The organism is Tumidithrix helvetica PCC 7403 (assembly GCF_965232925.1).
Classification (GTDB): domain Bacteria; phylum Cyanobacteriota; class Cyanobacteriia; order Pseudanabaenales; family Pseudanabaenaceae; genus Tumidithrix; species Tumidithrix helvetica.
The window spans coordinates 1-115,343 of the sequence record NZ_CBDDRA010000018.1 but is presented as its reverse complement, the minus strand read 5'-3'; the positions used below and the strand labels follow the sequence as shown (position 1 = coordinate 115,343).

Below are 115,343 nucleotides of genomic sequence, written 5' to 3'. Positions count from 1 at the left end.
TAAGATAGACCACAAAACGTAATATCGAGCTTCCTGAGCATCTCGTGTGTAAAGAGGTGAAACAGCCACAAAAGCAACTGCAATTTGACCTACTAAAGAAGATTTAAATAGTTCAAGACACAACCAGTAAATGCAAGGAAAAACTAGTAGACTAAGAAAAGCTGATAAACTTCTAGCAATTGCCATTGGGCTACCTAGACTACCAAAAGCTTCTGCCCAGAAACGTGCCATTACAAAATAAAGGGGAGGAAGTTGAGGCTCCTCTCTTGCCAACCCAACAATCGTATCAACAAAACTTTTTTCTGAGCTAGGCCTTTGAAATTTTTGTAAGTCCTCAACTCCTATTTCTCTACCTTTGAATGACTGCTCAATCAACTCAGCTCTTGTGTAGCCAGATATTCTTAGAGATGTAAAAGACTCGTCAATCCAGTAAGGTTGTTGATCGATTGTATCAAATCGAAAAAAAATACCCAATGCTAATAAAAGCAATAAGGGTATGAAAAACAATTTATGTGATTGTAATTTCTTAGGCTGCTTTAATTCAATCATGGACTTTATCTTTATCTAGTATGAACTTGAATGGTTTCAAATTGAGACTACCAAAATTCTTAGGACTTTGTGTTAACCTAGATCCCACTGTTCTGAAGTATACATGATGAAAGAATGAAAATTCATGGAATATGCATGGCAAAGGATGAGGCTGATGTGATTGCTCAGACCCTCAAATCGGCAACTGCCTGGTGTGACTACATATATGTGTACGATAACGGCAGCACAGATAATTCTTGGGAACAAGTTCTAGAATTGGCTGAGCAGTATCCCAGTCAGATTATTCCTTATAAAAAAGATGATGCTGTTTTTAGAGGTAGCCTTCGAGGTGAGGTGTTTCGGTACTATCGGAGCAAAAGCCAGCCAGGCGATTGGTGGTGTCGTCTTGATGCAGATGAATTTTACATAGATAATCCCCGCATCTTTTTAGCTAAGATTCCAGAACATTACAAGATGGTATGGAGTGCTAGTTTCCAATACTACTTTACGGATATCGATCTCGCTCAGTATAAACAGAATCCTGAACTCTATGCGGATTCTGTTCCAGTTGAGACAAAGCTACGATACTACAGGAACAATTGGTCAGAGCGTCGTTTCTTTAGGGATGAAGCTAACTTGCAATGGGAAGAAGATAATGCATGGCCCTCTGCTTCACTGGCTGGAGAACCCTATCCAGTCAGAATTTGGCTAAAGCATTTTCAATATCGCTCGCCTCGGCAAATTCAGGGTCGCTTAAGTACTCGCACTGTGAATGTGGTCAATCAAGACTTTAGTCACGAAATGCAGAATGACTGGAAGTCAAAGATTTTAGACCCCACCAAACTCTCTCGCCAAGATCAAGTTGAGACTTTTCAAGATTCTTGGGAATCAAGAATTTTAGAAGCATCAGCGTTAGATTATGATGCTCACGATCGTCGATACGTTGTCAACGAGCATTTAATGCCACAGATTAAGTCTTTGCAAACTCCCAAACCGCCCAGTTTTATGGAACGCATAAAGAATGCGATCGCAAAGGTTTTACAAACTGGTCAATCATCAGGCTTTTATGAATAGGTTTCTATCGAGATGAAACGATTTGCATTTATTGATTCACTGCGCGGACTTGCGATCGCACTTGTAATTTGGCATCATTCTAATCAAGGTATAACAGGCTTACCAAGTTTTCTGAAAACATTGAGCGATCAAGGAGCACGAGGAGTACAGCTTTTCTTCTTTTTAAGTGCTTTTACCCTTTTTCTGTCCGTACATAATCGACAGGAAGAACAAAATCCAACGCTCAATTTTTTTATTCGGCGCTTTTTTCGGATTGCGCCCCTCTTTTATTTTGGGCTCGTTCTTTATCTTGCGATCGATGGTTTGCAGGTTCGTCCAGGAGAAGTCTATGGGGTTACGCTTCCAAGTATTATTGCCACGCTCTTTTTCATGCATGGACTTAACCCCTATTGGATTAATAATGTTGTTCCTGGTGGTTGGTCTGTTGGTGTAGAGATGGTATTTTATTGCTTAATTCCTTATCTATTTGTCAAGATTAAGGGCTTAAATCAAGCAATATGGTTAACATTCATCACTCTACTGTTAAGCATTATTCAAAGTATGGGTCTATCTAAAGTTTCTGCGATCGCAGATGCAGATATTTGGAGAAGGTTTTTATTTTACTGGCTACCCAATCAGATGCCAATTTTTTGCCTTGGCATCGTTTTTTACTTCATTTTTCTTAAGCTTCAAGCATCCAATTTTTTATCGCTAGAATTTTCTAAAGAGCGACAACAATTAGCACTAGTACTATTACTTTTATCTTGCTTCTTTTTTGTAGCGTTAGCCTATGAAGGCTATGTTTTTATTCCCAAGATTTTTCCCTACGGACTTGTTTTTCTAACACTCACACTAGCGCTCTTTCTTCATCCATTTGAGTTTATTGTCAATCGATTTACTTGCCATCTCGGTAAAATCAGCTATAGCGCTTACATTGTTCATTTTGCCCTGATAGCCCCCTCATTAGCTCTAACAAAGTTGGTTGCTGGCTCTTTATCTCCAATTTTTCAACTAGGGTTACTCTTCATCATTCTATTGCTTGGAACTTGCTTAGTCGCAACCTTAACCTATCAATTTATCGAGCTTCCTGGTCAAAATCTTGGTAAAATTGCGATCAAAAAGCTATCTAAAGAACAACCTACTTCGGGCTGAGTTTTACAAGAATTCTCCCTTGCTTTTTCGACATTTTTTTCGATAATAGTTCAACTCGATCCGAAATAGAGATATGTCTTCCCCCCTAGTCAGCATCTTAATTAATAATTACAACTACGATCGCTATCTCAAACAGGCGATTGAAAGTGCGCTAGCCCAGACCTATCGTCCGATCGAGATCGTTGTGGTTGATGACGGCTCCATAGATGCTTCTAAAGAAATTGTCGCTAGTTTTGGCGATGCGATCGTGCCAATTCTCAAGCCTAACGGTGGGCAAGCTTCTGCATTTAATGTTGGCTTTAATGCTAGTAACGGAGACATTCTCTGTTTTTTAGATTCTGATGATACGTTTTTGCCAAATAAGGTGAGTAAAGTCGTTGAGGCATTTGTTGAGAGAACGCGACAAAATCGGAAAGTGATGATCTTCAACATGCTAGAAGCGATCGATGAAGATGGAAACTTGTTAGGATACCGCCGCCCCGATCTCTTTTGCGATTTTCTGCCACCTAATTTGTATGCGATGGCTTGTAAAGATGCCTATATTCCCCACAATGCTGCCCCCACAAGTGGTCTCTCTCTCAGCCGCGAACTAGCTCAGCAAATCTTTCCTCTACCCGAATCCGTGAATATTTCTGCGGATAGTTTTATCGTGAGAGCAGCTTCATTGCTGGGCGAAGTCTATGGTGTGGAAGATCTCTTAAGTCAGTATCGCGTGCATGGCAAGAATAATTGGTATGCCGCTGAAGTATCACAGCGCAAACCAGAATCTAGGGAGTTTTTATTAGCGCAAGATCGATTTCTAAATCAAAAGCTCAGTGAAAATCAGCTTGCCCCTGTCATATCTTTCTTTGATTCCTTTTATGCTAGAAATTTTTACCTTAAAGAAGGTTCTGGAAATGATCTGTTAAAATTAGGGTTCAAAGTTTTAAAGAGACATCCTGACCTCAAAACCCTTAAATTCTTTTTAAAAACCCTCTCTTTAGGGTTGCAAAAAATTATGGCTAGCAAAGCGGATAAATTGTAAAGATGGTTGTTAGTATTTCTAAGAAAACCCTAAGAAAACCCTATATGTCAAATTAATTAGGTATGAAGATAAGCCTAGCTTGTAACAATCCTTGGGGAGCAGGGGGACAGGGAAATTTCTTAAATCGCGCATCTCAAGGGTTGCGAGAATTAGGTGAACTTACTGTCTATTGTGCGGGGTATGGGCAGCCTACGGCTGACTTTCCCGTTCATGCCCTAGGGTTTTCTGTTTGGAGCCAACGCATTCTATCCACACCGATTGTTCGCCGTCGCCGCGATTTAGCGACGCTGCTTGCTGATATCTATTTCGATCGCCAAGTAAGTAAACGGATTCAATCGGAGTCTTGCGATCTGCTGATCGGGGTGGCAGGTCAGTCATACCTCAGCTTTAAAGCCGCCAAGGCAAAGGGCACAAAAGTCTGGATGTATTGCCTCAATACCTACCTACCATTTATGCAGGCACAAATTCGACAGGAGGTCGATCTGCTCAAAGATGCAGCGGTGGCAACCATGCACCCTAAAATGCTCGATCGCTTTGCCAAAGAATGCGCTCTGGCAGACTTTATTTTGGTAAATTCGCAAGTTGCAAAACAGACCTTTATCGATGCAGGCTTTGCGGCTGAGAAGTTGGCAGCGATCGCACCTGTTGTCGATACGGTGAGGTTCCATCCCACCCCTAAAAAAGATGAAGATTCTGTGTTTCGGGTTCTATACGTGGGCACAATCGATCCGCGCAAGGGCGTGCATTACCTAATTCCTGCATTTCTAAAAGCCCAGATCCCAAATTCAGAGCTGCTTTTGGTGGGTGGCTATTCTACGCGTGCCATGAGAATCTTGATTGAAGATACATTGTCACAACATGCCAATATCAAGCAAGAGATTTGGGACTTCAAACAAAAAGATCCAACTGAAATCTTTAGCCGTTGTTCGGTCTTGGTGATGCCTTCTGTCGAAGATGGATTTGGCGTGGTGGCACTAGAAGGGATGGCCTGTGGGTTGCCTGCGATCGTGACTTCCTATTGTGGGGCTGCCGATATCATTCAGGAAGGTGTGAATGGATTTGTGGTTCCGCCTAGAGATGTTGAGGCGATCGCCCAGAAATTAGGCTACTTATCGGAACAGGAGTCAATGCGCCTAGAAATGGGAAAAGCCGCTCGTAACATGGCGATGCAACATACCCAAGTCCGCTACAACCAAGATATAAGACAAATATTCAGCAATTTGGGACTAATTAGAGGGGGAATGACATGATTGAGTCTGACAAGATCTATCACTGCTCGGAAACACTAGCGACAGCGGGAGGAGGGGTTAAAACCTACGTGCAGGGCTTGTTTTCTGCGATGCCCTCTGCTTTTAATACAGGTGTAATCGCTACTTTAGTGGATGTCGATCAGAGTCAATTTAAACTGTTACATCTGCACGAAGATAAACAATTGCCCCAACTGCGCGGCGAATGTCCCACCATCTTTACAGCGCACAATCACGATTCCTACTGTCCTAGCGGTACGAAATACTTCTCAGTAGGGCAAGTCTGCTGCGATCGTCCGATGTCCTATTTAGGCTGCACTTGGGGGCATATCGTCGATGGTTGTGGTAGCCGCCGTCCTCAGCGAATTGTAGAGAACTTCCAACGTGCCTATCAGGGATTTAATGCACTCAAGCAGTTTAAGATTCCTGTAATTGCCAACAGCGATTATGTCCGATCGCAGTTTATCCGCAATGGGCTAGCACCCGAACAAGTTGTCACCCTCCGCTATGGCATTACGATTCCAAAGGTTGCCAGCACACCACTGACAGAATCTATTCATCGCGACCGCCACATTTTGTTTGCAGGGCGAATCGTTCCTGACAAAGGACTTGACTGGCTTTTAAAAGCCTTACAGAAGCTCGATCGCAGCATTCATTTAGATATTGCAGGGGAAGGCTGGTATTTACCCAAAGTCCAAAAATTAGCCGTCGATCTGGGCGTAAGCGATCGGATTACATGGCATGGCTGGTGTAGCGGCGAACAGCTAGAAGCACTCTATGAGAGAAGTTTTTCTGTAGTTTTCCCCAGTGTCTGGCCTGAGCCTGCGGGAATTATCACCCTAGAAGCCTATGCCCGTTTTCGCCCTATTATTGCCAGTGCCGTCGGAGGCATTCCCGAACATGTCAAAGATGGGGAAACAGGGATCCTCGTACCTGCAAACGACATCCAAAAACTCGCAGCGGCAATTACTGAACTATCGGAGAACTATCCTAAAGCTAAAAGTATGGGTGAAGTTGGAAATACTTGGTTCCATCAAGAATTTACGCTGGCAGTCCACACACAGCGTCTGATGAAAATTTACGATCGCGCGATCGTAAATTTTACTGTCCGCCTACCCAACTCATCGCCTCCAACTGCGCCGATGACGAGATCGACAGAATAGTCTCATTCGGTTTGCTCCTAGTTGGGTGTTAAATATGCTAGGTTGTAAACGAATATGACCTGACTTGGAGTACCGCTATGACAATTTCGGGTAATCACAAGCTAACTTCAAAAATAGAACTGCCTGATGAGGACTTTGAGCCGATGCCCGAAGGTGATAAACAGCGGCGAAATTTAAGCTATACAACCGAGGCATTAAGGCTGTGGTTTGAGAAACAACAGAATGTCTACGTTTCGGGAAATCTGTTTATTCGTTATCAAGAAGAGCTAGCAGAAAAAAGAGTCGCACCAGATCTTTTTGTTGTTTTTGGCATGAGCAACGAAGATAGAGTTAGTTATACAATTGGGAAAGATGATGGAAAAGCACCTGATTTTGTTTTGGAAGTCACTTCTAAAGGAACAGTAACAAAAGACCGCGAACAAAATCCATTAATTTATCGAGCTTTGGGCGTAAAAGAATATTTTCAGTACGATCCTTCGGGTGAATATTTAAAGCCTGCTTCTTTACAGGGAGTGCGTTTAGAGAATGGAAAATATGTTGCGATCGCTGCCTTAACTTTGCCTGATGGTACGTTGTCGCTTCATAGTGAGGTGTTGGGTTTGGATCTGCATTTGTATTCTGATAAGAAGTTCCGTTTTTACGATCCGATCTCTAATCAGATTTTAAGGTCTTATGCTGAGGCGGAACAAGCTAGATATCAGGCTGAATTGGAGCGATCGCAGGCTGAATTAGAGCGATCGTTTGAGCAACAGGCTAGGCGTGAAGCGGAGGCTGCTCAACAACAAGCCGAGGCGATCGCTAACCAAGAACGTTCGATCGCCGATCGCGAACGTAGTGAAAAACTCCAAGAACGTCTGGCGAAAGAACAAGCCGAACAAAAAGCACAACGTCTTGCCGAAAGGCTTATAGCACTTGGTTTAGACCCTGATGAAATTTCATAACACATCCAGCACCCTGCTCAGATGATCCGTCAGCGCCCACAGCACATTCCCATTACTCTCATGATTAGAATTTCTGCTTTCCCAAAACGTTAGCCCATGATTTGGGGAACTCGGAAAAAGTCATCTTCTCGTTCGGGAGCGCAGTCTAATAGAGCTTCTCGATCGTCATTGAGAACTAAAACATCAGGGCGAGTGATGTTTACGGTGGCGATCGCGCGGGTTGTGGGTTCCACTCCTTCTAAGAGGGGATCTAACTCGTTGAGCTGTTGGAAGTAATCCAAAATGCTGTCTAGCTGGGAGGTGAAAGCAATTTCCTCGGCTTCACTTAAATGCAATCTGCCTAAATTGGCAACGTGCTGTACTTGTTTTCTGTCAATCATAAAATCGAAATTAGGCAGTAAGTTAAATCGCAAACAAGACTATACAAGCATTCATCACGCGATCGCTGACTGCATCGCTTTAAAAAAGCTAACAGCCAATGGCTAAACGCTAAACGCTAATTAGAAAAATACGTTGATATCGGCTCTACCCGTTGTTTTTAACCAGTTTTGCGCCTCAATGTAGTTGTTCGGAGCAATGCGAACTGCTCTAACCCAATATTCGGCAGCTTGGGTAAAAAATTCTTCTGCGGTTTCTTCGTCTTCTGATTGCTCGCCCTTATAGTGATAAATCACGGCAATATTATTTAAAGCTTGTGGCAGACGGGGATTTAAATCGATCGCTTGCTGATAGTGCTCTAAAGCTTTGTCATGATCGCCATTGCTAGCAAAAATCAACCCCATATTGTAGAGAACATAGCTGCGATCGTAGGCGTTATCCTCTAACTTTAAAGCCTCTTCATAGTTTGATAAGGCTTCAGCATATTCGCCATCGCCCTGGGCTGACATGCCATCACGGTAATAGGCAAAAGCCTCTTTTTCTCTTTGGCTAGCAGGAAATAGTTTGAGAATGGTGTCAGCAATGACGGTGAAGGTTTGATCGACGAAATTATCGTTGCGTTGAGATCTAGGCATAGGTTCTAGGCAGAGGGGTTAAGCGAGAGGTCAAATCGGGACAGTTTAAAAGAATTTAGCTATAAAGAGTAAAACAGCCTGTTTTCTTAGCTTTGTTTCTTAAAAGTAAACAGATCGAGATCGTAGATTATCTTTCATAAGCATATCAAAAGCCCTATAGGTTTTTAAGAAACCTCACACAGATTTAGCTTTTCAGTAAATTCCAGCTCAATGTCTTAGCTCAATGTCTTAGCTAGAGGCACTGGTATAAAAGCGCAAGGCAAATCGCCAGAAAACACGAGAAGCCATGAATAGCGCGATCGCTAAGCCCCCCGATCCCACAATCCAAGTCAGATCGCCCCTGCCTAGCAAAGTCTCCGATGGAACTGTGGTGAGAAAAGCCACGGGCATTACAAACGTAAAAAAGAAACGATAGGCGACGGGGTAAGCAACCATGGGGTAGCGTCCTGCTTCTAATAAACCCCTGAGTACTTCGGTGACATTGTAAATTTTGACAAACCAGATGCTGGTTGCGCCCAACATAAACCAAATACTATAGAGGCTGATCAAACCAAATAACAAAGGAATGGCACTCAGCAAATAATTGGTTACCCCCAACTGCAAATGCAAGCCTGCATAGCCAAGGACAGCAAAGCCAAACATCAGATCGGGAAAGCCCCAAGGGGAGATCGTACGAGCCGATAACCAAAACTGGCTGCTAATAGGTTTCAACAGCACAAAGTCTAGGGTGCCGCGCTGGACGTGATCGACGATGCGGTTGAGGTTGGGCACTAAAAAAGTACTCGAAAAGCCTTGCAAAATTGTAAAGGTTCCCAAGACCGTCAGAGCTTCTTCCCATCGCCATCCTGCAAAGGTATAGCCGTTGCGATAAAACAGAAATAGCCCAAATAGACTGCCTGCCAAATTCCCGATGCTACTGAGGGCAGATAAAACAAAATTGAGCCGATATTCCATCTCGGCAGCGATCGCGGTTTCCCAAAATAATTTCAGCGTCAGCCAATATCTTTTCATTTGCCTATGATAATGCGCTGTAGGGTTTAGGTTTCAAAGACCTATCCAGAATCGAACTCGTTATAGCAATCCTAAACGAGTTGCAATTTGTAGCACAGGCATCTTGCCTGCACGGGCTTCTAGCTCATGCCATACTCCGTTCAAGCAATTTAGGATTGCGATAAGATCGATAATGTCACAGTTTAAACAGAACGATCGCACATGACTGCCTTAATCAAACCAGATACTCTATACGATCGCGATTTTAATCTTTGGCTAGAACAGGCGATCGCCCAGTTACAAAGTGGCGATTTACATAATCTAGATCGAGAGAACCTGATCGAGGAGCTTCAAGGGTTGGCAAACAGAGATAAGCGCGAACTACAACAGCGACTCAAGGTTTTGTTAGAACATTTACTAAAACGACGCCACGTAGACTTACCCGAATGCTTCCGTGGCTGGGAGATTACTATTGTGAACCAGCGAAGCGAAATCGAATCACTACTAGAGCAATCTCCTAGTTTAAAACGTTATTTGTCTGAAGTATTTGATAAGTCGTGGCAAACTGCATTAAAACTGGTGCGACTTGAATATCCTGAGACAGTGTTTCCCGATATATGGCAATTCCCTCAAAGTGATGCAATCCTGACCGAAAAACTTTGGTAACCCCATTAACCTGCTGCCAGAGCGTAGAACCTCAACAACTTTGTCAGATTCTCAGTGTCCAAAATAAACAACTCTCCAACATTGTTAGAGAGTTGCTTGAAAACTTAAGGCAAAAAATTGTTGATGGTAGAACGATTAAATTCTGACCTTAATAGCGGCTTTTAGAAGCACGACCGCCGCCGCCTGGACTGCGCTCTTCGCGTGGTTTTGCTTTATTTACTTTTAGCACTCGCCCCATCCATTCGGCTTCATCAAGCGCTTGAATAGCGGCATCTTCTTGAGATTCGTCCTCCATATCAACAAAGGCGAAACCTCTCATGCGACCGGTTTCCCGATCGGTGGGCAATTGTACCCGCTTGACCGTACCATACTCAGTAAAGACATCTGACACGTCTTCCTTGGTAGCTTGGTATGACAAGTTACCTACATAAATCGTCACAGTAAACTCTCTCCAAAAAAACTTAAAACTCAAGATACACGATCTAGATTCGGATAGAAACGTTGATTGGTAAAATCATAATTTCTATGCAATCGAACCTTGATATGAGTATAAGTTTACCCTCATGTAATTTCAAAATGGGTAAACTGCACTACAAAGATTGTTTAAGAAATTTTTCTTAAGAAAATTTACAAATGCTATATATGAAAGCATCTTCAGCGTTATCCACTGGGATTAGAATCTGGATTTGAAGCCAGAGATTCTATCTCAGCAAAAGTATTTAAGAGCAGTAATTTTGCCTGTAATTCCCATCCCCATTTTTGCAATGCGATCGCACCTGCGGCATTCAGTAAAGCAACAAATAAGCCAATAGGCTCGTTAAAAGAAGCCGCACCCAGTAACCCTAAACCTGCAATTCCCCAAAATGGTAGCGCCACAACTTGTCTTTGCTCAGCCACCAGTTGTTTGATCCCACCAGGTTGCATTTCAGTGAGTAATGCTTCGCGTACCTGTTTCTGCTCAGACGCTGACACAGATAAACCGATTTTACGGCGCAACTTCTCAATTTTGCGAGCATTGGTACTGTATTCGGTTAGTTCATCTTCTGCGAGTTTAATTAGTCGCTCAAATTGGCTCATTGTTATATGAATTGACAATAACGTTACAAATCAAGCTACAAGCTATAAAGTTTTTAGATTTAATAACAAGAAATATCATAATCTAAACTAGAGTAAAAGTAGGGCAATTCATGAATTGTCCCTAAAATTCTAGGCAGAGAAAAAATTGCTGATAAATCATGACTGATTGCTATGTCTGGCATAAATGCTCTCAATATTTCGTAAGACCAGCAAAATTCAGACAAAAACTTTAAGAATACTCGTTCGATATTTTAATTAAAAATTTGACTAAGTTCGTACTTATCTTGGATACTAAAGATAGTAATTGTCTGTCGAAACTATTAGAAACTGATGGCTAAAATCAAACAACCTGTAATGCTAACTGGTGAGGCTTTGTTACAAAAGGTCAAAGAGCTAGAAAATTTATCTAAAGAAGAAAAGGCAAAAGCTTGCGGTTACTCGACAGTCACGAAAAATGGGCAAGATCGTGTCAACCTAATGAAGTTTTACAATGCTTTGATGGATGCTGACGGATTAAATTTAGATGGAAAAGGGAATGGCAAAGGTGGACGCAGTGCTAGTTATCGCGTCAGCGTTCAAAAGAATGGTAACTTACTGATTGGCTCTGCCTACACGCAACAAATGGGTCTTCAGCCTGGTGACGAATTAGAAATTAGATTGGGCCGCAAACATATTCATCTCCGCCAAGTCGGAGCAGAGGACGTAGAATAACACCTGCTTGTGCTGACTAAAATGCGCCTTGAAATCCTAGCTAGAACGGTATTTTAAATGCAATCTAAACGTAACCTAGCTAGTACAAGAACTAGAATCTAATTTACTAGATCGAGATAGAGAATTTAGAAATATTCAGGAGCTTAAACATCTACAAGCATCAAGACTACAATCTAGTTCAACTTGCAAGGATAGTCATTAGCTATCAGTAATTTCGTCATTATGGCAATTTGATTTAATTTTCTCGTAGAACTCGTACAAGATTACGAACAATTTCCGATCGCCTATTCCTGCTACAAGAAAGCATTGAGTTTTAACCCAGATATTAGACCTCTGACAAATTAACGCAACCCCAATTCAAAATGGGTTCTTCATTTCTTTTTGCTACGAGGCTTCTTTTTAGGCAGCGGTAATTCTGCTGCAGAGATTTTTATGAGATTGGTCAGCCATTTGCGATCGTCCCACTTGTCACCTGCGATCGAAAGACATGGTTTAGCGGTGGGATAGGGACGTCCTTCTTTAAATTCACCGATGAATGCTTTACCCGCATCGGTAGGTTTGACAAACAGTTGGTCGTCACAAACTAAAGCCACCATCTTTCCGTCGCAATATATTCCGTATTCGCCAAACATCTTTTTTGCAGAAACTGACCCTGCTTCAGCGATTTGTTCGAGAATGTAATCAACAGTGCTTTGCTGGGATGCCATACAGAATCTCCTAGTTTTACTGATTTTGTGCGTGTTTCTCCAGCAAAAATCAATTTAATAGCTCTAGTAACTCTGCTTCAGAGAGACAAGTAATGCCTAAAGATTGGGCTTTGGTCAACTTAGAACCCGCTTCTTCGCCGACAACTAGATAGTCCGTCTTTTTGCTAACGGAGTCTGTAACCTTACCACCTGCCGCTTGAATTTTTGCTTTCGCCTCGTCGCGTTTTAGCGTGGGGAGCGTACCCGTGATCGCAAAAACCTTACCCAGTAAAGATGCGTTAGTTGCGATTGGCTTGGCTTCGCCGATGAGTTGGAGCCCTGCTTGTTGTAGGCGCGCGATCGCTTGCTGACTTTCTGGCTGACGAAACCACTCATAGACGGCTTGGGCAATTTCAGTGCCAATGCCGTAGACCGAAGCGATCGCTTCGGGTTGGGCTGCTGCCAATTGTTCTACGCTAGGAAAATTTTCGGTCAATAGTTGGGCATTGACACTACCGACATGGCGAATCCCTAGACCATAGAGAACTCGCGACCAAGGTTTTTGCTTTGACTGCGCGATCGCTTCGATGATTTTATCAGCGGACTTTTGCCCCATGCGTTCTAGGGTCATGAGCTTTGCTACGGTGAGTTCGTAGAGATCGGCAACGGATTTCACGAGATCGGCTCCAACCATCTGGCGCACCAGTTTTTCGCCAATGCCATTGATATCCAAAGCATCGCGGCTGACCCAATGTTCGATCGCTCCTCTGACTATGGCAGGACAGGTCGGATTCACACAACGCGTCACCGCTTCCGTTTCTGGCTTAATTACGGTAGATTGGCACTCAGGACAATGCGTTGGCATCTCAACCTTTTCCGCTGTTGACGGACGCAGTTCCACGAGTACCCGCACCACTTCGGGAATAATTTCGCCAGCTTTGCGAACCACGACTGTATCGCCAATGTGTAGGTCCAATTCCGCAATCCGATCGCTGTTATGCAACGTGGCACGAGAGACGGTCGTCCCTGCTAGCAACAGGGGGTCGAGTTCGGCAACGGGAGTCAATGCGCCCGTGCGTCCCACCTGTACGGTCACAGCCAGAAGTTTGGTAGGCAGCTCTTCGGCGGGGTATTTCCATGCGATCGCCCAACGTGGAGATTTTTGGGTAAACCCCAACCGATCTTGTTGCGTAAAGGCATCGATTTTCACCACCATGCCATCGGTCATATAGGGCAGTTGAAACCGCTCTGTCTCCCAGCGATCGTAAAAGGCTTGGACTTCTGCTAAGGAGTAGCAAAGCTGTTTGTTAGGATTCACGCGAAATCCCATGTTTTGTAATAATTCCAAAGATGCCCATTGAGACTGGGGTAATGGAAGTGTGTCAGATGTCGGAATATGTAGCGTGTATGCAAAGAAATCTAACCGTCTCTTTGCCACAATCCGCGCATCTAACTGACGCAGCGTTCCCGCGGCCGCATTCCGAGGGTTGGCAAAAAGCGCTTCTCCCGATCGCGATCGCTCTGCGTTAATTTGATCGAACACTTGAATTGGCAAAAATGCCTCACCGCGCACCTCGACCACTGGCGGTGGATTTTCGAGATTTAGCCGCAGGGGAATCGAGCGAATCGTGCGAATATTCTGCGTGATATCTTCCCCAGCCACACCATCGCCGCGTGTCACACCTCTGATGAGCAGCCCATTTTCATAGGTGAGCGCGATCGCTGAGCCATCAATCTTGAGTTCGCAGACCGAAGCAAAATTTACCGCCTGTTCGTCTTCTTCCCTAATCGCCTTGAGGCAGCGTTCTTGCCATGCCGCCATATCTTCGCTGGTAAAGGCATTCTCTAAGCTATATAGGGGAATATTGTGCTGTACTGAGACAAACTGCGAAGCTGGACGTTCTCCGACTCTTTGGGTAGGGCTATCTGATGTAATCAGTTCGGGATATTGTGTTTCTAAGTCTTGAAGTTCGCGATAGAGCCGATCGTAAACAGAATCAGCTAAGTCTGGAGCATCAAGAACGTAATAGGCATAGCTAGCTTTTTGCAGTAATGCCCGCAACTCTTCGATACGTTGTCTCATTGCTGTAGGTAAGGATATAAAAAGCGAACTTCGATGGAACCGCTGATTCTATAATTGGCTCGGGTGTTGTGCTTAATATTCAATCGTCATGCTGTCAAATGGATTTCCAGTACTGCTTCTCACAGTTTTTACCTGTCTAGTTGCCTTTTGAGCTTTGACCGTTGGCGAAGCATCGGTGAAAAAATCAACATTGAGCGTATTTTCAGCCACATCTGACTCTAGCTTTGCCAAGCCTTGGTCGAGTTCGCCCAGTCGCTGCACGATCTGCAGTTGGCGATCGCATAGCATCGCGAGTTCTTGATGCAACCTTTCCTTCTCATTTGCCAGTTGGTGCATTTGAATGTAAATCGCTGAAGGGGACTTACGAGGGGGCATAGACCTTAGTTTCGGCTGTATGCGTCTGCGCGGAACGTTGGGGATACTCATAGGACTCACTATAAAAGAGAATAAATAGCGGCATCAGGGTGGAGTTTGGCAGCCACAGACATCAGGGTTTGGATTCCGTTGAGGAGTTCGATTGAAAGAATACTTTGTACAGCACAAAGACCACCAGAGCCATAATGCCTAGGGAGATAGCCGCCATCACTGCCTTAAACAAAATATTAAGAATCGTAAATGTAATGATGCCCACAACCGCGATCGCGATGACTTTGGTTGCCCCAGTTAAACTATTAATCCAGCTAATCAGACTGCCCAAGCCAGACTTAGCCGTATCCATATTGATGCCATCGACCCCAAAGGGTGAGGAGTTTTGCGAGCTTTTTTCTGGCTCAGCCCGTTTTAGCGGCGGCTCGCTACTTTTCATGTTCATTTCACGTTCGAGCTGACGAAAGCGCTCTTCAATATCGTTGGGGTTGCTCATGGGTTTACGTCCTTATTTTGATTGAAGCTATTTCTAGTTTATGCGTTCCTAGCTTATGCCAGCTTAATTTAAATGCTCCTAACATAATATATAGGCTGGAAGGTTTAGGCTAGATTCTAAACATGAATGTTCGCGATCGCGAACATTCTATAGTGCCCCTTAATTGTTTGCGAACGTAGTACGGGTTTCTAGCCCTTGCAGGCAAGATGCCTGCGTTACAAATTAATTACAACTCACTTAAGGTTTGCTATATGCACATTTCATCCTTTCCTGAAAACCTCTACTAAGTGTTAATGCAAGTCCGTTTAGTTGAAATTACTAAAGAATTACTATCCCAAATTCACACCATCGATCGCACTTGTCTGGGGGGGCTATGGAGCCTAGAAGCCTACGAGCGCGAGGTTTGCAGCCCCAATAGTTACCTCGTCGGCATTATGTCCTCAGAAAATGTAATTTTGGGGTTTGGCTGTCTTTGGTCAATTCTCGAAGAGGCGCACATCACGATTTTGGCAGTGAGACCAGAATATCAACGACAGGGGCTCGGCAGTTATCTGGTTTGGGGCTTGCTAAAAGCCGCCCAAGATCGCAGTCTAGAATGGGCAACCTTAGAAGTAAGAGCATCCAATCAACCCGCGATCGCGCTATATCAAAAATTTGGCTTTACCGAGGTCGGGCGGCGGCGCAACTATTATCAAGTCACGGGTGAAGATGCATTGATTCTTTGGTGTAAGGGCACGCATACACCAGAGTTTCGAGAATCTTTACAAATCTGGCAGCAAGACATCACCCAAGTTCTAACCAGTAAAGGCTGGGTTGCTGAATAGGAAAACATTTATTGCAGTTCGGAAGCCGTGTAAGCCATCTCTAAGACTGCGGCTAAGGAAGCGATCTCTACTGGTTTTGTGAGGTAGTCATTCATGCCAGCTTCTAGTCCTGCTAATCTTGCAGTTTCCATAGCATGGGCAGAAAGCCCAACGATCTTGGGCTGACGAGGGTACTGATTGCGAATGCGTTTGGTAGCTTCCAGACCATCCATTACAGGCATTTGCACATCCATAAAGATCAGATCGTAGGGTTGCTCTTGCAATTGCTCCAGCACTTGTTGCCCATTTTCTGCCAAGCTGGCTGCATAGCCAAGCCGTCCCAACATTTTTAAAATCATCTTTTGATTGAAAGGGTTATCTTCAGCGACGAGAACGCGCAGAGGATGTTGCTGGGCAAAATCACTGCTCCAAGCGATCGCAGGTACAGGCATGGCGTTGGGCACAGTACCCCTCAGTGGAATCACTACTGTAAAGGTCGAACCCTGTCCGAGTTGACTTTTAACCGTAATCGTCCCACCCATTTTTTCACAGAGTCGTTTGCTGATCGACAAGCCCAATCCCGTACCACCAAAGCGCCGCGAGTTCGAGCTGTCTACTTGGCTAAAAGGCTGAAATAGTTGATCGTAGTTTTCGGTGGTGATGCCAATGCCCGTGTCTTGGACGATAAAGGCGACCTCATATTTGCCATTACCTTGACGAGCGAGCAATGGGGTGGCTTCAACCTGTACGATTACCGAGCCAGTTTCCGTGAACTTAATTGCATTACCCACAAGGTTGCTCAGGATTTGATCTAGACGCATGGCATCGGCGATCGCATCGTCAGGCACAGATGCAGCAATATGACAGGATAAATTTAGGGATTTTTCCTTAGCAGCATCAGAATATGAATCCACTACCTCCTGTACGAGCGCATGAAGTGCAAAGGAATGCTCGTTTAGTTCTACCCCCCCTGATTCGATGCGCGTGAAATCGAGGATGTCATTAATGAGCGCGAGTAGGTCTTTCCCGCCATCATTAGCACTGATTACATAGTCTTCCTGCTCGGGCGTTAGCTCGGTATAGCGCAATAGCTCTGTAAAACCCATCACGGCATTTAAAGGCGTCCGCAGCTCGTGGCTCATCACTGCCAAAAATTCGCTCTTGACCCGATTGCCTTCTTCGGCCTGATCTTTAGCGATTCTCAACTCGGTGGTTCTTGTCTCTACCGTTTGTTCGAGGGCTTCTTGTTGTTGCAGAAGTAAGCGATCGCGTTGATTTAATTGGGATACCATGTCGTTAAACCCTGCCGCGAGGATACCAATTTCGTCTTTACTATCAATCGGTAGGTTTTGGGTAAAGTTACCCGTTGCCAAGGATTGGGTAGCTTGGGTTAACCTGCGGAGGCGATAGCTCAGACTGCTTGCCATCCAAATACTGATTGCTAAGGAAAGTAAGCCACCTGTTCCAGCCAAAATAACCACGGACAGTAGTAGTTGCTGTTGTGACGCTTTAAAGCTGTCAGTGGTTTTTAACACAACCAGATAGGCTGGCAAATCTGATAACGAAGAAATGGGAATCGTTCGGTATAGATATTCTTGTTTAGCAAGCGTAATCCGTTGGGACGCAGCGGGATTGGTGGGAACATTCACAGATAAGTCAGATGCTGTCGCAGTAGACACAACAACCTGTCCCCGTTTGACTAACATTAATTCGGTGCCACTGCTGACCCGTTGCTTATTGAGATAAACTTCATCAATGGTAAAGCCTGCTACCAAACCACCAAAGCGCTTTTCTCGATCTTTGATCGCAACGGTGCTTGCCAGCAAAGCCGTGCCTTCCGTCGAACGTATTACCCCAGTTATTTCCTGCCCAGAAGCGGCAAAACGATAAATAGGATGGTTGGAGACAGGAAAATTTAGATTGGGAGGCTGGAGATTGAGCAAATTAGTCCCATCAGAAGTAACGACCTGCAAGAGATCTAGCTCAAAAACGGTTAGGAGTGGCAGCAAAGTTTTCTGCAATCCAAGGGTATCGCGATTGATTACCCCTCTTGCTACCTCTGGACGTTCTGCCAATGCTCTCGTCTTAAAAAGTAACAATTCTCTTTCATGCTTCAGGCTATCTTCCAGAACTGAGGCAACTTCAAGCAAATTTTGCTCAAAGTTTTTATTTAATTGTTGTCTGAGATAGAAATAGGTGCCAAAGCTCAATAAACCCAAAGAGCCCATTAACAGCCCAAAAATGGGCACAAACAATTTGCCAGTTAGGGATAAGTTGCGATAGGTTTGCGCGAGCCTAGCAAGAGTCATAGTTTTACTGGACTATAGTGATTTTTTCTGAGGACTTCCTGTCCTGCCGAACCATAGGCAAAATCGAGAAACTGCTGCACGGGTTCAGAAACAGGCGATTTAAATGCGAGCGTAACAGACCGCACCATAGGGTACTTGCCTGTCTCTACTGTTTCGATCGCTGGCTTAATGCCATTGAGACTGAGATGCTGAACGGGCAACTGTTGGGTTAGTGCCTGAGACAGTGAGAATGCTCCGATACTATAGGGAGTAATCTGGATTGCCTTGATCAATTCTGTTTCTTTACGCAGGACGATCGCTTTAGCAGCATTGGGGAGGTTTTTACCCAAATAGTGTTTGCGGAGCAGTCGTTTAGCTGATTCATCCTCAGGGCGATCTAAAACCACGATCGCGGCATCAGGCCCGCCAAAGTCTTTCCAGTTGGTTGTCTTACCTGAGTAAATATCTTGCAGTTGTTGCGTAGTTAGATTCGTTACACCCGTAACGCTGGGGTGCACCGCTACGAGCAAACCATCTTTAGCAAAGTTCTGTTGTTTAATCGAAGCATCATCGGTTGGCAATGTGCTGCTAGTCATCACCAGATGAATATCGCCATTTTTAAGCCCTGCTAAAGCACTCTCACTTTGAGAAGCAGGCAACTCATTGACAGCGATCGCATTCTTAGGGGGCTTAAACACTGTAATCAAAGCCGTTAGCAAGGGGGCTGTACTGCTGCCACTGGTAACGGTTAGTTTTGTAAGTTGGGTAGTTTGGGTAGCAGGTTGTGTAGACTGGGTTTCTGTTGTAAAAACGTTGCATCCTGTCACCCCTATGACTGTGGCTGTAAGTGCGATCGCACTCGCACACAAACCAACCCTACGATAAATCTGGTAGCGTAACATAATCATTACTTGTAAGCTTTGGATATCATTTTGAATTATTTAAACCTTTATCTCATGATAATTTTGCTTTGCTGAAAGTTTTTCTTACTTGAATTTAGAAATAAAGAAAGCGATCGCAAAGACTGGTGGGAAATTGAGGGCTTTATTTCGACTTGTAACTTTGGCGCAAGAATTTGACAGGGATACCCGAAATCGTTGAATTCCCTGGATCTTATAGCTTACCCATCTGATGAAAAATAACTAACAATGCCAATTATTAAGGAATTAAATCAATGCTGGGACAAGCATTTTTAGCCGATCTAGAAGGAATTGAAACCATTACTGTACCCGCGCAAGTGGCAAAGTTGTCAGAGGACTATTTTCGCTTTAGTCCAATTTTAGAACCTTTACTAACTGGCAAGGTCGGCGATATTGTGGCACGCCCTACTAGCGAAGCCGAGGTTTTACGTATTGCACAGGTCTGTGTAAATCACAAGATTCCCTTGACCGTGCGAGGCAGTGGTACGGGCAATTACGGACAAGCCGTTCCGCTTCAAGGTGGCTTGATTCTCGATATGACACGCATGCAAACGATTAAATGGATTAAGCCCGGTTTAGCCTGTGTGGAATCGGGAGTGAAGTTAGCTACATTGGATAAACAAGCCCAAGAAATTGGTTGGGAATCGCGCATGATTCCCTCGACGTTTAGAAGTGCTACGGTAGGTGGTTTTATTGCGGGCGGGAGTGGAGGCATTGGTTCGATTCTCTATGGGCAATTACGCGATCGCGGCAACCTTAGGGCTGTACGGGTTGTGACGTTGGAGAATTCTCCCAGAGTAATCGAACTGCGTGGCGATGATGTGCAGAAGGTCAATCATGCCTATGGTGTGAATGGCATCATTACGGAATTAGAACTTCCACTGGCTCCCGCCTATGCTTGGGCGGAATTTGTCGTCAATTTCTCGGGCTTTATGACAGCCGCTCAGTTTGGGCAAGCCTTGGGGAACTGTGATGGCATCATCAAAAAAATGATTTGCATTCTTGCCGATCCCATTCCTTCTTACTTTACGGCGTTGCGAAGTTACATTCCCGATCGCGTTCACAGTGCCTTAGTCCTCGTGGCTGAAACCGATATCGAACCCTTTAAAGCCCTAGTTCGAGAATTTGGCGGTTCCATTGCCTATGAGAAATCTGCGCGAGAAGCCAGCAAAGGTATTAGTTTAGTCGAGTTCGCTTGGAATCACACCACACTTCATGCTCGCACTGTCGATCCTACGCTGACCTACCTACAAAGCCTTTTTCCTGCCGATCCGAACTTGCAACTCGTTCGCGAAATGTGCGATCGCTTTAAAGACGAAGTCCTGATGCATTTGGAATTTATTCGCATGAATGGTGTGGTTATTCCTGCGGCAATTCAGATCGTGCGCTTTACCACTGCCGAGCGCTTGCAGGAAATCATCCAAGAACATGAGTCCCATGGCGTGCTAATCGCCAACCCTCATACTTACATTTTGGAAGATGGCGGCATGAAGGCGATCGACTACAACCAACTTGCATTTAAACAAACAGTTGATCCCTATGGTTTGATGAATGTGGGTAAGATGCGTGCTTGGGAAGGATAACAAAAATCAAATTTTCCCGAATTAATGCTATTTAAACTGCTTTGTTCTTTCGATCGAAAAGAACAATAATCGTTTTGACGATGAGTTTAAGATCGTACCAATTACTCCAATTTTTGCGATATTCGATATCGAAATTCACCACTTCAGCAAAGGATCTGACACTTGAGCGACCGTTAACTTGCCACACGCCTGTAATCCCTGGTCTTACATCCAATCGATTCCATTCCGTATATCTTTCATCTTGATATTCCACATCCAATTCGTAAGCATTAATTTCGTCAAATGTCGGTGGACGGGTTCCGACAAGGCTCATGTCGCCAGTTAAGACATTCCAAAATTGAGGGAATTCATCAAGGCTAGTCTTGCGTAAAAAAACACCAGTTCTAGTCACACGGGGATCGTTGGCATTTTTAAAGAATTTGTGATCGGAACTTTCTTGCGATCGCGTGTTTGCTTCCACTTGATTTTGCACTTTGATTTTTAGCTCTTCGGCATTTTTTACCATAGAGCGAAATTTCCAAATCCGAAAAGGCTTGCTGAGCAAACCGCAGCGAATTTGCCCAAACAAAATGTTTCCCTTGCTTTCTGAGACGATTGCGATCGCGATCGGAACAAATAAAATTGCTGTAAAGCTCAAACCAATCAGCGCACCAATAATATCAATAAATCGTTTGATCGGATCGCGAACGGAGGGGTGTACGGGGATACCTGGATCGATGTCAATAGAGGGGAAGAAAAACTTCAATAGGGGATGGAAAATACGCAGAATGGGAATTCTTGTAAGCAAATTCTGTATGCGATACAAAAATAAACCGATGGAAGTAATATTACTAACTCGGACTCTCTGGGTTGATTCGGAGAAGCGAAAAGTTTGGGATGCAGGTTCAATCACAAAGACCTTGTTTAAAGATGTGACCGTAAGTAGAGAAATCACTGCGCCACTTACGCTCCACAAAACCAATTCCGTTCCATAGAGTTTGGCTTGTTTGAGGCAATTGATTAAAGCTCCTAAGCCAGCACCATCAATAAACGTGGTATGGCTCATATCAATCACAATCTTTCGATAGGAATCATCTGCATTACAGATCGTTTGAAAATCGCTAAAAAATTCTCTGGCTGTGAAAAACTCCAATCTTTCGGGGCTGTAAATAAATGCAATTTCATCAAAGGTTACGATCTTGGCTTGTTTGTAATCTTTTTTGCGAACGGTTTCACTCGCATCGCTAACGGGGATATATACAACTTGATGGTAAATATTAGCAATTTCTCGACTTCTAACAATAATCAGGTCGAGCGATCGCAATCTCATTAAAATTCGAGCCGATAAACTAAGGTCTTTAATGCGCGTTTTTGATTCAATAAAAACAACTCTGCTACGGCAAAACCATTTAGCAATCAACAAAAAAGGAACAGCAACTCCCGCACCTGTAGAAATAACTAGATCGGGGCGTTGACGACGCACCACGTTAAATGCCAAAAACAAATTGCGAATTAGATTAGGTATATTTCGATTTGTAGGACTATGGGCCCAAAATCGCCGGCTATCTTCCAACTCGCGCTCGTTAACCCCAGTCCTAAATGTTACCCAGGAGCGATCTTTAAAATCCTCCCAGAAGGCTTTGAGGCTTTGCATATACCTAAAGTGCCCACCCGAAGAACAAACAAGCATGAGTTTTTGGGCATGATATCGCTCTTTTAGATATTCACACAAAGGCGTTTCATCAACTTGGGGAATATTCTCAGAAGTTTGCTGCAACTTAATGAATTTGACTAGATCTCCTGGCGATCGCGCAATCGGAATTCCTCTTCGCTCAAACGCATCTGCCATTTCCATTTGGTGATTGTCAACATGTTCTCTAAATCGCTGCAATCGAGGTACTAGAACGTATGGCTTATCGGTATCTTCTAATAACTGAGCGGTTCCTTCGTCGCAATGACTGATAATTAAACTAGCGCGATCGGTAAATTTTTGAAATTCTTGCTCTGACAGTAACCGATAGGCTCTTGAACCATCAGGAAAGTATGTTGAAGAACCATATTGCACGATAACTTCTTCATCAATAATTTGATACCTGATCAGGATCTCAATCCAATTCATTAAAGCATTGAACTGATATTGTTCTGTTCCAACTGTAACTAAAAGCATAGCCCGATCCTTTTAATCTTATACAATTGACAACATAGCGATCGTAATTAAACAGAACTGTAAGAGATTGACGATAAGGTTTTCGTCACTAAATCATAGATTTGGTTAAAGAAAGTTGATTTGCAGTAGTGAAACATCATCTTCAAAATAAGCATCTGGAGTTTCGTTGCGAATATGTTGAAGCACCGAGTCAGCACTAAAGATTTTACTCTCTGTCAGATCGGAAGTTAGTAGCTCGATGAATTTTGGCAAGCCCCAAATTTTCCCTCCATCTTGCTTTACCTCAAAAATACCATCGCTAAAAACGTAGAGTTTGCTGTTTAGTGGAATGGATACTTCAGCAGTGATATATTTCGCATCCGCAAAAAACCCGATGGGCATACTTAGACTAGGGAGTTGTTGTACCTGTTTATTGCCTTCAGACACCAAAAGTGAGGTGGGATGTCCTGCATTAGCATAAATAAGTTTGCGTTCCGATCGCTTAAATACGCCGTACCACATGGTTAAATAGCGCCCGCCTTGCTCGCTCATCTGAAAACTGCGATTGAGTTCAGTCATAATTGCATCTGGGGCATAAAGCTTATCTTTCCCAAATGACTGCGATCGCAGCAAGTTCAAAATTGAGATCGAATGTAATGCCGAGCCTACTCCATGTCCAGAGGTATCGATCAGATAAATGGCAAGATGATCGGAGTCCAACCAATAAAAATCGTAGCAATCTCCCCCTAACTGACTTGAAGGAATAAACTGCGTACTGATATCTACGTTGCCTTTTAAACTGGCAGGCAGTAACGATTTCACGTACTCACTTGCTTCTGCTAGTTCTGATTCCAGCAATTGTTTTTGTAATTGTAAATCTTGGTTGAGTTGATATAACCTCAATCCTGCCCGCACGCTGGCAATTAACTCACTTTTTTCAATGGGTTTCGACAGAAAATCATCGGCTCCACTATCTAAAGCCTTGACTTTATCTTCAACCGCTCCTTTAGATGTCAATAAAATAAAGAATGTTGTGGACAGGCTCGTATCTTGCCTAATTTGACGACAGACCTCTAATCCGTCAATATCAGGCATCATCCAATCACAGATCACTAAAGCAGGATGATATTTTTGTGCAAGTGCTATCCCTTCTTTACCATTTTTTGCCACGATCGCTTCATAACCTTGTTCTTGCAGCGTGTTCCTCAAAACCATTTGCATGACAAGATCGTCATCGATCACTAGGATTTGTAACATCTGCACACCTCAAACACTTAATTTCGGTAAAGTTATATTTAGTAAACCATCTTGGCAGATTTTCTGTGTCCCAAACTATTTCGCTACAAGTCAGTACCAATCTTAACGAACTCGCTAAAGTATTAATTTGGTTTGAGCAACTAGCTCACGACACAGTTCCCAAGGACGATTGGCTGAAATGCAAAACTGCTCTGGCAGAAGTTTTTACTAATGCCGTGCGTCATGCCCACAAAAACTTGCCGATGGAAACTCCGATTGATTTAGAGTCAACTCTATCTGAAAATAGGCTGGAAATAAAGGTTTTTGATTTTGGTGCTGGTTTCGATTTGTCTGGCAAACTGTCGAGCTTAAATGAAGTTGATATAAATGCTTTGGGTGGTCGTGGTTTGGGTTTGATCGATCGAATGGTTGATGTTTTTGACTATAGCCGCTTATCAGATGGTCGAAACTGCCTGCGGCTTGTCAAGCACTATGCTCCTGTTAACTGAGCGATCTAAATTATCCGCTTTTTTATGCAGTTGGATGGTTGTTGCTGAACATTTTAAGGCAGTCCCCATTTTATAGAAAGTTTGGGTTTACTGACAGAAACGATGCGATTCTCAATCCTACGTTTTGCTGATTGGTTAGCGATCGATTGACGTTTTTTTGAGCTAAAAATCATGAAAAAACAACTTTTTGCTTATTTAAAAATCACTAATCTAAGGCTAACAAAACGCTAGATGGTTTCCTCCGATTTATCAGGCGATCGCCATTGGGTTGGAGTTTCCGCAGCTAGGGGAGTCGAGCGCTCTGAATCTTCTTTGTAGGCAATCCCCATCTGCACGACATTTACTGGTTTCTTTTGTTTGTGAGTGTTTGTCCAATCTTCTCCATGTCGTCGTTGCGAAGTGCGCTCTTCACTCGTGTTCTCCGCAATCACCTCATACAAAATCGCCCGTTTGTCAATATTCGTGCCCCTTCGCAAAATCCGCCCCAGTCGTTGAATATACTCTCTGGTGGAACCCGTTCCTGAAAGCAGGATGGCGATCCCAGCATCAGGAACATCCACACCCTCATTTAAAACATGGGATACGACTAGGGTTTTATATTCTCCAGAGCGGAAATGCTTGAGAATCTCATGGCGCTCTTTTACAGGGGTTTGGTGGGTAATTGCAGGAATCAGGAATTCTTGGGAAATCTGATAGACCGTGGCATTATCATTCGTGAAAATCAGGATACGCTCAGGGAAATGTTCTGCCAGCAGATCGGCCAACACTCGCAATTTCCCGTCCGTGCCGAGAGCGGTTTCTTTTGCCTCTCGATGGGCTAACATTGCTCGTCTTCCTGCCTGTGATCTAGCACTGGCTTGCACAAATCGCTGCCATCCCTGCATCCCGCCCAAAGAGATTTTTGCCTCGCGCAAAAAGTTATTCCGAATGGTGGTGAGACGATCGTAGCGATCGCGTTCTGATTGAGAGAGTTTGACCTTGATCTGCACGATTTCATGATCGGCAAGAGCATTGCCTGCTAATTGCTCTGCGGTTTTACGATAGACTTCTGCCCCAATCAGGGTATCTAGATCGATATGTCTGCCATCGCTGCGATCGGGGGTAGCGGTAAGCCCTAAGCGATAGGGAGCAAGAGAATAGGTGGCGATCGCCTGATTAAAGTCCGTGGGGAGATGATGGCATTCATCAAAAATCAAAAAGCCATATTGAGCGCCTAAGGTTTCGGCATGGATGGCAGCACTATCATAGGTCGCAACCAGAATAGCCGTGCGATCGCGAGAACCACCACCTAGCAAGCCCACCTCTAGATCGGGAAAGGCGGCAACGAGATGGGTATACCACTGGTGCATTAAATCTAAAGTCGGCACGACAATCAGGGTGCTGCGGCGAGTGACCTGCATTGCCAACTGTGCCAAGTAAGTTTTGCCTGCGGCAGTGGGTAAGACGACAACACCGCGTTGCCCCGCCTGCTGCCAAGCCACTAGTGCCTCGCTTTGATGGGGGTAAGGCTGCATCACCACCCGCGCCGATAGCTCTAACTCCACAAATGCTTTCGCCAGATCGCAAAAGGCAACGCTTTCTGCTTCTAAAACAGTGATAAGTTCGCGATACCGATTGGCTGGAATCCGAAATCGCTCGACACGATCGTCCCAAGTGGCAAAATCTAGCCATGCCTTGCCTCTGGGCGGGGGATGTAAAATCAGCGTGCCTCGGTCAAACGAGAGCGTGGGGGTTCTTCCCATGATTTATAGAAATCAGCTAATCCCGCGTGCGGACACCATTGTCAGGTAAGTTACGCTTGGGCGAAGGAATTAAATAGGCAATTACTGCGCCACCCAAAAAGCCTGCCAAGTTGCGAATAATCGGGAGCAGATCGGTGGTGCGCGTCACCACTGGTCCAATGCCAAAAGCAATTAAGAGCATGCCCCATAGCGGCGTGAGAATCAACGCCCAACGCCATGAAAAGATTTCTCCCTCTTTACGAGGATGTCCGGCAAATCCAAACACCAACCCGCCAAGAATTGAGGTTAATAGGGTTAAGATCCATTGTTCTTGAGGTAAACCTGGTACAACAACGCAGCCTTCACGCTCTAAACAGGTTTGAATTGCCCCTAGAGATGCCAAGATAGACTGGTCGTAGCCGTGTTCTCTCACAAAAAATTGATTGCCATAGCGAGATTGCAATTCAATCCAAAAACCTCGGGGTAAGAGATCGTAAACTTCATCCCCAACATTAAAATTGAGCAAATTTCTACCGCGCCCATCAGCAACCAGCATCACACTGCGTTCGTTTAAGCCCCAAAAATCTTTGACGGCTCTACCTGGTGTACGATCGACTTGTGTTAAAACCCGTAATTTCCATCCAGTCTTTTGTTCAAAGGTATCTAAATCCCGATTTAGATTGGTTTCCTCGGTGTCTGTCAGGAATCGACCCAGATCGATAATATTGGTAATCTCGGTTGGTAATAACTCAGGTGCATCGATCGCGCTGACAGGTGCAGGATTGACAAAACAGGTTGTGAGCGCGAGTAAACTTGCGATCGCAAGTGGGATAAACCATCGAGTTGAAAATTTACGCATACTGGTTTTAAAAGGTTTTTAATAAATCTTAATATAATCCAAAACATAACAATGAGCTTGTTTCGATCATATGTCAAGCCTGATTCAGTGGTATCCCGGTCATATAGCCAAAGCAGAGAAAGCTCTGCTAGAGCAACTCAAGCGTGTCGATGTTGTAATTGAGGTACGCGATGCGCGTATTCCTTTTTCGAGCCAACATCCCAAAATCAAAACTTGGATTGCCGACAAGTCCCATGTACTGGTGTTTAATCGCGTAGACATGATTTCAGAATCGGTGCGATCGCAATGGGTGAAATGGCATAGAAAACGAGATCAAATGGTTTACTTTACCGACGCTCAAGCGGGTAAGGGCATCAAAGAACTGCTCAAAGCCGCACAAGTTGCTGGCGTTAAAATCAACGAACGGCGCAAAAGTCGCGGTATGCTGCCCCGCCCCGTGCGGGCTGTAGTGATTGGCTTTCCCAATGTTGGAAAATCGGCAGTCATCAATCGGCTACTCAATCGGCGCGCGGCAGAAAGTTCTAATCGCCCAGGGGTAACGCGCCAACTAAGGTGGATCAGGATTTCCGACCAGATCGAGCTACTAGATACGCCAGGCATTTTGCCACCTGTACTGCACGATCAAGATGCGGCGCTAAAGCTAGCCATTTGCGATGATATTGGTGAAGCTGCCTATGACAATACCCTCGTAGCCGCCGCCACAATCGACTTGCTGATCAAATTACAGGCTCCCCTCAGCGATCGCTATGGCATCGATCCCCTAAATCCGCCCCTAGAGTCTGGCTTGGACTACATCATGACTCTGGCGGAAACCGATCGCTTTAAAGGTGATAGCGAGCGTGTAGCGCGTCAAATTTTGCATGATTATCGCAAAGGTCGTCTGGGTGCGATCGCGCTCGAGCTACCATCACTCGATTGATTTGGGGACATTAAAATATAGGAAATGCACAGGAGGTAAATTATGACGCTAACACTTCAAGCCTCAAAGCTCAATTTGCATGATGTCAAAACTAAGTTTGATTTGCGACAAGGTGAACCTAATAACTTCTTTACCGAATTACTGCAAGGTGCTCCAGCACTAAGTGAATTTGAAAAACAGGTATTAGATCGGACAAAGCAACAATATCTTTATCTTGCCGAGCGACCACTTTTAGAAGTAACGGTGAAGATGGTTACGCTATCACCGTTGCTATCTTTAGCAGGTTTCTACGATCCGCCATTTTATACAACGCTAGAAGACTCTATCGAAGTTATCTCTCAAGACGGCTCGGAAACAGTACGCGGTCAACTTGATGTGCTTGTCTTGCAAAATACCATCTGGGTTGTGGTGGTTGAAGCCAAAAGTATTCAATATGATGTGATGATCGCTTTGCCACAGGCACTAACCTATATGATGGCAAGCCCAGCAACCAATAAAGAATTATTTGGCATGATTACCAATGGGCGCGAGTTCCGCTTTATTAAACTAAACCAAGCCCCTCAACCCACCTATATCCTGTCCAAAGTTTTCTCTCTTTCCGAAATAGAGAATCACTTGTACGAAGTCTTGCAAATTTTAAAATGCCTCGGTCAGCTAGTTTTAACCAATACAAAGTGATCCGCATAGGATTCGCTTAACGCTTCTTAACAAGAGGTTGGGGCAAATGCTCATAAAATGTAGGCTACGCATAAAATATGGATTAATCTAAATAGTCTCTAAATAGTTTTTAGACAAATATGGTATCTTCCCTATCCAAACAACAGCTCGAAACTACCCCATCTTCTAAAGCGAATGGGACAGGCAAAAAAGAAACCATCCTAACGCCACGCTTTTACACGACTGATTTTGAAGCGATGGCGAATATGGGTTTTGGTGGTACTGAGGCAGATTTTGAAGCCATTTTGCAAGAGTTTAAAGCGGACTACAATCGCCGTCACTTTGTCCGCGATCGAGAGTTCGAACAGTCTTGGGATCACATTGACGAAGATGTCAAAAAGTCTTTCCGCACATTCTTAGAAGGCTCTTGCACCTCTGAATTTTCAGGATTTTTGCTCTATAAAGAAATTGCGGTCAAACTCAAGGAAAAAAATCCCCTTGTCTCCGAAATTTTTTCGCTCATGAGTCGCGACGAAGCACGTCATGCTGGTTTTTTAAATAAGGCAATGCCTGACTTTGAGCTTCAGCTAGACCTTTCTTCTCTATCTAAGAGCAAAAAGTACGTTTACTTTGAGCCCAAGTTTATCTTTTACGCTACCTACCTTTCTGAAAAAATTGGTTACTGGCGTTACATCAAAATTCACCAGCATTTCTTGGCTCATCCTGAAAAACGGATTTATCCCATCTTCCGCTTTTTTGAAAACTGGTGCCAAGATGAAAATCGTCACGGCGATTTCTGCAATCTCTTGCTCAAGAGCCAGCCAGAATATATCAATGGCTTAAAGGCAAAATTGTGGAGCCGATTCTTTTTGCTGTCGGTATTTGCCACCATGTATCTCAACGATATTTGCAACCGTTCGGACTTTTACGAAGCGATCGGAATGGATACTCGCAAGTACGTTGATGAAGTCTTGAGAGATACCAACCGCGATGCGGCAAAGGCATTCCCAGTGATTATCGATATGGACAATCCTAAGTTCTGGGCATATCTCAAGAAGTGCGAAGAAAACAATGCCAAACTCAGCGAAATTGAATCATCTTCTGCGCCTAAACCTTTAAAAACCCTGCAAAAGCTACCTGCCTATGTTTCCAATGGCTTGCAGTTCTTGAAGCTCTATTTGCTCAAGCCTATCGAAATTCAAAAGGGTGTCGTTCTATAACCAGATTTTGTATCTGATTCCCAATTATCTTATTTTCTCTGTCTGATAGAATCGCCTTCAAATTTTGTTGGGGGCGATTTTTTATTGTTTCTCTTAACAAATTGGCATTGGAGTGCAACTATCTGCTCTTTTTCTGTTCCGCTTGTGACAAGTCAATAAGCTTGAGAGCTAACTCCTCCGTTCTCCGATCTTGAATTTCCCGTGCAAGAGTCAGGGGCTGCTGAGAGTACTCGATACATTTGTAAAAATCTCCAAATTTTTCATAAGTGGCTGCTAGCCTGCATTATTCATGAGAACGCCAAAGAGAATAAAAATCAAGAAAAAGGAAGAGCTATTTTGTAAAGGAAAGAAAAATCCTAATTTAAAAGAGAAAATGCATAGAAAAGAAGCATTTTATCGATGTAAATCTTCCAAAATCAGAAAAAAGGACACACAAATCCTACGGAAGGGAAAAAGCTAATTGAAAAGCCTAAAATTAGGATCGTTTAGTTGGTGAGAAATCAGATAAATCTCACGAGCAAACGGAAAAAATGCAGAAAGTTGAACGAGCACCCGCCTAACTGAAACCTTTACATACGCTGAGCATTTGAGCACAGAATTCCTTAAACGTAAGACCTGAGAATTCTTTAATTTTGTCTCAGAAGCAGCTTGTCGAATCGTTAACAGCAGAACGTAAGCAGCCTGAGCCAAGCATAAGCGAAACTGATTCGCTACAAAAGAATGGCAACTGAGACGACCAGCCTTGATACCCAATTTCAACTCTTTAATCGGATGTTCTGAGTCAGCACCTCGATAAACAAGGTAGCCACAAAACGTGGATTAGCGCCTTTCTCTAGCCATTCAGCCTTCATCACCAATCGACGTGGTTCTGACCAAGAAGCAGCCGCGTAGTAGACATCATCAAACAAACGCGCTTTTCCCCCTGTCTGACAGTATTGCAAACGCGATCGCTCCAGCAAATCGGCAATTTTGCGTTTTAAGAGGGATTTCTCTGCCAATCGTGGTTGTGAACAAATGGACGGGGAAATTTGAAGAGACGTATACCTACCGATATCTCAATGGGCTGCCTATCAAGGATGGTGATGATGCTCTGCTAGTTAACTGGTGTGAACTAACTGTAACCAGCCCGGATGGCAAGGTAGTTTACAAAAACTCTTTTTTGATAGCTGGGATCATCTACTGACTTTTATGATTCAAGGCTTAGAGCTAGATCTCCCACCTAACAGTAGTTAAATTTTCATAATGAGAATTGCTGGTTTCGAGTTTATCATCTAGCATTCGATCGCCTGAATTTGATAGTCTAGACTGCTCCCCCTAAATCAACGCAGCCATGATCGATCTTGACACCACCCAAGCCCACCACACCCTCTCTATTGATGCCGATCGACTCGGCGATTCCTTTCAGGATGCGTCCCGCAGCGGCTTGCATGGGCGCATCACCATTCCTGGGGACAAGTCGATTTCCCATCGGGCTTTGATGCTGGGTTCGTTAGCCAGTGGGGAAACGACGATTCGCGGCTTGCTCTTGGGCGAAGACCCCCGCAGCACTGCTGCTTGTTTTCGAGCAATGGGGGCAGAGATTTCAGAATTAAATTCCGAACTGGTGACGATCAAAGGGATTGGGCTGGGCAATTTGCGCGAACCGCTCAATGTTTTAGACGCGGGCAACTCAGGCACAACGCTGCGGTTGATGCTGGGCGTGCTGGCAAGCCATGCCGATCGCTTTTTTACAGTGACAGGCGATGCTTCGTTGCGATCGCGTCCAATGGCGCGGGTGGTGAACCCTTTGAGAGAAATGGGCGCTCAAATTTGGGGCAGAGAGTCGGGTAATAAAGCTCCCTTGGCGATTGCGGGGCAAACTCTGAAGTCGATCCATTACCACTCGCAGATTGCCTCTGCCCAAGTTAAATCCTGTATCTTGCTAGCAGGTTTGATGGTTGATGGCGAAACGATCGTGACGGAACCTGAGCGATCGCGCGATCATAGCGAACGCATGTTAAGAGCTTTTGGCGCAACTGTGGAAGTGGAAGGCAATACGGTTTATCTGAAAGGGAAAACAACATTAGAAGGTCAGCCTGTCACTGTCCCAGGGGATATTAGTTCGGCAGCTTTTTGGCTAGTGGCAGGTTCCATAGTACCCAATTCCGATTTGGTGATTGAGAATGTTGGGGTGAATCCCACGCGCACAGGAATTTTGGAAGTTCTCTCCGAAATGGGAGCCGACATCACCTTAGAAAATAGCCGCGAAGTTGCAGGCGAACCTGTGGCTGACCTGCGCGTGCGATCGGCACAACTCAAAGCTTGTACGGTTGGTGGTGCTTTAATTCCACGGCTGATTGATGAGATTCCAGTGTTGGCAGTGGCAGCAGTCTGTGCTGAGGGAACCACAATTATTCAAGATGCGGCAGAATTGCGGGTCAAGGAAAGCGATCGAATTACAGCGATCGCGACGCAACTCAACCATATGGGAGCCAATGTCAGCGAACGTGCGGATGGTCTAGAAATTATCGGCGGAACACCTTTAGTGGGAACTTCTCTCGAAAGCTATGACGATCATCGCATCTGCATGAGTCTAGCGATCGCGGCGATCGTCGCCTCAGGCAAAACCACAATCGCCCATGCCGAATCCGCAGCAATCTCCTATCCTTCCTTTATCCCTACTTTACAGCAGCTCTATTAGGCTGAACTCTCGGGATAAGAATTTATGGGCACATCTATTAATTGGCTTATTCTCAATAATAAGAAGCTGAAAGCCTTGATACTTCGTTTATATTCTCAATTATTTTGAATTTTTAGAGGTGTCCTTTGGTTTAACCAAGAACAATGCTTCGGTGTAAAATGAAACACAATTCGGTGAGAAGGGTCACTCAAAAATGCAGATCGTGTTTGCATGGATTGGAGAATGCCGTGTTTGCCTTTGAGGCTTAAATCCTCAGATATTCCTTCCACTTGAGCAACAAGGAGAACTAATGATTCGGATTGATGAGTGTTTAAGCAATCCATGACCAAGTGTCATTTTGCAGCATCAGGATCCGTGGCAAGGGTTTGTTGGATATGGGCAAGATAGTCTACTTCAGTACGAGTTTCTCCAACTGTGGCAGAGATGACTTGCCCCTTGGCAACATCAAAACTGGCAATCAACGTTTGTGTCCTGTGACGAATGTACTCAAATTCCTGACGTTCTATTTTTCCTAGGCGCATTGGCAAGTCCTCGGCTTTACGTTCCTTGGCTTGAATACCAGTCATCTCGTCGATGCTAATCGTTCGTTCCCCTATCTTGGCTCGCTCTGGGGCACTGAGATAGGTTGTACAGATATCCTCGACTTTGTTGTCAAATTCAGGGTCGGGGGGGATTCAACCAGTACCCAGATTGGTGGGGTTTTAGGGTATCACTTTGACGGTAAATTTTTTCAAGGATTCACGTTAAAAAACAAAGGGGCCGCACTAACGCGGCCCCTTTGTTTTGCTATTTTGTTTTTGAGAGCAAACCTAGAGAAATCTCTAGACAGCGACTAGTTGCTCGGCATTCTTGTGAGTTAGACGCTCGTAGGTAGCACGCATCTTGAGACCGACAATCACCTGCAATAGACCCGTACCATTGTTAGATCCGGGGTAATCAGGGTGCTTGAGCAAGAGTTCGGTGAGTTCGCCGTAGTGCTTGGTCGAAAGATTGCTCAGGTGATTTTCGATGTAGATGACTTCATCGAGGCGATCGAATTGTCCGTCTACTTCCAAAATTGACACGGGATGTTTGTAGTAGACATCAGAGCCATAATAGAACTTCATGCCGGGGTAAGAGCAGGTGAGCTTTTTACCGCAAGGAGTCCACTCAATGGTTGATCCTTCATCAAACAGATAGGCTTGGTCGAGGCCTTCGATGCCATCTCTTTGGATCAGGCGAACGCGCAGCACCTTGCGCTCTTTATCATCTTTGATCAGATTGGTAGGCAAGATCTGGATCACAACATCGGCATGGCCTTTTTGTGGATCGATATAAGCCGAGAAATCTGGGCGGCGGGCTTCGATCGCCTGCATGACATCGGCGAGGGTATGACCCCGTTCTGCCATGTCACGCTGAATTTTCCATGCAATTTTGACTTCATCACTCAGATCGAGATAGACGCTAAAGTCTAAAAGCGATCGCACCCGCTCGTCATAGAGAGGATGTAAACCCTCGATCACGACAACATTGTTTGGCTCGATTAACTCAGGTGGATCGAGCAAGCCCGTTTCATGGTTGTAAATCGGCTTCATGATCGATTGACCGCTTTTGAGCGCTTTCATCTGCTCGTACATGAGGTCAAAGTTGTTTGCACGGGGATCTAGGGCAGTGATGCCAGTTTCCTTGCGTTGCTTGCGATCGAGGCTATGATAGTCATCCAAGCAAATAACAGTCATAAACTCTTCACCAAACAGGTCTTTTAACCTGCGGAGAAATGTGGATTTACCACAACCAGAGTCTCCTGCTACGCCAATCAAAACAACGCGGTCTGGCTTACTGCTCATAAGTCTGAACTGATCCCTTTAAATTGTGTATTTATTACTACTTCTTTACTAATTCTAAATCTACCAAAACACGGATACCTGTTCAAGCAAAAGTGATAAATTTGACAATCTAAATCAGTTAAGAAAAGTACTTTAAAAAACTGCAAAGAATTTTGCTAAATAATTATCTCAAAAATCTGCATTCAGTGGCGATCTTGGGAAAGGAATTACATCTCGAATATTGCCCATACCTGTGATGAACTGGACTAAACGCTCAAATCCAAGCCCAAAGCCAGCATGAGGTACTGAACCATAGCGACGCAGGTCTAAATACCACCAATAATCTTCAGGATTGAGACCCATTGCCTTAATTCGCGATTCCAGCACATCTAAACGCTCTTCCCGCTGCGAACCACCGATAATCTCACCAATTCCTGGCGCTAAGATGTCCATGGCTCGAACCGTTTGTCGATCGTCTGCATCATTCACCCGCATGTAAAAGGATTTAATGCCAATCGGGTAGTCCATCACGATCGTGGGCTTTTGGAAAAATTCTTCGGCTAAATAACGCTCGTGTTCGGACTGTAGATCGAGCCCCCATTTGACGGGAAACTCAAAATTCTTATTGCTGGTTTCTAATAATTCGATCGCCTCGGTGTAGGTAATTCGTTCAAATTTCTGATCGATGATTTTTTTGGCATTTGCCATCACCTGGTCGTTAATACGCTCTTGAAAAAATGTCATGTCTTCAGGACATTTCTCTAGCACAAAGTTAAAAATGTACTTGAGGAACTCTTCGGCTAGGTCAGCATTACCTTCGAGGTCGCAAAACGCCATCTCTGGCTCAATCATCCAAAATTCAGCTAAATGTCGAGAAGTATTTGAGTTTTCGGCGCGAAAGGTGGGACCAAAGGTATAGACATTGCTAAAAGCCATTGCCATAATTTCTGCTTCTAGCTGACCGCTCACGGTTAAGAATGTCGGCTTCCCAAAAAAGTCTTGGCTGTAGTCTACGGGCTTTGATGATTGCGCCAACTTATCTAAATTCAGCCCTGTGACAGCAAACATCTCACCTGCACCTTCACAGTCACTGGCAGTAATAATTGGCGTATGCGCCCAAATAAAGCCCCGTTCTTGAAAGAATTGGTGAATGGCATAGGCACAGGCGTTACGCACTCGAAACACCGCACCAAACGTGTTGGTACGAGGTCGCAAGTGAGCGATCGTGCGCAAAAATTCAAAGGAGTGGCGCTTCTTTTGCAGGGGATAGGTTTCAGGATCGGCAGTACCAAATACTTCTACAGACTCAGCCGCCATCTCGATTCTCTGACCTTTACCAGGGGAAGCGACCAATTTCCCAGCCACTTTCACCGCTGCACCTGTGGCGATCGCTTTAATCACTTGTTCGTATTCAGGCAGATCTTGGGAGATTACCACCTGAAGGTTTTGGAGTGATGAGCCATCATTCAGCTCTAAAAATGCAATCCCCTTGGCTTCCCGCTTGGTTCTGACCCACCCCTGTGCTTGTGCAGATGTCTCTGGCTGAGCATGGCGCAAGAGGTCAATAATTCTAGATGGACTCATTTCTACCCTTGCGTAGCAATGTCACGAATCAACGGCAAGCGATCGCTGATGTAGTTACTCAAATCGCTTTGCTGGCTGTGGTCTAACGAAGAGCGTTGCAGTACCTGATCGACGAGCCAACTCATCAAGCCTTCGTCATCAAGACGCATAATTTGGCTGGGATGGGCTTGGTTCACTGAATCCCAAAATAAGCGCATCAGGTTAGGGGTCATAGTCCAAACACCTCAATCTTAAGAATTTCCTAACTTTGCTCAGGTTAAACCATGTGCATGGTAGTAATGACAAAATTCACACAAATCGAAATAAAAATCACCTGTCTCAAGGTTGATTGCAAAGGGATCGATACATTCCGATGCAGATGTTTATGGAATAGCAAGTCATTAAATTCCAGTTTTGCGCAGTTGCAAAACATTTGCGTATCCATCTTTACAATCCTTCAATCCTTAATATTTCAAATGTTTCAGCCAAATTATCGAATGCGAATCCTATGTGAAAACTGACTTTAGAGCGCATTCAACTATGAGATTCAGCGAGATTCAGCCAGAGCCAAATCATCAGAAAAATCAGAAAAAGAATTTATGTCTAGACAATTGGAAATTCTCACCGATCGCGCCGCAATTATCGATCGCGCCCTATCTATATGCCTAGATGCTTACAAATGGGCGATTTCCACTGAGGGCAAATTCACCCTTGCCGCTGCAGGTGGAAGTACGCCCAAACCACTGTATGAGGCTTTGGCAAACCAACCCCTAGATTGGGAAAAGGTTCATGTGTTTTGGGGAGACGAAAGGTACGTACCTGTCACCGATCCCCAGAGTAATGAGGGTATGACTCGCAAAGCTTGGCTCGATTTGGTCTCGATCCCACCTGAGAATATTCATCCCGTTCCTACAAGCGATCCAGACCCAAAAGAGTCCGCAGGCAAATACGAAGCACATTTGCAGGAGTTTTTCGGTTTGGGATCTGGGGAATTCCCTAAATTTAGCCTCATTTTGTTAGGCATTGGCGATGACGGACATACGGCTTCTCTATTTCCTCACACGGAAGCCCTGCATGTAAGCGATCGCCTCGTTACTGTCGGTCAAAAAGACAGTCAACCACGCATAACCTTTACTGCCCCACTGATTAACCAAGCCAGACAGATTCTATTTATGGTCGATGGCGCTGCCAAAGCCAAGGCATTGAAAGAGATTGTGGCTGAGACAGGAGACAGCAATCTCTACCCTGCTCGTTTGGTTCAAGGAGATGCGATTTGGCTAGTAGACCAGAAGGCGGCATCAGAAATTCGTGAAGGCTAAATTTCTAGATCCTCATCAAACGTAGGCTGCGATCGGCACAGCTATATCGAATCAGCTATAACGAATTAGATCTATTGACAGGATGGGTTACATTATCGTTAACCCATCCTAAAGATCGTTCTATAGCTGTTAGCATTCAGCTATTAGCGATTAGCTTATGTAGAAGCCTTGCTAAGCAAGGTAATTATCCACAACAGATGTCCTAATTTACCTGACGTATAAATCCCTAAAATACCCAACGAGAAGAATTTAGAAAGAATGTCCGCTTAAGCTAGGCGTGCGATTTAGCCGAAAGTCCAAAGTTTCGTCATACACAGTCAGCTTTTCAGGATTGCATCGTTTCACGATAGCTGCGATACCTGTTGCTCCCTCGGCTTCTAGATCTTCAAGATAGCCAAGCTTGGCAGCTTCTGCTTCCTGCGTATTGAGAAAAGGACCAAAATAATAGGTGCAACGAGGTGACTCCGTTGCCACTTCGACCCATACAGCCAAACCAAGTTTCTCTAAAACTGATGTAGTGAAGTTTTTAAACACGTTATTGCTCATGCTCATAAGTTGACTAAAAGTTGAGTACCCTGATTCTGCTTTTAATAGTTATCAATTGTTTATATAACTTAAAGTAGAACCCTATGACAAACTGTTCAAACTTAACGTATTTACCCATCGTTGCCTGAAAATTTCGTACAGAGCCATTCCTGTAGCAACGGAAGCATTGAGGCTTTCAATTTTTCCCTCTAAAGGAATAGATACGAGAAAGTCACAGGAACGTTGTGTGAGTAAACTTAATCCTTCACCCTCAGCCCCAACCACAAGGGCAACGGCTCCCGAAAATTGACTCTTGTGAATGGCACTGCCAGCATCGGCAACGGTGCCATAAATCCAAAAGCCTTCTGCTTTTAACAATTCCAAGGCACGATTGAGGTTAACCACCCTAGCGATGGGCAAGCTTTCTAATGCACCAGCCGCAACCTTGGCAACTGTACCCGTCACACCAACCGCTCGTCTTTGGGGAATTACGACCCCTTGAGCGCCCAGGGCCTCAGCCGTGCGAATAATTGCTCCCAAGTTGTGGGGATCGGTAATGCCATCCACCAAAACCAATACGGGCTGACTAGTTTTTTGCTTGGCAGTAGCGATCAAATCTTCTACTTCAAGATAGCTGTAAGCCGCAACTTGGGCGACAATGCCTTGGTGCTTAGCGTTATTGGTTAGATGGTTGAGTCGTTGAATGTCAACTTCGTCAATCACCGCGCCTGACTCTTTAGCAGCGTTAATCAGCGGCAGAAAATCAGGGGCATAATGCATTTTGGCGGTGATCCAAATGCGATTGATCGAACGAACGCCTGCGATCGCAGCTTGCACGGCATGACGACCGTAGACCAAATCTGGGGCATCTTCTTGGTCTTCTTGATAGGAATCAGAGGAAGAATACCTTGGCGAAGCCTCGTCATCCCGTCGATTAAATCTACCTTGCTGACCATCTCGATCTCTCGATTGAAACCGATCGCGCTCTGGACGGTCTTGGCGATCGCCTCTAAACGAAGAACGCTCTGGTCGATCCGAACGCTCGGAACGATTATTTGGACGATCTTGCCGTTCTGGTCTTGCGGATCTGTCCGATCTATCGGCTCTGAAGGGGCGATCGGAGCGGTCTTGTCGCTCTGGTCTGTCAGTGCGATCGAAAGAACGAGGTGCAGATTGATTGGCTTGGCGCGATGGGGAATCAGGAGATGCCAAAACTGGCTTTTGGGTTTTATTTGGCAAAAACCCATCGGAGAATGACTCTTTGGTCACGTCTCGCCGATCTGTATAGGATTTTTCGGAAGGCTGGTCTGAATAGTTAGTTTCTGAATATTTGGCTGCCGACTTACGTCTCACCGTATATTTAGTAGCTCCCTGCCTAGAAATTGGTTGTCGGGATATGGGTTGCCTAGATTCAGATTGTCTAGATTCATCCTGTTTTCTAGATTCATTATGCCCCGATCTCAGGACTGGTTTTACGCTATTTTGCGAGCCACTATCCCGATCTGAGCCTTTTCGACCTCTATGATCGGAGCTTCTAGCTTCTGGCTTTCTAAATTCTTGGTTTCTTCCTTCTGGAATTCTTCTTTCCGAACGATCGTCATCGCGACGTTTGGGGCGATCGCGCGGACTAGGGGCTTCCCTGCCTGATTGCGTAGACTTTTGTTTAGGCTTACCTTTAAATTTCATAGTGCAGTAATTAATCGCCCGTTTGTCAGTGAGCTGAGTTAGAGAGCTGAGTTGGATGGGTTGGATGGGTTGGGCTGAACCAATTGTGTCAAAATCTGTTCGAGCCGTTCGGGGTCTGTGAGGTAAAGATAACCGATCAATACCTCAAAGCCCGTAGCCTTTTGATAAATGTTGGGATCGAGCTTTCGCGAAGCAGAACCCGCTGCATTGCGTCCGCGTCTCACTAACTCAGATTCTGCTGGGGTGAGGTCAAGACAACTAAGAAATTGTGCTTGACTCTCTGCCCTAACGCGGTTGACAACGAGTTGGTGATACTCCTTGGGGTTCTGAGGTGGCTGTAGATAGTGAAGTCTTACATGCAGTTCAAAAACTGCATCCCCCAAATACGCTAAAGCAGAGACTGGTATCTCTGCAATTTTATCAATTTCAGGACGGAATATGGACATCAGTTACCTACTTTTGTCCATAGTTTATCGTTCGGCGTCAGTCATCAAGATGATCTCTACTTATCCTTACCAATATTGCCAATATTATTCAGGGCAGATTCAACAGATGGTTGCAGAGACAAAAACTGCTCTAGTCTAACTAGTTTGACAGTTTGAGTCACACGCGGATTACTGATAATCTGGAGTGTACCGCTTAAGCCTTGGGTTTTTTTTGCCATCTGCACTAAAACTCCGATCCCAGAGCTATCGACAAAATCAATTGCTGATAAATCTAGGATGACATTGACAGGCCCATCATCGATGCATTTTCCGACTACTTTACGAAAAGCAGGCTCGGAAAAAGCATCCAACAGACCTGTGAGGCGTAGTAACTGATAGTTTTCCTTGACTTCGCGGCTGCCTCTTAAACTCACAGTCAGGGTTAGCGGTTCAGGAATAATGACCTCCTAGGGACGCAAACATACCTTAATTTGCGGATATATTTTATTTGCTTTCACTGCACTTGTCTATCAAGTTAAATTACTCTCCATGTTATCAATTCGGCAAATCCGTCAACTTTTAACCAATCACGATCGCTCAGCCACCGAGATTGCCCAAGAATTTCTAGATCGTATTGCTGTCCTTGAACCAAAACTGCATAGCTTCATTGCGATTACGCCTGAAGTTGCGATCGCGCAGGCAAAACAAATTGATGCAGCGATCGCTGCAGGAGAAACTTTACCGCCACTTGCAGGTGTGCCAATAGGTATTAAAGATAATATGTGTGTTAGGGGCATTCCTACAACCTGTGGCTCTAAAATCCTTAAAAACTTTGTGCCTCCGTACGAGTCCACTGTAACCCAGAAATTGGCACAAGCAGGATCGGTAATGGTGGGTAAAACCAACCTTGATGAATTTGCCATGGGCAGTTCGACCGAAAATTCAGCCTTTCAGCTTACGGCAAACCCTTGGGACTTAGCTTGCGTACCTGGTGGCTCATCAGGCGGCTCGGCGGCGGCTGTAGCCAGTGGTGAATGCGTCATCGCCACAGGTTCGGATACGGGAGGGTCAATTCGCCAACCTGCCTCCTTTTGCGGTGCAGTAGGCTTAAAACCTACCTATGGGCTTGTTTCTCGCTTTGGGCTGGTTGCCTTTGCTTCTTCGCTAGACCAGATTGGGCCTTTTGCCAACTCGGTTGAGGATGCTGCCACCCTGTTGGGGGTAATGGCAGCCTACGACGCCAAGGACTCAACGAGCCTAAATGTGCCAATTCCAGACTATGCTGCCTTGCTGACCCCCGATTTGCCCCAATCGCTCAAGGGTAAAAAAATTGGCGTGATTACAGAAACCTTTGGTACGGGTTTAGATGCTGAGGTTGAAACTGCTGTTCGCAATGCGATCGCGCATATGGAGTCTATGGGGGCAGAAATTCACCAAATTTCCTGTCCGCGTTTCCGTTATGGGTTACCCACCTACTACATCATTGCGCCCTCAGAAGCCTCGGCAAACTTGGCGCGCTATGACGGTGTGAAATATGGCATGAGAGATGCAGATGCCGAAAATCTGCTCAGTATGTATGCCAACACCCGTGAGGCAGGATTTGGGGCAGAGGTAAAGCGCCGCATCATGATCGGCACCTACGTGTTGTCTGCTGGCTATTACGATGCCTATTACCTCAAAGCCCAAAAGGTCAGAACCCTGATTAAACAAGACTTTGAACGGGCTTTTGCCACTGTAGATGTCTTGGTTTGCCCCACCGCACCCACAACCGCCTTTGAAGCAGGTAGCAAAAAAGAAGATCCCTTGAGCATGTATCTATCCGATTTAATGACAATCCCAGTCAACTTGGCAGGCTTGCCTGGTTTGAGCATTCCCTGCGGCTTTGATGCAAAAGGCTTACCGATTGGGCTTCAGATGATTAGCAATGTGCTACGGGAAGATGTGTTGCTACAGGTTGCCTATGGCTACGAACAATCGACAGAGTGGCATAAACGCCAACCCTCAGTAATTGCGAACCCATAGACAACATTATTTTTTGAGAGAATAAAGCATTTAGGGATCGATCTGCGATCCTTGAATGCTTTTCCGTTTTTATCTATTAGGCTGGGTTTCCGAGGCTGGCGATCGCTACTCCCAAAATTTTGTATTTAAAAGTTCGTTCATATCGCGACTGAACTGCCATGTGTCAGGAAAATCAAAACCTTTACTTTGATATTCATCGCGCATATTTTCTAGTGCAGCACCCCATACCAGATCAAACAACTCATTCCAAAATCTTTTTAAGCTAGGAGAATCTGCAATTTCAAACTTAATTTCCGTTCGCTGATCTCTGATTGTCCGTTCCCAGCCGTTGAATTCTTGAGGCATATCCACATATATCCGCTTGAGTAAATGTTCAAGCAATGTTTTGAGACGACTTCTTAGTTCCCTTTTTTGCGATCGCCCCAAGTCCTCAATCTCCTCAATTAAATTTTCAATATCTAGTTGGTCAAAATTTCTAGTGCGGAGCTTATTGACTGTGTCCTCAGCCCATAGCAAATAATCGCGATCGTAGAGTGAAACTAGAGGCGAAATCGCTTGTGTCATTTGTTTTAACTCCTTTAGCATCTGTGGAATCCTGTAATACCACTTTTTATTCCTGAAAATTTAACGATTGGCGAGGTTTTGAGGATGCAAACATCTGTTAAATCAATAGTTATGCAGAGGGATGATTTTCTATTTCTTCTTCTAGCTCGTCCTCAAACTCCTCTTCCTCAAACTCTTCTTCGGATTCTGGCTTTGTCCGAGTTAGTAAATTACAAAAAACAAGTAGAAAAAACACAGCAATCACTGAAAAGATCTGGGAGCCATCACCTTCATGCCAATATTTAAACGCTTCCTGATTTGCCACAACCAGGGTAAGTACCCCTACCCGTAACGAATTCACGACAAAAGCGATCGCAACAGCGACGGGGGGAATGATAAATAAATCGCGGCGAGAAACCTTGAAGATCAACAGAAACATCAGGGTGATGCGAAGCAATAGAAAAATTGGAGGTAGACCCGCACAACCTCTTGCAACCATTACAACCCCATCAGGACCAGAAATATAGATTCCTTCCTGTGCTACTTTAAAGCCGAGATACCACAAAAATGAATGGGCAAACTGGGCAGTAAGTAAGTTAACGGGAATGATTTTTTCGATCGCTGCCGATGCAAATGCTATAGGAATACCAAGGGTAGCAGCCATCAGGATAGGTTTCCAATACTGTTTTACCCCTTTAAAGCCAGAAGCAATCAGACTCAAGCCCAAAACCGATAGAACTGGGATCAGGATAAATAAAACATCTTCGTAGCGTTTGGCGATCGCGCTTTTGATCAGCGTCCAAGCAATTAAAGCGAACCCTAGAATTGTGGCGGGAGGATGACTGTCAAGCTGAAGCGTGCCTTTTTGGCGATAGAGTAACAGCAGAACAACGCCCCAAGACAACATTTGAATCGTAAGTTCGTCAAGATCTTGACTCAGTCGCCATACGAGGGTGATGTTGATCGCGATTAGGCTGACTAGGGTGCTAAAAAGCCAAAATTCAATTTGTTTTGACGCAGATAGGAATAATGGCTTGTAGCTATCTAGTAAATTGTTCATGATGGGGCGCTCACGATCGCATGGCTAAGGACATTTTCAAGGGGCTAGGCTTGAAAATTAAACATCCTCAAGTCTAACTCGAACCGAATCGCCATGCGAGGGTAGCCCTTCCGCTTCTGTAAGCAGGGCGATTGCCCCTGCAACTTCTTTTAAGGCTTCTGGCGTGTATTGAATCAAGCTAGAGTGCTTCATAAATGTCTCTACACCTAGGGCAGAAGCATAACGAGCCGCCCCAGAAGTGGGCAAGGTATGATTAGGTCCTGCTAAATAGTCACCCACAGCTTCGGGTGTGGCGTGACCGAGAAAGATCGCCCCAGCATGACGGATCGAGTCGAGTAAGTCCCAAGGCTCATTCACTTCTAGTTCTAGATGCTCTGGGGCAAATAGGTTAGAAAGATCGGCTGCGATTTTAAGATTTTCTACCACAACCACCAAACCATAATGGGCGATCGCTTTTTCGGTAAGCAGTCGTCGAGGGTGTTGTTCTAAGAGTCGTTCGACTTCTTCGGTGACGCGGGTTGCTAAGCGGGCATCGGTGGTGATTAAAATTGCCGCTGCCATTTGGTCGTGCTCCGCTTGAGCAAGCATATCAGTAGCCACATAAACAGGGTTAGCAGTCTTGTCCGCAATAATCAATACCTCAGAAGGACCCGCTAGAGAATCAATTCCTACCCGCCCGTAGACTTGCTTTTTAGCGAGGGTGACATAGACATTTCCAGGTCCTGTAATCACGTCAACTTTGGGAATGGTTTCCGTGCCATAGGCAAGTGCCGCGATCGCTTGCGCCCCACCAACTCGATAGATTTCCTCGACACCTGCGACTTGAGCAGCAACGAGAATTGCTGGATTAATTGTTTTACTTCCGCCTGGGGGGGTTACCATCACAATCCGTTTTACGCCTGCCACCATCGCTGGTACGGCATTCATCAACACGGTGCTGGGATAGGATGCCTTACCGCCTGGGATATAAATTCCTGCAATATCCACAGGGGTGTAGCGTTTTCCCAAAACTACGTCTTTGTCAGCAAACTGTACCCAGCTTTTGGGTACGCGTTGTCTGTGAAAAGCCTCAATGCGAGCATGGGCAGTTTCGATCGCCTTGAGTAATTCACTGTTGACCTGCTGATAGGCAGCATCAAGCTCAGCCCCACTCACCCTCAGCTCTGCTTGGGTAATGTCTTGGCGATCGAACTCAGCTGTATAGTGTAGCAAGGCAGCATCCCCTTTCCGCCTTACGGCTTGGATCACCTCGCTAACAGTGGCTTCTTTATGGATCATTTGATCGTCGTGAATGCGATCGCAGATTCGCCTTAGCTCGGCTTCAGCCTCAGTTTTCTGAGTAATAATTCGCAGCATAGGATTATGACTGAAGAAGCGATAGTAATCCTAGCTTAACCTGATTTTCTCTGTTGAGGGGAAACGGGTACATAGATTTCAGGGCAAGACATGACAAAAAGCTCAAATTAGGAGCGAGGCGAAAGCACTAGATACTAGGGAATAGGCACGGGATACTAGGGGGTAGGCACACACTATCCACTACCTCTACCCAATTTTCGTAGGGGCAGTGCCCCTGTGCCTGCCCTTACCCCTTGTACGCCCAATATTTTGTCCTAAAATCCTTAACCCGAATTCAGGTTGTCTATGACAATTGAGCGAAACAATCGAGCGAATTCGATCGCGCAGAGCCATAGAATCAATCAACTGAATCAATTAACGCCCCAAAGATTCTGATTGAGGTGTAGGACTGGTGGGTTGAACGGCAAAGGCATCGGCAAGATTGGTATATAGGCGATCGGCAACAAAGTCATTTGCCGCATCAGTGAGATGGATGGGGTCTTGAAATGCCTGTTTTTTAAAGTTGCTAAAAGCCTGATAAAAACTCAGGAGTTTGGCATTCGGCAGGTTGTAGCTCAGAATCTTTGACTCTAACTCTGCGTAGGCTTTTTCAGCACGCTTGGTATAGTCGCCACCAAGGCGTTTGAGCAACTCAGTTTCTTCAGGGGTGAGTGCATCTTGCTTGCCTGTAATTTCAGGTTGAATTGCCACGATTGTAGGAATCCCCGCCGTTAATTTCGCTATTTGCTGAATGTTATAGCGATATCGCTCTATACGCGATCGCACTTCCTTGGGATCGTTACCAATCCGATCGGCGCTAAAAATTTGATACCCACCCTCAACAGGGGGCGCTTGCGGCGGCAGTACCCAACGATGCAACGCTTGCATCAAGTAAAACGAATCTAGCCAAGCATTAAAGTTCTGGGAAACCTGCTGGCGATACTGTGCCATTGGGTCTTGTAGTAGCTGTTCGAGATTCACCAGTTCGTGGGCACTTTCTTGACTAGGCGATCGCAAATCTTCATAGCCATCTAAAACAATCAAGGCATCAGGGCGAAATTGCATGACCCGATGGGCGATCAGGGCTAACTCGTTACTGGAGTTATAGCCGGGAACCGCCGCTGCAATCACGCGATAGGAGCCATCTCGGATCCGAGGAGGGAGCGCACGGCTGGCTTCAATTTGATCGGCAAAATAGGGCAATTCCTTAGGCTTAAATTGATTGGGTTGCTGATTTTGCAGCCTGACGCGATCGTTCAGTAATTTTTCTAACTTAAAAGCTAAGGCTTGCTGATTACTAGCAGCCATGTAGCTAAATGCTGTGGAGTTACCTACCAAAAATACACGAATTTCGCCAACGGGTTTTTCAGTTGCAACCGAAGAGTCTTGCCGAAATCCTTGGTCGTTAATTTGCCAATAATCGCTGCTTTGACTGGGAACCAACTCATAGCCCATCAAAGGGCTACGACGGACTTGTAACTTTCCTGAAATCGGCAATCCAGGGTAAACCCGTCCATTCGCATCTTGAAGTTTTAGGGTATAGGCTTGCGCAATCGACACCCCTTTTGCCACCTGCCCCGCAGGACCAGTTGCTAAGACAACACCGCGTGCGATCAACTCAGCAATCAGCAACAAGAGAGGTAAGCCAATTAGCAAAATCAAAAGAATGCTACGCAGTCCCAACTTACGCCTTGGGCTTGAAGAATAGGAAGAGTATTTATTTTTACGCATAGGGTTATGCCTGCCAAACATGAGTTACCAGTTTTACATGCAACCGTAGCTAAATCATACTGAATTTTTATAAATTGCTAGATTTACGCTTGGCAAGTTCTAAATATACAAGTAAAGCGTTAATATCCGCAGGATCGACGCCACCAATGCAGCAATTCTCATTATGAAAGTAAGCTAGTCAAACTGTTGATATAGGGCTATTGTTAATGACATCAGGATGATCGCAATTCAGCACTTTGAAGCAACTAGGCTCTTTTGACACAATTGTAGGATTTTTTCGACAACTACTCGAATCATTGCCAGACAAGCGTACGGGCAAGAATAGTCGCTATGGCATGGATGATGCAGCCCTAAGTGCTTTCAGTGTATTTTTCACTCAAAGTCCATCATTCTTGGCTTACCAGCGCACGATGGAGCAGACAAAAGGGCGGAGCAATGCCCAAAGTCTATTTGGAGTTCATAAAATACCAACCGATAACCACATCCGAGACTTATTAGATCCTGTGAAACCAAAGGAAATGTTTCCAGTATTTGAGACAATCTTTGAGACGATAGGGCAAAAGGGTAAACTGCAAGGATTTCGAGTATTTGCTAACAACCTTTTAATGGCGCTAGATGGGACAGAGTACTTTAGTTCAAAACAAATTCACTGTCCCCAATGTTCGACCAGAAAAAAGAAATCAGGAGAAATCCATTACTTTCATAGCGTAGTCACGCCAGTTATTGTCAGTCCACATCAGTCTCAAGTTATTCCCCTAGTACTAGAATTCATCGTGCCCCAGGATGGAAATGACAAGCAAGACTGCGAGAATACAGCGGCGAAAAGGTGGTTGTTACAACATGGAAATAAGTACAAGTTATTGAGATCCCACTTGGCTACACGCAAAACCTTTTTTAACGATTTACGAGCCTTGACTCGGTATCTTATTTTTGATAGCTGGGATCATCTACTGACTTTTATGATTCAAGGCTTAGAGCTACTAGATCTCCCGCCTAACAGTAGTTAAATTTCCATAATGAGAATTGCTGACTCGAAACGGGAATTTAACCTCAAGTTTTAAATGCCATGCCAGAAGATACCGATCCATTAGATACTGCGCCACTTTCAGAAGGACAAGATCGAGAACTGCCCCCCATGCCAGAACAGCCAGTCACAGATTCGCAGGCTGTCATTTTCAATCAATCCGAATTAAAGCCATCGAATTCCATCGGTAGTTTTTTAGATAACATCTATGGTGCTTTATTCACGCCTGCAAAAACCTTTGAAGCCCTGCGATCGCATCCTTCCATGGCACAGGCGATCTCGGCGCTCGTTTTGGTGAATGCTTTAGAAGGGCTGCGGATCGGTCGCTCACCTGCGTATTTACCCTTGATCGTGATTCCTGGATTGGTGGGCTGGTTTATTTTTACCTCACTGCTCAAATCCCTAGCAGAGGTGTTTCAGCACAAAATCGGGTTACAAGAATTACTCACCCTCACCGCGTTTGGCAGTATGCCTTGGATCTTTATGGGGCCAGCTCTGAGCTTAGCCTCTCCCACCCGGATATATGCGGCGATCGCTGTGATGATCTGGTTTGTGGTTTGGCAGGTTTGGGCAGCTTCCGTGGCAATTGGCACGACCAGTTGGCGACTGTTGTCTGTGATTCCACTCGCGATCGCAGGGGGTATCGTCAGTTTAGTGTGGCTGGGCAATCTGTTTAAGCTCATGTTTAGCGTGTTCTAGTTAGTGCTCCTAAAATCTCTCCCTTTGCCCGTCGCCCTATTGAAGAGGGGAATAAGCCATAAATTCTTGAGAAATCCATAGGAACCCCATGAAACTCGTTCACCTCGCCGATCTGCATCTGGGCTTTCGTGCCTACAATCGCCTGACAACGCAAGGTGTAAATCGTCGCGAAGCCGATGTATTTAGAGCTTTTCAGGAAGCTTTACAAAAGACAGCGGAGCTAAAGCCTGATGTAGTGCTAGTTGCTGGGGATGTTTTTCATGTGCCCCGTCCTGGCAACTTGGCAGTCGTACAGACCCAGAAAGAACTGATTAAATTTCAAGAAGCCTGTGCTGCAGAAATTGTGGTCATTGCTGGCAATCACGAATCTGTAAAATCTTCAGACAATCGCTGCATTCTGGAGCTGATGAGTTTAATTCCGCGCATCCAAGTGATTACCAATCAGCCCGAAGCCGTGGAAGTTTGCGATGGTCAAGTCAAGGTCTTCTGTTTGCCCCACAATGCTCTCGGACAGGTCGAGCAAATCCAAATTCGCCCCGATCTTGACTATGCTTACAACTTGTTGATGCTGCACGGTACGGTAGACAGCGATCGCATCAATGACTATGGCGGCTACGAAATTCCTACGGACTTGCTGACATTGCCTTGGGACTATGTGGCTTGCGGTCATTATCACAGCTACACGCCTTTAGGTCGTAATGCCTACTATGCGGGCGCGATCGAGCGTACCAGTAATGATATTTGGAAAGAGGCAAAGGAAGATAAGGGCTTTGTCTCCTTTGATTTAGAATCCCATACAGCCCAGTTTCACAGGCTAACCTCTCCTCGCAAAACTGTAGATTTACCGATTATTGATGCCACAGGCAAAGATGCCTCCATCCTCGACCAAGTCATTGCCGACCAAGCCAACCAAGTTGGCATCGAAGACAAACTGGTGCGACAAAAAGTCATTAACCTGCCCAAATCCCTGCAACGACAATTGGACTATAAGCAGCTCCGCACTTTTCAGATGATAGCAGTGCATTATTTATTTGAGCCGCGATCGCCCGAGATTTCGACAAATGCAAGTAATGGAGAGGGAGCCACCCGCCAAGGTAGTCTGGCAGAAAAAGCCCAAGAATTTTTGCAAAATCGCGAGTTATCCGCTGGTATCGATCGCGATCGCTTGGTGACAAGAGGCTTAGCCTATCTCAATCCATCCCAAGAATAATTCCAGAAATTTGTTGACGGTAACATGAGGTTGGGTTAAGGATTTCGGAACAAAGCAAGCCAACTTGCTGGAACCGAGGGGTTTGATCCGAATTCACGTTCAAATAAGGAGCGATCGCAAATCTCTTCCCATGCGATCGGGGGTAAATCAAAACCACCCAGTACCGTAGGTCAGCAATTATTCCCCATAGATCTCCTGCAAATACTCCTGCACTCCTGCCTCTAAATCTAAAAATGCATCATCTAGCGATTCATACTCATCTTCGCCTTCCCAAACCATTCCACCCATATCGATCGCCCGAACAAATGAAGTTAATGGGCTATCTGGATCGCGTCCAATTTCAATCCAGCCAGAATGTTCGTAAACCCATCTGGCAATATTGGGGTACTTGTCTTCAAAAGATTTTCTGGGCATATTTTTGAGTACTCAATAGATATTGCATGGAGTAGGTTCAAGTTTTAGAACTTAAGACATCAGCGATCGCTTTCGGCTTTTACCAGAGAACTCTCTACTTTGCCAGTCAGCCAATAGGTTGTCATTTTCCCTTTTCCCTTAATCGAGATCTCTCCACGTTCTTCAAGCATATATTTGCCCTTGAGCTTCATATACGTTGCCTGCGTAACTTGAATCTTCCCAACATCTCCATGGGATTCCATTCGACTTGCCACATTGACTGCATCGCCCCATAAATCGTAAATAAACTTCTTTGTGCCAATCACCCCCGCCACCACCGATCCAGAGTTAATGCCGATTCTAATATCAAGCGCTGTTCCATCTTTGCTTTGAAACTTAGAGGTTTCTCTCAGCATATCCAAAGCCATGTCTGCGATCGCCTCAGCATGATCGGCGCGAGGATTGGGAAGTCCACCTACAACCATATAGGCATCGCCTATGGTCTTAATCTTTTCTAGACCATGCTGTTCCGACAAGCGATCGAACACTGAGAAAATCTGATTGAGCATTTCCACCAATTCCAACGGCAAAATATGGGAAGACATTTGCGTAAAATTGACAATATCGGCAAATAACACCGTGACATCCGCAAAGCTATCGGCGATCGCCTTTGGTTCTTGCTTCAGACGCATTGCGATCGCTTCGGGCAAAATATTGAGCAATAAGCGCTCGGACTGGGCTTGCTCGGCACGTAGAGAAGCCTCAGCCCTTTTTAATCCTCGATTGAGGCTTCTCAAACTCAGGATAATATAGGTTGAAATACTGATGGTGAGAATGAGAGAAAATAGAAACAGTAATAAGCGATAAAAATTTGATAGATCTAAGGCATTCTTATAACTTTGCTCGAATAACCCATAAGCTTCTTCTGCCATTTGTGGAACGGGTAATGAAGTGATCTGAAGCGTTAAGGTGTCAACAATTGGTTTGTATTTAACAATAATTTGAGCGTGGGTAGTTAAGAACTTAATGTCCTCAAAACTCTTGGGTGCATATTGATCTTGACGAGCCAAAAGTAGCCCAATTAAAGCATCGATTTGAGGAACGAGATCTTGATTGGTACCAAGATTAAACAGCAAGACTTGCTTGAGTAAATTGTTGATCAGGTTAACAAATAAATCGCCTTGCGTTTCAGACCCTAGATTTGTCCCTAGCTGGGTTGTAATCACTGGCAGATAGGCAAGGGAATTTTTGAGGATTGCATTTTTTGATTTAAACTGCTCTATCAGCGTTTCCTTTTGTTGTTGAACTTCTGCTAATCTTGCCATAATTGCCGCGATCTTTTGTTTTTCGCTTGGCGGAACAAAACCAGGAAGATTTTCTAGAGAACTTCGCAATTTTTTGATCTGATTAAACTCTGTAATAATTGGATCGTAATAGGTGAGAAGTCCATAACGAATCTTAAAAACATTTTCATTGAGGCTCGTATCTAAAGCACTTATTTGTCGAAAGTTCAATGCAAAAAGATCGTGCTTTCTCTCATCAATCGCTTGTGCCTTTGTTACCAAAAATATAAAAATCGATACAACTACCAGTGCGATCGCCATGTTTCTCAAAAAAATTGATTTCATAGTGGTTTGCCCTGATATTCACCCGTAAGCGTATTGAGAAATTGCACGATCGAATCGCTATCTTTTTTAGGCAGCACACGCCCCAACTGATAATCTGCCATAATGTCGATCGCTTCCGCTAGAGTCTTTGCCCAACCGTTGTGCAGGTATGGCTCCGTTAAGGCGATATTCCGCAAACTAGGTACTTTAAACACATAGCGATCGGCTTCTGAGCCAGTAACATTAGACCTTCCCAAATCGGGTTTGCTAGGATTTCCATGAACTTTAAAGTAGTTCTCGGTAACGCCAAACTTCTGAAACAGATTGCCGCCAACATTTACGCCTTGATGGCAACTCGCACAACCATAGTCTTTAAAGAGTTTATAACCTGCTTTCTCCTCATCGGAAATGGCATCCTGTTGACCGCGTAAATACCGATCGAAGCGAGAATTGGGTGTATAGAGAGATCTTGTGAAGGTAGCGATCGCGTCTTTGATGTTCTCACTAGTAATTCCATTATCGTAAACTTGCCGAAACGCTTGCTCGTAGTTTGTTTCTTGCTTGAGATGCTGAACGATCGCCGTCCAAGAATTTGACATCATGGTTGGGTCGTTGATGACTAGCTCAACAACTTCTTCTAACGTCGCAGCTTTACCATCCCATCCCTGTTTGAAATTAAAACCGCTGTTAAAAACAGTAGATGTATTTCTCTCCGTCATGACATTATTCATGCCTATCGACTTCATTTTGCGATCGACGCCGCCCATACTGAGCTTATGACAGGTAGCACAAGCGACCTTACCATCGCCCGATAAACTCGTGTCATGAAAAAGTCGCTTCCCTAACTCCACCTTTTGTGGATTTAGTACGATTTCTAAAGGAATCGGTTGAATTGGTTCTGGGACTTGTGTGACTTTCAGGGTTAAATCTTGCAGGGATGAATCAACGTTTGGTGATCTTAAAGCCTCGGTATTCTGACAACTTTGCAAGCATAAAAACATCAGACCGCAAATTGCGATCGCCAAGATCGACCATTGTTTGAACGCTCGCGGTTTTGTCTGAAGTTTTTTCATGTAATAGGGGTATGTGTCTCTAAAGAATTTGCAAATTCTGACATGCCAGCCAATAGAGCCACAAGAATATTGAACTTGTCTGTTTTTTGCAACAAGAAATAATCATCTCTTGTGGAGCTTCTAATTTGATATGGAGGGAATGTAAATATTCTTTATGTTGTTGGAGGAAATGGATAAAGGGAAGCTATAGAACCTCAGCTTGCTCATCATGAATCCTAACCTATATGCTAAACCTAAATGAGTTTTTATGAATTTGTAGTGCAGGCAAGATGCCTGCACGCTCCTACTACGCTTAAAGGAGAGCAGCTAATGGCTAGCTTGTTGTGCAAACCTCGATTTGCCTCGTCAAGAATTAAGTAATTCAAAGTTTCATATTAAATCTAAATTTAACGAATAGCGCTGTAGTACGCTTAAGCATTGGAAATACTCTATGCAATTATCATAAAATCTATCGAGGAGTCTTGAAATTATGAATACTAGTGGAAACGAACAGTTAGATGCAGTTTTGCAAAAAGACTATACCGTCGATGTTGAGAAATATTTTCGGAAGGGTTGGGAGGTAATGCAACCAAATATTATCCAGATGGTTGGATTTTTCTTAATCATTGCGATCGTGTCTTCTATTCCTGGTGTAGGGGTTGTAGCTGCTGGACCTTTAGTTGCTGGGTTTACTTTTGTGGTTTTGGCGATCTTGAGAGGAAAGTCCTTCGTTTTTAATGATTTTTTTAAAGGGTTTACCAATAAATACTTCCTACAGTTATTTCTGGTGTATTTAGTCAGTAGTCTCTTAATTGCCATAGGAATGCTTTTTCTATTGATTCCTGGTATCTATCTAGCTGTGTCCTATATATTTGCGATTCAGTTTGCCGTCGATTGGGATTTAGAATTTTGGCCCGCTTTGGAAACAAGTCGGACATTTGTCGCAAAACAATTAGTCCAAGTATTTATTCTAAGTTTAGCGCTAGTAGCCTTAAATTTTGTGGGCGCTCTGTGCTTGGGAATTGGCATGTTAGTGACTGTACCCTTAAGCTTTTGCATCATTGTCTCAGCCTATGACGATCTAGCTGGTAATAGAGCTAACGACTCGACTAGATCTGCCTAATTGCGATTCTTTGCTTGCTTAGGCAAGAAATTTTCACGAGTAGCCTTCTCAAATTTCACAGTTCGTAAGGATCGACGTGGCTAAATTTGATGGAAGTTCCCTTTTGTTTCCTAAAATCTACTGAAACTAGGAACTTGATAATTGACGATTTAGCCACCGTTCTGAGAACGGAACAATCGTGCCATAATCAAGGTCAAGATGCCTTGAATTTCATGAGACCCTATGTCAAAGTTTCGTTCCTACGCTAGTTTTTTTACCCATTCGTTAACAATATCGGGAGCTGTTTGTGCTGCCTTATCGATCGGTTTTCTGGTTGCACCAACTTTTTACTCCCCGATCGCCGATCGCGCTGAAGCTCAAGGTAAGCCCACTGCTACGGACTTTATCAAACAGGGACGACAACTGTGGCAAAGCAAAAATATTACTGGGGCGATCGAAGCCTACCGCCGCGCTGCCGAGCTAGAGCCTAAAAATGCACGCATTCAAATGAGTATTGGCTATTTGCTCACCCAGAAAAAAGACTATTCTGGGGCGATTGCTGCTTTGGAAACTGCCACTCGCCTCGACCCCAAAAGCTCAAGTGCCTATACGGGGTTAGGGTTTGTTTATACGAGATTGCAACAATATCCACAGGCGATCGCTGCCTACCGTCGTGCAGTTGAGTTAGATCCCAAGAATATTGACGCGCAGCAGAGCATTGCCTACATTCTCACCGAACGCAAAGATTTTGATGGGGCGGCGCGGGTGTATCGTCAAATTATCGCTACATCCCCCAAAGAGATTAAGGCATACCTAAATTTGGGCTATATTCTCCAGCAAAAGGGTGACTTTAGGGGCGCGATCGATATCTATAATCAAGCCGATCGAGTTGCCCCGCTAAATGCGGATGTTTGGTTCGCCCTTGGTAGTCTATCAGCCAGGCAAAATCGCTATGACGAAGCGATCGCCAAATATCAACGGGCGCTACAAATCAACCCACGCCATGCCGAGTCCAATTTGGCAATGGGGTTAGTGTTTCAAAAGCAAGGTCGATATAATGAAGCGATCGCTGCCATGCGAAAAGCTGCGGCAGCAAAACCCAATTCGGTAGACATTCAGATGGCGATCGCCGATATTTATCTCCAGCAAAATTCGATATCGAGCGCGATCGTGGCGTACCGACGGATTTTAGAGAACGATCCTGACAGTGCCATTGCTTATTTGGCTTTGGGGCAGGCTTTAGCCAAACAGGAACGGACTGAAGAAGCCAGAAAAGCCTTAGAACGGGCTGAAACGATTTTTAATCGTCAAGGTGACTCTGAGTCCTTGGCAAAGGTACGCACAGCGTTAGAAGGGTTAAAGAAATGAACGCCAGTCAACCTTCTGAGCCAAGTTCTCTAGAAACCTCCGATCGACCTCTGCTTGCAGTCAAAGAGATCGTCGCGGGGTATGTCGATGGGGTAGATATTCTCCAAGGCGTCAATCTGATTGTGAAGCAAGGCGAACTGATTGCCGTGATCGGGGCGAATGGGGCAGGAAAGTCTACCCTTGCGAAAATGATTTTTGGCTTGGTTCCCGTGCGATCTGGCGAAGTCACGTTTGCGGGTCAGGCGATCGCAGGTTTAAAGCCCGAACAAATTGTGCGTCTGGGTGTGAGCTATGTACCGCAGATTGCTAATGTCTTCCCGTCGCTCAGCGTGTCCGAAAATCTAGACATGGGAGCCTATCTCTCAACGAGCGATCTCAAGCAACTCAAGCAAAAGATCTACGACACATTCCCCACCCTAGCAAAACGCCACAATCAAAGGGCGGGAACCCTCTCTGGTGGCGAACGGCAGATGTTAGCCATGGGGCGTGCCCTGATGCTAGAGCCAAGACTGCTCATTTTAGACGAACCCTCGGCGGCACTGTCGCCGCTTTTGGTGCAAGATATTTTCGATCTGATCCAACGGATTAACTCGTCAGGAACGTCCATTATTCTAGTAGAGCAAAATGCGCGTAAGGCTTTGGCGATCGCCGATCGCGGTTATGTGCTCGATACAGGACGCGATCGGTTTGAGGGCAAAGGTAGCGACCTCTTGAACGATCCTAAGGTTGCCGAATTATATTTAGGCGTGGGAAATATTGCGAAAACCGCCAAAATAGATCGAGCTAGTTGATTGAAAAAAGGATTCTCAATCGCCATGACACAACCCAAAATCTTAGTCACAGGTGGAGCAGGCTATATCGGTTCCCATGCTGTGCTTGCTTTACAGCAAGCAGGTTATGAGGTACTAATTCTTGATAATTTAGTCTACGGACATCGCGACTTGGTCGAAACAGCACTCCATGCCGAGATGATCGTGGGGGATACCAACGATCGCGCCCTTTTGGATCGTTTGTTTGCCGATCGTGCGATCGCAGCCGTGATGCACTTTGCGGCTTTTGCCTATGTCGGTGAATCTGTAACCGAGCCTGACAAATACTATCGCAATAATGTGGTAGGAACCCTGACCCTCTTAGAGGCAATGGTTGCCGCCAAAATCCCCTATTTTGTGTTCTCTTCCACCTGCGCTACCTATGGCGTGCCTTTACAGGTTCCTATTCCCGAGGATCATCCCCAAAATCCGATCAATCCCTATGGCATGACCAAATTGATGGTGGAGCAGATTCTCAAGGATTTCGACCGCGCCTATGGCTTAAAGTCAGTCATCTTTCGTTACTTCAATGCCGCAGGAGCCGATCCCCAAGGCAGGTTGGGTGAAGATCATCAACCTGAGACCCATATCATTCCCCTCGTTCTATGGGCAGCTTTAGGTAAAAGAGCCTCGATTTCCGTATTTGGTTCAGACTATCCAACCCCTGATGGTACTTGCATTCGAGACTATATTCATGTTGCCGATTTAGCAGAGGCACATGTCTTGGGGCTGAGACATTTATTCCACAATGGAACCAGCGAAACCTTTAACCTCGGCAATGGCAATGGCTTTTCGGTTAAGGAAGTGATTGAGGTGGCACAACAGGTAACGGGTAGAGAGATTAAGGCGATTCTATGCGATCGCCGCGAGGGCGATCCACCTGCTTTAGTGGGCAGTGGTGAGAAAGCCAGAAACATGTTAGGTTGGAATCCTCAGTATGCCGATCTAGAGCAGATCCTCAAACATGCTTGGCAATGGCATCAGCGCCGACATGGCTAGTTTTGTAGTATTTTGGAATCTCACGCTGTTGTCAATTGGAATTGGCGTAAAAAGATAGAAGGGAATTGTCTTAATGAGAAGTATTTGGCGTTTTTTTCGACACTCGCTTCAACGTCCCTTGGGCGATCGCAATCCAGTCTTGACTGCATTTGTGCTGGGGATTTGTATCTTCCCTTTTCTAGGGCTTGGCACGACTTCCTTCGCAGCCGTGCAACAAAATTCCCTTGCAGAGATCTTGCAACAGGAGTTTTTGCACAATACGGTTCAGAACTACCTGATTGCCCTGGGAACATTGTTACTGGGTATTGTAGCAATTCGTCTATTTGAAGCGATCGCGCTCCCGCGATTAAAGCGTTGGGCAGTTGCCTTGGAAATAAAAACTGGTGAAGCTGTCATTACCTTTGTGGAGAAATCCGCCCTGCCAATTTTTTATGGAGGGTTAATCTATCTCAGTCTCAAGGGATTACTGCTCCATCCCACCATAAATCGTCTTTTGGATATCTTTGGTGTTTCCCTGTTTACCTTTCTCGCGATTCGGATTTCCAATATTCTACTTGAGAATGCTGTAAGGTACTATTGGCTCAAAAGAAGGGGCGAAAAGATTCAGGACGAGGGGTTTAGTCTTCTCTTTCCTTCTGTTCGCGTGGTGGTTTGGACAATTGGTGTCATCTTTTTCCTAGAGAATATTGGGCTAAATCTTTCGGCAGTCGTGGCAAGTTTGGGCATTGGGGGCGTTGCGATCGCGCTGGCTTCTAAAGGAGTTTTGCAAGATCTGTTTAGCTACTATTCCATTTTGCTCGATCGCCCTTTCGAGATTGGCGATTTGATTGTGGTGGGTGAATTTTCGGGCACGGTTGAGAGTGTGGGCATTAAAACTACGCGCATCAAAAGCGTCAGTGGCGAGCAACTCATCTTTTCTAATACAGACCTTACTTCTTCCCGCTTAAAAAACTTTAAGCGAATGGAACGGCGACGTGCGGCGTTTGTCGTCCGCGTTTCCTATAGTACTGAATTGGACAAGTTGCGCGAAATCCCCACAATCGTTAAAAATATTATCGAAGCGATCGAGCATACAAGCTTCGATCGCGCCCATTTCAGCAGTTACGGGGAGTTTAGTTTAAATTTTGACGTGGTTTATTATGTTTTGAGTAATGATTACAAACGATATATGGATATTCAAGAACAAATTAATCTTGCTATTCATATAGAATTTAATCAGCGAGACATTGAATTTGCCTATCAGCATGAGATACCTGCTGCTAAGCTAGAATAATCAGAAAACGTACAGTATTCGGCAATTTTTCATAATTAGTGTTTGTTTAACGGTGGGACCATCAGGATGCTTCAACAGAGACAAAAAAGACGTCACCAAACAATTTTGATTGTTGATGATACTCCTGCCAATCTGCGTCTGGTTTCCTCTGTGCTTACTAACCAAGGTTACATCGTGCGATGTTTGACCAGTGGGAAAATGGCTTTAGCTAGTGCCAAAGCCGATCCACCAGACTTAATTTTGCTCGATGTCAATATGCCTGACATGAGCGGCTACGACGTTTGCCGCCAACTCAAGTCCGAGCCAGCCACTGTCAACATTCCCGTAATTTTTATTAGTGCGCTTGACGAGGTGCTCGATCGCATACAGGGTTTTGTGGTGGGTGGGGCTGACTATATTTTGAAGCCTTTCCAAATTGCTGAGGTTTTGGCTAGGGTTGAAGCTCAGTTAAGTCTTTATCAAGCCCAAAAACAACTTCTAGCTAGAAATACACAATTACAAAATGAAGTAAGTACCCAAGCATCTGTAGCTGAAGAACTGCAAAGAAATAACCAAAAATTATTAGAGCTTGCTCGTCTAGATAGTTTAACGCAAGTATCAAACCGACGTTACTTTGATGCCTATCTCAGAATGCAGTGGCAAGAGTTAGGAGAGCAGCAACAGCCACTATCTTTAATCATGTGTGGGGTTGACTTTTTCAAAGAGCTGAATGAGAACTATGGCTATTATGAAGGGGATAATTACTTACAAAAAGTCGCGGCAGCAATTCAGTCTGTGGTAGATAATCCTCATGCCCTTGTTGCGCGTTATGGTGGCGCTGAGTTTGCTGTAATTCTTCCTAATGCTGATGCCGATAATGCTTTTTCTCTAGCTGAGCTGATGCGTATCCATGTCAACGATCTGCAACTTGTCCATGAAAGCTCTTCTGTAGGGAAGTACGTGACCATCAGTGTGGGCATCATGGGATTTGTCCCAGTACTAGGCGCAACACCAGCGATCATGATTACAGGTGCAAGCTATGCCCTTGAAGAAGCAAAATTTGCTGGGCATAACTGCGTCTATAAAGTTGGCTGAATAATGCAGGCTAGCCTGCATTATTCATGAGAATCGGCAAAAATCCTCTAAAGCTTTACTGAAAGATGAATCTAGCAATTTGCCCAAAATACAGTCTATTTTTTTGGTTACGACACCATCAGAATTTCAAGGATTAGGGAATAATTCGGGCTAGAGAAACCAACATAAGGAATAAAGAATTGTTCTGTGAAATGCATCCCGATCGCGGAGCATTTTCAGCGTTACCAAAGCAAATTACTTGATATATGCCACGGCATGAAGCCAAATAATTGTTTTGACCGCCCCTGTACCCCCTTCAATACAGATACAGTTGTCATCGATCCATAACACCTTGCCATTGATATCATCGCCTGTGAGCAGTTTAACTTCTACATCGCTCTTTTCTCTGATGATGCTTTGGATGCGGCGAATACTAGGTAAAGAAGTGTTAAATTCTGACATAGACGCGACAGGTGCTTGATGGGGGGTGCTCATAGTTTTTTGGGTTTCGTTGCTAGTTGTTAGGAGCCATTTGTTCAGTGCTAGAAGCTTGGGAAAGTTCTATTTATCCCTTGGCGATAACCGCTAGCCGCTAATTTAAACCTAATTCTAGCTTGAGAAGTTCAATTGACTCACTGGCAATATAATTTTCGCAAAAGATTGCCTCTACAGGACGAATGCGATCGTGTTTTGTGGCGGCGATCGCCTCCTTTAGCTCGGCTTTGCCTGAATGCCCCGTAATAATCAAATTTGCACTGCGGGCAATGGTTTGCAGGCGATAGGTATCTTGGGGTAAAGCCGAGACCACCAACAACTCATCCCCACGCAAACTATGAATCAAGCTCTCCGCCAGCCTTAAGATCCCAGTACTAATCGAAACCAAACCGACATAAGAACCCACGGGTAAGTTACGAATGAGGTTAATCTCACGGCTATAGGTGTAAATATCTACGGCAATTACGCGAACCTGATGATTCCCAACTGCTTGGCAAGTTGGCTCTAAAAAATAGCGATTGGTAACAATTGTGCCCGCTGTCGCATGTTCTAGGATTTTGTCCAGATCCTCCACTGCCACAGTCTGAATGGGCACAGCTAGAGCCATTTCCAACTCTCCTGCCATCACCTGTGCGACGCCAGGATCTTCACGTCCAGAAGCGACAAGGAGTTGAGCGTTACAACTCAGCCGCCAATCAATCTCAGCCAGTAAAAGATCCCTCACCTGTGATAGCGAGCATCCTAAACTCACAATCTTGTCAATACTTTGGCGCACGCTTTGTTTCAAGGCTGGGATTGGGATACCCGAGTCACCAGTAGGTTTCGTGGTTGGTAGGCTGACGTAAATTCCAGAGCCCCCTCTGGCTTCGACAAGTCCAGCGTGCTTAAGCTGCTGATAGACCTTGTTAATCGTATTGCGATGTAAGCCAGTCCAATTGGCAAGTTGACGCGTGCTGGGTAGTTGATGTCCAGGCGTATACTGACGCGTGGTGATCGCAAAACTAATCTGGTCAAATAGTTGTGTAGATGCGGGAATCTCGCTATCGGCTTTAATAAAAAACTGCACCATACGCTATTCAATCCCGTTCAGGAGGTTTCGATCGAGGCAACTACCGAGTACAAAAATGCTTCGCCCCTATACCTAGTGATTCCGATGCATTCTTCAGGATTAGCTGAGAAGCCCACACTGTAGACGCCTACAGGCTCAGTGATGGGAGTCGTCACCTATCCAGAAATATCATCCCACTAAAGAGTTGAAAGCAATTATCCCACAGGCTGGGTTTATGCCGCAGTAGGTCTATGTGATGCTCAATCTCTTTTAATGTTTCGGAATATGCCATTGCCATATCGGCAAAAGGGGTAAAATCACTGTGAACTGGAATTTCAGGGAATGATTGCTCCACCCATTGCATCAAAGCTACCCACCGTTCTTGGACGGTAGGGGCAAGATGATTTAGCGATTTTTTAACCTGTAACTGCATCCCCCGATCGAACTTGTAATGGTTGTCATGAAAACGCAGAATGCAGCCTCGTTCTGGAAGATGAAAATCGCAAAACCTCACCCGATCTAAAATCTGATCTTTCCATACGAGTTTGTGTTTGGCATCTACCGTGACCACTTGCCCAAACGTGGGAATGATGCCTTCGACTCTCGCTTTGACCTCATTTAAACGAAAGGCGATCGCCCCATCATTATGAATGGCATGAACTTGATGAATACTGGGCAGCTCAAAGTAGTCAATGTTATAAACGGCAATTTTGGCGATCGCGTCTAAACTCACCGATGTTGCAGGAATATCGATACTGTTGAGTTCCTCGGCATACACCTGCATTTCTGCCACGGTTCCTGTGCGGAGAATTTTGAGATTGCGGCTAGGCAGCTTAAATTTAGCTGAGTAAAGATCGAGCCGAAAAATGCGCGCAAACTTTTCCACAACCCGATCTCGCACTTCTGGAGCGATCGGCTTTACAGCCAGTAACCCTTGGGTTTCTCCCCCCGATATACCTAGGGCTTTGGCAATTCGGTCTTTGCGTTGTTTAATCTCAGCATCTTCGATCGCTTTCAACCCTTGACGAGCTTGGGTGAGTAACTTGGGCTGAGTTTGCGATCTTAAGAGTTTTCGATAAATTATTTCAGCCTTTTCAGGCTTACCTGTTGCGTCATAAAAGCGGGCAAGTAAGACCTGTAGCTGCAAATCGTCAGGGTAGTCTTTGAGTAATTGCTTTAAGGTGACAGAGGCAGCGGAGAACTGTTTTTGAGCAAATTGACTCTCGAATGCAGCTACTAGATCTTGCATAGTTGGTTTGAAAACACAGACATTTTTATGTCATGTTACTAGATTCCAAACTTAAGACGAGATCGAATCTCTAAAAACGCCAGCCAAGTCCAGTTTGGAGTGAGGTTGCAGTTGTACCTGAGGCATTGCGATAGGCATCAAAGGCAAATAAAACATTGCCAAAAATCACCAGATTACTATTGGGGACTGAGTAGTCAATCCCAGGCTGCAAAACAAAACTATTTTTGTTGCCTACAGGGGTCGTATCAGTTGTGTTGGCTAGTGAAATGCCTGCACCCAAATAAACATCAGCATCAAAGTTGAGCGGAACATCAAACGAGACAGTGGGCACAACAGCCGTACTGTTACCAATGAGTACTTGAGTACGCAGGGAAATTGGCACTTCTAAGAACTTGTATCTGCCAGCAAGTAATAAAGAGGTCTTAGAAGTCTCCCCAAAAGCTGTGTTGCCATTGCTTAAACCAAAACCAGCGCCAACCCCCAAATAACTGCCATAGGCAGGCTGCGCTTGGCTGGGTTGCGCTGCAAGCCCCATTACACAGCCTATGATTCCTAAACCACCGACCAGCTTAAATAGATTTTTGTTCACGGATATCACTTCCTTCTGTTTGTGTGAGTGAGCCACTGAACGCGCAGCGACTTGATAGGACGAGATGATACCAGACGCGGTGACTTTTGAGCTATGGATTTTCAAAGGATTTAAAAAAATTCATAAAAATATGCCTAAAGATAGAGCTATGCCAAGTTGCTAGGAAACCAGAATATCCTCCAAACCTGAACCCATGCGAATTGTAAGGATAGCTCTTTAGTATCGGGCTATTTAAGCTGGAAAGGTGTATACTTCCCGCCCAGTCCTTCAACAATTGTGCGGGTGTTGGCAATCAACATGCCTGCATAGGTTTCACCCTCACTGCCCTTTTCGCCTAAACCATCAGCATATAATTCTCGTTCTGAAACTTTGACATTTGCTTCTTTAGCAACAGCTTCGATCAGTTTGGGATTGATTGTGATTTCTGCAAATATGGTGGGAACGTTGGATTCCTTAATGACTTTCACTAGTTCTTTCACTCTAGTCGGGGTAGGTCGCTCATCCGTACTAATACCACTAAGCGCTCCTTCAAGCGGAAGGTTATAAGCTTTCGCGTAATAACCAAGGGCATCATGGGTAGTTATGAGTTTGCGCGAACTCACAGGAATTGTGGCAATTTGGGATCTAATCCAACCGTCAATCTGCGTTAGCTCATTCGTGATTTTGGTTGTATTTTTTGCATAGGTCTCAGATTTGTCTGGTCTGAGGACAGTCAAATTTTTGCTAATTGTCTTGGCAATTTCAATGCCATTTTGGGCGTTGTGCCAAACGTGAGGATCGGGAACGTTTTTGCCATCTTGCTCGAACTTTTGCGGGTTAGGGACGGCAATTTCATCAACAGCAATTTTGGGCGAGGCACTTGAGGTTGCTTGAATTAGTTTGATTAAACTTGGTTCAAAGTCATAGCCACCATATAGGACAAGCTGCGCTGACTCGATCGCTTTGCGATCCTCAGGTTTAGGCTGATAAACATGGGGATCGGAACCTGGGTCAATTAAGCATTTGAGGTCGATCGTATCGCCGGCAATTTGCTTGGTCAAACCACAGGTGACAGAGTTGGTGGCAACGACTAAGGGAAGTTTCTCAGATTTTTCTGTTGCTGATGGAATCTGTTTGGCAGTTGCTGTAGGGCTGCTTTCTTGTTGATTTGAAATAGTTTCTGTTCTGGAATTACAAGCAGCGAGGCTGGTAGCGATCGCCATTAGTCCAGCACTAAGAACAGATGAAAGGTTTATCTTGGCTGACATGAGTATACTTGGGTCGTAAAAATGATAATCATTATCATATCGTAAGATAGCAAAATTGATCGTGCAGCGATCGCACAGAGTTCAACGATTCTGTAATTCCGAAAATCGGTAAGACTTGTTAAGCGATCGAAAGAAAAAAGGAAGTTCTGCTGCCAAGCCTAGTCATACCATTTAGGTTTGCAGACCATTACGATTTAGCAAGTCCATAAATTTACGCTTGCGTCCATACTTACTAGTAAGTTGATCGCGATAATTACGCCATTCCTTTTCCTTTTTGAGCGCGAGATATCCATTCCGAACTTGCTCTAACCATGCGATCGCATCGGTATAGGCATCCGATTTGCCCTGATTGAGAATATCTTCGGCTAAAGCCTGTGCTTTTGAAATCACCCACTTTGGTTTAGCTGCAATTGCTGCCTGCATGACGCGCAATCTCGTGTGATTTCGACAGCTACTCGTGTCAGCGATTGCGATCGCCGCATCGAGCATTCCTTCTTCTAAAAAGATATCAACCTTTGCCTCAGTGGGTCCCCACGACCGATCTGTTTTCAAGTGCTTCAGCAAATCTTTCTGCATTGAACTCCATTGCTCTTTCGCCAAATCGCGAATTTTGTGATAATCCTTCAAGGAAGGGATCAGCTTAAAGGCGGTAATCTTGGCATTGAGACAGATCGTCACTTCACCCAATCGTTCGGCTAGATTAGCTGTCCAACTTGCCAGTTCGGCAGATCGATAGGGTTCAACCCTTTGCGCTTGGAAAAGCAATCCCTTGCTGGCAATATGCAGGGCTTGCTTTTCTGCACTATATTCCAATAACTTTTTTGCCACGATAAATGCTTCATCACCGTTTTGCACATTCTCGGCGGCAGCGATCGCTTCATCGAGCCTGCCTCTTTGGAGCAGCATATTCACATAATCTAAAGTATTGTGCGTGGCTTTGGCAAAATTGAGATACTCATCAAAACGCTCTTGCGCCTGCAAAATCCGCAAACGTATGTTCCCTAATCTATACACAAAATTCTCTGATGGAGATCTCTCTTCATTGGGGATATCGTCACTTTGCTCACCACGCAAAGCCGCTTGCACCTGCGGATCGTCCCATCCCTGTGCTAATGCCGCTAAGCTTAGATCCAGTCCCGTACCGAGCAAATCTTGCGTACCTTCAAGCTCATCTTTCCATTTTTGGCGCTCTTCCACCGAAAAATCTGTCCAGAGAATTGCCTCAGACATCGCCTCATCAGTATTCCAAACTAAGTCAGACAGATCGCCATAATATTCTTGAATTTCATCGACATATTCGCTTAATCCTTCAGCGATCGCATACAACATCACAAAAGCTCTAAAACTATCTCCTGCTTCGATAAATTGTTTTGCCTTTTCAACTTCTCCATCTAATACGCCACTCAAAGGATCTTCATCATAATCATAGCCATATTCTGTGCTACGCAATGCATCTCGTAGGATAGAACTCACTAGACGGCGAAATGGAGTCCGATCGATCTTTACCCTTTGAGTTCCCGCTTGATTAACTTTTGATTTAGATACTTTGGCAGTATTGCCTTTGCTAGCAGTTATGAGTTCCACTTCATAATCTATGCGATCGATCAGGTCGGGTACTTTGGCAGCGAGATTATGCAGTAATTTCCTTGTTTGTGCTAGATCCAGTCGCTCAAGTATTTGGTCTAGACCTGGGCGCTCTTCGATACGATCGGGTTGCTGCATTCCTACCAACAGGACAGCCACAATATGCTTACACCAACCGCCGAAGTCATAGGAACAAGAACAGGTCGCTGATTGCCCTCTTTGAGCATTAAACCGAATCGCTACACGATAGGGTCTACTGCCTGCCACCGAGGCTTGTAAAGTCAGATCGCGCCAAATCAAATCGCGGACTGCCTGCGATCGCGCATATTCTTGACCGCGCTGAAAAGACTGATCGGTGGTATTTTGCCTGATCAATGATTCATCGATGTTTAAGGTAGGCACGATTGTATTTTCCTGAGCTTTTACTTAATTTTTTCTCTTTGCTTAAAGCTTTTGGACAAACTAGAGTTTGCTAAATGGAATAGTTTAGTGGGAAAGCCTTAGCATCTTTAGGTTTGATGTGAACTGCCTGCTGGGGTTGCAATTGCAACTCATCAAAGCGATCGCGGCTGAGGTGAGCAGTAAGAACCTGTCCGTCATCCATTACTAACTCTACCTGAACTTCCCAACCCAAATGGATGAGGCGATCGATCCGCGCAGGCATGGTTGTATCGTTGGGCTCAGTTTCAATCAAGATGTCTCTAGGGCGAATAAACACGTGATCTTGATTGGAATTGTTGTTGCTATTCGCAGCAATTTGGTTGTGGGCGGGAACGATGTTTACAGGACCGATAAAGCTCATGACAAAGGATGTGGCAGGGTTGTCATAAACATCAGCGGGGCTGCCAATCTGTTCGATTTTGCCTTTATTCATCACCACGATCTCGTCAGAAACTTCCATCGCTTCTTCTTGGTCGTGGGTGACAAATACACTGGTGACATGCACTTCGTCATGCAGGCGGCGCAACCAAGCCCGCAATTCTTTGCGAACTTGAGCATCTAAAGCACCAAAGGGCTCATCCAACAAGAGAACCTGTGGTTCTACTGCCAAGGCACGGGCTAGAGCTACTCTTTGCCGTTGACCGCCAGAGAGCTGAGAAGGATAGCGATTGCCTAGCCCCTTTAATTGCACTAGTTCTAGCAATTCATCAACTCTTGCCTGAGTTTTTTGCTTGGGGTTTTTGCGAATTTCTAGCCCAAAAGCAATGTTTTGACGCACGCTCATGTGTTTAAACAGGGCATAGTGTTGAAACACAAACCCAATGTTGCGATCGCGGGGGTCTTGATAGGTAAAATCTTGTCCTGTAATGAAAATTCTGCCCCGATCGGGGGTTTCAAGACCAGCGATCAGTCTTAGTAGGGTGGACTTACCCGACCCCGAAGGTCCTAAAAGTGCTGTGAGTGAGCCATTCTTGACCTCAAGGTTAATATTGTCTAAGGCTTGAAAGTCGCCAAATTGTTTTGATACGTTTTCAACTAGAATGCCCACGCCACCACTCTACACATATTTTAATTGAGTTAAATTTGAGTTAATTAATAGATTTGCCAATTTAATTAACGGTAATGTATTTACTCTTTTACAAATGCGATCATATAGCATTCAGGCGATCGAGCATTTAGAAAATGAGGACTAAAGCGATCGAAACAGCACAGAGTCTCTAAGCTAACGAGCAATTCAGAGTTTTGTGAGATACGCTAGTTCTTATAACTTTAATTATTATGAAACCAACGCTTTTCATTCCTTTAGCAATCTTTACACTCACCTTAGCTTTGCTAGCTTGGGGGTACTATCGTTCCCGTCAATTTGGCAAGCTAGGAATTTTATCTTGGTTGCAACTCGTCTTTTTAATGTCACCTTGGGTGATTTACTTTGGCTTAATTTTATCGGGTGTATTTTTGAGCTTTGCGGCACTGTTGTTTTTACTCGTGTCATCAACGGTGGGATATGTGATTTTAGGCAGCCAAGTGCGAAAAACAGCCCTGAATGGAAAATCCCAGACCGATCGCACGTCCAATAAGCCAGAAAATCTTGCTGCCATTGCTGAAACGCAAGCCCCAGAGATCTTGCCCCCACAGGTGGGGATGCAGGCTGAAAAGCTGAAGTTACAACAAGCCTCAAAGTTTAAACCGATCCCAGCCAACGATCTAAAATTGATTCAAGGCATTTTTGGGATTGAGACATTTTATGCAACGGAAACAATTCCCTATCAAGAGGGCGTAATTTTTAGAGGAAATTTGCGTGGGGATGCCGAAGAGGTGCATCAACGGCTATCGAAATCCTTAAGCGATCGCGTCGGCGATCGTTACAATCTATTTTTGGTCGAAGGTCAAGAAAAACGACCTGTGGTGATTGTGCTGCCGCATAGCCTTAACTTGGTGGATGAAGGAATTCCGCAAAAGGTGCTAGTCGGTATTTTGGTGCTTGCCAATGCCTACACGGCTTTATCGCTGAGCGGACAAATTGCAGGGGTAGATTTGTCTCAACATCCCGAACAATTCTTTGCTGCTATTCCTTTTAGTTTGGGCATTATCTTGATTCTGGTCTGCCGTGAATTGGCAATGCGTTGGATGGCAAAGCGCTATCAGGTCAAAATGAGTTGGCCGTTTTTGCTGCCATCTTCACAACTCGGTTCGTTTGGGGCATTTAGCCGCATCCAATCACCGATTCCCAATCGTAAGGCTTTATTTGATATTGCGATCGCTGCTCCCCTTGCCAGTGGACTGTTATCTTTACTGATTTTGGTGGTGGGTCTAGTTTTAACGGCTCAAGGCTTGGGTGGGGTGGAAATTCCCAGTCAGATTTTCCAAGCTTCGGCACTTGTGGGGGCACTGGCGAAATTGATCCTTGGCAATGCTTTGCATGTCGATCTGATTAGCATTCATCCTTTAGTACTTTTGGGCTGGCTAGGCTCGGTGATTACAGCGCTGAACTTAATGCCTGCGGGACAATTAGATGGTGGCAGAATCGTCCAAGCAGTTTATGGGCGCAAAACAGCAGGATGGACGACGGCTTTAACCTTGGTATTTTTAGCGATCGCGACCTTAATTAATCCTCTAGCACTTTACTGGGCTGGTATTATTTTGATTCTTTTGCGCGATCTAGAGCGTCCGATGCTAAATGAGATTTCTGAGCTGGATAGCGATCGCGATGCCTTAGGGCTGGTTGCCCTGTTTTGGATGCTCTTCACTCTGCTGCCATTGACCCCTGCCGTCGCAGAGCGACTAGGCATTGGTAGTTAGCCCCCCCAGCCCCCAATTCCGGGAGAGAAAGATCTCTTAAAATCCTCAGGGTTGGGGCAGCTAGATCGTTTAACTGAAATGTATGGGGTTTTGCCAGACTTATGCCCTCAGGAAGATGAAGTTAAGTAAAGTCTTTGTTACATTAGTTAACATAGAATTCAACACAAACAGCCATGACCCAGCGCACCGTAATCAAAGACGACCGAGGACTTTTAAACAACTTCGCTTACGAACCACCTGTTTATATTGATGAAGAGTCCCGTTTTGGCTTTACGGAGTTTGCAGAAAAGTGGAATGGTCGGTTTGCCATGATTGGATTTGTGTTGTTGTTAGCCATAGAATATGGCACAGACCAAGGATTTATCAGTTTGCTAACCTCAATCAACTAAGTTTCCGTACTAGCGTTTCTAGCAAAATTTCTCCAAATAAATCTTCTGAGGAGCCCTGACAAGCTCCTTTTTTTATGGGAGGAATGGAATGTTAAGCCTGCAAGATGTTGTTCATCGTGAGGACTAACTGGGGAAATGTTGGCGAGACAATCGGTTCATCAGCCTGAAAACGAGAGTATTCAAACCTCTTGCTAGCGTTCAAAACAAAGACAAAAACAGAGGCTTGTTTGGGAATGCCAAGATAAGCCCTGCTTCCTTGAGCTAGATAGTCAACAATCCAATATTCAGAAACACCTAGACGTTCGTATTCAACGAGCTTATCGATATAGTTATCTTCCCAATTGGCAGATACGACTTCTACAGCTAATTGAATCGGTTCCTGTAAAGCAGTGTAAGCCGTTCGTTCAGACCGCCAACGATCGCGATCGACCACACTTAGATCGGGATGTCTGCCTTGAATGATGCCATCTTTGGTTTCTGTGGCAATCACAATGCGATCGGAGACTTTGTAATTGAGATTGAGTCGTTTGACCTCAGCCTTAAAGATGTCAGCAATGAAATCTGCCACGTCATCATGCTGTCGTGTTGCTAAAATTCTCACAATTTTTCCATCGACCAGCTCATAACGACCGTCTTCTGGGTATTGCTCCAGAAATTGGTGGAAGGTCACTTGTGATGATGGCAGTTTTGCGATCATGGGTAGTTAGTACGGCAACGGTCATGAAATCTTAAAAAGCTAGCTGTTAACCAGTATAAATCGAATTAATTCTTATCAGCATCTTGTTCTGGATTGTCAAGGAAGCTAGATTTTTTGATACTACTGCTTAGGTCGATCAAATCTTGATTGCCTGCCCAATCGCGAACGCTTCCGCTTGCTCCAAATGGTTGCTTGCCGTCGGGTGGCGAGCCAATTTTGTCTACCATGGCAAGTAAAGACTGCACCATCCCAGGCACGGTTTTGGGATCCATGAACATCACCTTGCTGCTAGGGCTTTGTCCGATCGCCTTACCCATATCAATATAGTTTTGCGCCAACAGAAACTGCATGGCTTCCTGTCCGTGGGGGTACTTCGCGATCGCTTGCGAAACCAATTCGATCGCTTCCGCCAACGCCTTGGCTTCAGAGAAGCGTACATCTCTCTCGGAATCAGCTAAAACTCTTCTAGCCTCAGCTTCTGCCTCAGCTTTATTAATTTCGGCTTTTCTTTCACCTTCCGATCGCAGTTCGGTCGCACGGCTTTCTATTTCTGCTGCCTTTTGCTTTTCCATCGAGGTTCTCACTGATTCGGGAATCATAATATCCCCCAGTTCAACTCTCTTGATCGTGATACCCCAATCTTGACTATCCTCAGCTAAATCTGCTAAGAGTTTTTGACTGATCTCGGTCTGGGAGACAATGACCTGTTCGATTGAATAGGTGCCAATTTGAGCCTGAATCTCAGCAGCAAAGGAATTTTCTAAGGACTGTTCGAGTTTTTCAATATTGTATCGAGCATTGTAGAGATCTGTAATTTGCCAATAAACAGTTCCTTTAATCGTCATTGCTACTTCGTCACTGGTCGTACAAGAACGCGGCGGAATTTCTAGGGTTTGTTGTGAAATACTTCTTTCAAAATCAACTTTATCGATTAAAGGGAAAACAAAATTAAGCCCTGGCTTGAGCGTCTTGTGATATCGTCCCAATCGCGTCACTAGAGATTGCTTATCCTGTGGAATCACTCTAGCTGACTTATATAGATAGCTCCCTGTCAGGAGCGCAAACAAAAGCGTAATTAGTGCTGCTTGCATAGCGCAAATCCGCGAAAAGTGATTTATAGATTACCACTCAAAATTCTGAATGCAAAAACTTAGGGAGTTATATATCTCCCCAAGTTTGATGCTTGAGTTTATTCAGATATCAACTCGAACTCATAATCAGAAAGATGAGCTTTGAACTTTTCACCCAATTTAACCTCGAAAGGATAATTTGGGCTAATGGGTCGCCCATGCCAGTCTGCGATCACTTGGAGGATTTCTCCTTCTAGACCTTTGATGTCAAAGGCAGAGCCTTTATGTTCGGGATGATGATAGACCTTAATAGACTCTTTGACACGAATGCGATCGCCTACTTTCATAGTTCAGTGAATTTGTAATCAACTACCAGTTAATAATTATCAAGTATGAAGGAGCGCTGTTTGTTGCTAATTGTTAATTGTTAACTGTTTGTTAACTGCTCGACCAATTGTTTTTCGGGCAATGCTACTTTGGGAGCATGTCCCCAAAAGGCTTCTAGCTCGTAGGTTTTTCTTTCTGTGGGCATCATGATATGCACCATAACGTCGCCATAGTCTTGTAATATCCAAGTTGCCTCACTCTCACCTGCGGTGCGGCGGGGCACGCGATTAAAATCTTCAGAAAGTTTGCCTTCGATCGCATTGGCGATCGCTCTGACCTGTGCTTTAGAAAAACCTGTGGCGATCACAAAATATTCTGCCAGTACCGATACCTCCCCGATCGCCAGAATTAAAATATCCTCGGCTTTGCGATCGTCGGCTACTATAGCGGCAGTCATGGTCATTTGATAGGCGAGGTCTTGGCTAAGTAGGCTGGGATCTTGGGGCTGCAGGACACTTATAGATTCTGATGTCATAGGGGGTACGTTGTGGGGTAGTTGTGAATGGGATGTAAGATTTTAGCGGTTTGTTACGTAAACCTACCTACATTCTAATCACTCCCCTCAGTAGCTCCCGTTAAGATTGACAAAAATTCTTTAAATATTCATATTTTGCCAGCAGTTAAGTTAAATCGATCCATCTCTATCCCCTAAAACAGATATGAACGTTCAACGTGGTGATGTTGTATTGATCGATTATCCCTATACCTCAAGCAGTTTAACAAAAGTGAGTCCTGTACTTGTGATCCAGAGCGATCGCGACAATCAACGACTCAATAATACAATCGTGGTTCAAATCACGAGCCAGACACAGCGAGCTTTAGAACCAACACAATTACTGATCGAGATTGCCACGCAAGCGGGGCAAGAATCTGGCTTGAGGCAAGACTCTGTAATTAACTGCCTCAATTTGGTGACGCTAAATAGGGACAAGATTTTACGGAAGTTGGGGAGTCTACCTGATTCGAGCATGCAAGAGGTCAATATTTGCCTAAAGTCTGCACTGGAGTTACCCTAGCGATAAGCGTCAAACCACAGGTGAGGATCGTGCAAGATTATTTGATGTGACGAGAAGCGATCGCTTTCAACATCCGCAAAAATTTAGTAGAGCGAGTTCCAATCTCAGGGCGGGTCAAAATCCCTTGAGAAGGACTAAACATCAGGGCAAGAACAAACAACGAAAAACTTACCAGCACGATCGCGGGACCAGAGGGAGTATTGGAGTAGTAGCTGACATACAATCCGACAATGCTAGAAGTAGCACCAATTCCAGCCCCTAAGAGCATCATGTGATGGAGTTGTTTGACTAAAAGATAAGCCGTAATGCCAGGACCAATCAGCATCGCCACCACCAAAACCACGCCGACCGTTTGCATGCTGGCGATAATGGTTAGGGTCACCGCTGACATTAAGCCTAGATAGATTAACCCTGCGGGCAAGCCGATCGCCTGGGCCCCCAATGGATCGAAGGTGTAGTACAAAAGCACCTGATAAAACAACTTAACCAGCCCTAGCACGATCGCTGTAACGATCGCAGTTCGCCAGACATCCTCGACCGTCGTACCGAGAATATCGCCAAACAAAAAGCTATCTAGATCTAACTTGTTGCGTAATAGGGTAATCAGCATAACGCCCAGGGCAAAAAAGCTAGAAAAGATTAATGCCATTGCTGCATCGACCTTGACACGGGTTTGAGTGCGAATCCAAGCAATCAGAAAGGCGCTAATAATGCCTGAGACAAATGCCCCAATTAGAATATTCACACGTAGGTAAAACGCGATCGCCAGTCCGGGCAAAACTGAATGCGCCATGACATCGCCTAGCAGGGACATGCGTTGCACGATCAGGTATGTGCCGACGATGGGACAGAGAATGCCGATTAAAATGCCAATTACCAGAGCATTTTGCATAAACCCATAGCTCAATGGCTCTAGCAACTTTTCCCACATAAAACCTCGCGTGAGATCGCAGTACAATTAATGATAATCATTCTCAGACTACTATATTGAGCGATCGACTGAGCGATCTAATACCATTTTCAAAAAATGAAGCAAAGCATTTTTTTGAAAAGACCGCGCGCTGCGCGGAACGCAAAACCCGATCTGTCGCAAATTCAAGAGAAATTGGTATAAGGGGGATTCAATTTAGCTATACCGCTAAATTTCAGTGTAAATTTCACAATTGGACGAATCCTGTGGGGAATTGTAAAATTATGCCCTAGGGTCTTGAGACTTTACCGATAACTTTTCAAGAGCGAGCAGATATGATAACCTGAGCCCCAGTGTTGAGTCAGCATAGAAATACCGCGTCGCTAAGGGTTAATAAATCGAGTCGCTAAAAACTTCTAACACATACCTGAAATGTATGTTTGGGGCAGGGGTATTCTAAGCTGCATACGTTATAGATTTTGTAATTATTTTTTTTAGGGCTAGTAAATTTACAGCTTACGAACTAGATCGTTTAGATCTGGTCGTTTTCTCCATCCTAATGTTTAAGGTTTAGGGAGTGTTTTGACTTGAAGCCAAGCTTAAGCATCATCACGCAGTTTTACCCACCAGATTATGCGGCAACAGGGCAGTTTGTGCATGACTTAGCAGGTGCTTTGGTAAAGGAGGGATATAGTGTCAATGTGTTTACGGGGATGCCTAGCTATGCCTTTAAGCAAACGGATGTAGCGAGGCAAGAATATCGTAATGGCGTCCTGATCAATCGCACAGGCTCAACCGAAGCCATGCCCAAACGCATTCGGGGCAAGTTGATCGGCAGTCTGCTGTTCTGGATTCGTTGTGCAATTAAATTTAGAACCAAAGTCGCGCGAGGTTCGCATTTAATTATCACAACCGCACCCCCATTTTTAGGATTGATAGGTTGGTTTTACAATAAGCTATGCGGTCACACCTATACCTGCTTAATCTACGATATCTATCCTGAAGTTGCCGTGCGTTTAAATGTGGTTAAGGGAGACGAATGGATTGTCAAGCTTTGGGAAGCCATTAACCTGAGAGTGTGGCGACGAGCCAACTCTCTGGTCGTGCTAAGCGAACCCATGAAACAATTACTCATTCAACGGCATGGCGAACTTGCTGACAAAATTCACGTAATTCATAGTTGGGCTGATAATGAATTGATTAAGCCCATTCCCAAGGAGCGAAACTGGTTCATTCGGGAACATGGCTTGACGAATGCATTTGTTGTACTTTATTCAGGCAATCTGGGACGTTGCCATGATGAGATCACCATTATGCAAGCAGCGCGACTATTGAATGATAAAGCCCAAATTAAGTTCGTCTTTATTGGAGATGGGGTGGGCAGTCATCGCATCCAAGCCGCGATCGCTGCAGGGGAATTGCCCAATGCGATCAAACTCCCCTATCAAGATCGGGAGGTTCTGCCCTATTCCCTAACTGCCTGCGATCTATCTTTGGTGAGTTTAAAGTCAAATGTTGAAGGTGTTGTAGCGCCTTCTAAGCTGTATGGCACGCTGGCTGCGGGTAGACCTGTGGCTGCAATCTGCCCTCAAGATTCCTATATTCGGCAAATTATCGATCTAGGGAATTGTGGTCGTTGTTTTAGCAATGGTGATGCTCAAGGCTTAGCGGACTATATTTGGATGTTGGCGCAAACCCCTCAACTGCATGACTATCTCGGCAGAAATGCTCGCAGCTATTTTGAACAGCATTTCACTTTAGATCACGCGATACCACTATATTTAAAAGCGCTAGGTTTACCCCAAGCAAAGTCCTCATCTAAGCCAAGAGCTAAGTGTATCAGTGTTGATGAAATGCCAACGCAACCAACGTTGATTGATTAGATTTATACTGGGTTAGTTTTTCCCTTCAAGAAATCGCTCATTGAGTTTCCTAATAACCGACAATTAACTACTGACTATATGACAGATAAAATCTACCTCAAAGGTGTGCGTGCGTACGGTTATGTAGGCTTGTTACCCGAAGAAAATGTTTTAGGACAATGGTTTGAAGTCGATGCCACCCTGTGGGTGGATTTTGAAGCAGCTTCGCGCAACGATCGCCTCGAAGACACCCTTGATTATCGTTCGAGCATTCGCAAAATTGAGTATCTGATTCAAACTTCCAAGTTTAAGCTAATCGAACGTTTGGCTGGCGCGATCGCAGAGAGCCTTTTAGAAGACACTAAAATCGAACAAGTGCAATTGCGGGTGATCAAATATCCACCAATTCCTGGTTTTCAAGGTTCTGTTGCGGTTGAGGTCGTTCGCTGCCAACCGACAGATAGTCAAAAAGATAGCGAAGAGATCGAGCAGAAAGAAATCGAGCCCGTCGTAATGAAGAAAGAAGTTCCAGAATCGAATCCTGCGATCGCTTCCAATTTATTTTCCAATTCCAATGCGTCCACTCAAATCACCAGCATTCACACCGATGGAGCCTGCTCTAAAAACCCAGGTCCAGGGGGATGGGGAGTAGTTGTCCATTTTGGCGATGGCTCTGTTAAAGAACTGGGTGGTGGGACAAAAGATACGACCAATAATCAAATGGAAATGCAAGCCGCGATCGCAGCTTTGGAATTTTATGAAAAGCAGTCGCAAACCCAGCCGATCGTCCTCTACACTGATAGTAAATATGTGATTGATGGCATTACCAAATGGATTAAGGGCTGGAAGAAAAATGGCTGGCAAACCAAAGACAACAAACCTGTCAAAAATCAAGAACTCTGGCAGACCTTAGATCGCTTAAATTCGGGCAAAATTCAATGGGAATGGGTACAGGGTCACTCAGGCGATCCAGATAACGAACGCTGCGATGCGATCGCACGGGGATATTCCACAAAATATTCTTAGATTTTTCGCCGATTCGGTATAAGTAAATAATAAGAATCCAGAAACGCCCGCTTATGCGAGCGTTTCTGGATTCTCGTGGGTTTAGACGCATATTAAAATATACGTTGCAAGATCGAGATAACATCGCTTTTTTGCGATAGGACTTTAATATAAATAAGGCGATCGCATGAAATATTGCATTGCGTTTTATAACGAAATCAATCATTTCGCTTATGAAATCAAACAGTCACCTGTCAAAGTGACAAAAACGTAGCTTTTTATTGCAAATTATTTCTGCTTGCGTCCTAGTTGTGTTGAGTTTCGGAGCGAAACAGAATGAATATATTTGGATCCGATTTTGCAATTACCAAGTTCCCTGAAATTCCAATTAGCCCAGTGGGGCAACTTCCTTCAAGCGTTGATTTTAATCCTGAAAGTCCTTTAGTCAAGCTGATTTTAGCGATCGCTATCTTAGTCGTTGGCTTTTTGGTCGCTATTGTGGTCTCAGCTTTAGCGGAAGGATTTTTTAAACGCACCAGTCTTGACAATAAAATTGCTCAATGGCTGACTGGACAAGATAGTACGAGTTCGCCTCCCGTGGAGAAATGGATTGGTACGGCAGCATTTTGGCTGATTGCAATCTTTACGCTGGTGGGTTTTTTCCAGTTTCTAAAACTCGATGCTGTTGCAGCTCCACTGAATAGCTTCTTGGGGCAAATTACTACCTTTATTCCTAAGTTAGCTGGGGCAGCACTGCTCTCAGCGATCGCTTGGGGATTGGCGACGGTTAGCAAAATTCTAATATCGCGTTACATGCGCTCTGCCCGTTTGGACGATCGCCTCGGACAGCAGGTAAGTAACACGGCAGAAAGCAGTAATGCGTTACCGCTCAGCGAAACCCTAGCCAATGCCCTGTATTGGTTTATTTTGCTGCTATTTTTGCCGCTAATTTTAGATGCCCTCGGTCTACAGCAAGCCCTGCAACCGTTACAAAATCTCGTCAACCAATTACTGAGCGCATTACCTAAGATCGTCAAGGCTGGCGCGATCGCTGCGGTTGGTTGGTTGATTGCGCAAACTGTGCGCCGAATTTTAACCAATCTTTTGGCTACCGCTGGGGCAGATCGTCTGTTACCGCAGTTTCGTTCGGCACAGGCGGGTGGTGGTCAATCGCTCTCTCAGGTTCTAGGCACGGTTGCCTATGTCTTCATTCTCATTCCTACGGCGATCGCTTCCCTCGAAGCGCTAGAAATTGAATCAGTCTCTCGTCCTGCGACGGCAATGCTCGATCAATCACTCAAATATCTACCTCAGATTTTTGTGGCTGGCTTGATTTTGGCTGTTGCTTACTTCTTCGGACAATTCGCAAGAGATATTGTTACCAATATCTTGACCAGCTTGGGCTTTAATAACATTCTGGGCTGGTTAGGTTTACCCTCTCTGACTGGGACTTCAGAACCTACTCAACCTATCGATGAATCTAGCGATCCAGATCGAACGGTGGCTTTACCCAAACTAACGCCTTCGCAGTTGGTGGGAATTATCGTGTTGGTGGGAATTATGCTGGTTGCGATCGGTACAGCTACTGATGTGTTGCAGATTGCTGCACTCACCAAAATTGTGTTTAGCGTCCTTGAGGTTGCTGGCAAAATCTTGAGTGGTGTGATTGTGTTTGGGATCGGTCTTTATCTGGCAAACCTTGCCTATGGACTGATTGCCAGTTCGGGCAGTCGTCAAGCCAAAATTCTCGGACATACGGCTCGTATCTCCATCATTGCCCTGATTTCAGCCATGGCATTGAAACAAATTGGTGTGGCTAGCAATATTGTCGATCTTGCCTTTGGGCTGATTACGGGTGCAATTGCCGTAGCGATCGCCTTGGCATTTGGTCTGGGTGGCAGAGATATCGCCGCTGAACAAATTCGTGCTTGGCTTGACTCTTTCAAGCGCAATTATTAGTGGTGTAAATTTTGAACTACAAAAAGCGCGACGTTCAGCCGCGCTTTTTGTATGAATATCTAAACGGTATTCACAATGGGCGTGCGGCGGGTCAAGGTCAAAATGCAAGCCCCTACACCAAAACTTAACCAAGCACAGGCAAGAAAGAGTAATGGTAAAACAAAAGTTCCTTGGGTAGAAGACGGCACAATAATTGCTGCGATCGTTAAAGCTGCGCCAATTTCCCAGATTTGGAGATGATTGACTTGTCGAGAAGCATCGGGCGCAAGAATATTGGGAGCTACCAAGTTCAGTGCGGATCGAGCGATCGCTGGACTTAGCAAGCAAATACCTAGCAAAATCACTGCACCCTCAAGCGGCATTCGCTCGGGCAAAGGCAAAAGAAATAAGCTTGCTGCGCCGATCACGAGTAAAGATATTCCCGCTAAGATCCCAGCTCCTTGGGGCAGTAACACCCCAACCAGCCCTAAACTATCGCGATTGGTATCGTGACGTGCCAAGTGAACTTTATCTCGTAACGCTTTTCCGAGTTCATCTTCGTCCTCGTCGTTCGTTTTGATGTAGTTGGCAGTAATCGCAGTCGGCAGTGTAATTTCTGTCTCGTTTCCCGATAGCTGCATCCAACTAATCTCACCGCCGCTTTCTTGCATTTTTACAACCGCCAGCCGCGAAAATGTTCGCAAGTCGATGGTGTAATTTGCCTGTAGTCCCCACAGCCCGCTAAAGCGAAGGGAAAGAATATGTTGCAATGGTTGTAAGTGGATTTGCCAGGTACTTAATCCCGTAAGCCCTGATGCGGCAATCGCGATCGCTAAAATTGCTTTAATTCCAATTGGTAAATCTACCATCGTCCAAAAGAAAAGACTCAACACTAAAACTACAGCACTATTAAACTGACGCGGCTGCTGTGTTAGAGAAGTCGGGCTAATTAGTACTGTCTGATCGGAATAGGTAATCACATTTAAGTGTTCCGAAGCCGTAGCTTCATTTTTCGTCGGCGCGATCTTTCCCCTCGATGACCACCACCATAGCCACAAAGCAACACCAATTAAGAAAGCTGCCAATACTACCCACCAAGACGCAATCAGGGCAATGGTAACTGGCGCGTCTAAAACCTGCGTCTCACTTTGCCTAGAACCGATCCCCAACAGTACAAAGAAAACTAGTCCGAATATCGATCCACCTACAAAAAGACCTTGCGGAACGTTGAAGGGTAAATTTTGACGACAGGCTTCTAAGACCGACTTGGCAATATTTCGTGAAAAAACGATCCCAAGGACAACAAAAATCAGTAAGGCAATGTTTAACTCTGACCGATTAACTTGCAAAATCGGAGCGATCGCTCCAAGCAAAATAAACCCAGCAGTCAGCAAAAAATTGGCACCAATTAGTCTTGCAGCTTGTTTCCAACCCCAACCTAATTTTCCAGAAACTAGCTGTCTGTGCAAATGGGGTTGAGAAGTTTGCAGATCAGCCACAGGTTAAAGCCCCAATCAATTTTATGAATTTCTAACTTTAAATCAGACTTCAAACTAGATTTCCAATTCTAGCTTTTAAACGGTTGCGATCGCTTCAGGACGCGCAAAAATCATCCTACCTGCCGAGGTTTGTAAGGCACTCGTAACCACAACATGAAGTTGCTTACCCACGTAGCTGCGCCCTTCCTCAATTACCACCATCGTGCCGTCATCAAGGTAACCGATTCCCTGGGTTGCCTCTTTGCCTTCCTTGAGAACTTTGAGGTTAAGGCTATCACCGGGTAGGTAGGTGGGGCGCAGAGCTTGAGCCAAGTCATTTACATTTAGCACATCAACCTGCTGTAGATGTGCCACCTTGTTGAGATTGTAATCATTGGTGATCAAAGTACTGTTGAGTTCTTGCGCCAGACGCACGAGCTTAGCATCGACTGTTTGGATATCGTCATAGTCAGCAGGGTGAATCACGATGCGATCGCTGTACTCATCACGCAAATTATTGAGGATGTCTAAACCTCTTCGGCCTCTTACCCGTTTTTGATCGTTGGAACTATCGGCGATCGTTTGCAATTCTTGAATCACAAAATGTGGTACGAGTAACTGCCCCTCTAAAAAACCAGTATCCATCAAGGTTTGAATGCGCCCGTCAATCACACAGCTTGTATCTAAAATTTTGGTCGTGGCGGGTTTGAGAATTCCCTCAGCAAGCAGAGCACTCTCAACATTATTGGGATTGACCAAACGCAACAACGCACGACCATGGGTATCCGATAGGGTCATGCCAGTATAGGCAAACATAATACTGGCGAGAATTGCCAGTAGTGGCTTAAAGAACGAAAAATCATCTGGGATCGGAAGCAAAAATAGGGGTGCGAGCATTAAGTTCGCAACGAGTAAACCCATCACCAAGCCAACCGCACGCCCCAAGAGCGTTTCTAAGGGCATGGCACGAACTTTAATCTCAAGTTTGCGATAGGCATTTTGTGCCACAATGCCCAAAATTAGCCCAACAAAGGCACCTGACCCCAGAGCTACCCAACGAAACCCTTGAGAATTGATTTGAGCCAGAACTTGAATTGGCAGGAGGTCAACTCCATGAAAGCCAGTTCCTGCTCCTGCTAGGATAAATGTAATAATAATGACGGCATCAATCATGCTGCGGATCTCCGCTTTTATGTATGTATAGATATGTCGGGAATCTAACACAGCTTAAGGTGTTACTGCGTTAATTGCTTGTTCCCTTCAGCCTTTTTCAAGGCTTTGTATATAATTCTACACAACTAAACATTTTTAGGAATCTCATCGTGTATTCGCAAGCCAAGACAAAAAGCTGCTAGAGGCAAGTTTTTCCAAACATATTGTTTTTAAATATCCATGCCAAGCAAGGAGTTAAAGCAGATTTGTACTGGCGTGCAGAGACTTTTACTCCTAAATTCTCATCCAGAACATTTTTGCTCGATTCTCAAATCGTTTCAGGTTGGGTAATCCGAACTCGAATCACAAAAAACTATTTTGATGGCGTTGTATTTAAAGACTCAGGGCAGCCCTGTTTTGATTTTGTACCATCGGGCATAATCGCATCACACATATTTGCTTCCCTAAAATCAGCCCCTGTAATCTCTGCGCCTGTTAGATCGGCTCCCCTTAAGTCCGATTTGTAGAGGTTTGCACCCGTTAAAATTGCTTCTCGCAGATCCGAATATTTGAGATCGGTGCTGTAGAGGTCAGAACCTCTAAGATCGGCACCTCTAAGATTGGAGAGGCTGAGATTGGCACGCAAGAGGTCACAGTAACGACACTCTCTGGTTTGAAGTAGTTGACGAATATGGTTAGGATTGGCTGCTTGGGCAGATGTAGCCATGAAAAAGCAAGAAGTTAGGACAGTTGTAGCAAAGATTCCTAGTTTCATAGTCTTTTTCCAATACGGGTATGTATTTCGTAAATAGATGCTTAGCTTTAAGGCTAGCAGTTTTAGGGGAAATATTCTGTGTGATCTCGATCGCAGGTGACGTTGCCGAACATCACCTGCGACACCTACATGTATCACCTTGTCAGCTTAAAGATCCAGCGATGATACATACATCGACATTTACAGGCAACAAACCCTTCGCCAAAAAAATGGAAAACATACAAATCGTCCGCTGCCCAAACTGTGGTAACTACGCCGAAAGACAATACTTTGCTACCAAAGAACTTGTTCAAACACGTTGTGCAAGTTGCGATTACTCCATTGCGATCTGTACCACGACGGGCAAGGTCTTTGAATATTCGCTGGGCGCTTCCAGACGGTGCATTCCTCATCAGCAAGTTGCGAAACTTGAAGCTGCATGGGAAATATCTCCTAGTTTGCCGAATAGCTATGCTTCAAGTCATAGCTCCTCAGATAGCCACTAGCTAAAATCGTCCACTTGATAGACCTCACGATGTTCCCCTTGCAAGAAGCGTAGCAGCAGTTTAAGCGCGATCATGTATGCAGTGGGTAGAATCGAAAATTCACGAATTTGCCACACCAGAGAGAAAGCCATGAAATTAAGAATTTTTGCCGTTATTGCCGCGATCGCTACGATTACCTTCGCTACCCCTGCTAAAGCCGATACTGCTATTGCCTCTTTACAGCTCGAACCCCATCAAGCCCAAGAGACCTTAAGCTGTGCAGCGACAAAAAAACAGCCATCTAATCAGCTCTCCTTCGCGATCGATGCCGCTACCTGTGAATCGTGGAATCTGACCAAGGAAGCAAATCCTAACGTAAAACTGGCTGTTCTTGCATCAGAAGTCGTCTATGACCTCGCTCCTAACCCTTTGCCAGATAGAGTGGTGATGTTGAGTCACAAAGAAAGAATTGCTTGTCTTGTGAATGGGGAAGGTTCTACAAACGGAAGTGTGACCTGTGGTTTTGTTGATATGGATTAGCGATCGCCAATCACCCAAATTACATTAGCTGAACGTAGTCAAAGCTAAGTACTGCGGGGTAGGCGAGGAGCTTTGTGGGGGCGATTTAGGGGAGAAAGGATTTGATTGAGTTCTCTTAGTTGCTCTGATGTTCCCATACAGATCAGTAAATCACCTTCTACTAGCATCGTATCCGCACTAGGTCCACCCAAAAGGTTCCCATCCGTTCTGCGAATTGCTAACACCAAAGCTCCTGTCTGCGATCGCAAACGGGCTTCATGTAATGTGAAACCCACAAGAGGACAGTCTGCATCGAGGCGAAATTCTTCAATATAAAAAGAACGGTTGCCACTGGACAGAATACCATCAACAAAGTCCATAACTTGGGGTCTAAGGGCTGCTGCTGCCATACGTTTTCCACCTGTGATATAGGGGGAAATTACCTCATCTGCACCACCACGACGCATCTTTTGGATGGCTTCTTCGTTACTGGCCCGCGCGATCGCCCGCACCTTAGGATTGAGTGTCTTCGCAGATAAAACTGTATAGAGATTCTCAGCATCCGAAGGTAGGGTGCAAACCAAACAGATCGCCCGTTCAATTCCTACTCTCTGTAAGGCCTCATCTAAAGTAGCATCTCCCAAAATGGTTTTATAGTTCATGTGTTTGGCTGCCTGAACCTGTTCTGGATCGTTATCAATAACCACAAAAGGTACGCCTTCCTCCGCAAACTCCGAAGTTACTTGTCGTCCCGTTCTTCCAAAGCCGCAGACAATATAGTGTTGATTTAGTGATTCCATAATCTCTTGCTGTTGTCGTAAGCGAATAACCTCTTGAAAGTAACCCTGAAACAAGGCTTGGGTAAACCGATTACCAATATAACTAATGCTTATCAATCCTAGTAGGATCAATGAGATCGCAAAAACACGACCCTTATCATCAAGGGGAGGCGTCTCCCCAAATCCTACCGTGGTAAGTATCATGATGGTCATAAATAGAGAATTCAGACCATTCCAACCTTCAATCCATTGGTAACCAATCGTTCCAACTAAAACCAAACTGACAAGAGACAGGACTCCCAGAGATAACTCTAAGCGTAATATCTGGTATTTTTTGTCAAGTTGATAAAAATTGAATTTCTTGGGTTTTGATATGGTTGCTAATTCAGCTTTACTGTCTTTCACTACATTGATGGTGCTGCCGTAGTTCTCAAACGCTTAAGGATACCAAAACATGCCCTTAATTCCCTCAGGGTCGGGATTAAAGCCTAACTGACTATAAAAATTAACCACATGAGCGTCAGCAAATAGACTGATGTTGCTAATATCTGCGCGTCTTAGTTCTTTAATCACCTCTAGCATCAGCGCTTTACCCAAGCCCTTACTTTGAAAGTCTGGATGTACGACAACGTCCCAAATTGTGGCATTAAAAGCATGATCGGAAGTTGCGCGAGCAAAGCCTATGAGTCGCCTAAAGCCTCCACGTTGCTCCCACATAGAGATCACGACAAAACTATGCTGAAGGGCAATTCGCACCTTGCGCACGGGACGGCGCGACCAGCCTACAGAGTCGCATAATTCCTCTAGCTCATACAAATCGATATCGCGATCGGTACTAAAAAAGATTTGCCCATTTTGATTAGCAACTGGGCGAAGTCTAGTTTTTTTGGCAGGCTCAACAGCACTATTACTAAATAAGCTTTTCCAGAAACCCATTGATGTTGGTAGTTAGATCTTGCTGCAATATATTCAAAATTCACTTTGGCTTTATAAACCACACCTAGATGTCACATTTATGCCACATTTAGTATGAATGTTTTGCTTCTGTCTGCCGATTACGAGCATACCTTAGGCGACATCATTTTATCCTCTTTTCTCTGCGATTCCTCACGATTTCCAATGCGATCGCACCTTGCTAACCCAGATATAAGCTTTATCAATCAATATTAGCTTAGCCTAAACGAATATTTGTTCGAGGTTTTGTTGAAGTTTAAAAAGTTTGCATCGCAAAATATGACTTCGAGCTGTTTTTACGCCAAGATTACAGGCGCGACTTTTAGCCTTAGACTAAAAAAGAAGTATTATTAGCTGAATTGTTTATTTCTGCTGTTTTAAGGCTTTTGGTTTCGCGATCGTAAGATGTTAACTAGCAAAAAAGATTAGGTCTGTGATATCTTGCGTTTTTGCTAGCTCTAGAATTTTGATGTTTTTATACCCGCACCCGCAATGCTTAAATTTGAACTGCAACTGAGGAGAGAAAGCAAAACGTCTTCATCATGCTTGCTTTTTAAGTCTAACGAAAGCTTGCACTTGGGAGGTTGTCGATGACTTCGGGGCTAAAAAGTTCAACTGTTGAACTACTAAAGCGTTTCAACACGAGTTTTCCACAGTTTTACGAGCAGTTTGTCAGTAGTGAAATTCAACTGCAAAACTTAAGGCTAGCTTATCAGCTATATCAAACCCGCGAAGCTGTAATTGAAATCAAGCCTGAAGGTAGCAAAAGTGTCTTGTACTTTGCCTATCGCAACCAATCCTTTTTGTTAAACGATATTTTTGGCGTGTTGGCAGCCTATGGTTTGACGATTCATAGCTTGAGTCTATACGGACAGATTTATCCACCAATGCTGGTGTTTGTCAAACTGGTGATTTCCCGTGGGGGTAAAGCGCTGCCTGCAAAAACCGCAGAAAATGTCTACAAAGCCATTAAAGAAACTTTGTTAGGTCATTTTGAAGTAGAGGAAATGCTGGCGTTAGAGTTTAATCTCGATAGTGGTTTGCGGAAAGTTGAAACCAATTTTTATGTCGATCGCGTCTTTCACCTCCCCGCTTTGCTCGTTGAAGCAGACACGCAGCCTGGACTATTTTATAAAGTGATGAATGCAATCTGGCAAGAGGATCTGCTGGTGGTCAATGCCAACCTGCTAGTATGGCGCGGACGTACGCGTCTAATTCTCTATCTATTAGGTCCAAACGAAGGCTTGATCCCAGAATATCTCGGCACAAAGATCGCTGAAAGTTTAAAACAGCGACTTTCCTTAGGAAAACAGTAAAAACCTTGGGGCGGGCTCTAGAAATCCTAAATGAATTGCAATTTATTTGTAGCGCAGGCATCTTACCTGGAAGGGCTTTCGGCTTCTACCACGTTCATAAGCAATATAAGATTGCGATAGGTTTTCTCTTGATTACCTGCGCCTTGAAGTAGGGCGTGATGAAATATCAAACTCCAGTGCTGCACCTACACCCCACAGGATAAATGCCAAAATCCAAAAAAACTCAATCCAGTCTCCACTTTGATAATTAGGAGACTTACTGCTAAAAGCAAATCCTAGATCGCCGATAAACATTGCGATCGCTGCTCCTCCAATTAATCGCCATGATTGTGCAGCCTTACCACCCCAAAAGGCAAGGAGCAATACTGCCGCCACAATTAACAACCAAACATCACCGATCGCATAGATGGTATTAAGTACTTTAGGAATGTCAAATCTGATTGCACCCGCAGCATTCCCAGCCACAAATGTGACATAGCCACCCGCAGCCAAACCAAATGCTGCAACCAAGGCAACAATCCCCCATTGTTTGGGAAAAAGATTTAAGCGCCTACCAATCACCGACATTGCCATTCCCCAAGACAGAAATACATAGGTCAGGGTAAAAAATAGATCGGCTATGGATGGGATTAAAGTAGGCAAATTAGAGAAATTTTTTGAGATCTTCTCAAAATCTTGAGGTAAGGTAGGAACCTTACCCTTAAATTGTTCTCCAAAAGCTTTTAAGGCTGGCACTAACTCGTCTATATTCTTATCTTTGATTAATTCAAGAACTTTCTTGTCAAAGGTTTTAGTCAAGTCAGGGACGCTTTTATGCTGGTTAATAATCTGAGATAGGCTTTCAAGGTTTTGGGTCAACTGTTGCTGATAATTAAAGTCGAGATAGGCAAAAACTAAGTTACCAATTCCCCAAGCCATAATGCCAAACCCTAGACCCAGCCAGACATTACGACCGCTGATAATCTTGGGACTACGCCAGTTACGCAAGCACAAAAAACTAGAAAAAATAATTGCTACAGTTTGAAAAATATAAGTACCGATCCGATACCAAGTAGGTCTGGCACTATCATCAAACGCGAGTTTCTCGGTGGGTGCACTGAGGAGTAAGTAAAATAGCAGCGCGATCGCCGCCCACGCTATCCCAGCCAGAATCAGGGTTTGTGTGGATATCCCACTTGATGAGGACGTAGGTTTGGCTTTACTCATTTGTACTTACCCGTAAATACTTAAATTGCGAATACAGCGACATTGAACAATAAACATGACACGACCAAAATCGATCTAGATAACATTACTAGAAATAATCAGCAAAATTAGCAGAAATTTATTGCCAAAGCTTACCTTTTGGCGTGTTTCTCAACCAAGCTTTAAATTTAGACTGTTCTGCACTAGGTAGCTCGCTCAATGCATCGATCGCATTATCAAGGAAACTGGTATTGCCAAAATAAGAGGAGGCAAGTCGGTAAATTTCCCCCAACAAAACTTGGATTCTGTTGGCATCCCAAGACGGCAACTGCATACTATTTAAAGGATCCTGCTTCAACAAACTTTCAAGGGAACCAATGGATTCACCCTGAGAAAATTTTCCCTGTTGCATGACCTTAACAATATCTTGCTTAAACGATCCTGCCTGTCTTACACCTAAGTAGTCCTCAATTTCAGCATAGACAGACTGTAAGAGTAGCAGACAACCTTGCACGAGATGGCTCTCTAAAGAATGCTCTGAAGCCGATGCAGCCTGCATTTGGTCGATTTTTACCTTACCCCAAACGCTAAAACGTTGAGGTTCTTCCAGCAAAACACAGGCTTTTCCTTTGTTATCTGTCAGGTCACGCCAGAGGGCAAGAGCCTCATCGCGATTGTCGCCAAACATATTTAACAGTCGAAAAGTCTGACCTTGATATTGCAGAATAGGGATTTGCTGCTCTCTATTCTGTGGATTTTGGACGTTAATAATCTCAACGTCTTGGCGCTTCAGAATGAACATAAAGCCCTAATTTAACTTTACTGATGTTACCAGTAGGTGCAACAAGTGACTACACAATGACAGAGTTCGCGGAAAATTAAAAGCAATTAAAGATTACTTTAAGTTTAGTAGAGGCAATATAAATTTAGGTACAGGAATAATAATCAAGATTGCCACGCCAATCAACATTAAACCCAACAGATCGCGCCAGTTATTTAATTCTGTAACATTATCTAACGTAGGCGATCGATGACTATCGAACAAAAATGCGAGTAATGCATAAATTCGCAGCCAAGGTTGCATAACTAGCGCAGTAATTAACAACAATAACCTTGCCACTTTACCAACCAAAATTGTCTTACGATTGCCAAAGATACCATGAATTAAATGTGCGCCATCTAGGGCACCGATCGGAATTAGACTGACCGCAGTCAATAGCAAACCAGTCCAACCAGCCAGTGCTAGAGGGTGTAGATTTGCGATCGCTGCCCCACTCCCAGTCATGACCCTTGATAGAAGCGCCACAAGCAGTGAGTTTTTGGGTTCAAAGGGTAAGAAATTGGCAATCAAAGCATGGCTAAATGGGTTATTACTCGACAGGTTGGTAACAACATCGCCTGTTTGAATTAGATTTTGTGAATTAAAACTCTGTAAATCTATAGGGGGCGATAAAAATAAACCTACGGTCAACATGACGATCGCAATTCCCAGTCCAACTAGGTTGGGTGCGATCGCTAGATCGAATAAAGCCCGCCGATGGGGAATATAAGATCTAATGCCTGTAAAGGTTCCTAATACGCCAAGCCCACCAAAGGCAGGCATGACATAGGGCAATGAGAGCTTGAGCCGATAGTGCTTTGCCACAAAATAACGGACGATTTCCCTAGCGCCAATCTGAAGCCCTATCGCCAAACTGTAGGATATTCCTGCCAGTAGGGTAGTTGGTAAGGTCGGTAATGTCAGTCCTTCAAGACGATCGATGTTGAGGGCAAGGAGTCCACCCGCCAGTAGTGTGGCAATCGCGGTGGCGATCGCGAGGATTACAGCGAGACCCGTCTCAAATTTTCGTTTGCGCGTTTCCGCAGTTTGCTGTTGGCTAGAGACCTCAGCAGCCAATCCCAAAGCAGGGTTGGGAATAATCAGGAAGGCATATCGGGTGTCTGGGGAAGCTTCGGGCGCAATGGGATGTTCTTGCAAGATGGGCAAGAAGCGATCGCCAAAATTTGTCTTTAGATTCTCAGCAACAACTTTATACGCCTTGGCACTTGAGTCTCGATCGGTGACACGCAACATGCCCCGACAGGCGATCGCTCTTGGTTGATAGGCGATCGCCTGCAAATAAAACACAGATAAAGGGAAGCAATTTCTAAAGGTTGTTTCCTCTTCTTTGGTCAGCAGGGGCAGATCGTTTTTGGCTCGATCTTGTAATGCATCAGCAGACAGATCGAGCGACGGTTTAATTCCTAGATTTTGGGCATTTTCTAGAGGGTTTTGTCGATCTTGGTGGGTTAAGCCTAAATAGAGCCAAGCACAGATGATAAACACCACCAATAGGAGCAAGTTAGGAAAAGGTTGCGCGATCGTCAAAGTCCAAGCCACAAATAAGCTCGGACAAAACAAGAGAACGATCCAAAGTAGAATCCTTGTCCTCGTTGGCTCGAGCCGCAAACTCATATAGCCTGCAATGCTTCCCAGCAGCAGAAATACTAGCAAATCAGCTAGACTCATAGACTATTTCCCAGTCGGCTTTTCACCGCGCAAAAATGTTTCTACCAAGGCAACATCCTCCGAACTACCAATAAACAAGGGAGTGCGGCTATGCAACTTTTGGGGCACGACATCTAAAATTTCTTGTTTCCCTGTGGTAGCCCGACCACCCGCTTGCGTCACTAAAAATGCCAAGGGGGCTGATTCGTATAACAGCCGTAATTTGCCATCAAGATGACCGACTATGCCTGGATAGAGAAATATCCCCCCTTGAAACAGGATGCGATGAATATCGGCAACCAATGCCCCAGAATAGCGAGCTGAGTAACCAGGTTGGCGATGAATGTAGCGCACGTATTCCCGAATATTATCTTCCCACTGCCAAAAGTTGCCCTCGTTGATGCTGTAGGTAGGCCCGTGGGACGGAATGCGTACATGCTCTTGCGATAGGACAAATTCGCCAAAGCTAGGATCTAGGGTAAAGGAATGCACGCCCTTACCGATGGAATAGACCAGCATCGTACTGGAACCATAAAGGATATAGCCTGCGGCAATTTGCTTATGTCCGTTTTGGAGTAAATCTAAAGCTTCACCCGATTCATCTAGCCCCTCTTGTTGGCGTACCGAAAAAATCGAGCCCACCGCTAAATTTGCATCGATATTACTCGAACCATCAATTGGGTCAAACAGCAAAGTATAGCGACCGATGGGGCAATTTTCGGGTAAATAATAGGGCTTTTCCATTTCTTCGGAAGCGAGGCGGCAAACCAAGCCACTTTGCTCAAAAGCACGGATAAATATACGGTTCGCATACTGATCCATTTTTTTGACGGCTTCTCCCTGCACGTTGACTTCACCTGTCACGCCTAGGGCATCTTCGACCAAACCCGCACGGCTTAAGTGTCTGGAAACCATCTTACCTGCCAAGCCAATCCGACTCATGAGGGCGCTCAAGTCATAGGCGTCTGCAGAATAAGAGCCAAGATGGGATAAAACATGGCGAGAGAGGGTCGTGAAGTCTCGACCAAGGGCAATTTCCTGATCGGGATTGAGTTCTATAGAATCGCTCATAATTTTTTAGCTATTCGCAGCAAGAGACTTCTTCCTTTCAGTCTAACCTGCATTATCCATGAGAATTGGCAAAAACACTCAAAAGCCTTACTGAAAAATGATTCTAGCGAATCGCTCAAACCTACATTCAGCAGGTTATTTAGAGCAAAAAATAATATTTATCTGAAAAAGCACCAAGAAACTGCAAAATATGATGATCTTCTGCAAGAAAAATATTACAAAGCTAAAACTTATGTATATAGAAGGTGGTATTGACGGACTAGTGCCACAAGGAATCGCTGAGCTAAACCCACTTAACACCTTCGCAAACCCATCAAGCCAAGGCGCAGCCTCACTCTATTCCCCCATTAACTTTTGAATTCCAAGATTCCATTTCAACCCCTCAATCCGATCGCAACCCCTTGCCAGTCTTAGCTTTTCAAAAATCTATTTTGGGTCAAGACTCCTACACAGCCTCTCCATCAATTTCATTAGGGGCTGACTCAAATCCCGAACTTCTCCACCCAGACATATCCTTCAATCTCAACACTCCTGTTCGCTTCGACCCCTTTACTGGAATACTTTCAACCCAAGCAGACAGCAGAGACAATATTCTCCACGAAGCGATCGACACACAAGGCTATTACGAACTCAATCTGGACGGACTTCTGTTTTCTAGCGAGATGTGCTTGGAGTTGCGGCGGAACGCATCTTAAAAGGAATCGCTTCAGCCGCTAATTTTTCTTGACGCTCTTGGTTCGCACCATGACTTGACGCAGTAAAGAGTTTTGAGAAGTTCAGTCAGGCTAAAATCTCAGGTTAAAATCTCAGTGTAAATTCCTCAGTAGTCTTGCATGAATTTATGATGCGATCGCAAATCATTCATTACGAACAAGTTGATTCGACCAATAGCGAAGCGTGGCGGTGGATCGATCTCGCTTCCGATGCCAACGCGAAGCAGCTAGAGGGAACCGCGATCGCTGCCAAACAGCAAACCAAGGGACGCGGGCAACGCGGACATACTTGGCAATCCGATCTGGGCGGTTTGTATTTATCGGTAATTGTGCAGCCCAATATTTCGGCAACCCACGCCAGTCAAATTACTTTGTGGAGTGCGTGGGGCATTGCGACGGCTCTGAATACCACTGGGGCAAATGTACGGATCAAATGGCTCAACGACCTGCTTGTCGATGGACGTAAACTGGGTGGCATTCTCACAGAAACCAGAATAGAGGCTGGGCTTGTCACCTATGCCGTGATTGGGATCGGGATTAATTGGTTAAACACTGTGCCCGATGGCGCGATCGCTTTGTCAGATTTAGCCACGAATATTACCGACCTCGATCGCTTGACGGAGCTTGTCTTAGGTGGGGTGATGCAAGGACGCGATCGCTTTGCCCGTGAAGGAATCGAGCCAATTTTGTCAGACTATGTTACATTACTCAGCGAGCGATCGGTTACGACCCAACACTTAGGACGGGAACATAAAGGTTACATTTCCGACATTACAACAACTGGCGATCTTGTCGTAATATGGGAGGGCAGTTCGCAGCCTTCGATTTATAGACCTGGTACATTTTCGCTAGGTTATGATTCGCTAGGTTAACAGAGGTAAGCACTAGGTTTACTCTAGGTTTATTCAAGGGCTAGGCAATCAAACCGTCACACCTAGAAACTTGACCTAAAAATTTGACCTAAAAAAACCATCTCCGAAACTATCCCATGAAACAACTTAGGAAGATGCCCCAACAATCACTGCTAAAACTATCTCTGCTCAGCCTTTGCCTTTCCATGAGTGGAAATGTCATGCTCGTCACAGGACTTGGTGACGCCCAAGCAGCTAAAAAATCGGCAATTTCCCCAGAAGTCACTGCCCCAAATCCAGCACCAAGAGTTGCCCCAACCCCTGAGCCAGTAGAAGCACCACAGCCTCAAATTGACAGGTCTGCCCCTGCGATCGAGATTCAAACCAGTAGCCCTAGTACGCGTAGCAATACCCAAGGCAATACCCAAAGCAATAAGCGAGGCGCAACCTCTGAGCCTTCTATAGTCGAGATCCAATCCCGTCAACCGCAATCCTCAGCTACGAAACCAGCCTCGGGTAATAGCAACTCAGGGAATGTCGAGATTGTGTTTGAAAGTCGTAAGTCAGGCTGTCAAGCCAGAGGTCAGGATCTAGGCAGCCGTCAAGCCAATTTGTGCGCTCCCGAAGTTGAGATTGCCAGAAATGCGCCCACCAACTTGATCTATTCATCCACAGGAGAACCCGTTGTACAGGTGCGTAAACTGACTCGATCTGAGATTGAGTCCATGAGTGTTCCCAGTAATGGCGATAAGCGGATGTTGTTCCCTTTATCGATTCCAGCGATTATTAGTTCCTCTTTTGGCTATCGCGTACACCCGATTACCCAAGCCGTAAAATTCCATCAAGGTACAGATATCGCTGCCGCAGAAGGAACTCCCGTTGTCGCAGCCTATAGTGGTAAGGTGGAAATTTCTGGATGGCTAGGTGGTTACGGTCTGGCGGTTGTAATTTCCCATGGTGACACCCACGAAACTCGCTATGCACACCTTTCGGAAGTATTTGTCAAACCCGGCCAAGTCGTCAAACAGGGCACTGTGATTGGTTTGGTGGGTACTACTGGCTTCTCTACTGGTCCCCACCTCCACTTTGAGCTATGGGAGAGAATCAGAGGAGAATGGACGGTCATGGATCCCACTTCCCATTTGATTTTGGCTCTAGATCGGTTGAATACTTACTTAGCACAGCTCAATAATCCTGAAAGTGCCAAACCTAGTGTTAAACCTAGTATCAATGGCAAACCTAGTATTAATAAACTTGGAACGAAAAAGCCTGTGATTGATATTCTGGGGATGGCTAGACTGTTCGCTAAAACCGCAAAGGGATAAGAAAATCGGCATAATTAAACGGTAGGATGTTTTAGTTGCAAGCATAACGCATCCTACCCTTATTCATCATGGGTTACGCGATCGCTAACCCATCCTACAATGATTCATTTTAAATCCACCGACTTAACTTAAACGGATGAAACTAGCGTTTATTATCGACCCGATCGCAAAGCTCGACCCCACCCATGATACGAGCGTCACCTTGATGGAAGCTGCTTGTCATAGAGGGTATGAGGTATTCGTCACCAATGTGGAATCTCTCAGCGTAATTGGGGGTAAAGCTTGGGCATTGTTACAACCCGTTGTGGTTCATCCTGTGGAACTGGTGGATGGTAAATGGGTTGCGCCTCATCCTTGGTACGAGCTTAAGACAGGTAAGTTTCAAGCGCTTGAAACAATGCAGGTTGTGTGGATGCGTCCCGATCCACCCGTCACGGTCAACTACATTTATGCGACCTATATCCTCGATTACGTCGATCCGAAGCAAACCCTTGTTGTAAATTCTCCCGCAGGAATTCGCTCGGCAAATGAGAAGGTCTATGCCCTGCAATTTCAGGATGTGGTGCCTGAAACGATCGTCACCAGCGATAAGGAAGTCATTCGCAAGTTTGTCGCCTCCAAAACCGAAGCGATTCTAAAACCCCTAGATGGCAAGGGTGGAGAAGGAATTCTGTTTGCACAGCAGGGCGATCGCAACTTAAACTCTCTGATCGAGATGAGTACCAAATTTGGCACAACGCCGATTATGGTGCAAGCCTATCTCCCCGCTGCCCAAGAGGGAGACAAGCGGATTATTCTCTTAGATGGCGAACCGATCGGAGCCGTCAATCGCGTCCCCCGTTCGGGCGAGTTTCGCGGCAATATGGCAGCAGGCGGAAATGCCGTGAAGAGCAAGATTAGCAAAAAAGAAAAGGAAATCTGTGCCAGACTCGCGCCCAAGCTGCGCCAAGATGGACTGGTGTTTGTGGGAATTGATGTAATTGGTGGCTATCTCACAGAAGTGAATGTCACAAGTCCAACGGGTTTAAGAGAAATCGATCGCCTTGATGGGGTGAGATTGGGCGATCGCGTCATGGACTGGCTGGCGGAAAAGGTGAAATCCTAAACTAACGTCGCCATCTTGTCGTACCGTCGGGTTGATCGATCAGGATAATATTCATGGCTTTGAGTTCGTCGCGCAGGCGATCGCTTTCCTTCCAATTTTTTGTCCGTCTTGCTTCCACTCGCTGCTCAACCATTCGGTTGATTTCACCATCTTTAAGATCTTCAAACATTTTTTCTCCAGCCGAAGGTGGAAGTTGAATGCCAGTCTCTTGAAGAGGTTCTGCTTCCAGTCCTAATAGATCAGTTAGGTATTTAAGAGTCTTCCAAATTTGTGCAAGTTTATCAACCTCAGTAACTATTTTGCCTGTATGTACAAAAACATTTCTCTCTGTACTTAGTTTCTTGGCAAGTTCAAACACTACTGAGAGTGCTATGGAAGTATTAAAATCATCATCCATTGCTGCATTGAAGCGATTCACCATCTCACTATCAAGCTGAGCTTCTGAAGCTAACTCTAGCAGTTTTTTGTCAGCAAACCTCAACCCGATTTCAATAGTTTCCCATCCTTTGGTGGCAGCATTGATTGCTTCTTCAGTAAAATCAATTGGTTGGCGATAGTGAGATTGCAGGATGAATAAACGGATTGCCATTGGATCGTAATGTGTTGAAAGTGCGCGAATTGTGGTGAAGTTACCGAGAGATTTAGACATCTTCTCGCCTTCAATATTCACAAAGCCGTTATGCATCCAGTAATTAGCTAAAGGTTGATGGGTGGCGGCTTCTGATTGAGCGATTTCGTTCTCATGATGGGGGAACTGTAGATCGGCTCCACCTGAATGAATGTCAATGCGATCGCCTAGACGCGATCGCACCATTGCTGAGCATTCGATATGCCAACCTGGGCGACCGTTGCCCCAAGGCGACTCCCAGAAAGGTTCGTCGGGCTTGGCAGATTTCCACAAAGCAAAGTCAAAGGGATAGTGTTTTAGGGGTTCATCCCCATCGACGCGACCGCTTGCCCCTGCGCGCATATCCTCTAGTTTGCGTCCTGATAGCTTGCCATAGTTGGGGAATTTCTGTACGGCATAGTAGACATCGCCGCTCACCGCATAGGCGTAGCCCGATTGTTCTAACGTTTGAATCAACTCAATAATCGCTGAAATCGACTCTGTGGCACGCGGATATTCGTCGGCTGGAAGGATGTTTAGATTTGCCATATCCAAGTCATAGGCAGCGATGAACTCCTCAGCCAAGGCTTGCATGGTAATGCCACGCTCTTTGGCACGATTGAGGATTTTGTCGTCGATGTCGGTGATATTTTGCACGTATCGCACCTCATATTTGGTGGATAGGTATCGCCGCACCATATCCCACACCACATAGGCCCGAGCATGACCCAAGTGGCAATAGTCATAGACGGTGACGCCACAGACATACATTTTCACCTTGCCAGCTTCTAGGGGTGTAAAATCTTCTTTTTTGCGGGTAAGGGAATTGTAAATACGAAGGGTCACGATGCTTTTTCCTGATTGTGATTGCGAGGGACTCGATTAAACAGCCCCTATTGTAGATCTTGGAGCCGCTTTTGAATAGTTACGCGCAGCGATCGCGTCGCTGCGATTTCCCCAGTTTGACAGGCTTGCAAAAATTCATAGAGATCTGTTTTCGTAACGATTGGAAATGTAGGGCTGGTTTCAACGGTCTGATAGGTTTGCCCTTGTAGCACATAAATTTCTAAGACTTGGCCGTTGTAACGCCAAAACTCTGGCACGCCCATGCTGGCATATAGTGCGGGTTTGTTGATATCCATATGTGTAATGTCTACCTCCACAACAATATCGGGCGGCGGATCTTGATTGAGATCGACGATTTTCCCTGCTACAAGTGGTTGATTTTGAATGTAAAAGCTGCGATCGGGTTCTGCGCCTTTCTGGAGATCTTCGCGGTTGAGCGTAGTTGAACCCATTGACTTAATTTCATATCCCATGACCTCCACCAGAACGCGAACGAACAAACCGATTAATTCACCTGCGTTATCATGCTGTTCGAGAGGCATTCTAATCTCCAATGTACCTTGGTCGTAAGCTAATCGTGCCGTGCGGCGATCGCCCAATTCTGTAAGAATTTGCAGGTAGGTTTCCCAAGAAATATGATGGAGCACCACTCTCTGAGCAGTAGGTACTTTATTTGCTGGAGGATTCGGTAGAACGTTTGTAATCATAGTCAATGGGAAATAGACAATCTCTAGACTCGCTGGATCTGCCCGTAGTTGCCCAACTCCCCCTACAGGATTGCTCGAATCTGTTCCTTGAATTTTCGCACTGTGGCACGTTGACCGATTTCGTAGCTTTGTTCGATATAGGTGGGAATTTCAGCAATGGGAAATAGGGGCAAGGCTAGACTTTGCTGCGATCGCTTGTACTTGCCTTCTTGCAGTTGATAAACCTCCAAAACTTTTTTGCGATATCGCCATAGCTCTGGTACTTCAATAGAGGCATACAAAGAGAATTTATCTAATGAAGAACTGGTGTGGTCTGACTCAATCACTAAGTCTGGGGGTGGGTTTTCAGGCAAGCGAATATTCCTAATTCCTCTAACTTTTAGCTCATTTTGAATATAAAAACAGGTGTCAGGCTCAACCGCACGACTCAGATCGACTCGCTCTAGCTTTAGAGAGCCAAGTTGCATAATCTCAATTTCTAAGCGATCTGCCATTGCAGTCACCAGATCGGCAATGACAATTTTGGGTTGCTCATGTTCTTGTAAAGGCATTCTCAACTCCAACACACCGCGATCGTAAGCAATTCGGCAAACTCGATTATCCCCTAGCTCAGCCATCAATTTTTGATAGGCTTGCCAACTAAGATCTTGCAATCTGATAAATTGCTGCTCTCGAATTTGAGCTTCGGTAACAATTGGTAGTGTGGTTGTCATAAACCTCAAAATTAGCGCCGAAATGTTTAGACATGATTTAATTCTACTTCTTTAAAAAAGCAACTCCTAGCACCTGTGTGACAGGCGATATTCCCGACCTGCTCGATTTTGATCAAGAGCGTATCGGCATCGCAGTCATAAAATAGCTGTTTCACTTTTTGGATATGACCTGATGTTGCGCCTTTGTGCCAAAGTTCGGAACGCGAGCGACTCCAATAATGGGCTTCGCCTGTAGCAACGGTTAAGGCGATCGATTCGCGATTCATCCATGCCATCATCAGCACAGACCCATCTTGATAATCCTGCGCGATCGCAGGAATCAAGCCATTTGCATCATATTCAAGATTGGCAATCCAATCAGAGTTTGGAGTCATATTTGTCATCACAAAATACCCAAGGAATAAAACTAAGGAATCTTAACATTCGTGTTGAGTTTAAAGCTATTGATAATTGTGTTAATAGAAGTTTTTAATCGAGGGAACTGTTCAGCTAAGACCCCAGTTGTCAAGAGTGTGACTTTATTATCTTTCTTCCAGATAAAACTATTTCCCTGAATTCTTGCCGTAGCTCCTTTAATCGTCTCATCAAATCCCCAGACGATTTCAATACTGCCATCGGGCTGAGCGATCGGCGCATCCAGCGAGAAACCTGGTTTAGAGCCAAAAGTATTCTTTAAGAAGGTTTGGAGAAGCTCAGTCAATTTATCAGGTGTTGAGTCAGCAGGAGCTTTAAAAATATCAACGGCAATGAGAGCGTTTTGGGTGGGGTCAAACCAGACAACAATGACTTCTCCAGGTTTACTCGTGTCTGTAGGTGTCCATCCTGTAGGTATGGAAATCTCAAACAAGCCTGAGCTATGTTTAAAAGTATTGAAGGATGTGATTTTTACCTGTTGGAACTTCTTAGAGGAATCATTCCCCGCATTTGCTTCTGTCGTTGGCTCAGGTGTAGGAGATGCCTCTGGAGTTGGCGAGGTATCGATACTGATAGGGGTTTTCTGAGAATCAGGATTCCCTTTTGTCGTTTGCACGGATTGACCAGAATTTGGTAATAATTTAGGGACGACAAAAAGTCCTATGACACCAAGAACGACCATACCTGCGCCAATCAAAGCTCCTAATATTACAGAGGGATTTGAAGGAGAGGATTGAGAACTTGGTTGGGAAGTAGAAGGTTGAGGATTTGGCGGATAAAACGATTGAGGAGTTACAGGTACGGTATTTTGCTGAGAATGAGGCAGGGGACTTGGTTGATAGTTGGCTGGTGGCTGATTTTGAGGCGAAGCAGAAGAAATAATCGTTGCAGGGGCAGATGAAGCCAATCCAGGTGTAGTTGGACGAGCGGGCGATGCGATCGCTGGCTCGCCTCCACTAGAAACCCCACTAGAAACCCCACTAGAAACCACTGTGGGATCGCTATGGGTTGCGGGTGCATTAGCAACAGGATTAGCGATCGCTTTAAGCGCCTGTAATGCCTCAATGGCTGACTTATAGCGTTGGCTAAAGTGATAATGCACCATGGTCTGTAAAACATCCGCAAGCGCATCACTCACTTGGGCGCGATCGCGCCAAACAATTTCACCCGTATTCGGATCTTCAGGTAGCTGTTCGGGTTGAAGTCCAGTAAGAGCTTGAATTCCAATCATGCCCACAGCATAGACGTCACTGCTCAGCCTAGGCTTACCCTTGGCTTGCTCGCTGGGCATATAACCTGGGGATCCAATGCATACCGTAACATTGGTTTGCCCCTGCGAGTCCACACCTAAAAGACTGACATCTTTGACTGCGCCAAAATCGATTAAGACAATCTTTCGGTCTCGGTTTCGACGCATCAAGTTTTGCAGCTTGATATCGCGATGAATCACATTGTTTTGATGTACAAATGCTAAAACATCAAGGATTTCTAGCAAAAGGTTAATGACTTCATACTCAGGCAACTTTCTGCCTGCTTGAATCTCTACAGCTAAATTATGACCATCGACAAACTCTTCAACTAAGTAAAAACCGTCCCCTTCCTCAAAGTGGGCAAATAAATCTGGAATCTGCGGATGTGCATTCCCTAATTTGTATAAATATTCTGCCTCGCGTTCAAAAAGACTCTTAGCCACGGGTAAAACGCCAGGCGATGTATCTTTAGGCTTTAGCTGTTTAACCACACATTTAGGGCTACCGGGCAAATCTCTGTCTACCGCCAGGTAAGTATCACCAAATCCCCCACTGCCCAATACTTCTGTAATGGAATAACGATTTCTCAGGGTTGTGCCAACTAGCATAATTTTAGGCTGGTATGTTGATCTGGTCAGTATGACGAGGCGATCGCAATCGCGTTGTAAACCAATTTTGGCACAAGCGACGATGTAGTGACAAGCAACCAGCCAAAGCGCTTAATTTGGGGGCTAAAGTTTAAACGTAAGCTACATAAGTCCTAAAAAGCTTGTTGTAGCTTGACCACTAAAGCTCGAGCCGTATCGTTTTCAGGTCCTGCAACTGCAAAAAACACAATTTTATTACTCGTAACACAACGAATGGAAGCGCTATATCGTCCGTTAGCGGCAAAAGCTCCACTGCCAATCAACTCAAGATGCTCCCTAAAGCCTGCCCTTCTCAGTGCCGCAGCAGCATTATCAACACATGCTTTTTGGCTTAAGTTTGTATCTTTAATGTGATTGAAAATCGTATTCCAATCCTGAGATAGATCGGGTGGGGGAGTAGCTCCTGTCGTAGGCTTTGGTGTCGGGTTTTTGGGGATATCGGTATTCGTGGGAGTTTTTGGAGAAGAGAGATCGGTATTCCCATTTGTAGTTTGTACCGATTGCCCCGAATTAGGTAATAACTTAGGAACGACCCAAAAGCCTGCAGCACCAAGAATTACAAGACCAGCACCCACGATCGCTCCAATGAATATCGAGGAATTCGATGAGGATGGTTGTGACGATTGAAAAGGTTGAGGTTGAGAATCAGAAGGATGAGGTGGATAAAACGATTGAGGCGTTACAGGGACAGTATTTGATTGAGAACTAGTAACAGGAACTGGTGGGTAGGTTGGAGGCTGCGCGGTCGGAACGATTGTATCAGGGGCAGTTGCCCCTGGAGTGACTGGATGAGAAGGTGGCGTATAGGCAACATCGGGCGAAGCAGAAATAACTGTAGAAGCATCATGTTGAGAGTCTAGACTTGCGGCGGAACTCATCCTGAAAGGAATCGCTTTGAGTGACTCTAATGCTTCAACCGCCGACTTATAACGTTGACTAAAGTGATAGTGCACCATTGTCTGTAAAACATTCGCAAGCGCATCACTTACTTGGGCGAGATCGCGCCAAACAATCTCGCCCGTATTCGGATCTTCAGGAAACTGCTCGGGTTGGAGTCCAGTTAATGCTTGAATTCCTATGATGCCAACGGCATAAACATCACTGCTCAGCCTAGGCTTACCCTTTGCCTGCTCGCTAGGCATATAACCTGGCGAACCAATGCTGACCGTAGCATTCGTTCTTCCTTGCGAATCTATGCCTAAAACACTGATATCTTTGACCGATCCAAAGTCAATTAGTACAATCTTCTCATCGCGGTTTCGTCGCATCAAATTTTGCAGCTTGATATCGCGATGAATCACATTATTTTGATGTACAAATGCCAATACTTCAAGAATCTCTAGCAGAAGACGAATGACTTCATGCTCTGACCATCTGATACCCACTGAAACCTCTACTGTGAGGTTATGACCATCGATAAACTCTTCAACTAAGTAAAAATCTTCCCCTTCTTCAAAATGGGCAAACAACTCAGGAATCTGGGGATGAGCCTTGCCTAGTTTGTATAAATATTCAGCCTCACGCTCAAATAAACTCTTAGCTACTGGTAAAACACCAGGAGAGGTATCTTTGGGCTTTAACTGTTTAACCACACATTTAGGGCTGCCCGGTAAATCTCTGTCTATCGCTAGGTAGGTATCACCAAACCCCCCACTGCCCAATACTGCTGTAATGGTGTAGCGATTTCTCAGGGTTGTGCCAACTAGCATAATTTTGGGCGGTCTGATGATTTGGTAAGCATGACGACGCGATCGCCGACCCTAACACTAATTTTGGCACAAACTCTGCTGTGCTGACAAACCAAAATGTTTGAATTACAGCCTATCTAAATAACGAATCAATGCATTGATATCCCACAGGTTTGGGGGATATCCTTCTAAAGGCTAAGGAACTTTTGTGGCAGCATCAACTTTAAAGCTGTTCACAATCTTGTTAAACGAATCTTGTAAAGTCGGAAATTGTGCCTCAATGGCTCCCGTTGTGAGTAAAGATGCTTTATCTCCTTGTTTTGCGATAAAGCTATTCCCTTGAATTCTTGCAGTAACCCCTTTTACAGTCTCATCAAAGCCCCAGATAATTTGGATGCTACCATCAGGTTGTGGTGTTGGTTTTTCCATAGAGAAGCCAGGTTTGTTGCCAAACGTTGTTTTGAGAAAAGTCTGTAGCAACTCAGTCAACTTGTCAGGCGATCCACCTTCAGGAACCTTAAAGATATCTACAGCGATCAAAGCATTTTGTGTCGGATCGAACCACACAACAATCACTTCACCAGGTTTGCTTGTATCTGTAGGACTCCAACCGTTTGGAATATCGATTTGAAAAAGTCCAGAGCTATGTTTATAGGTTTTTAACCCATCGATCTTAACTTCTTGAAACTTTTGGGCTGAGTCTTGCGATGATTTGGTTTCTGTAGGTTTACCCACCGCTTTACTGTCATCTTTCTTGGTGTCATTGGGCTTGACAATTTCAGAATTAGATGAAGTTGTAGGAGACGAAGTTTCTTTGGGAACTGATGGTGTGCAGCCAGCAACGATCGCACTGGCTGACAATATCGAAGCAATCAGGTATCTAAGTCGCATTTTGACTACTCAAGCTTTTCAATATAATTAAACGGAGGCTGGGTTAGGGGCAACCGTAACGCATAAAATCGTTTAGCAGGATGGGCTACGCGATCGCTAACCCGTCCTACAATGATTCATTTTAAATCCACTGACCTAAACTTAACAAATGCTTTTAGAAGGAATGCTCTCCCAACTTAAAGTTAAATAAAGAGAGCATTCCCAAAGGTTTTAAAAACTAGGATTAAGGAACTTTAACGTCAGTGCTAATTTTTTGGCTGTTGGCAATCTTGGTGAAGGAATCTTTGAGCCCATCAAACTGGGATTCCAAAGAACCAAATGTGAGAATTGAAAGCTTGTCGCCTTTTTTCTCGATAAAGCTATTGCCTTGCAGCTTTGCCTTGAGACCTTGGGATGAAGCGGTTGCACTGAAAACAATCTGGACGCTGCCATCGGGTTGAGGCATGGGCTTACCCATCTCAAAATCAGGCTGAGAGCCAAACAGACCTTTGACAACAGTTTCTAGGACTTCAGGGAGCTTATCTACAGAGACATCATTTGGTGGGGTAAAGATATCGGCAGCAATCAAAGCATTGCCTGTAGGATCGGTCCAAAGCACGATGACTTCACCTGCTTTGCTGGAATCAGCTTCTTTCCAGCCCTTTGGCACTTGCATCTCAAAAACCCCAGATTTGTGTTTGTAGGGCTCAAGCTGATCGATCGTTACCTTGGCAAATTTATCGCTAGAGTCCGTTGCTTTTGGGCTAGCTGAAGTTGTAGGAGTAGCTGAAGTTGTAGGGGCTTTTGGGGTAGCTGAGGCTGTGGCTGTAGAAGTAGCAACAGGACTTGTTGTTGCCACAGGTGCTGTAGGGGTACAGGCGGCAAGGGCAATGCTTCCCGACAAAACCGATAAAGCCGCGATCGCTGTATGTTTCAAGCGCAATGATTTAAAATTCATGATCGATTTCCTCACACTTGTAATAAGTAAAAAAACTCACCTACGATGTTAGCATCTAGGCATAAAACATAACAAAAGTTGAAATCACAAATGCCCCAATATATGCATGCAAGTGTCCTGAAATCGTTTCTGGATAGGGAACTCACCCCAGAGTTTTACAACTATTGAGCGTTGCGATCGTATTGAATTCATCGGGAGCTATAGATGGCAGTTAATATAGATAAAGTCAGTAAGTTCGTCTCAAATTTATCTCTATGATGTCAACCCTATTAGACAATCGCTATCGCGTACTACAGGTACTGGGAGGGGGTGGCTTTGGTGAGACATTTTTGGCTGAAGATACCAAGATGCCGTCAAATCGCCACTGCGTGATTAAGCAGTTAAAGCCGATCGCCGACGATCCAAAAATGTATAAGCTTTTGCAAGATCGGTTTCAAAGAGAGGCAGCGATTTTAGAGGATCTGGGCGAACTACATCCCTACATTCCAAAGCTTTATGCCAGCTTTACGGAAAATGGCAAGTTCTACCTCGTACAAGAATGGATTGACGGACAAACACTGACTGCCAAGTTGAAGTCTGAAGGAGAATTAGATGAGGCGACCGTAAAGACTATACTAGCTAGTATTCTGCAAATTTTAGACTACGTGCATGGTAAGGGCATTATCCATCGCGACATTAAACCCGACAATATTATTCTGCGTGCGTCCGATCGCCATCCCGTTCTGATTGACTTTGGTGCTGTTAAGGAAACTGTGAGTACGGGGCTCAATCCCAAACAGGTGGTTAGCTCGATCATCATTGGTACGCCTGGGTTTATGGCATCGGAACAGGCGGCAGGAAGACCTTTCTTTGCTAGCGATATTTATAGCTTAGGGCTCACGGCAATTTATATGCTGACGGGTAAACTTCCTCAAGAACTAGGAACAGATACCCATACAGGTGAAGTCTGTTGGCACGAGTATGCGTCTCAAGTTAGTCTTGGCTTAAAAGCCACCATCGATCGCGCCATTCAGTTTCATCCTCGCGATCGCTTTACCAGTGCTAAAGAAATGCTGAGTGCGTTGCAATCGGACGATCGCACGGCAATGATGGCGGCTTCGACCCTGCCTACAGTGGCAATCGCAGCCCATCAGGGGAACCGCATTCCTTCCCAATTACCTGACTCAGAAGCACAAAAACAGTTCTATAGGACTTCAGTAGAAGGAAATGGAGATACGCTAGTACCAACCTTGGGTAGAAGGCTTAGTGCCAAGCGATCGGGCATAGCCACTTTTCTAGTTATTTTATCCATTGGGATGCTGGGAACGTTGGGATTTTTTATTGCAAAAAACGTAAAATTCAATCTGGGACAGAATATTGGTGCTGGCACGCCCAGTCCCACAGAATCTGTTCCGTCAAACCCACAACTTCCTTCTTTCTACTTTCTGGCTGATTCGGCATTTCAAGAAAAGGCTAGAGCTGAGAGTCAAGTGAAATCGCTGCGGGATGAGGGATACAATCAAGCCAATTCATTTTTGCTAACTGACTATCCTAACTTAGGAGACAAAAAATTTTTCCAAGTTTATATCGATCGCTTTGATAATATAGACCGCTGTATTGCCCAGTTAAAAATCTACGGTCAAAAGAAGCCAGATGTCTATTGTGCCTTTGCCAGCAAGGATGCTAATGCTTCTATCCAGAGAGTTACTGCGGCGGATGTCATTCCTAAGCCCAAGCCCACAGCCGTAGCTGGCATATCACCAGAGCAGGGTGTCAGAGATTACTATGGTCTAATTAACGAGCGCAAGTACGATCTAGCATGGAAGCGTCTATCACCAAAGTTTCAAGTCAATACAGCCAAAGGAAATGATAGCTTTTTGGATTGGTGGAAACAAATTGATAAGGTAAGCATTGACAAGATTCGACTAGTTAATCAAACTTCCAACTCCGCAATTGTAGATGCAGATTTGGCATACTACAAAAAAAGTGGTGTTTTTCCTGAGACCCTGCGAATTACCATGACTTGGGATGAACCTACCAATACGTGGATTTTTACCGAAACCAAACCTAGATAAGCTTTATAGACCGAATAAGAAGAGGGATTGAGTCATGGGTGCGATCGCAATTGATTTTGGTAGCAGTAATACAGCGATCGCGCGATGGAATGTGGTGAGCGATCGACCCGAAACCTTGCGAATTCCAGATCTGAGCCGAACCTATCCTCACAATTTTCTGATTCCATCTTTAGTGTATTTGCAAGATGCAGCGCAGGGGCATGCTGAGATCGGGCAGATTGTGATTAATCGCGGCAAGGACATCGAAAACCCACGTTTCTTTGACCAACTCAAGCGGCGATTATCAAATGCAACGGGCTATATCCCCGAATTGGATGGTGTAAAGGTAACGCCAGAATTTGTCGGGCAGCTATTTTTAGATCGAGTTTTTAGCTGTTTGCGATCGCAGCAGATTCCGCTGACGGAAGTGATTTTTACCGTACCCGTGCAGTCCTACGAACGTTATTTGCGTTGGCTAGAAAATTGTGTGGATGAGTTTTTTACTGCTCAGCCTTCGAGTGGTAATTCGCGAGTGCGCCTACTGGATGAACCTACCGCTGCTGCTTTGGGCTATGCGATCGCACAGCCAAATTCGCTAGTGTTAGTGATTGACTTTGGTGGGGGAACTTTAGACCTAGCCTTGGCAAGAACTCCGCGTACAGAGAATCTATCGGAATGGGGTGAATATGTTGGGGAAGTTAACTCAGAATCTTCCCAAGCAGGCGATCGCGATCTGCCGTCGGATCGCAAAGTCGAGGTGATTGCCAAAACGGGGCAGGTTGTGGGTGGAGAAGATGTCAATCGCTGGCTACTGGAAGATTATTTAAGCAACCATGAAATTGAGGGAGTTTCGGGGAATTCCCATTTACTCCTCTCGCTGATGGAAAGGGTGAAAATCGCGCTTTCGACGGAGGATTCTGCATCAGAGGTATTTTTTGATATCGAGAAGCAGGAAATCCATGACATCCTGTACACGCGATCGCAGCTAGAGGAAATCCTCAAAAAGCGAGGTTTCTATCAAGTCCTGCAAGTGGCGATCGATGAGTTGGTGAAACGAGCTTTTAGCAAGGGAATTCTCAAAGGCGAAATCAAAAACATTTTGCTTGTGGGTGGTTCCACATTAATCCCCTCGGTGCGCGCCGTCATTGCTCGTAATTTCCCCCTAGCAACCCTCCATACCGACAAACCTTTTGAAGCAGTGGCTCATGGCGCGTTAATGCTAAATCATGGTACAAAAGTCCAAGATCACCTCTTCCATTCCTATGCGATTCGCTATTGGGATCGCCAATTGGAGCAATGGCAATACCAACCTTTATTCTTGAGGGGGCAAACCTACCCAACGCGCTACCCCTACGAAATTTTCTTGCGGGCCTCTCAACCCGATCAGGAGTCGATTGAGTTGGTGATTGGCGAAATAGAAAAACGGGTATCTGGATCGGCAGAAATCATTTTTGATGGCGATCGTCTCGTCACAAAAATCGAGTCTGCGGCTTCGGAAGTATTTCTTGCCTTAGGTGAGAACAATGCTCCTCAAGCAATCGCACGACTAGACCCCCTAGGACAGCCAGGCAGCGATCGCTTACAGGTTCTGTTTGAAATTAGCGAACAAAGGGAATTGCTGATTACGGCGATCGATCTCGCTACGCAAAAAAAGCTAATCGCAAATCAATCTGTGGCAAAATTACGCTAGGTATTACGCTAGGTAAAGGAACTCAATACTGACAAGCATGGATAATCTCAGTAAATCGCTCAAGCAGTATTTTGGGTATGACAACTTTCGCCTCGGGCAACGCGAAATCATTGAAGCCGTGCTAGCGGGAAGAGATACGATCGCGATTATGCCCACGGGAGGTGGTAAGTCGATTTGCTTCCAGTTGCCTGCCCTCATCCAAACGGGGATTACAATCGTGGTTTCGCCGCTGATTGCCTTGATGCAAGATCAGGTGGCAGCCTTGCAAGAGAATGGCATTGCCGCTACATTTCTCAACAGCAGCATCGCACAGAACGAAGTGGCAACGCGATCGCAATCGATTCTAGAAGGTCGTACCAAACTCGTCTATGTTGCGCCCGAGCGCCTGTTTTCAGAACGATTTTTACAGTTTCTCGATGAGGTGCGCGATCTCGTCGGCATCGCTGGCTTTGCGATCGACGAAGCCCACTGCGTATCGGAATGGGGACATGATTTTCGCCCAGAATATCGTCAGCTAGCCCAACTACGCGATCGCTATCCCCATGTTCCTGCGATCGCCCTGACTGCCACCGCCACCGATCGGGTGCGACAGGATATTTCTAACCAACTGCAACTGCGCCAGCCCTTTGTGCATCTTGCCAGCTTCGATCGCCCCAATCTGTACTACGAAGTTGTGGAGAAAAAAAGCGAGCGCGATACCTACGCCAAGCTCTTGCAGCAGGTTCGCCTTCAATCTGGTGCTGGTATCGTCTATTGCCTCAGCCGCAAACGAGTCGATGAAATTGCCCAGAGGCTCCAAGAAGATGGAATCGATGCAATTCCCTACCACGCAGGCATGAACGCCAGCGAACGGGAAACCAATCAAATCCGTTGGATTCGCGATGATGCAAGGATTATGGTTGCCACGATCGCCTTTGGCATGGGCATTAACAAGCCCGATGTTCGCTTTGTAATTCATTACGACCTGCCGCGCACGATTGAGGGCTATTACCAAGAGTCGGGACGAGCGGGTAGGGATGGCGAACCTTCGCGCTGTACGCTATTTTTTGGGTATCGCGATATCGAAACCGTTAAATATCTGATCGCCCAAAAAGTCGATCCGCAGTCGGGCGAACCTCTAGAAGCCGAACAGCGCATCGCCCATCAGCAACTGCGCCAAACCCTCGACTATGCCGAAGGATTGGAATGTCGCCGCACGATTTTATTGCGCTATTTTGGTGAAACCCATACGGGAAATTGCGATCGATGCGATAACTGTCGATCGCCAAGACCGCTCAAAGATTGGACAGTCGAAGCACAGAAGTTTCTCTCCTGTGTGGCGCGTACCCAAGAAAAATTTGGTATGACCTATATCATTGATGTGCTGAGAGGTTCGCGTAAGGAAAAGATTTTACAACATGGTCACGAAAAGCTCTCTACCTATGGTATTGGCAAGGATTGGAGTGCCGACAACTGGAAGCAACTGGCGCGATCGCTGCTCCATCAAGGCTTAATCAACCAAACCACAGATGGCTTTGCCATTCTCAAGCTCAACCCACTAAGTTGGGAAGTGATGCGCAAACAACGTTCTGTCATGCTGGCTCTAGAACCCAAAGCAGACGGCGCAACTTCCTCAAATCCCAGTTCCACTGAAGGTTCGGAACGCTCAGAACGCGAATTCACGAGAGATGCCGAACTGCTTTACGATCGGCTACTTGCCCTGCGCAAACGACTGGCTAAAGAACAAAATGTCCCACCCTATATCATTTTTCATGACTCGACAATTCGGACGATGGCAAAAGATCGACCCACTACCCTAGAGGCATTTGGCAAACTGTCTGGCGTGGGTACGCGCAAACTGGAACAGTATGGCGAAATTTTTGTGGCGGCGATTCTCGAATACGAGCAAGCTAGTATTCCCAGTCCGCGAAATAAATTTTCGACCACCCAATTGGAAACCTTAGCGCTGTTCGATCGCGGCTTAGATATCGAAGCGATCGCCCGCGATCGCAACCTCAAAACCAGTACGATATGGGCGCATCTATCAGAGGCAGTCAATCTAGGACATGCGATCGACCCCGATCGCCTCATTTCTCCTCCACGTCAAGCCACCATTCGCGATGCGATCGCCAAACTTGGCATGACATCCCTCAAACCAGTTTTTGAACATTTAGAAGGTGCATACAGCTACGACGAACTTCGCTTTATGGCTGCGATCGCGCGTATGGAATTAGGCGAACAGAGTTAGGTAACTGATGATGGAACACCCTATGGAAGCATATTTTTGCGTGCAAACCTTATTATTTCCCTACTGGAATAGAGGCAATTATGAAAGATAAATGGCAAACTTTATTAAAAAGTTTAGAAATCAAATCAGGTTCTTATCTACCTCCCTCTTTATTAATATGACTTTAGCTTCTTCACTCTAGCCTTTTCAACACTTTTGTGACACTACCAGCAAAATTTGGTACTACTCATATTGGTTTGCTAGAAGATGAGAGTATAACCAAGAGTATGACAGGACTCTTTCAATTCTAAAAAAGAAATGTTTGAATCGATAGCTCCTAATATTTTCATAGATCTAGCTATGGGTGTATTACTGTTTGGTAGCATTGCTCTTTTTCACATGGCTACATGGTCAGTATTAGTTTCTGGATTAAATTTCGTAAAGTACGATCGAGAATTATTGAGAATACTTTCCGAAAGTCCCATTTATGCGATTCAATATGTAAGTCCAATAATTTTTCACTATGTCACAGCAGCAGTAATTACTGCTGCTGTGAGCAGCCAAATTGATATTTTAGATGTTTTCATTATTAGTACCATTCCAATTACTATTTTATATTTGTTGCAGAGATCACCATCATTGAGTAATTGGAATTTTATAATTGGGTTGCTTATCCTTTTTATTGGTGGACTTACAGGAAAAATTTTGATGACATTGTTCGCAATATAAATTTCAAATATCCCACAATGAAGCAAGTATGGTAGACAATGCCCATAATCAAGTTCGATCGCACCTTGCAGGATGCGTCCCGCCGATTACATTTCGTCAGGATTAATCCCAAGTGACCTAAGCCTTTCGGCGAGACGTTGGGCTTTTTGCTCGGCTTGTTTTTGTGCGAGTTCGGCTTGTTGTTTCGCTAGACGTTCTTGGAGCTTTTCATTGCGCTCGCGCTCGGCGATCGCCTCAGCCTCAATTCTTGCCTGTTGCTCAAACGAACGCTCCAATTCCGCCTGAAACCTCGCATGTTCCGCCTCAGCATAAGAACGCAAAACTTGATTAGAGATTGGGTCATAAAAGCGGAAACTTAGGTCTGGATACATATGCAACTCCAAACCTAGAACTTCACTATGTAAAGACAAAGTACCATCAGGCAAAGTTGAAACAGCAATCGCAACATACTTCCCATTCTCTAAACGCACTCCCTGTAAAGAAGTAGGCTTCAAATACTCACCTGATGGATCGTACTGAAAATACTCCTTCACTCCCAAAGCTCGATAAATTAATGGATTTTGTTCTCGGTCTTTTGTCACTGTTCCTTTAGAAGTAAGTTCTAAAACAAAATCAGGAACTTTTCCATCTTCTTTTCCGATTTTGTAACTCACTCTATCTTCATTACTCATACCAAATACCACAAAGATATCTGGTGCTATCCTTTTTTCCGTTAGCTCTTCTTGATAACGAATAAACAGGTTTCCAGACACGTAGACGTTCTGTTTCTTCTCAAACCACAACCTCAGAGCCTCGGTTGCATAACTTAAATTGCGCCGCTGTTTATCACCTTCGGGCATTGGCTCAAAGTCCTCATCAGGAAGTTCTATATTTGAAATTAGCTTGTGATTACCCGAGATTGTCATAACGGCACTCCAAGTCAGGTCAGAATTGTCTATAATTTAGCATATTTCATGCTGAGTACGAGGCAAATGGAAATGTTGTAGCAGCATTAGCGGTGATGGACGCTCGCTCTCAGTTGCCCCCAACATCCCCATGGGGATATAGAGATGAGAATCCAAAGACGATAATCGCTAAGCTCTGCGATCGCCAAACTTGGCATGACATCTCTCAAACCAGTTTTCGAGTATTTAGAAGGTGCATACAGCTACGACGAACTTCGCTTTATGGCTGCGATCGCGCGTATGAAATCTGGTGAGCAGAGTTAGGTAACTTTCGTTTGGTTATTATCGTTCAGTCAGTTCTAGTCTCCTAGCGTTTAGGTCGAGCGCGGCGAACAACTGGGCGAACCAAATAGCTCAGCCACTGTCGGCTTCGTTACCTTTCCCATAGCATTGCGAGGTAGTTCGGGCACGGTGAGAATTTGGGTGGGGACTTTATAGGGAGCCAATTGCGCTTTTGCCCAACTCCTGAAAGTTTCTAACGTCAAACTGCATTCGGGTTGTAATACTAGCGCCGCACAAACCCTTTCGCCCCACTCCAGATCGGCAATTCCCACCACCGCGCATTCCCGAATATCTGGATGCGATCGCAGGACTTCTTCAATTTCCAAAGCGGAAACCTTATAACCACCTGTTTTGATGATATCAACGCTCATGCGTCCCAGAATGCGATAGTTCCCATGCTCGACAATCGCAAAATCTCCAGTGCAGAACCAACCATCTTGAAAGGCTTTTGCCGTTGCTTCTGGATTTTGCCAATATTCTAGAAACACAGTGGAGCCTTTGACCTGAAGTTCTCCTGCCGTCCCCACCACCAGAGCACCAGACTCGTCCACCAATCGGACTTCCACATGGGGTAAGGGTTTTCCCACAGATCCCGCTTGCCTTTGCCCCTGTAAAGGATTCGATAATGCCATGCCAATTTCAGTCATGCCATAGCGTTCCAGCAAAAAATCACCGCTAATATCTTTCCACTTTTCTAGAATGCTTACAGGTAAAGCTGCTGAGCCAGAAACCATCAGGCGCATTTTGGCGCAACCTGCTGACAGTATTTCCTGTCGATCGCGATCGCTAGCTTCCCAAGCCGCAATCAGTTTGGCATAAATCGTCGGCACTGCCATAAATAGGGTGAGATCGCCTGCGGCAATTCGGTTCCAAACGGTTTCGGCATCAAACTTCTGCATCATGTGACATTCTGCCCCAGCCCATAGAGCGCAGGTGAGTACATTGACAATGCCGTGGATGTGATGCAGCGGTAACACTTGCAGGATGCGATCGCTCGATGTCCATGCCCAAGCCTCGATCAAACTGGTGACTTGCGCTTGAATATTTTGATGGGTGGTGACTACGCCCTTAGGTTTGCCCGTCGTACCACTGGTATAGAGAATTAATGCCCGTCGCGTTATCGCTATATCTGGAAAATCTGCATCAGTAAAACCTATATCTGGCGATATTTCTGTTGTAAGGATAAATCTGAGATTGCGGGCTGCCGAGATCGGACGCAGTAGGGGCTCAAAATTTGGATGGGCAACCACAATCGATGCGGCTGAGTTATCGATCGCGTACTCTAATTCTGGGCGAGGGTGAGAAACGCATAGAGGAACGGCGATCCCACCTGCCCGCCAAATCCCCCACTGCGTGGCGACATAGGTAAATTCAGGCGGGATCAGATAGGCAACCCTTTGCTCCTGTAAATCTTTTTGATCCTTCAAAAGAGTTGCAGCAATTTGCCCTGAAGAATGGAGCAGATCGCGAAAGCTAAAGGTTCCTTCTTTCGTAACAATAGCTACTTTTTCTTTATATGCTTGGGCGCGAACAATTAGCGGGAGACTCACGTTTCTTTACCAATTGAGGATGGATTTGGGCAGATCGCTAAAAGCATATAACATCCCACAGGAGATGTATGTATTGTTGGGCTTTGAAAGGAATTTTTAGGGCATAAGGTGATTTCTAAAACATACCTAGAGGGCGCTACATGCTACTGTCAAAACAATTGTAGGAATTGAGCCTTCCTGTCTGATGTCGTATTTTTAAAATAGGAAGAACCCTATGTATCGCTTTCAGATCGTTGCATTCACGCAGGCAGGTGATTCCATTGGTCTTGTCGGTTCTACCGCTGAGTTAGGGCAATGGGATGTTGCGAAGTGCATTCGCCTGCGTACCAGTGCCGATCGCTTTCCTTTATGGTGGACAGATACAGCCATCGATTTTCAAGAGACTTTAAATTTAGGCGATTGCCAAAAGGTTGAATATAAGTATGTACTTTTTGCCGCCGATGGTAGTGTAAGTTGGGAAGCATTGGGGCAAAATCGCTGGATCCCTTTGCATCCTAAAGATTGCTCTAGAACCTTGGTTGTGGACGATGGAGCCTATCGTTATTTACAGCCCTATCCGTTTGGATATATGGAAGACGCTATGGTTGATTCTGCGGTTGAATTGGTTCCTGCCCAACAATCTGAAGTCTTAAAAATTGCGGTTATTGGTAGTTCTGTGGCATGGGGACAAAAAGCTTGGCTGTTGAAAGGTTGGGCGGGATTGTTGGGAGAGGCTTTACAGCAAAAATTTGGGCATCAACTGGTCAATTTGTCGGAGGTCGGTGCGAATGTCAGTAGAACCATCGAACGTTTTTCGGGTGCGATCGCACCCAAAAAGCCAGATGTCGTAATTATTGCCCTATCTTTGGGTAATGAGGGGTTAGCCCATTGTCGTCCTCACGAACGGCGGGCAGCGCAACGGCGGTTTGAAAGTGGCTTGCAAAGGCTGGTCAGAATGACATGGGATTTGGGCGCTCGACCGATTTTGGGTAGCGTTTATCCCCACGGTGATTATGCTGCGGAACATTACTGGTTGCTCCAAGATACCCATGCTCGTATGCTCGAATGGGATGTGCCGATATTGAACTGGTTGCCTGCATTAGATAACGGTCAGGGGCGCTGGAAAGAGGGGATATCCTTTGACCCAGCACATCCGAATACTCTCGGTCATCGACTTATGTACGAAGCGATCGCTCTCGATTTATTCCAACGCGATCGCATCGAGTTAGCCAAAGAAAAATATCGCTTTCAACAGCAGGATGAAATTGCTGTTTACCTTGATGATGCGGGATTCTATATCTCTGCCTGTCTGGAAGAGAAATGTGTGAGAATATGCAACCGATCGCCCCACAGCTACACGATCGCACCCTACTGGGATGAGTTGCAAGCTGCCCTACAAGACAAAGCTGGTTTGGTATCGGGTATTTACATCGCTAAAAAGCCCCAGAAAGGAATACGCGCTTTCTTTGCTGTGGATGAGAATGGAGGGATTACTACAACGATTGAGGTTCCTTCGGGTGCTGACTTGGAATATAGCCATGCCTTTCATCTCTTTTCACCCCATAATTCGCAACTGTTGTTTTATGACGGGCATTTGGGGATTTTACAAGCGGACGAGCAACATCTCTGGATTATCAACGAATCCGATCATGATTACAATATCCATCCCATGTGGCAAGAGGTGCGTAGTGCCTTTAAATTAGTGTCAGAAGGCGTCTATGAAGATCCGCATCATCCCGATCTTCCTTTCCGCACGCTGATGGTGGGTAAAGAAGGGCTGGAAAGCCGAGTGAAGATTGCTTCCAGATCTGCGGTGTTATTCCAATATAAATGTAAATTGACGGATATCAGCCGCGTTGCGGTCTTACCATTGGGCGATCGCTGTGCCGTCCGCATGATGCTCTATAAAATGGAATACGATGGACCAGCCTTTCCCTTCGATCTGACCCGCACGAATGAAATCGGTGATGTTGCTGATGCGATCGCAAATCGCTTTTACGATATGTGGAATCCTAACCTTCTGCATTACAGTTCTGAAGCAGGTAGAATCTACCATGCTAAGTGGAAGGGACTCTCCTTTGCCCATGAGGTCGAGGACACCGACAACCCTCTGCATGACATGGCTCCAGTTCACGAACGGATGCGGGTGCGGTATTCAGCCCGTTCCGAACGATTTTGGTATGCCATTCGCCATAGCGATAAAATCCTTTTCGTGCGCACGGGGATTACCCATCGAGGCGGTGCGATCGATCTAGTCGAAAAGCTAGAAAACCATTGCCAAGGCAAGCCATTTCACCTCCTGCTTTTGTCTCCCCAACCTTCTGCCGAATTTTTAGGCATTCCCAACGTATTGCATTACGATGTGGAATTTAACCCCGATCGCATGTATGAAGATTTGGAATATTGGATGCACTGTACGAAGGTGATGCGCGAAATTCTGGAATCGCTGGGAGTTTCTAGCAAAAACCTCTTCTGGTGTCCGCCCAATCCTCCTAAAGAAAAAGAAGTAACAAAAGGGTAGAAATTTAGATGGGGCATTAATGCTGATAGCAGAAATCGCCTTGTTTGAGATCCTAGTGCTATGGGGGGTAATCTGGTCTAGATTTCGTCTTGTATTTATACAGATAATACATGTGTTATTAGTTTTGGCGATTTAGCATAGTGCATGCAAAGATTTTAAAAAGTTAGCGATTGAGTTCTGGCGCATATTGCGATCCTATTTGATACATGAGAGATTCTTTCCTTTGCATTGCGTGTAGGGGAAATTCATGAATTTCCCCTACACCTTCAAACAGTTGCGGAGATGAATCTCCCGATCGCGTTTTTTCTTACTAGTTTCTAGTGAAGTTAGCGTTGAGGAAGACAAAGTTGTCCGTAAACTCTGACTTTATACCAATTTAAATTATATTGGCAACAGATAGGGCTTCCAAAATGAAAGGATATCCAGTAATCGATGCTATAACTTGGGGAGTTAATTCTGCTAGAAGTTGGTCTACCTTTTCCCTAAGTT

The 115,343-nt window shown here is 45.0% G+C and carries 107 protein-coding genes and 3 pseudogenes (1 of these 110 running past the window's edge); 45 read left to right on the top strand and 65 right to left on the bottom strand.

Annotation, left to right across the window (positions count from 1 at the left end; translation table 11 throughout):
• Nucleotides 1-549: the 5' end (the start) of a glycosyltransferase family 39 protein gene (locus ACP2WE_RS16995; protein ID WP_425216739.1), read on the bottom strand. 1,005 nt of this gene lie to the left of the window's left edge; only the first 549 of its 1,554 coding nucleotides appear in the window; it begins with the start codon at nt 547-549; its stop codon lies beyond the left edge, outside the window.
• 135 nt (nt 550-684) lie between these two features.
• Between ACP2WE_RS16995 and ACP2WE_RS16990 the strand changes: the two genes are divergently transcribed.
• The 6 genes from ACP2WE_RS16990 (at nt 685) to ACP2WE_RS16965 (ending at nt 7,108) form a co-directional block, all read left to right on the top strand.
• Nucleotides 685-1,602 (top strand): glycosyltransferase family 2 protein, encoded by a 918-nt coding sequence (locus ACP2WE_RS16990; protein ID WP_425216738.1) that lies wholly within the window; start codon nt 685-687, stop codon nt 1,600-1,602.
• A 12-nt stretch (nt 1,603-1,614) separates the two neighbouring features.
• On the top strand, nt 1,615-2,733 hold the full coding sequence (locus tag ACP2WE_RS16985) for an acyltransferase family protein (RefSeq protein WP_425216737.1): 1,119 nt from the start codon (nt 1,615-1,617) through the stop codon (nt 2,731-2,733).
• Nucleotides 2,734-2,806: 73 nt separating this feature from the next.
• Nucleotides 2,807-3,757, top strand: coding sequence for a glycosyltransferase (locus ACP2WE_RS16980; RefSeq protein WP_425216736.1), 951 nt, complete (start codon nt 2,807-2,809; stop codon nt 3,755-3,757).
• A 62-nt stretch (nt 3,758-3,819) separates the two neighbouring features.
• Nucleotides 3,820-5,007 carry a glycosyltransferase family 4 protein gene (locus ACP2WE_RS16975; protein ID WP_425216735.1) on the top strand — a complete coding sequence of 396 codons (1,188 nt, stop codon included), beginning with the start codon at nt 3,820-3,822 and terminating at the stop codon, nt 5,005-5,007.
• On the top strand, nt 5,004-6,167 hold the full coding sequence (locus ACP2WE_RS16970) for a glycosyltransferase family 4 protein (RefSeq protein WP_425216734.1): 1,164 nt from the start codon (nt 5,004-5,006) through the stop codon (nt 6,165-6,167). Before ACP2WE_RS16975 ends, ACP2WE_RS16970 begins: the two co-directional genes overlap by 4 nt.
• A 77-nt stretch (nt 6,168-6,244) precedes the next feature.
• Entirely contained in the window at nt 6,245-7,108 is an 864-nt protein-coding gene (locus tag ACP2WE_RS16965) for a Uma2 family endonuclease (RefSeq protein ID WP_425216733.1), read from the top strand.
• An 89-nt stretch (nt 7,109-7,197) separates the two neighbouring features.
• Here the strand turns inward: ACP2WE_RS16965 and gatC are convergent, their stop codons facing one another.
• From gatC to ACP2WE_RS16950, 3 genes are all read right to left on the bottom strand, one after another.
• Entirely contained in the window at nt 7,198-7,488 is a 291-nt protein-coding gene (gene gatC / locus ACP2WE_RS16960) for an Asp-tRNA(Asn)/Glu-tRNA(Gln) amidotransferase subunit GatC (RefSeq protein WP_425216732.1), read from the bottom strand.
• A 120-nt stretch (nt 7,489-7,608) separates the two neighbouring features.
• Nucleotides 7,609-8,121 (bottom strand): photosystem I assembly protein Ycf3, encoded by a 513-nt coding sequence (locus tag ACP2WE_RS16955; RefSeq protein WP_425216731.1) that lies wholly within the window; start codon nt 8,119-8,121, stop codon nt 7,609-7,611.
• Between the two features lie 228 nt (nt 8,122-8,349).
• A complete protein-coding gene (locus ACP2WE_RS16950) occupies nt 8,350-9,132 on the bottom strand; it encodes an ABC transporter permease (RefSeq protein ID WP_425216730.1) in 783 nt (260 codons plus the stop codon).
• A 201-nt stretch (nt 9,133-9,333) separates the two neighbouring features.
• On the opposite strand from ACP2WE_RS16950, the gene ACP2WE_RS16945 reads away from it, so the two are divergent.
• Complete coding sequence (locus tag ACP2WE_RS16945; protein WP_425216729.1) at nt 9,334-9,777, top strand: DUF29 domain-containing protein; 444 nt, start codon at nt 9,334-9,336, stop codon at nt 9,775-9,777.
• A gap of 148 nt (nt 9,778-9,925) precedes the next feature.
• Here ACP2WE_RS16945 and rbp read toward each other — a convergent pair whose 3' ends face one another.
• Nucleotides 9,926-10,216, bottom strand: coding sequence for an RNA-binding regulator (gene rbp / locus ACP2WE_RS16940; protein WP_425216728.1), 291 nt, complete (start codon nt 10,214-10,216; stop codon nt 9,926-9,928).
• A gap of 221 nt (nt 10,217-10,437) precedes the next feature.
• On the bottom strand, nt 10,438-10,854 hold the full coding sequence (locus tag ACP2WE_RS16935) for a hypothetical protein (protein WP_425216727.1): 417 nt from the start codon (nt 10,852-10,854) through the stop codon (nt 10,438-10,440).
• Between the two features lie 330 nt (nt 10,855-11,184).
• On the opposite strand from ACP2WE_RS16935, the gene ACP2WE_RS16930 reads away from it, so the two are divergent.
• Complete coding sequence (locus tag ACP2WE_RS16930) at nt 11,185-11,565, top strand: AbrB family transcriptional regulator (RefSeq protein WP_425216726.1); 381 nt, start codon at nt 11,185-11,187, stop codon at nt 11,563-11,565.
• Nucleotides 11,566-11,936: 371 nt separating this feature from the next.
• On the opposite strand, the gene ACP2WE_RS16925 is transcribed toward ACP2WE_RS16930, so the two are convergent.
• The 4 genes from ACP2WE_RS16925 to ACP2WE_RS16910 form a co-directional block, all read right to left on the bottom strand.
• Nucleotides 11,937-12,272: a TfoX/Sxy family protein gene (locus ACP2WE_RS16925; RefSeq protein WP_425216725.1), complete on the bottom strand. Its 336-nt coding sequence runs from the start codon at nt 12,270-12,272 to the stop codon at nt 11,937-11,939.
• A gap of 49 nt (nt 12,273-12,321) precedes the next feature.
• Complete coding sequence (gene ligA / locus ACP2WE_RS16920; RefSeq protein ID WP_425216724.1) at nt 12,322-14,334, bottom strand: NAD-dependent DNA ligase LigA; 2,013 nt, start codon at nt 14,332-14,334, stop codon at nt 12,322-12,324.
• Nucleotides 14,335-14,406: 72 nt separating this feature from the next.
• Nucleotides 14,407-14,760 carry a gas vesicle protein GvpV gene (locus tag ACP2WE_RS16915; protein ID WP_425216723.1) on the bottom strand — a complete coding sequence of 118 codons (354 nt, stop codon included), beginning with the start codon at nt 14,758-14,760 and terminating at the stop codon, nt 14,407-14,409.
• A gap of 61 nt (nt 14,761-14,821) precedes the next feature.
• Nucleotides 14,822-15,196 (bottom strand): hypothetical protein, encoded by a 375-nt coding sequence (locus ACP2WE_RS16910; RefSeq protein ID WP_425216722.1) that lies wholly within the window; start codon nt 15,194-15,196, stop codon nt 14,822-14,824.
• Nucleotides 15,197-15,489: 293 nt separating this feature from the next.
• On the opposite strand from ACP2WE_RS16910, the gene rimI reads away from it, so the two are divergent.
• On the top strand, nt 15,490-16,020 hold the full coding sequence (gene rimI, locus ACP2WE_RS16905; protein WP_425216721.1) for a ribosomal protein S18-alanine N-acetyltransferase: 531 nt from the start codon (nt 15,490-15,492) through the stop codon (nt 16,018-16,020).
• An 8-nt stretch (nt 16,021-16,028) separates the two neighbouring features.
• Here the strand turns inward: rimI and ACP2WE_RS16900 are convergent, their stop codons facing one another.
• Together ACP2WE_RS16900 and ACP2WE_RS16895 are read right to left on the bottom strand one after the other, a co-directional pair.
• Entirely contained in the window at nt 16,029-18,308 is a 2,280-nt protein-coding gene (locus ACP2WE_RS16900) for an ATP-binding protein (RefSeq protein WP_425216720.1), read from the bottom strand.
• Nucleotides 18,305-19,189, bottom strand: a complete 885-nt coding sequence (locus ACP2WE_RS16895; protein WP_425216719.1) for a substrate-binding domain-containing protein — start codon at nt 19,187-19,189, stop codon at nt 18,305-18,307. Before ACP2WE_RS16895 ends, ACP2WE_RS16900 begins: the two co-directional genes overlap by 4 nt.
• A 272-nt stretch (nt 19,190-19,461) precedes the next feature.
• Here ACP2WE_RS16895 and ACP2WE_RS16890 point away from each other — a divergent pair, with 272 nt between their 5' ends.
• Entirely contained in the window at nt 19,462-20,790 is a 1,329-nt protein-coding gene (locus ACP2WE_RS16890; protein WP_425216718.1) for an FAD-binding oxidoreductase, read from the top strand.
• A gap of 31 nt (nt 20,791-20,821) precedes the next feature.
• Here the strand turns inward: ACP2WE_RS16890 and ACP2WE_RS16885 are convergent, their stop codons facing one another.
• Nucleotides 20,822-22,936, bottom strand: a complete 2,115-nt coding sequence (locus tag ACP2WE_RS16885) for a sugar transferase (RefSeq protein ID WP_425216717.1) — start codon at nt 22,934-22,936, stop codon at nt 20,822-20,824.
• A gap of 105 nt (nt 22,937-23,041) precedes the next feature.
• Nucleotides 23,042-24,172 carry a PP2C family protein-serine/threonine phosphatase gene (locus ACP2WE_RS16880; RefSeq protein ID WP_425216716.1) on the bottom strand — a complete coding sequence of 377 codons (1,131 nt, stop codon included), beginning with the start codon at nt 24,170-24,172 and terminating at the stop codon, nt 23,042-23,044.
• Between the two features lie 65 nt (nt 24,173-24,237).
• Between ACP2WE_RS16880 and ACP2WE_RS16875 the strand changes: the two genes are divergently transcribed.
• On the top strand, nt 24,238-24,660 hold the full coding sequence (locus tag ACP2WE_RS16875; RefSeq protein WP_425216715.1) for an ATP-binding protein: 423 nt from the start codon (nt 24,238-24,240) through the stop codon (nt 24,658-24,660).
• Between the two features lie 227 nt (nt 24,661-24,887).
• On the opposite strand, the gene ACP2WE_RS16870 is transcribed toward ACP2WE_RS16875, so the two are convergent.
• Nucleotides 24,888-26,402, bottom strand: coding sequence for a DEAD/DEAH box helicase (locus ACP2WE_RS16870; RefSeq protein ID WP_425216714.1), 1,515 nt, complete (start codon nt 26,400-26,402; stop codon nt 24,888-24,890).
• A 16-nt stretch (nt 26,403-26,418) separates the two neighbouring features.
• Nucleotides 26,419-27,240: a TPM domain-containing protein gene (locus ACP2WE_RS16865; protein WP_425216713.1), complete on the bottom strand. Its 822-nt coding sequence runs from the start codon at nt 27,238-27,240 to the stop codon at nt 26,419-26,421.
• Between the two features lie 70 nt (nt 27,241-27,310).
• Between ACP2WE_RS16865 and ylqF the strand changes: the two genes are divergently transcribed.
• The 3 genes from ylqF to acsF all read left to right on the top strand — a co-directional run bounded on the left by ylqF (nt 27,311) and on the right by acsF (nt 30,036).
• Nucleotides 27,311-28,159: a ribosome biogenesis GTPase YlqF gene (gene ylqF, locus ACP2WE_RS16860; protein WP_425216712.1), complete on the top strand. Its 849-nt coding sequence runs from the start codon at nt 27,311-27,313 to the stop codon at nt 28,157-28,159.
• A gap of 42 nt (nt 28,160-28,201) precedes the next feature.
• On the top strand, nt 28,202-28,837 hold the full coding sequence (locus ACP2WE_RS16855; protein ID WP_425216711.1) for a type I restriction endonuclease: 636 nt from the start codon (nt 28,202-28,204) through the stop codon (nt 28,835-28,837).
• 119 nt (nt 28,838-28,956) lie between these two features.
• Entirely contained in the window at nt 28,957-30,036 is a 1,080-nt protein-coding gene (acsF, locus tag ACP2WE_RS16850) for a magnesium-protoporphyrin IX monomethyl ester (oxidative) cyclase (RefSeq protein WP_425216710.1), read from the top strand.
• A 456-nt stretch (nt 30,037-30,492) separates the two neighbouring features.
• On the opposite strand, the pseudogene ACP2WE_RS16845 reads toward acsF, so the two are convergent.
• Nucleotides 30,493-31,031 (bottom strand): annotated as a pseudogene (locus tag ACP2WE_RS16845) (transposase); the annotation flags it as partial.
• Between ACP2WE_RS16845 and ACP2WE_RS16840 the strand changes: the two are divergent.
• Nucleotides 31,013-31,195, top strand: a pseudogene (locus tag ACP2WE_RS16840) (ISNCY-like element ISAtsp9 family transposase); the annotation flags it as partial. The pseudogenes ACP2WE_RS16845 and ACP2WE_RS16840 sit on opposite strands and share 19 nt — an antisense overlap.
• Nucleotides 31,196-31,366: 171 nt before the next feature.
• A complete protein-coding gene (gene aroA / locus ACP2WE_RS16835) occupies nt 31,367-32,716 on the top strand; it encodes a 3-phosphoshikimate 1-carboxyvinyltransferase (protein ID WP_425216709.1) in 1,350 nt (449 codons plus the stop codon).
• Nucleotides 32,717-32,811: 95 nt separating this feature from the next.
• Here the strand turns inward: aroA and ACP2WE_RS16830 are convergent, their stop codons facing one another.
• The 5 genes from ACP2WE_RS16830 to ACP2WE_RS16810 all read right to left on the bottom strand — a co-directional run bounded on the left by ACP2WE_RS16830 (nt 32,812) and on the right by ACP2WE_RS16810 (nt 36,317).
• On the bottom strand, nt 32,812-33,039 hold the full coding sequence (locus tag ACP2WE_RS16830; protein WP_425216708.1) for a hypothetical protein: 228 nt from the start codon (nt 33,037-33,039) through the stop codon (nt 32,812-32,814).
• Between the two features lie 9 nt (nt 33,040-33,048).
• Complete coding sequence (locus ACP2WE_RS16825) at nt 33,049-33,282, bottom strand: transposase (protein WP_425216707.1); 234 nt, start codon at nt 33,280-33,282, stop codon at nt 33,049-33,051.
• A gap of 255 nt (nt 33,283-33,537) precedes the next feature.
• Nucleotides 33,538-34,542, bottom strand: coding sequence for a phosphoribulokinase (locus tag ACP2WE_RS16820; protein WP_425216706.1), 1,005 nt, complete (start codon nt 34,540-34,542; stop codon nt 33,538-33,540).
• A gap of 168 nt (nt 34,543-34,710) precedes the next feature.
• Nucleotides 34,711-36,105 (bottom strand): asparagine--tRNA ligase, encoded by a 1,395-nt coding sequence (asnS, locus tag ACP2WE_RS16815; RefSeq protein WP_425216705.1) that lies wholly within the window; start codon nt 36,103-36,105, stop codon nt 34,711-34,713.
• Between the two features lie 2 nt (nt 36,106-36,107).
• Nucleotides 36,108-36,317, bottom strand: coding sequence for a hypothetical protein (locus ACP2WE_RS16810; RefSeq protein WP_330481741.1), 210 nt, complete (start codon nt 36,315-36,317; stop codon nt 36,108-36,110).
• Between the two features lie 366 nt (nt 36,318-36,683).
• On the opposite strand from ACP2WE_RS16810, the gene pgl reads away from it, so the two are divergent.
• Nucleotides 36,684-37,403, top strand: coding sequence for a 6-phosphogluconolactonase (gene pgl, locus ACP2WE_RS16805; RefSeq protein WP_425216704.1), 720 nt, complete (start codon nt 36,684-36,686; stop codon nt 37,401-37,403).
• Between the two features lie 249 nt (nt 37,404-37,652).
• Here pgl and ACP2WE_RS16800 read toward each other — a convergent pair whose 3' ends face one another.
• The 4 genes from ACP2WE_RS16800 to ACP2WE_RS16785 all read right to left on the bottom strand — a co-directional run bounded on the left by ACP2WE_RS16800 (nt 37,653) and on the right by ACP2WE_RS16785 (nt 40,473).
• On the bottom strand, nt 37,653-37,955 hold the full coding sequence (locus ACP2WE_RS16800; RefSeq protein ID WP_425216703.1) for a DUF1816 domain-containing protein: 303 nt from the start codon (nt 37,953-37,955) through the stop codon (nt 37,653-37,655).
• Between the two features lie 75 nt (nt 37,956-38,030).
• Complete coding sequence (gene rlmB / locus ACP2WE_RS16795; protein WP_425216702.1) at nt 38,031-39,614, bottom strand: 23S rRNA (guanosine(2251)-2'-O)-methyltransferase RlmB; 1,584 nt, start codon at nt 39,612-39,614, stop codon at nt 38,031-38,033.
• A gap of 38 nt (nt 39,615-39,652) precedes the next feature.
• Entirely contained in the window at nt 39,653-40,060 is a 408-nt protein-coding gene (locus ACP2WE_RS16790; protein ID WP_425216701.1) for a Mini-ribonuclease 3, read from the bottom strand.
• A 56-nt stretch (nt 40,061-40,116) separates the two neighbouring features.
• Complete coding sequence (locus tag ACP2WE_RS16785; protein WP_330481736.1) at nt 40,117-40,473, bottom strand: STAS domain-containing protein; 357 nt, start codon at nt 40,471-40,473, stop codon at nt 40,117-40,119.
• 115 nt (nt 40,474-40,588) lie between these two features.
• Here ACP2WE_RS16785 and gatA point away from each other — a divergent pair, with 115 nt between their 5' ends.
• Nucleotides 40,589-42,061 carry an Asp-tRNA(Asn)/Glu-tRNA(Gln) amidotransferase subunit GatA gene (gene gatA, locus ACP2WE_RS16780; protein ID WP_425216700.1) on the top strand — a complete coding sequence of 491 codons (1,473 nt, stop codon included), beginning with the start codon at nt 40,589-40,591 and terminating at the stop codon, nt 42,059-42,061.
• A 105-nt stretch (nt 42,062-42,166) separates the two neighbouring features.
• Here gatA and ACP2WE_RS16775 read toward each other — a convergent pair whose 3' ends face one another.
• The 4 genes from ACP2WE_RS16775 to ACP2WE_RS16760 form a co-directional block, all read right to left on the bottom strand.
• Entirely contained in the window at nt 42,167-42,625 is a 459-nt protein-coding gene (locus ACP2WE_RS16775; protein WP_425216699.1) for a DUF29 domain-containing protein, read from the bottom strand.
• Nucleotides 42,626-42,734: 109 nt separating this feature from the next.
• A complete protein-coding gene (crtA, locus tag ACP2WE_RS16770; RefSeq protein WP_425216698.1) occupies nt 42,735-43,664 on the bottom strand; it encodes a cyanoexosortase A in 930 nt (309 codons plus the stop codon).
• Nucleotides 43,665-43,721: 57 nt separating this feature from the next.
• The gene (hisD, locus tag ACP2WE_RS16765; protein ID WP_425216697.1) at nt 43,722-45,020 is read right to left on the bottom strand and encodes a histidinol dehydrogenase; all 1,299 of its coding nucleotides are present in this window, start codon (nt 45,018-45,020) and stop codon (nt 43,722-43,724) included.
• A gap of 354 nt (nt 45,021-45,374) precedes the next feature.
• On the bottom strand, nt 45,375-46,730 hold the full coding sequence (locus tag ACP2WE_RS16760) for an SGNH/GDSL hydrolase family protein (RefSeq protein WP_425216696.1): 1,356 nt from the start codon (nt 46,728-46,730) through the stop codon (nt 45,375-45,377).
• Between the two features lie 263 nt (nt 46,731-46,993).
• On the opposite strand from ACP2WE_RS16760, the pseudogene ACP2WE_RS16755 reads away from it, so the two are divergent.
• The 3 genes and pseudogenes from ACP2WE_RS16755 to ACP2WE_RS16745 all read left to right on the top strand — a co-directional run.
• Nucleotides 46,994-47,563, top strand: a pseudogene (locus ACP2WE_RS16755) (ISNCY-like element ISAtsp9 family transposase); the annotation flags it as partial.
• 233 nt (nt 47,564-47,796) lie between these two features.
• Nucleotides 47,797-48,453 (top strand): YIP1 family protein, encoded by a 657-nt coding sequence (locus tag ACP2WE_RS16750; RefSeq protein ID WP_425216695.1) that lies wholly within the window; start codon nt 47,797-47,799, stop codon nt 48,451-48,453.
• 88 nt (nt 48,454-48,541) lie between these two features.
• A complete protein-coding gene (locus ACP2WE_RS16745; RefSeq protein WP_425216694.1) occupies nt 48,542-49,663 on the top strand; it encodes a metallophosphoesterase family protein in 1,122 nt (373 codons plus the stop codon).
• 177 nt (nt 49,664-49,840) lie between these two features.
• On the opposite strand, the gene ACP2WE_RS16740 is transcribed toward ACP2WE_RS16745, so the two are convergent.
• Genes ACP2WE_RS16740 through ACP2WE_RS16730 form a run of 3 tightly spaced genes read right to left on the bottom strand, consistent with a single transcriptional unit; the run spans nt 49,841 to nt 52,736 of the window.
• Nucleotides 49,841-50,077, bottom strand: coding sequence for a hypothetical protein (locus tag ACP2WE_RS16740; RefSeq protein ID WP_425216693.1), 237 nt, complete (start codon nt 50,075-50,077; stop codon nt 49,841-49,843).
• 59 nt (nt 50,078-50,136) lie between these two features.
• Entirely contained in the window at nt 50,137-51,684 is a 1,548-nt protein-coding gene (locus ACP2WE_RS16735) for an adenylate/guanylate cyclase domain-containing protein (RefSeq protein ID WP_425216692.1), read from the bottom strand.
• Nucleotides 51,681-52,736 carry a cytochrome-c peroxidase gene (locus ACP2WE_RS16730; RefSeq protein WP_425216691.1) on the bottom strand — a complete coding sequence of 352 codons (1,056 nt, stop codon included), beginning with the start codon at nt 52,734-52,736 and terminating at the stop codon, nt 51,681-51,683. The genes ACP2WE_RS16735 and ACP2WE_RS16730 overlap by 4 nt, the downstream gene beginning before the upstream one ends.
• A gap of 469 nt (nt 52,737-53,205) precedes the next feature.
• On the opposite strand from ACP2WE_RS16730, the gene ACP2WE_RS16725 reads away from it, so the two are divergent.
• The 6 genes from ACP2WE_RS16725 (at nt 53,206) to ACP2WE_RS16700 (ending at nt 59,340) form a co-directional block, all read left to right on the top strand.
• Nucleotides 53,206-53,838, top strand: a complete 633-nt coding sequence (locus tag ACP2WE_RS16725) for a hypothetical protein (RefSeq protein ID WP_425216690.1) — start codon at nt 53,206-53,208, stop codon at nt 53,836-53,838.
• Nucleotides 53,839-54,060: 222 nt separating this feature from the next.
• Nucleotides 54,061-55,185 (top strand): tetratricopeptide repeat protein, encoded by a 1,125-nt coding sequence (locus tag ACP2WE_RS16720; RefSeq protein WP_425216689.1) that lies wholly within the window; start codon nt 54,061-54,063, stop codon nt 55,183-55,185.
• Entirely contained in the window at nt 55,182-55,976 is a 795-nt protein-coding gene (locus ACP2WE_RS16715; RefSeq protein ID WP_425216688.1) for an ABC transporter ATP-binding protein, read from the top strand. Before ACP2WE_RS16720 ends, ACP2WE_RS16715 begins: the two co-directional genes overlap by 4 nt.
• Nucleotides 55,977-56,000: 24 nt before the next feature.
• Complete coding sequence (gene galE / locus ACP2WE_RS16710) at nt 56,001-56,993, top strand: UDP-glucose 4-epimerase GalE (protein ID WP_425216687.1); 993 nt, start codon at nt 56,001-56,003, stop codon at nt 56,991-56,993.
• 73 nt (nt 56,994-57,066) lie between these two features.
• The gene (locus ACP2WE_RS16705) at nt 57,067-58,266 is read left to right on the top strand and encodes a mechanosensitive ion channel family protein (protein WP_425216686.1); all 1,200 of its coding nucleotides are present in this window, start codon (nt 57,067-57,069) and stop codon (nt 58,264-58,266) included.
• A 66-nt stretch (nt 58,267-58,332) separates the two neighbouring features.
• Complete coding sequence (locus ACP2WE_RS16700) at nt 58,333-59,340, top strand: diguanylate cyclase domain-containing protein (protein WP_425216685.1); 1,008 nt, start codon at nt 58,333-58,335, stop codon at nt 59,338-59,340.
• 234 nt (nt 59,341-59,574) lie between these two features.
• Here ACP2WE_RS16700 and ACP2WE_RS16695 read toward each other — a convergent pair whose 3' ends face one another.
• From ACP2WE_RS16695 to ACP2WE_RS16665, 7 genes are all read right to left on the bottom strand, one after another.
• On the bottom strand, nt 59,575-59,814 hold the full coding sequence (locus tag ACP2WE_RS16695) for an Hfq-related RNA-binding protein (RefSeq protein ID WP_425216684.1): 240 nt from the start codon (nt 59,812-59,814) through the stop codon (nt 59,575-59,577).
• A gap of 97 nt (nt 59,815-59,911) precedes the next feature.
• Nucleotides 59,912-60,883, bottom strand: a complete 972-nt coding sequence (locus tag ACP2WE_RS16690) for a GntR family transcriptional regulator (protein WP_425216683.1) — start codon at nt 60,881-60,883, stop codon at nt 59,912-59,914.
• 151 nt (nt 60,884-61,034) lie between these two features.
• Complete coding sequence (locus ACP2WE_RS16685; RefSeq protein ID WP_425216682.1) at nt 61,035-62,111, bottom strand: tetratricopeptide repeat protein; 1,077 nt, start codon at nt 62,109-62,111, stop codon at nt 61,035-61,037.
• Between the two features lie 70 nt (nt 62,112-62,181).
• Nucleotides 62,182-62,646, bottom strand: coding sequence for a hypothetical protein (locus tag ACP2WE_RS16680; protein ID WP_425216750.1), 465 nt, complete (start codon nt 62,644-62,646; stop codon nt 62,182-62,184).
• 281 nt (nt 62,647-62,927) lie between these two features.
• Nucleotides 62,928-63,947: a metal ABC transporter solute-binding protein, Zn/Mn family gene (locus ACP2WE_RS16675; protein ID WP_425216681.1), complete on the bottom strand. Its 1,020-nt coding sequence runs from the start codon at nt 63,945-63,947 to the stop codon at nt 62,928-62,930.
• Between the two features lie 171 nt (nt 63,948-64,118).
• Complete coding sequence (locus tag ACP2WE_RS16670; RefSeq protein WP_425216680.1) at nt 64,119-65,933, bottom strand: SWIM zinc finger family protein; 1,815 nt, start codon at nt 65,931-65,933, stop codon at nt 64,119-64,121.
• A gap of 70 nt (nt 65,934-66,003) precedes the next feature.
• Nucleotides 66,004-67,020 (bottom strand): sulfate/molybdate ABC transporter ATP-binding protein, encoded by a 1,017-nt coding sequence (locus ACP2WE_RS16665; protein WP_425216679.1) that lies wholly within the window; start codon nt 67,018-67,020, stop codon nt 66,004-66,006.
• A 230-nt stretch (nt 67,021-67,250) separates the two neighbouring features.
• On the opposite strand from ACP2WE_RS16665, the gene ACP2WE_RS16660 reads away from it, so the two are divergent.
• Nucleotides 67,251-68,771 (top strand): site-2 protease family protein, encoded by a 1,521-nt coding sequence (locus tag ACP2WE_RS16660; RefSeq protein WP_425216678.1) that lies wholly within the window; start codon nt 67,251-67,253, stop codon nt 68,769-68,771.
• A 173-nt stretch (nt 68,772-68,944) separates the two neighbouring features.
• Nucleotides 68,945-69,160 (top strand): CAB/ELIP/HLIP family chlorophyll-binding protein, encoded by a 216-nt coding sequence (locus ACP2WE_RS16655; RefSeq protein WP_425216677.1) that lies wholly within the window; start codon nt 68,945-68,947, stop codon nt 69,158-69,160.
• 91 nt (nt 69,161-69,251) lie between these two features.
• Here the strand turns inward: ACP2WE_RS16655 and ACP2WE_RS16650 are convergent, their stop codons facing one another.
• The 4 genes from ACP2WE_RS16650 to rsfS form a co-directional block, all read right to left on the bottom strand.
• On the bottom strand, nt 69,252-69,857 hold the full coding sequence (locus ACP2WE_RS16650; protein ID WP_425216676.1) for a Uma2 family endonuclease: 606 nt from the start codon (nt 69,855-69,857) through the stop codon (nt 69,252-69,254).
• 65 nt (nt 69,858-69,922) lie between these two features.
• A complete protein-coding gene (locus ACP2WE_RS16645; protein WP_425216675.1) occupies nt 69,923-70,948 on the bottom strand; it encodes an SPFH domain-containing protein in 1,026 nt (341 codons plus the stop codon).
• A 98-nt stretch (nt 70,949-71,046) separates the two neighbouring features.
• A complete protein-coding gene (locus ACP2WE_RS16640; protein ID WP_425216674.1) occupies nt 71,047-71,274 on the bottom strand; it encodes a ferredoxin-thioredoxin reductase variable chain in 228 nt (75 codons plus the stop codon).
• An 80-nt stretch (nt 71,275-71,354) separates the two neighbouring features.
• Nucleotides 71,355-71,789 carry a ribosome silencing factor gene (gene rsfS, locus ACP2WE_RS16635; protein WP_425216673.1) on the bottom strand — a complete coding sequence of 145 codons (435 nt, stop codon included), beginning with the start codon at nt 71,787-71,789 and terminating at the stop codon, nt 71,355-71,357.
• Nucleotides 71,790-71,973: 184 nt separating this feature from the next.
• Between rsfS and ACP2WE_RS16630 the strand changes: the two genes are divergently transcribed.
• Nucleotides 71,974-72,330: a type II toxin-antitoxin system PemK/MazF family toxin gene (locus ACP2WE_RS16630; protein ID WP_425216672.1), complete on the top strand. Its 357-nt coding sequence runs from the start codon at nt 71,974-71,976 to the stop codon at nt 72,328-72,330.
• A 37-nt stretch (nt 72,331-72,367) separates the two neighbouring features.
• On the opposite strand, the gene ACP2WE_RS16625 is transcribed toward ACP2WE_RS16630, so the two are convergent.
• Nucleotides 72,368-73,261 carry a metal ABC transporter permease gene (locus ACP2WE_RS16625; RefSeq protein ID WP_425216671.1) on the bottom strand — a complete coding sequence of 298 codons (894 nt, stop codon included), beginning with the start codon at nt 73,259-73,261 and terminating at the stop codon, nt 72,368-72,370.
• A 566-nt stretch (nt 73,262-73,827) separates the two neighbouring features.
• On the opposite strand from ACP2WE_RS16625, the gene ACP2WE_RS16620 reads away from it, so the two are divergent.
• From ACP2WE_RS16620 to ACP2WE_RS16610, 3 genes are all read left to right on the top strand, one after another.
• Entirely contained in the window at nt 73,828-75,123 is a 1,296-nt protein-coding gene (locus ACP2WE_RS16620; protein WP_425216670.1) for a glycosyltransferase family 4 protein, read from the top strand.
• Nucleotides 75,124-75,201: 78 nt separating this feature from the next.
• Nucleotides 75,202-76,128, top strand: coding sequence for a ribonuclease HI (gene rnhA, locus ACP2WE_RS16615; RefSeq protein ID WP_425216669.1), 927 nt, complete (start codon nt 75,202-75,204; stop codon nt 76,126-76,128).
• A gap of 315 nt (nt 76,129-76,443) precedes the next feature.
• Entirely contained in the window at nt 76,444-78,066 is a 1,623-nt protein-coding gene (locus ACP2WE_RS16610) for a mechanosensitive ion channel (RefSeq protein ID WP_425216668.1), read from the top strand.
• Nucleotides 78,067-78,125: 59 nt separating this feature from the next.
• On the opposite strand, the gene ACP2WE_RS16605 is transcribed toward ACP2WE_RS16610, so the two are convergent.
• The 3 genes from ACP2WE_RS16605 to ACP2WE_RS16595 form a co-directional block, all read right to left on the bottom strand.
• Nucleotides 78,126-79,544, bottom strand: a complete 1,419-nt coding sequence (locus ACP2WE_RS16605) for a hypothetical protein (RefSeq protein WP_425216667.1) — start codon at nt 79,542-79,544, stop codon at nt 78,126-78,128.
• A gap of 75 nt (nt 79,545-79,619) precedes the next feature.
• Nucleotides 79,620-80,696 (bottom strand): PIN/TRAM domain-containing protein, encoded by a 1,077-nt coding sequence (locus ACP2WE_RS16600; protein ID WP_425216666.1) that lies wholly within the window; start codon nt 80,694-80,696, stop codon nt 79,620-79,622.
• 352 nt (nt 80,697-81,048) lie between these two features.
• Nucleotides 81,049-81,402 (bottom strand): pentapeptide repeat-containing protein, encoded by a 354-nt coding sequence (locus tag ACP2WE_RS16595; protein ID WP_425216665.1) that lies wholly within the window; start codon nt 81,400-81,402, stop codon nt 81,049-81,051.
• 128 nt (nt 81,403-81,530) lie between these two features.
• Between ACP2WE_RS16595 and ACP2WE_RS16590 the strand changes: the two genes are divergently transcribed.
• Nucleotides 81,531-81,935, top strand: a complete 405-nt coding sequence (locus tag ACP2WE_RS16590; RefSeq protein ID WP_425216664.1) for a hypothetical protein — start codon at nt 81,531-81,533, stop codon at nt 81,933-81,935.
• Here the strand turns inward: ACP2WE_RS16590 and ACP2WE_RS16585 are convergent.
• Nucleotides 81,932-82,066 (bottom strand): hypothetical protein, encoded by a 135-nt coding sequence (locus ACP2WE_RS16585; protein WP_425216663.1) that lies wholly within the window; start codon nt 82,064-82,066, stop codon nt 81,932-81,934. The genes ACP2WE_RS16590 and ACP2WE_RS16585 overlap by 4 nt on opposite strands.
• On the opposite strand from ACP2WE_RS16585, the gene ACP2WE_RS16580 reads away from it, so the two are divergent.
• Nucleotides 82,065-82,454: a hypothetical protein gene (locus ACP2WE_RS16580; RefSeq protein WP_425216662.1), complete on the top strand. Its 390-nt coding sequence runs from the start codon at nt 82,065-82,067 to the stop codon at nt 82,452-82,454. The two genes, ACP2WE_RS16585 and ACP2WE_RS16580, sit on opposite strands and share 2 nt — an antisense overlap.
• A 44-nt stretch (nt 82,455-82,498) precedes the next feature.
• On the opposite strand, the gene ACP2WE_RS16575 is transcribed toward ACP2WE_RS16580, so the two are convergent.
• Complete coding sequence (locus tag ACP2WE_RS16575) at nt 82,499-83,536, bottom strand: potassium channel family protein (RefSeq protein ID WP_425216749.1); 1,038 nt, start codon at nt 83,534-83,536, stop codon at nt 82,499-82,501.
• 114 nt (nt 83,537-83,650) lie between these two features.
• Nucleotides 83,651-84,148, bottom strand: coding sequence for a GNAT family N-acetyltransferase (locus tag ACP2WE_RS16570; protein WP_425216661.1), 498 nt, complete (start codon nt 84,146-84,148; stop codon nt 83,651-83,653).
• A 608-nt stretch (nt 84,149-84,756) separates the two neighbouring features.
• Between ACP2WE_RS16570 and ACP2WE_RS16565 the strand changes: the two genes are divergently transcribed.
• On the top strand, nt 84,757-85,482 hold the full coding sequence (locus ACP2WE_RS16565) for a hypothetical protein (RefSeq protein ID WP_425216660.1): 726 nt from the start codon (nt 84,757-84,759) through the stop codon (nt 85,480-85,482).
• A 132-nt stretch (nt 85,483-85,614) separates the two neighbouring features.
• Here ACP2WE_RS16565 and ACP2WE_RS16560 read toward each other — a convergent pair whose 3' ends face one another.
• The 4 genes from ACP2WE_RS16560 to fbp form a co-directional block, all read right to left on the bottom strand.
• Complete coding sequence (locus ACP2WE_RS16560; protein WP_425216659.1) at nt 85,615-86,688, bottom strand: hypothetical protein; 1,074 nt, start codon at nt 86,686-86,688, stop codon at nt 85,615-85,617.
• 118 nt (nt 86,689-86,806) lie between these two features.
• Nucleotides 86,807-87,469: an Npun_F0813 family protein gene (locus tag ACP2WE_RS16555; protein ID WP_425216658.1), complete on the bottom strand. Its 663-nt coding sequence runs from the start codon at nt 87,467-87,469 to the stop codon at nt 86,807-86,809.
• Between the two features lie 93 nt (nt 87,470-87,562).
• Entirely contained in the window at nt 87,563-89,176 is a 1,614-nt protein-coding gene (locus ACP2WE_RS16550; RefSeq protein WP_425216657.1) for a site-2 protease family protein, read from the bottom strand.
• Between the two features lie 3 nt (nt 89,177-89,179).
• Nucleotides 89,180-90,226, bottom strand: a complete 1,047-nt coding sequence (gene fbp, locus ACP2WE_RS16545; protein WP_425216656.1) for a class 1 fructose-bisphosphatase — start codon at nt 90,224-90,226, stop codon at nt 89,180-89,182.
• Between the two features lie 401 nt (nt 90,227-90,627).
• Between fbp and ACP2WE_RS16540 the strand changes: the two genes are divergently transcribed.
• The 4 genes from ACP2WE_RS16540 (at nt 90,628) to gshB (ending at nt 94,220) form a co-directional block, all read left to right on the top strand.
• Nucleotides 90,628-90,921, top strand: coding sequence for a hypothetical protein (locus tag ACP2WE_RS16540; RefSeq protein WP_425216655.1), 294 nt, complete (start codon nt 90,628-90,630; stop codon nt 90,919-90,921).
• A gap of 146 nt (nt 90,922-91,067) precedes the next feature.
• A complete protein-coding gene (locus ACP2WE_RS16535; protein ID WP_425216654.1) occupies nt 91,068-91,811 on the top strand; it encodes a biotin--[acetyl-CoA-carboxylase] ligase in 744 nt (247 codons plus the stop codon).
• Between the two features lie 116 nt (nt 91,812-91,927).
• Complete coding sequence (locus tag ACP2WE_RS16530) at nt 91,928-93,115, top strand: M23 family metallopeptidase (protein ID WP_425216653.1); 1,188 nt, start codon at nt 91,928-91,930, stop codon at nt 93,113-93,115.
• Nucleotides 93,116-93,251: 136 nt separating this feature from the next.
• Nucleotides 93,252-94,220, top strand: coding sequence for a glutathione synthase (gene gshB / locus ACP2WE_RS16525; RefSeq protein WP_425216652.1), 969 nt, complete (start codon nt 93,252-93,254; stop codon nt 94,218-94,220).
• A gap of 1 nt (nt 94,221) precedes the next feature.
• Here gshB and cysS read toward each other — a convergent pair whose 3' ends face one another.
• The 8 genes from cysS to ACP2WE_RS16485 all read right to left on the bottom strand — a co-directional run bounded on the left by cysS (nt 94,222) and on the right by ACP2WE_RS16485 (nt 102,920).
• The gene (gene cysS, locus ACP2WE_RS16520; RefSeq protein ID WP_425216651.1) at nt 94,222-95,673 is read right to left on the bottom strand and encodes a cysteine--tRNA ligase; all 1,452 of its coding nucleotides are present in this window, start codon (nt 95,671-95,673) and stop codon (nt 94,222-94,224) included.
• Between the two features lie 47 nt (nt 95,674-95,720).
• Nucleotides 95,721-96,380, bottom strand: coding sequence for a Uma2 family endonuclease (locus ACP2WE_RS16515; RefSeq protein ID WP_425216650.1), 660 nt, complete (start codon nt 96,378-96,380; stop codon nt 95,721-95,723).
• Between the two features lie 62 nt (nt 96,381-96,442).
• Complete coding sequence (locus ACP2WE_RS16510) at nt 96,443-97,093, bottom strand: Uma2 family endonuclease (protein WP_425216649.1); 651 nt, start codon at nt 97,091-97,093, stop codon at nt 96,443-96,445.
• Between the two features lie 26 nt (nt 97,094-97,119).
• On the bottom strand, nt 97,120-97,467 hold the full coding sequence (gene hisI / locus ACP2WE_RS16505) for a phosphoribosyl-AMP cyclohydrolase (RefSeq protein WP_425216648.1): 348 nt from the start codon (nt 97,465-97,467) through the stop codon (nt 97,120-97,122).
• A gap of 32 nt (nt 97,468-97,499) precedes the next feature.
• Nucleotides 97,500-99,365, bottom strand: coding sequence for a protein kinase domain-containing protein (locus tag ACP2WE_RS16500; RefSeq protein ID WP_425216647.1), 1,866 nt, complete (start codon nt 99,363-99,365; stop codon nt 97,500-97,502).
• Nucleotides 99,366-99,517: 152 nt separating this feature from the next.
• Nucleotides 99,518-101,113: a protein kinase domain-containing protein gene (locus ACP2WE_RS16495; RefSeq protein WP_425216646.1), complete on the bottom strand. Its 1,596-nt coding sequence runs from the start codon at nt 101,111-101,113 to the stop codon at nt 99,518-99,520.
• A gap of 174 nt (nt 101,114-101,287) precedes the next feature.
• Nucleotides 101,288-101,983, bottom strand: a complete 696-nt coding sequence (locus ACP2WE_RS16490) for a PsbP-related protein (RefSeq protein WP_425216645.1) — start codon at nt 101,981-101,983, stop codon at nt 101,288-101,290.
• A gap of 223 nt (nt 101,984-102,206) precedes the next feature.
• Nucleotides 102,207-102,920: a hypothetical protein gene (locus ACP2WE_RS16485; RefSeq protein WP_425216644.1), complete on the bottom strand. Its 714-nt coding sequence runs from the start codon at nt 102,918-102,920 to the stop codon at nt 102,207-102,209.
• A gap of 254 nt (nt 102,921-103,174) precedes the next feature.
• Between ACP2WE_RS16485 and ACP2WE_RS16480 the strand changes: the two genes are divergently transcribed.
• The 4 genes from ACP2WE_RS16480 (at nt 103,175) to ACP2WE_RS16465 (ending at nt 109,578) form a co-directional block, all read left to right on the top strand.
• On the top strand, nt 103,175-104,974 hold the full coding sequence (locus ACP2WE_RS16480; RefSeq protein WP_425216643.1) for a serine/threonine protein kinase: 1,800 nt from the start codon (nt 103,175-103,177) through the stop codon (nt 104,972-104,974).
• A 34-nt stretch (nt 104,975-105,008) separates the two neighbouring features.
• The gene (locus tag ACP2WE_RS16475) at nt 105,009-106,643 is read left to right on the top strand and encodes an Hsp70 family protein (RefSeq protein WP_425216642.1); all 1,635 of its coding nucleotides are present in this window, start codon (nt 105,009-105,011) and stop codon (nt 106,641-106,643) included.
• Nucleotides 106,644-106,680: 37 nt separating this feature from the next.
• Nucleotides 106,681-108,870, top strand: a complete 2,190-nt coding sequence (gene recQ / locus ACP2WE_RS16470; RefSeq protein WP_425216641.1) for a DNA helicase RecQ — start codon at nt 106,681-106,683, stop codon at nt 108,868-108,870.
• 297 nt (nt 108,871-109,167) lie between these two features.
• A complete protein-coding gene (locus tag ACP2WE_RS16465) occupies nt 109,168-109,578 on the top strand; it encodes a hypothetical protein (protein WP_425216640.1) in 411 nt (136 codons plus the stop codon).
• Nucleotides 109,579-109,664: 86 nt separating this feature from the next.
• On the opposite strand, the gene ACP2WE_RS16460 is transcribed toward ACP2WE_RS16465, so the two are convergent.
• Complete coding sequence (locus ACP2WE_RS16460; RefSeq protein WP_425216639.1) at nt 109,665-110,483, bottom strand: Uma2 family endonuclease; 819 nt, start codon at nt 110,481-110,483, stop codon at nt 109,665-109,667.
• 353 nt (nt 110,484-110,836) lie between these two features.
• Nucleotides 110,837-112,354: an acyl-CoA synthetase gene (locus tag ACP2WE_RS16455; protein ID WP_425216638.1), complete on the bottom strand. Its 1,518-nt coding sequence runs from the start codon at nt 112,352-112,354 to the stop codon at nt 110,837-110,839.
• Nucleotides 112,355-112,568: 214 nt separating this feature from the next.
• On the opposite strand from ACP2WE_RS16455, the gene ACP2WE_RS16450 reads away from it, so the two are divergent.
• Nucleotides 112,569-114,854, top strand: coding sequence for a DUF1796 family putative cysteine peptidase (locus ACP2WE_RS16450; protein ID WP_425216637.1), 2,286 nt, complete (start codon nt 112,569-112,571; stop codon nt 114,852-114,854).
• The last annotated feature ends 489 nt before the right edge of the window (nt 114,855-115,343 follow it).

Excerpts from the sequence above, each read along its gene's own strand:
- acsF (WP_425216710.1), top strand. The coding sequence starts at position 28,957 with ATGGTATCTTCCCTATCCAAACAACAGCTCGAAACTACCCCATCTTCT.
- ACP2WE_RS16725 (WP_425216690.1), top strand. The coding sequence starts at position 53,206 with ATGAATACTAGTGGAAACGAACAGTTAGATGCAGTTTTGCAAAAAGAC.
- ACP2WE_RS16830 (WP_425216708.1), bottom strand. The coding sequence starts at position 33,039 with ATGGATTGCTTAAACACTCATCAATCCGAATCATTAGTTCTCCTTGTT.
- ACP2WE_RS16880 (WP_425216716.1), bottom strand. The coding sequence starts at position 24,172 with ATGTTACAAATCCTAGTGATCGATGACGATCTTGTCATGCAAATGGTT.
- ACP2WE_RS16695 (WP_425216684.1), bottom strand. The coding sequence starts at position 59,814 with ATGAGCACCCCCCATCAAGCACCTGTCGCGTCTATGTCAGAATTTAAC.
- ACP2WE_RS16965 (WP_425216733.1), top strand. The coding sequence starts at position 6,245 with ATGACAATTTCGGGTAATCACAAGCTAACTTCAAAAATAGAACTGCCT.
- ACP2WE_RS16740 (WP_425216693.1), bottom strand. The coding sequence starts at position 50,077 with ATGCCCAGAAAATCTTTTGAAGACAAGTACCCCAATATTGCCAGATGG.
- ACP2WE_RS16955 (WP_425216731.1), bottom strand. The coding sequence starts at position 8,121 with ATGCCTAGATCTCAACGCAACGATAATTTCGTCGATCAAACCTTCACC.
- ACP2WE_RS16975 (WP_425216735.1), top strand. The coding sequence starts at position 3,820 with ATGAAGATAAGCCTAGCTTGTAACAATCCTTGGGGAGCAGGGGGACAG.
- ACP2WE_RS16985 (WP_425216737.1), top strand. The coding sequence starts at position 1,615 with ATGAAACGATTTGCATTTATTGATTCACTGCGCGGACTTGCGATCGCA.
- ACP2WE_RS16950 (WP_425216730.1), bottom strand. The coding sequence starts at position 9,132 with ATGAAAAGATATTGGCTGACGCTGAAATTATTTTGGGAAACCGCGATC.
- ACP2WE_RS16745 (WP_425216694.1), top strand. The coding sequence starts at position 48,542 with ATGAAACTCGTTCACCTCGCCGATCTGCATCTGGGCTTTCGTGCCTAC.
- ACP2WE_RS16495 (WP_425216646.1), bottom strand. The coding sequence starts at position 101,113 with ATGCTAGTTGGCACAACCCTGAGAAATCGCTACACCATTACAGCAGTA.
- ACP2WE_RS16630 (WP_425216672.1), top strand. The coding sequence starts at position 71,974 with ATGAACGTTCAACGTGGTGATGTTGTATTGATCGATTATCCCTATACC.
- asnS (WP_425216705.1), bottom strand. The coding sequence starts at position 36,105 with ATGAGTCCATCTAGAATTATTGACCTCTTGCGCCATGCTCAGCCAGAG.
- crtA (WP_425216698.1), bottom strand. The coding sequence starts at position 43,664 with ATGAACAATTTACTAGATAGCTACAAGCCATTATTCCTATCTGCGTCA.
- ACP2WE_RS16490 (WP_425216645.1), bottom strand. The coding sequence starts at position 101,983 with ATGCGACTTAGATACCTGATTGCTTCGATATTGTCAGCCAGTGCGATC.
- ACP2WE_RS16790 (WP_425216701.1), bottom strand. The coding sequence starts at position 40,060 with ATGTCCATATTCCGTCCTGAAATTGATAAAATTGCAGAGATACCAGTC.
- ACP2WE_RS16735 (WP_425216692.1), bottom strand. The coding sequence starts at position 51,684 with ATGAAATCAATTTTTTTGAGAAACATGGCGATCGCACTGGTAGTTGTA.
- ACP2WE_RS16760 (WP_425216696.1), bottom strand. The coding sequence starts at position 46,730 with ATGCGTAAAAATAAATACTCTTCCTATTCTTCAAGCCCAAGGCGTAAG.
- ACP2WE_RS16480 (WP_425216643.1), top strand. The coding sequence starts at position 103,175 with ATGATGTCAACCCTATTAGACAATCGCTATCGCGTACTACAGGTACTG.
- ACP2WE_RS16500 (WP_425216647.1), bottom strand. The coding sequence starts at position 99,365 with ATGCTAGTTGGCACAACCCTGAGAAATCGTTATTCCATTACAGAAGTA.
- ACP2WE_RS16550 (WP_425216657.1), bottom strand. The coding sequence starts at position 89,176 with ATGAGTCTAGCTGATTTGCTAGTATTTCTGCTGCTGGGAAGCATTGCA.
- ACP2WE_RS16460 (WP_425216639.1), bottom strand. The coding sequence starts at position 110,483 with ATGACAATCTCGGGTAATCACAAGCTAATTTCAAATATAGAACTTCCT.
- ACP2WE_RS16720 (WP_425216689.1), top strand. The coding sequence starts at position 54,061 with ATGTCAAAGTTTCGTTCCTACGCTAGTTTTTTTACCCATTCGTTAACA.
- ACP2WE_RS16580 (WP_425216662.1), top strand. The coding sequence starts at position 82,065 with ATGAAATTAAGAATTTTTGCCGTTATTGCCGCGATCGCTACGATTACC.
- ACP2WE_RS16925 (WP_425216725.1), bottom strand. The coding sequence starts at position 12,272 with ATGGCATCCCAGCAAAGCACTGTTGATTACATTCTCGAACAAATCGCT.
- ACP2WE_RS16515 (WP_425216650.1), bottom strand. The coding sequence starts at position 96,380 with ATGATTACAAACGTTCTACCGAATCCTCCAGCAAATAAAGTACCTACT.
- ACP2WE_RS16900 (WP_425216720.1), bottom strand. The coding sequence starts at position 18,308 with ATGACTCTTGCTAGGCTCGCGCAAACCTATCGCAACTTATCCCTAACT.
- ACP2WE_RS16990 (WP_425216738.1), top strand. The coding sequence starts at position 685 with ATGGCAAAGGATGAGGCTGATGTGATTGCTCAGACCCTCAAATCGGCA.
- gshB (WP_425216652.1), top strand. The coding sequence starts at position 93,252 with ATGAAACTAGCGTTTATTATCGACCCGATCGCAAAGCTCGACCCCACC.
- ACP2WE_RS16820 (WP_425216706.1), bottom strand. The coding sequence starts at position 34,542 with ATGAGCAGTAAGCCAGACCGCGTTGTTTTGATTGGCGTAGCAGGAGAC.
- ACP2WE_RS16625 (WP_425216671.1), bottom strand. The coding sequence starts at position 73,261 with ATGTGGGAAAAGTTGCTAGAGCCATTGAGCTATGGGTTTATGCAAAAT.
- ACP2WE_RS16705 (WP_425216686.1), top strand. The coding sequence starts at position 57,067 with ATGAGAAGTATTTGGCGTTTTTTTCGACACTCGCTTCAACGTCCCTTG.
- ACP2WE_RS16825 (WP_425216707.1), bottom strand. The coding sequence starts at position 33,282 with ATGACTGGTATTCAAGCCAAGGAACGTAAAGCCGAGGACTTGCCAATG.
- ACP2WE_RS16600 (WP_425216666.1), bottom strand. The coding sequence starts at position 80,696 with ATGATTGATGCCGTCATTATTATTACATTTATCCTAGCAGGAGCAGGA.
- gatC (WP_425216732.1), bottom strand. The coding sequence starts at position 7,488 with ATGATTGACAGAAAACAAGTACAGCACGTTGCCAATTTAGGCAGATTG.
- ACP2WE_RS16775 (WP_425216699.1), bottom strand. The coding sequence starts at position 42,625 with ATGACACAAGCGATTTCGCCTCTAGTTTCACTCTACGATCGCGATTAT.
- recQ (WP_425216641.1), top strand. The coding sequence starts at position 106,681 with ATGGATAATCTCAGTAAATCGCTCAAGCAGTATTTTGGGTATGACAAC.
- ACP2WE_RS16800 (WP_425216703.1), bottom strand. The coding sequence starts at position 37,955 with ATGAGCATGAGCAATAACGTGTTTAAAAACTTCACTACATCAGTTTTA.
- ACP2WE_RS16910 (WP_425216722.1), bottom strand. The coding sequence starts at position 15,196 with ATGAGCAACCCCAACGATATTGAAGAGCGCTTTCGTCAGCTCGAACGT.
- ACP2WE_RS16530 (WP_425216653.1), top strand. The coding sequence starts at position 91,928 with ATGAAACAACTTAGGAAGATGCCCCAACAATCACTGCTAAAACTATCT.
- ACP2WE_RS16890 (WP_425216718.1), top strand. The coding sequence starts at position 19,462 with ATGCTGGGACAAGCATTTTTAGCCGATCTAGAAGGAATTGAAACCATT.
- ACP2WE_RS16855 (WP_425216711.1), top strand. The coding sequence starts at position 28,202 with ATGACGCTAACACTTCAAGCCTCAAAGCTCAATTTGCATGATGTCAAA.
- ACP2WE_RS16650 (WP_425216676.1), bottom strand. The coding sequence starts at position 69,857 with ATGATCGCAAAACTGCCATCATCACAAGTGACCTTCCACCAATTTCTG.
- galE (WP_425216687.1), top strand. The coding sequence starts at position 56,001 with ATGACACAACCCAAAATCTTAGTCACAGGTGGAGCAGGCTATATCGGT.
- ACP2WE_RS16885 (WP_425216717.1), bottom strand. The coding sequence starts at position 22,936 with ATGCTTTTAGTTACAGTTGGAACAGAACAATATCAGTTCAATGCTTTA.
- aroA (WP_425216709.1), top strand. The coding sequence starts at position 31,367 with ATGATCGATCTTGACACCACCCAAGCCCACCACACCCTCTCTATTGAT.
- ACP2WE_RS16700 (WP_425216685.1), top strand. The coding sequence starts at position 58,333 with ATGCTTCAACAGAGACAAAAAAGACGTCACCAAACAATTTTGATTGTT.
- pgl (WP_425216704.1), top strand. The coding sequence starts at position 36,684 with ATGTCTAGACAATTGGAAATTCTCACCGATCGCGCCGCAATTATCGAT.
- ACP2WE_RS16485 (WP_425216644.1), bottom strand. The coding sequence starts at position 102,920 with ATGAATTTTAAATCATTGCGCTTGAAACATACAGCGATCGCGGCTTTA.
- rimI (WP_425216721.1), top strand. The coding sequence starts at position 15,490 with ATGCAAGTCCGTTTAGTTGAAATTACTAAAGAATTACTATCCCAAATT.
- ACP2WE_RS16510 (WP_425216649.1), bottom strand. The coding sequence starts at position 97,093 with ATGACAACCACACTACCAATTGTTACCGAAGCTCAAATTCGAGAGCAG.
- rsfS (WP_425216673.1), bottom strand. The coding sequence starts at position 71,789 with ATGACATCAGAATCTATAAGTGTCCTGCAGCCCCAAGATCCCAGCCTA.
- ACP2WE_RS16970 (WP_425216734.1), top strand. The coding sequence starts at position 5,004 with ATGATTGAGTCTGACAAGATCTATCACTGCTCGGAAACACTAGCGACA.
- ACP2WE_RS16680 (WP_425216750.1), bottom strand. The coding sequence starts at position 62,646 with ATGGGGCTTGCAGCGCAACCCAGCCAAGCGCAGCCTGCCTATGGCAGT.
- ACP2WE_RS16870 (WP_425216714.1), bottom strand. The coding sequence starts at position 26,402 with ATGGGAAGAACCCCCACGCTCTCGTTTGACCGAGGCACGCTGATTTTA.
- ACP2WE_RS16895 (WP_425216719.1), bottom strand. The coding sequence starts at position 19,189 with ATGTTACGCTACCAGATTTATCGTAGGGTTGGTTTGTGTGCGAGTGCG.
- ACP2WE_RS16465 (WP_425216640.1), top strand. The coding sequence starts at position 109,168 with ATGTTTGAATCGATAGCTCCTAATATTTTCATAGATCTAGCTATGGGT.
- fbp (WP_425216656.1), bottom strand. The coding sequence starts at position 90,226 with ATGAGCGATTCTATAGAACTCAATCCCGATCAGGAAATTGCCCTTGGT.
- ACP2WE_RS16535 (WP_425216654.1), top strand. The coding sequence starts at position 91,068 with ATGATGCGATCGCAAATCATTCATTACGAACAAGTTGATTCGACCAAT.
- rnhA (WP_425216669.1), top strand. The coding sequence starts at position 75,202 with ATGACAGATAAAATCTACCTCAAAGGTGTGCGTGCGTACGGTTATGTA.
- ligA (WP_425216724.1), bottom strand. The coding sequence starts at position 14,334 with ATGAGACAACGTATCGAAGAGTTGCGGGCATTACTGCAAAAAGCTAGC.
- hisI (WP_425216648.1), bottom strand. The coding sequence starts at position 97,467 with ATGACTCCAAACTCTGATTGGATTGCCAATCTTGAATATGATGCAAAT.
- rlmB (WP_425216702.1), bottom strand. The coding sequence starts at position 39,614 with ATGAAATTTAAAGGTAAGCCTAAACAAAAGTCTACGCAATCAGGCAGG.
- ACP2WE_RS16980 (WP_425216736.1), top strand. The coding sequence starts at position 2,807 with ATGTCTTCCCCCCTAGTCAGCATCTTAATTAATAATTACAACTACGAT.
- hisD (WP_425216697.1), bottom strand. The coding sequence starts at position 45,020 with ATGCTGCGAATTATTACTCAGAAAACTGAGGCTGAAGCCGAGCTAAGG.
- ACP2WE_RS16565 (WP_425216660.1), top strand. The coding sequence starts at position 84,757 with ATGACTTCGGGGCTAAAAAGTTCAACTGTTGAACTACTAAAGCGTTTC.
- ACP2WE_RS16675 (WP_425216681.1), bottom strand. The coding sequence starts at position 63,947 with ATGTCAGCCAAGATAAACCTTTCATCTGTTCTTAGTGCTGGACTAATG.
- ACP2WE_RS16945 (WP_425216729.1), top strand. The coding sequence starts at position 9,334 with ATGACTGCCTTAATCAAACCAGATACTCTATACGATCGCGATTTTAAT.
- ACP2WE_RS16585 (WP_425216663.1), bottom strand. The coding sequence starts at position 82,066 with ATGGCTTTCTCTCTGGTGTGGCAAATTCGTGAATTTTCGATTCTACCC.
- ACP2WE_RS16555 (WP_425216658.1), bottom strand. The coding sequence starts at position 87,469 with ATGTTCATTCTGAAGCGCCAAGACGTTGAGATTATTAACGTCCAAAAT.
- ACP2WE_RS16685 (WP_425216682.1), bottom strand. The coding sequence starts at position 62,111 with ATGCAAGATCTAGTAGCTGCATTCGAGAGTCAATTTGCTCAAAAACAG.
- ACP2WE_RS16450 (WP_425216637.1), top strand. The coding sequence starts at position 112,569 with ATGTATCGCTTTCAGATCGTTGCATTCACGCAGGCAGGTGATTCCATT.
- gatA (WP_425216700.1), top strand. The coding sequence starts at position 40,589 with ATGTTATCAATTCGGCAAATCCGTCAACTTTTAACCAATCACGATCGC.
- ACP2WE_RS16610 (WP_425216668.1), top strand. The coding sequence starts at position 76,444 with ATGAATATATTTGGATCCGATTTTGCAATTACCAAGTTCCCTGAAATT.
- ACP2WE_RS16935 (WP_425216727.1), bottom strand. The coding sequence starts at position 10,854 with ATGAGCCAATTTGAGCGACTAATTAAACTCGCAGAAGATGAACTAACC.
- ACP2WE_RS16560 (WP_425216659.1), bottom strand. The coding sequence starts at position 86,688 with ATGAGTAAAGCCAAACCTACGTCCTCATCAAGTGGGATATCCACACAA.
- ACP2WE_RS16915 (WP_425216723.1), bottom strand. The coding sequence starts at position 14,760 with ATGAGTATCCCCAACGTTCCGCGCAGACGCATACAGCCGAAACTAAGG.
- ACP2WE_RS16750 (WP_425216695.1), top strand. The coding sequence starts at position 47,797 with ATGCCAGAAGATACCGATCCATTAGATACTGCGCCACTTTCAGAAGGA.
- ACP2WE_RS16730 (WP_425216691.1), bottom strand. The coding sequence starts at position 52,736 with ATGAAAAAACTTCAGACAAAACCGCGAGCGTTCAAACAATGGTCGATC.
- ACP2WE_RS16475 (WP_425216642.1), top strand. The coding sequence starts at position 105,009 with ATGGGTGCGATCGCAATTGATTTTGGTAGCAGTAATACAGCGATCGCG.
- ACP2WE_RS16655 (WP_425216677.1), top strand. The coding sequence starts at position 68,945 with ATGACCCAGCGCACCGTAATCAAAGACGACCGAGGACTTTTAAACAAC.
- ACP2WE_RS16690 (WP_425216683.1), bottom strand. The coding sequence starts at position 60,883 with ATGGTGCAGTTTTTTATTAAAGCCGATAGCGAGATTCCCGCATCTACA.
- ACP2WE_RS16570 (WP_425216661.1), bottom strand. The coding sequence starts at position 84,148 with ATGGGTTTCTGGAAAAGCTTATTTAGTAATAGTGCTGTTGAGCCTGCC.
- ACP2WE_RS16640 (WP_425216674.1), bottom strand. The coding sequence starts at position 71,274 with ATGAAAGTAGGCGATCGCATTCGTGTCAAAGAGTCTATTAAGGTCTAT.
- ACP2WE_RS16645 (WP_425216675.1), bottom strand. The coding sequence starts at position 70,948 with ATGCAAGCAGCACTAATTACGCTTTTGTTTGCGCTCCTGACAGGGAGC.
- ACP2WE_RS16865 (WP_425216713.1), bottom strand. The coding sequence starts at position 27,240 with ATGCGTAAATTTTCAACTCGATGGTTTATCCCACTTGCGATCGCAAGT.
- ylqF (WP_425216712.1), top strand. The coding sequence starts at position 27,311 with ATGTCAAGCCTGATTCAGTGGTATCCCGGTCATATAGCCAAAGCAGAG.
- ACP2WE_RS16930 (WP_425216726.1), top strand. The coding sequence starts at position 11,185 with ATGGCTAAAATCAAACAACCTGTAATGCTAACTGGTGAGGCTTTGTTA.
- ACP2WE_RS16715 (WP_425216688.1), top strand. The coding sequence starts at position 55,182 with ATGAACGCCAGTCAACCTTCTGAGCCAAGTTCTCTAGAAACCTCCGAT.
- ACP2WE_RS16595 (WP_425216665.1), bottom strand. The coding sequence starts at position 81,402 with ATGGCTACATCTGCCCAAGCAGCCAATCCTAACCATATTCGTCAACTA.
- ACP2WE_RS16660 (WP_425216678.1), top strand. The coding sequence starts at position 67,251 with ATGAAACCAACGCTTTTCATTCCTTTAGCAATCTTTACACTCACCTTA.
- ACP2WE_RS16810 (WP_330481741.1), bottom strand. The coding sequence starts at position 36,317 with ATGACCCCTAACCTGATGCGCTTATTTTGGGATTCAGTGAACCAAGCC.